Origin of the sequence: Xanthomonas sacchari (assembly GCF_024266585.1) — a bacterium.
Taxonomy (GTDB): domain Bacteria; phylum Pseudomonadota; class Gammaproteobacteria; order Xanthomonadales; family Xanthomonadaceae; genus Xanthomonas_A; species Xanthomonas_A sacchari_C.
In genome coordinates this window covers 3124425-3239201 of sequence record NZ_CP100647.1, presented here as the reverse complement: position 1 = coordinate 3239201, position 114777 = coordinate 3124425, and the positions used below count along the sequence as shown (strand labels likewise).

General features: G+C 69.6%; 96 protein-coding genes and 1 tRNA gene (2 of these 97 running past the window's edge). 57 read left to right on the top strand and 40 right to left on the bottom strand.

The features are described from left to right. From NKJ47_RS13515 to secF, 6 genes are all read left to right on the top strand, one after another. Positions 1 to 1387 carry the 3' portion of a serine hydrolase gene (locus NKJ47_RS13515; protein ID WP_254458373.1) on the top strand. 230 nt of this gene lie to the left of the window's left edge, so only the last 1387 of its 1617 coding nucleotides appear in the window; its start codon lies beyond the left edge, outside the window; its stop codon occupies positions 1385 to 1387. Positions 1388 to 1811: 424 nt separating this feature from the next. Continuing rightward, positions 1812 to 3641 carry an ABC transporter ATP-binding protein gene (locus NKJ47_RS13510; protein WP_254458372.1) on the top strand — a complete coding sequence of 610 codons (1830 nt, stop codon included), beginning with the start codon at positions 1812 to 1814 and terminating at the stop codon, positions 3639 to 3641. Positions 3642 to 3775: 134 nt separating this feature from the next. Continuing rightward, positions 3776 to 4921: a tRNA guanosine(34) transglycosylase Tgt gene (tgt, locus tag NKJ47_RS13505; protein ID WP_254458371.1), complete on the top strand. Its 1146-nt coding sequence runs from the start codon at positions 3776 to 3778 to the stop codon at positions 4919 to 4921. A 279-nt stretch (positions 4922 to 5200) separates the two neighbouring features. After that, positions 5201 to 5545 carry a preprotein translocase subunit YajC gene (gene yajC, locus NKJ47_RS13500; protein ID WP_254458370.1) on the top strand — a complete coding sequence of 115 codons (345 nt, stop codon included), beginning with the start codon at positions 5201 to 5203 and terminating at the stop codon, positions 5543 to 5545. 56 nt (positions 5546 to 5601) lie between these two features. After that, complete coding sequence (gene secD / locus NKJ47_RS13495) at positions 5602 to 7446, top strand: protein translocase subunit SecD (protein ID WP_254458369.1); 1845 nt, start codon at positions 5602 to 5604, stop codon at positions 7444 to 7446. A gap of 73 nt (positions 7447 to 7519) precedes the next feature. After that, positions 7520 to 8485 carry a protein translocase subunit SecF gene (secF, locus tag NKJ47_RS13490; RefSeq protein WP_254458368.1) on the top strand — a complete coding sequence of 322 codons (966 nt, stop codon included), beginning with the start codon at positions 7520 to 7522 and terminating at the stop codon, positions 8483 to 8485. 322 nt (positions 8486 to 8807) lie between these two features. On the opposite strand, the gene NKJ47_RS20720 is transcribed toward secF, so the two are convergent. Continuing rightward, positions 8808 to 10955, bottom strand: coding sequence for a methyl-accepting chemotaxis protein (locus tag NKJ47_RS20720; protein WP_302329795.1), 2148 nt, complete (start codon positions 10953 to 10955; stop codon positions 8808 to 8810). Positions 10956 to 11451: 496 nt separating this feature from the next. On the opposite strand from NKJ47_RS20720, the gene NKJ47_RS13475 reads away from it, so the two are divergent. From NKJ47_RS13475 to NKJ47_RS13455, 5 genes are all read left to right on the top strand, one after another. After that, positions 11452 to 12453 (top strand): helix-turn-helix transcriptional regulator, encoded by a 1002-nt coding sequence (locus NKJ47_RS13475; protein ID WP_254458367.1) that lies wholly within the window; start codon positions 11452 to 11454, stop codon positions 12451 to 12453. A 139-nt stretch (positions 12454 to 12592) separates the two neighbouring features. Further along, positions 12593 to 14695: a TonB-dependent receptor gene (locus NKJ47_RS13470; protein WP_254458366.1), complete on the top strand. Its 2103-nt coding sequence runs from the start codon at positions 12593 to 12595 to the stop codon at positions 14693 to 14695. Continuing rightward, positions 14695 to 15870, top strand: a complete 1176-nt coding sequence (locus NKJ47_RS13465; RefSeq protein ID WP_254458365.1) for a PepSY-associated TM helix domain-containing protein — start codon at positions 14695 to 14697, stop codon at positions 15868 to 15870. Before NKJ47_RS13470 ends, NKJ47_RS13465 begins: the two co-directional genes overlap by 1 nt. After that, the gene (locus NKJ47_RS13460) at positions 15867 to 16064 is read left to right on the top strand and encodes a hypothetical protein (protein WP_254458364.1); all 198 of its coding nucleotides are present in this window, start codon (positions 15867 to 15869) and stop codon (positions 16062 to 16064) included. Before NKJ47_RS13465 ends, NKJ47_RS13460 begins: the two co-directional genes overlap by 4 nt. Then, positions 16061 to 16831, top strand: a complete 771-nt coding sequence (locus tag NKJ47_RS13455) for a DUF6796 family protein (protein ID WP_254458363.1) — start codon at positions 16061 to 16063, stop codon at positions 16829 to 16831. The genes NKJ47_RS13460 and NKJ47_RS13455 overlap by 4 nt, the downstream gene beginning before the upstream one ends. Here the strand turns inward: NKJ47_RS13455 and NKJ47_RS13450 are convergent, their stop codons facing one another. Then, the gene (locus NKJ47_RS13450; RefSeq protein WP_254458362.1) at positions 16832 to 17659 is read right to left on the bottom strand and encodes an inositol monophosphatase family protein; all 828 of its coding nucleotides are present in this window, start codon (positions 17657 to 17659) and stop codon (positions 16832 to 16834) included. It abuts the gene before it with no gap. Positions 17660 to 17777: 118 nt separating this feature from the next. On the opposite strand from NKJ47_RS13450, the gene NKJ47_RS13445 reads away from it, so the two are divergent. From NKJ47_RS13445 to NKJ47_RS13435, 3 genes are all read left to right on the top strand, one after another. After that, positions 17778 to 18536, top strand: coding sequence for an RNA methyltransferase (locus NKJ47_RS13445; protein WP_254458361.1), 759 nt, complete (start codon positions 17778 to 17780; stop codon positions 18534 to 18536). Positions 18537 to 18687: 151 nt separating this feature from the next. Beyond that, on the top strand, positions 18688 to 19605 hold the full coding sequence (locus NKJ47_RS13440; RefSeq protein ID WP_429002423.1) for a phosphate/phosphite/phosphonate ABC transporter substrate-binding protein: 918 nt from the start codon (positions 18688 to 18690) through the stop codon (positions 19603 to 19605). Next, on the top strand, positions 19602 to 21746 hold the full coding sequence (locus NKJ47_RS13435; protein WP_254458360.1) for a putative bifunctional diguanylate cyclase/phosphodiesterase: 2145 nt from the start codon (positions 19602 to 19604) through the stop codon (positions 21744 to 21746). Before NKJ47_RS13440 ends, NKJ47_RS13435 begins: the two co-directional genes overlap by 4 nt. A gap of 60 nt (positions 21747 to 21806) precedes the next feature. Here NKJ47_RS13435 and epmB read toward each other — a convergent pair whose 3' ends face one another. Continuing rightward, a complete protein-coding gene (epmB, locus tag NKJ47_RS13430) occupies positions 21807 to 22844 on the bottom strand; it encodes an EF-P beta-lysylation protein EpmB (RefSeq protein ID WP_254458359.1) in 1038 nt (345 codons plus the stop codon). Positions 22845 to 22943: 99 nt separating this feature from the next. Between epmB and efp the strand changes: the two genes are divergently transcribed. From efp to NKJ47_RS13400, 6 genes are all read left to right on the top strand, one after another. Further along, a complete protein-coding gene (efp, locus tag NKJ47_RS13425; RefSeq protein ID WP_010343528.1) occupies positions 22944 to 23510 on the top strand; it encodes an elongation factor P in 567 nt (188 codons plus the stop codon). 109 nt (positions 23511 to 23619) lie between these two features. Then, positions 23620 to 23877: a hypothetical protein gene (locus NKJ47_RS13420; RefSeq protein ID WP_254458358.1), complete on the top strand. Its 258-nt coding sequence runs from the start codon at positions 23620 to 23622 to the stop codon at positions 23875 to 23877. Between the two features lie 25 nt (positions 23878 to 23902). Continuing rightward, a complete protein-coding gene (locus NKJ47_RS13415) occupies positions 23903 to 25237 on the top strand; it encodes a TRZ/ATZ family hydrolase (RefSeq protein ID WP_254458357.1) in 1335 nt (444 codons plus the stop codon). Positions 25238 to 25290: 53 nt separating this feature from the next. Continuing rightward, positions 25291 to 26010: a bifunctional 2-polyprenyl-6-hydroxyphenol methylase/3-demethylubiquinol 3-O-methyltransferase UbiG gene (gene ubiG, locus NKJ47_RS13410; protein WP_254458356.1), complete on the top strand. Its 720-nt coding sequence runs from the start codon at positions 25291 to 25293 to the stop codon at positions 26008 to 26010. Between the two features lie 67 nt (positions 26011 to 26077). Then, on the top strand, positions 26078 to 26761 hold the full coding sequence (locus NKJ47_RS13405) for a phosphoglycolate phosphatase (protein ID WP_429002422.1): 684 nt from the start codon (positions 26078 to 26080) through the stop codon (positions 26759 to 26761). A gap of 190 nt (positions 26762 to 26951) precedes the next feature. Beyond that, the gene (locus NKJ47_RS13400; protein WP_254458355.1) at positions 26952 to 27656 is read left to right on the top strand and encodes a squalene/phytoene synthase family protein; all 705 of its coding nucleotides are present in this window, start codon (positions 26952 to 26954) and stop codon (positions 27654 to 27656) included. Between the two features lie 28 nt (positions 27657 to 27684). On the opposite strand, the gene NKJ47_RS13395 is transcribed toward NKJ47_RS13400, so the two are convergent. Beyond that, a complete protein-coding gene (locus NKJ47_RS13395; protein ID WP_254458354.1) occupies positions 27685 to 28866 on the bottom strand; it encodes a putative acyl-CoA thioester hydrolase in 1182 nt (393 codons plus the stop codon). A gap of 380 nt (positions 28867 to 29246) precedes the next feature. Here NKJ47_RS13395 and NKJ47_RS13390 point away from each other — a divergent pair, with 380 nt between their 5' ends. After that, the gene (locus tag NKJ47_RS13390) at positions 29247 to 30929 is read left to right on the top strand and encodes a sensor domain-containing diguanylate cyclase (protein ID WP_254458353.1); all 1683 of its coding nucleotides are present in this window, start codon (positions 29247 to 29249) and stop codon (positions 30927 to 30929) included. Further along, the gene (locus NKJ47_RS13385; RefSeq protein ID WP_254458352.1) at positions 30926 to 31882 is read left to right on the top strand and encodes a hypothetical protein; all 957 of its coding nucleotides are present in this window, start codon (positions 30926 to 30928) and stop codon (positions 31880 to 31882) included. Before NKJ47_RS13390 ends, NKJ47_RS13385 begins: the two co-directional genes overlap by 4 nt. Before the next feature lie 418 nt (positions 31883 to 32300). Here the strand turns inward: NKJ47_RS13385 and NKJ47_RS13380 are convergent, their stop codons facing one another. Genes NKJ47_RS13380 through yidD form a run of 3 tightly spaced genes read right to left on the bottom strand, consistent with a single transcriptional unit; the run spans position 32301 to position 34771 of the window. Further along, positions 32301 to 33164: a M23 family metallopeptidase gene (locus NKJ47_RS13380; RefSeq protein WP_254458351.1), complete on the bottom strand. Its 864-nt coding sequence runs from the start codon at positions 33162 to 33164 to the stop codon at positions 32301 to 32303. Continuing rightward, positions 33164 to 34498, bottom strand: coding sequence for a dihydroorotase (locus NKJ47_RS13375; protein WP_254458350.1), 1335 nt, complete (start codon positions 34496 to 34498; stop codon positions 33164 to 33166). The genes NKJ47_RS13380 and NKJ47_RS13375 overlap by 1 nt, the downstream gene beginning before the upstream one ends. Further along, positions 34499 to 34771, bottom strand: coding sequence for a membrane protein insertion efficiency factor YidD (gene yidD / locus NKJ47_RS13370; RefSeq protein ID WP_106407029.1), 273 nt, complete (start codon positions 34769 to 34771; stop codon positions 34499 to 34501). Positions 34772 to 34885: 114 nt separating this feature from the next. On the opposite strand from yidD, the gene dksA reads away from it, so the two are divergent. Then, the gene (gene dksA / locus NKJ47_RS13365; RefSeq protein WP_254458349.1) at positions 34886 to 36016 is read left to right on the top strand and encodes an RNA polymerase-binding protein DksA; all 1131 of its coding nucleotides are present in this window, start codon (positions 34886 to 34888) and stop codon (positions 36014 to 36016) included. A gap of 371 nt (positions 36017 to 36387) precedes the next feature. Here the strand turns inward: dksA and NKJ47_RS13360 are convergent, their stop codons facing one another. From NKJ47_RS13360 to NKJ47_RS13315, 10 genes are all read right to left on the bottom strand, one after another. Then, complete coding sequence (locus tag NKJ47_RS13360; RefSeq protein ID WP_254458348.1) at positions 36388 to 36624, bottom strand: hypothetical protein; 237 nt, start codon at positions 36622 to 36624, stop codon at positions 36388 to 36390. An 861-nt stretch (positions 36625 to 37485) separates the two neighbouring features. Continuing rightward, complete coding sequence (locus NKJ47_RS13355; RefSeq protein WP_254458347.1) at positions 37486 to 38157, bottom strand: outer membrane protein assembly factor BamE; 672 nt, start codon at positions 38155 to 38157, stop codon at positions 37486 to 37488. 66 nt (positions 38158 to 38223) lie between these two features. Then, positions 38224 to 39060: a hypothetical protein gene (locus NKJ47_RS13350; protein ID WP_254458346.1), complete on the bottom strand. Its 837-nt coding sequence runs from the start codon at positions 39058 to 39060 to the stop codon at positions 38224 to 38226. A 291-nt stretch (positions 39061 to 39351) separates the two neighbouring features. After that, positions 39352 to 39738, bottom strand: coding sequence for a hypothetical protein (locus NKJ47_RS13345; RefSeq protein ID WP_254458345.1), 387 nt, complete (start codon positions 39736 to 39738; stop codon positions 39352 to 39354). Positions 39739 to 39812: 74 nt separating this feature from the next. Continuing rightward, a complete protein-coding gene (locus tag NKJ47_RS13340) occupies positions 39813 to 40679 on the bottom strand; it encodes a hypothetical protein (protein WP_254458344.1) in 867 nt (288 codons plus the stop codon). A gap of 111 nt (positions 40680 to 40790) precedes the next feature. Next, positions 40791 to 42455: a PQQ-binding-like beta-propeller repeat protein gene (locus NKJ47_RS13335; RefSeq protein WP_254458343.1), complete on the bottom strand. Its 1665-nt coding sequence runs from the start codon at positions 42453 to 42455 to the stop codon at positions 40791 to 40793. Positions 42456 to 42498: 43 nt separating this feature from the next. Beyond that, complete coding sequence (locus tag NKJ47_RS13330; protein WP_254458342.1) at positions 42499 to 43401, bottom strand: dienelactone hydrolase family protein; 903 nt, start codon at positions 43399 to 43401, stop codon at positions 42499 to 42501. Between the two features lie 25 nt (positions 43402 to 43426). Next, the gene (locus tag NKJ47_RS13325; protein WP_254458341.1) at positions 43427 to 44002 is read right to left on the bottom strand and encodes a hypothetical protein; all 576 of its coding nucleotides are present in this window, start codon (positions 44000 to 44002) and stop codon (positions 43427 to 43429) included. Positions 44003 to 44076: 74 nt separating this feature from the next. Further along, positions 44077 to 46269, bottom strand: coding sequence for a peptidase domain-containing ABC transporter (locus NKJ47_RS13320; protein WP_254458340.1), 2193 nt, complete (start codon positions 46267 to 46269; stop codon positions 44077 to 44079). After that, positions 46266 to 47405: an HlyD family efflux transporter periplasmic adaptor subunit gene (locus NKJ47_RS13315; RefSeq protein WP_254458339.1), complete on the bottom strand. Its 1140-nt coding sequence runs from the start codon at positions 47403 to 47405 to the stop codon at positions 46266 to 46268. The genes NKJ47_RS13320 and NKJ47_RS13315 overlap by 4 nt, the downstream gene beginning before the upstream one ends. Positions 47406 to 47987: 582 nt before the next feature. Here NKJ47_RS13315 and NKJ47_RS13310 point away from each other — a divergent pair. Further along, a complete protein-coding gene (locus NKJ47_RS13310; protein ID WP_254458338.1) occupies positions 47988 to 49040 on the top strand; it encodes an alpha/beta hydrolase in 1053 nt (350 codons plus the stop codon). A gap of 133 nt (positions 49041 to 49173) precedes the next feature. Here NKJ47_RS13310 and NKJ47_RS13305 read toward each other — a convergent pair whose 3' ends face one another. The 3 genes from NKJ47_RS13305 to cysS all read right to left on the bottom strand — a co-directional run bounded on the left by NKJ47_RS13305 (position 49174) and on the right by cysS (position 52482). Then, positions 49174 to 50421, bottom strand: coding sequence for an MFS transporter (locus NKJ47_RS13305; protein ID WP_254458337.1), 1248 nt, complete (start codon positions 50419 to 50421; stop codon positions 49174 to 49176). After that, complete coding sequence (locus NKJ47_RS13300) at positions 50418 to 50858, bottom strand: SufE family protein (RefSeq protein WP_017912501.1); 441 nt, start codon at positions 50856 to 50858, stop codon at positions 50418 to 50420. Before NKJ47_RS13300 ends, NKJ47_RS13305 begins: the two co-directional genes overlap by 4 nt. A 208-nt stretch (positions 50859 to 51066) precedes the next feature. Then, positions 51067 to 52482 (bottom strand): cysteine--tRNA ligase, encoded by a 1416-nt coding sequence (gene cysS, locus NKJ47_RS13295; protein ID WP_254458336.1) that lies wholly within the window; start codon positions 52480 to 52482, stop codon positions 51067 to 51069. Positions 52483 to 52870: 388 nt separating this feature from the next. Between cysS and NKJ47_RS13290 the strand changes: the two genes are divergently transcribed. The 18 genes from NKJ47_RS13290 to NKJ47_RS13205 all read left to right on the top strand — a co-directional run bounded on the left by NKJ47_RS13290 (position 52871) and on the right by NKJ47_RS13205 (position 79824). Further along, positions 52871 to 53401, top strand: a complete 531-nt coding sequence (locus NKJ47_RS13290; RefSeq protein ID WP_254458335.1) for a hypothetical protein — start codon at positions 52871 to 52873, stop codon at positions 53399 to 53401. Positions 53402 to 53697: 296 nt separating this feature from the next. Further along, a complete protein-coding gene (locus NKJ47_RS13285; protein WP_254458334.1) occupies positions 53698 to 54729 on the top strand; it encodes an N-acetylornithine carbamoyltransferase in 1032 nt (343 codons plus the stop codon). Between the two features lie 58 nt (positions 54730 to 54787). Continuing rightward, positions 54788 to 56023 carry an argininosuccinate synthase gene (locus tag NKJ47_RS13280; protein ID WP_254458333.1) on the top strand — a complete coding sequence of 412 codons (1236 nt, stop codon included), beginning with the start codon at positions 54788 to 54790 and terminating at the stop codon, positions 56021 to 56023. A gap of 77 nt (positions 56024 to 56100) precedes the next feature. Beyond that, positions 56101 to 56439, top strand: coding sequence for a nuclear transport factor 2 family protein (locus tag NKJ47_RS13275; protein WP_254458332.1), 339 nt, complete (start codon positions 56101 to 56103; stop codon positions 56437 to 56439). Positions 56440 to 56521: 82 nt separating this feature from the next. Further along, the gene (locus NKJ47_RS13270) at positions 56522 to 56968 is read left to right on the top strand and encodes a GNAT family N-acetyltransferase (RefSeq protein ID WP_254458331.1); all 447 of its coding nucleotides are present in this window, start codon (positions 56522 to 56524) and stop codon (positions 56966 to 56968) included. A 6-nt stretch (positions 56969 to 56974) separates the two neighbouring features. Next, the gene (locus tag NKJ47_RS13265; protein WP_254458330.1) at positions 56975 to 58072 is read left to right on the top strand and encodes an acetylornithine deacetylase; all 1098 of its coding nucleotides are present in this window, start codon (positions 56975 to 56977) and stop codon (positions 58070 to 58072) included. A 79-nt stretch (positions 58073 to 58151) separates the two neighbouring features. Next, positions 58152 to 59468: an acetylglutamate kinase gene (locus NKJ47_RS13260; RefSeq protein ID WP_254458329.1), complete on the top strand. Its 1317-nt coding sequence runs from the start codon at positions 58152 to 58154 to the stop codon at positions 59466 to 59468. Between the two features lie 27 nt (positions 59469 to 59495). Further along, positions 59496 to 60113 (top strand): GNAT family N-acetyltransferase, encoded by a 618-nt coding sequence (locus NKJ47_RS13255; RefSeq protein WP_254458328.1) that lies wholly within the window; start codon positions 59496 to 59498, stop codon positions 60111 to 60113. Next, on the top strand, positions 60110 to 61093 hold the full coding sequence (argC, locus tag NKJ47_RS13250; protein ID WP_254458327.1) for an N-acetyl-gamma-glutamyl-phosphate reductase: 984 nt from the start codon (positions 60110 to 60112) through the stop codon (positions 61091 to 61093). Before NKJ47_RS13255 ends, argC begins: the two co-directional genes overlap by 4 nt. Positions 61094 to 61194: 101 nt before the next feature. Further along, the gene (gene argH, locus NKJ47_RS13245; protein WP_254458326.1) at positions 61195 to 62493 is read left to right on the top strand and encodes an argininosuccinate lyase; all 1299 of its coding nucleotides are present in this window, start codon (positions 61195 to 61197) and stop codon (positions 62491 to 62493) included. A 156-nt stretch (positions 62494 to 62649) separates the two neighbouring features. Beyond that, entirely contained in the window at positions 62650 to 62907 is a 258-nt protein-coding gene (locus tag NKJ47_RS13240; RefSeq protein WP_254458325.1) for a YciI family protein, read from the top strand. A 4-nt stretch (positions 62908 to 62911) separates the two neighbouring features. Beyond that, positions 62912 to 64093, top strand: a complete 1182-nt coding sequence (proB, locus tag NKJ47_RS13235; RefSeq protein ID WP_254458324.1) for a glutamate 5-kinase — start codon at positions 62912 to 62914, stop codon at positions 64091 to 64093. A 164-nt stretch (positions 64094 to 64257) separates the two neighbouring features. Next, positions 64258 to 65505: a glutamate-5-semialdehyde dehydrogenase gene (locus NKJ47_RS13230; RefSeq protein WP_254458323.1), complete on the top strand. Its 1248-nt coding sequence runs from the start codon at positions 64258 to 64260 to the stop codon at positions 65503 to 65505. A 237-nt stretch (positions 65506 to 65742) separates the two neighbouring features. Then, complete coding sequence (locus NKJ47_RS13225; protein WP_254458322.1) at positions 65743 to 67659, top strand: CocE/NonD family hydrolase; 1917 nt, start codon at positions 65743 to 65745, stop codon at positions 67657 to 67659. A gap of 896 nt (positions 67660 to 68555) precedes the next feature. After that, positions 68556 to 75221 (top strand): Ig-like domain-containing protein, encoded by a 6666-nt coding sequence (locus NKJ47_RS13220; RefSeq protein WP_254458321.1) that lies wholly within the window; start codon positions 68556 to 68558, stop codon positions 75219 to 75221. Further along, entirely contained in the window at positions 75221 to 76489 is a 1269-nt protein-coding gene (locus NKJ47_RS13215) for a TolC family protein (protein WP_254458320.1), read from the top strand. The genes NKJ47_RS13220 and NKJ47_RS13215 overlap by 1 nt, the downstream gene beginning before the upstream one ends. Next, positions 76479 to 78647, top strand: a complete 2169-nt coding sequence (locus NKJ47_RS13210; protein WP_254458319.1) for a type I secretion system permease/ATPase — start codon at positions 76479 to 76481, stop codon at positions 78645 to 78647. The genes NKJ47_RS13215 and NKJ47_RS13210 overlap by 11 nt, the downstream gene beginning before the upstream one ends. Next, positions 78640 to 79824, top strand: coding sequence for an HlyD family efflux transporter periplasmic adaptor subunit (locus tag NKJ47_RS13205; RefSeq protein WP_254458318.1), 1185 nt, complete (start codon positions 78640 to 78642; stop codon positions 79822 to 79824). Before NKJ47_RS13210 ends, NKJ47_RS13205 begins: the two co-directional genes overlap by 8 nt. Positions 79825 to 79846: 22 nt before the next feature. Here NKJ47_RS13205 and NKJ47_RS13200 read toward each other — a convergent pair whose 3' ends face one another. The 5 genes from NKJ47_RS13200 to NKJ47_RS13180 form a co-directional block, all read right to left on the bottom strand. Further along, positions 79847 to 80167, bottom strand: a complete 321-nt coding sequence (locus NKJ47_RS13200; protein WP_254458317.1) for a hypothetical protein — start codon at positions 80165 to 80167, stop codon at positions 79847 to 79849. 280 nt (positions 80168 to 80447) lie between these two features. Next, positions 80448 to 80524, bottom strand: a tRNA-Pro gene (locus NKJ47_RS13195). A gap of 60 nt (positions 80525 to 80584) precedes the next feature. Continuing rightward, complete coding sequence (gene cydX / locus NKJ47_RS13190; protein WP_254458316.1) at positions 80585 to 80704, bottom strand: cytochrome bd-I oxidase subunit CydX; 120 nt, start codon at positions 80702 to 80704, stop codon at positions 80585 to 80587. A 22-nt stretch (positions 80705 to 80726) separates the two neighbouring features. Continuing rightward, the gene (gene cydB, locus NKJ47_RS13185) at positions 80727 to 81878 is read right to left on the bottom strand and encodes a cytochrome d ubiquinol oxidase subunit II (protein WP_254458315.1); all 1152 of its coding nucleotides are present in this window, start codon (positions 81876 to 81878) and stop codon (positions 80727 to 80729) included. 19 nt (positions 81879 to 81897) lie between these two features. After that, a complete protein-coding gene (locus tag NKJ47_RS13180; protein ID WP_254458314.1) occupies positions 81898 to 83487 on the bottom strand; it encodes a cytochrome ubiquinol oxidase subunit I in 1590 nt (529 codons plus the stop codon). A 273-nt stretch (positions 83488 to 83760) separates the two neighbouring features. Between NKJ47_RS13180 and cydD the strand changes: the two genes are divergently transcribed. Both cydD and cydC read left to right on the top strand, forming a co-directional pair. Further along, positions 83761 to 85479, top strand: coding sequence for a thiol reductant ABC exporter subunit CydD (gene cydD / locus NKJ47_RS13175; RefSeq protein ID WP_254461427.1), 1719 nt, complete (start codon positions 83761 to 83763; stop codon positions 85477 to 85479). Further along, positions 85476 to 87152, top strand: a complete 1677-nt coding sequence (cydC, locus tag NKJ47_RS13170; protein ID WP_254458313.1) for a thiol reductant ABC exporter subunit CydC — start codon at positions 85476 to 85478, stop codon at positions 87150 to 87152. The genes cydD and cydC overlap by 4 nt, the downstream gene beginning before the upstream one ends. Positions 87153 to 87386: 234 nt before the next feature. Here the strand turns inward: cydC and metX are convergent, their stop codons facing one another. From metX to ccmA, 11 genes are all read right to left on the bottom strand, one after another. Then, positions 87387 to 88499: a homoserine O-acetyltransferase MetX gene (gene metX, locus NKJ47_RS13165; RefSeq protein WP_254458312.1), complete on the bottom strand. Its 1113-nt coding sequence runs from the start codon at positions 88497 to 88499 to the stop codon at positions 87387 to 87389. Between the two features lie 73 nt (positions 88500 to 88572). Beyond that, positions 88573 to 88968: a DUF4440 domain-containing protein gene (locus tag NKJ47_RS13160; protein ID WP_254458311.1), complete on the bottom strand. Its 396-nt coding sequence runs from the start codon at positions 88966 to 88968 to the stop codon at positions 88573 to 88575. 82 nt (positions 88969 to 89050) lie between these two features. Beyond that, complete coding sequence (locus NKJ47_RS13155) at positions 89051 to 90091, bottom strand: tetratricopeptide repeat protein (RefSeq protein WP_254458310.1); 1041 nt, start codon at positions 90089 to 90091, stop codon at positions 89051 to 89053. 4 nt (positions 90092 to 90095) lie between these two features. After that, complete coding sequence (locus NKJ47_RS13150; protein ID WP_254458309.1) at positions 90096 to 90551, bottom strand: cytochrome c-type biogenesis protein; 456 nt, start codon at positions 90549 to 90551, stop codon at positions 90096 to 90098. After that, on the bottom strand, positions 90548 to 91153 hold the full coding sequence (locus NKJ47_RS13145) for a DsbE family thiol:disulfide interchange protein (RefSeq protein WP_254458308.1): 606 nt from the start codon (positions 91151 to 91153) through the stop codon (positions 90548 to 90550). The genes NKJ47_RS13150 and NKJ47_RS13145 overlap by 4 nt, the downstream gene beginning before the upstream one ends. Continuing rightward, complete coding sequence (locus NKJ47_RS13140; protein ID WP_254461426.1) at positions 91153 to 93087, bottom strand: heme lyase CcmF/NrfE family subunit; 1935 nt, start codon at positions 93085 to 93087, stop codon at positions 91153 to 91155. The genes NKJ47_RS13145 and NKJ47_RS13140 overlap by 1 nt, the downstream gene beginning before the upstream one ends. A gap of 204 nt (positions 93088 to 93291) precedes the next feature. Beyond that, positions 93292 to 93741 carry a cytochrome c maturation protein CcmE gene (gene ccmE, locus NKJ47_RS13135; RefSeq protein ID WP_254458307.1) on the bottom strand — a complete coding sequence of 150 codons (450 nt, stop codon included), beginning with the start codon at positions 93739 to 93741 and terminating at the stop codon, positions 93292 to 93294. Further along, positions 93738 to 93914, bottom strand: a complete 177-nt coding sequence (ccmD, locus tag NKJ47_RS13130; RefSeq protein ID WP_017915657.1) for a heme exporter protein CcmD — start codon at positions 93912 to 93914, stop codon at positions 93738 to 93740. Before ccmD ends, ccmE begins: the two co-directional genes overlap by 4 nt. Then, entirely contained in the window at positions 93911 to 94660 is a 750-nt protein-coding gene (ccmC, locus tag NKJ47_RS13125) for a heme ABC transporter permease CcmC (protein WP_254458306.1), read from the bottom strand. Before ccmC ends, ccmD begins: the two co-directional genes overlap by 4 nt. Before the next feature lie 102 nt (positions 94661 to 94762). Beyond that, the gene (gene ccmB / locus NKJ47_RS13120) at positions 94763 to 95458 is read right to left on the bottom strand and encodes a heme exporter protein CcmB (RefSeq protein WP_254458305.1); all 696 of its coding nucleotides are present in this window, start codon (positions 95456 to 95458) and stop codon (positions 94763 to 94765) included. Continuing rightward, a complete protein-coding gene (gene ccmA, locus NKJ47_RS13115) occupies positions 95455 to 96102 on the bottom strand; it encodes a heme ABC exporter ATP-binding protein CcmA (protein ID WP_160965131.1) in 648 nt (215 codons plus the stop codon). The genes ccmB and ccmA overlap by 4 nt, the downstream gene beginning before the upstream one ends. A gap of 208 nt (positions 96103 to 96310) precedes the next feature. On the opposite strand from ccmA, the gene NKJ47_RS13110 reads away from it, so the two are divergent. The 4 genes from NKJ47_RS13110 to NKJ47_RS13095 all read left to right on the top strand — a co-directional run bounded on the left by NKJ47_RS13110 (position 96311) and on the right by NKJ47_RS13095 (position 99511). Next, positions 96311 to 97459 (top strand): pyridoxal phosphate-dependent aminotransferase, encoded by a 1149-nt coding sequence (locus NKJ47_RS13110; RefSeq protein ID WP_254458304.1) that lies wholly within the window; start codon positions 96311 to 96313, stop codon positions 97457 to 97459. Positions 97460 to 97531: 72 nt separating this feature from the next. Continuing rightward, entirely contained in the window at positions 97532 to 97840 is a 309-nt protein-coding gene (locus NKJ47_RS13105; protein ID WP_254458303.1) for a hypothetical protein, read from the top strand. Beyond that, a complete protein-coding gene (locus NKJ47_RS13100; protein WP_254458302.1) occupies positions 97837 to 98664 on the top strand; it encodes an amidohydrolase in 828 nt (275 codons plus the stop codon). The genes NKJ47_RS13105 and NKJ47_RS13100 overlap by 4 nt, the downstream gene beginning before the upstream one ends. A 409-nt stretch (positions 98665 to 99073) precedes the next feature. Beyond that, positions 99074 to 99511: a hypothetical protein gene (locus tag NKJ47_RS13095; protein WP_254458301.1), complete on the top strand. Its 438-nt coding sequence runs from the start codon at positions 99074 to 99076 to the stop codon at positions 99509 to 99511. Positions 99512 to 99712: 201 nt separating this feature from the next. Here the strand turns inward: NKJ47_RS13095 and NKJ47_RS13090 are convergent, their stop codons facing one another. The 4 genes from NKJ47_RS13090 to NKJ47_RS13075 form a co-directional block, all read right to left on the bottom strand. Next, on the bottom strand, positions 99713 to 100408 hold the full coding sequence (locus NKJ47_RS13090; protein WP_254458300.1) for a hypothetical protein: 696 nt from the start codon (positions 100406 to 100408) through the stop codon (positions 99713 to 99715). Between the two features lie 277 nt (positions 100409 to 100685). Beyond that, positions 100686 to 102233, bottom strand: a complete 1548-nt coding sequence (locus NKJ47_RS13085; RefSeq protein WP_254458299.1) for a pseudouridine synthase — start codon at positions 102231 to 102233, stop codon at positions 100686 to 100688. Further along, the gene (gene scpB, locus NKJ47_RS13080; protein ID WP_254458298.1) at positions 102226 to 103206 is read right to left on the bottom strand and encodes an SMC-Scp complex subunit ScpB; all 981 of its coding nucleotides are present in this window, start codon (positions 103204 to 103206) and stop codon (positions 102226 to 102228) included. The genes NKJ47_RS13085 and scpB overlap by 8 nt, the downstream gene beginning before the upstream one ends. Positions 103207 to 103229: 23 nt before the next feature. Continuing rightward, the gene (locus tag NKJ47_RS13075) at positions 103230 to 104171 is read right to left on the bottom strand and encodes a segregation and condensation protein A (RefSeq protein WP_254458297.1); all 942 of its coding nucleotides are present in this window, start codon (positions 104169 to 104171) and stop codon (positions 103230 to 103232) included. 373 nt (positions 104172 to 104544) lie between these two features. Here NKJ47_RS13075 and NKJ47_RS13070 point away from each other — a divergent pair, with 373 nt between their 5' ends. The 9 genes from NKJ47_RS13070 to NKJ47_RS13030 form a co-directional block, all read left to right on the top strand. After that, positions 104545 to 104844 (top strand): YciI family protein, encoded by a 300-nt coding sequence (locus NKJ47_RS13070; protein WP_254461425.1) that lies wholly within the window; start codon positions 104545 to 104547, stop codon positions 104842 to 104844. Next, entirely contained in the window at positions 104841 to 105125 is a 285-nt protein-coding gene (locus NKJ47_RS13065; RefSeq protein ID WP_254458296.1) for a BolA family protein, read from the top strand. Before NKJ47_RS13070 ends, NKJ47_RS13065 begins: the two co-directional genes overlap by 4 nt. 235 nt (positions 105126 to 105360) lie before the next feature. Further along, positions 105361 to 106374: a LacI family DNA-binding transcriptional regulator gene (locus NKJ47_RS13060; protein ID WP_254458295.1), complete on the top strand. Its 1014-nt coding sequence runs from the start codon at positions 105361 to 105363 to the stop codon at positions 106372 to 106374. 104 nt (positions 106375 to 106478) lie between these two features. Then, positions 106479 to 109451 carry a TonB-dependent receptor gene (locus tag NKJ47_RS13055; RefSeq protein ID WP_254458294.1) on the top strand — a complete coding sequence of 991 codons (2973 nt, stop codon included), beginning with the start codon at positions 106479 to 106481 and terminating at the stop codon, positions 109449 to 109451. A gap of 130 nt (positions 109452 to 109581) precedes the next feature. After that, a complete protein-coding gene (locus NKJ47_RS13050) occupies positions 109582 to 111168 on the top strand; it encodes a glucoamylase family protein (RefSeq protein ID WP_429002420.1) in 1587 nt (528 codons plus the stop codon). Between the two features lie 8 nt (positions 111169 to 111176). Further along, positions 111177 to 112472: a sugar ABC transporter substrate-binding protein gene (locus NKJ47_RS13045; protein WP_254461423.1), complete on the top strand. Its 1296-nt coding sequence runs from the start codon at positions 111177 to 111179 to the stop codon at positions 112470 to 112472. Next, positions 112469 to 113350 (top strand): carbohydrate ABC transporter permease, encoded by an 882-nt coding sequence (locus NKJ47_RS13040; protein WP_010342668.1) that lies wholly within the window; start codon positions 112469 to 112471, stop codon positions 113348 to 113350. The genes NKJ47_RS13045 and NKJ47_RS13040 overlap by 4 nt, the downstream gene beginning before the upstream one ends. Beyond that, positions 113347 to 114183: a carbohydrate ABC transporter permease gene (locus tag NKJ47_RS13035; RefSeq protein ID WP_254458293.1), complete on the top strand. Its 837-nt coding sequence runs from the start codon at positions 113347 to 113349 to the stop codon at positions 114181 to 114183. Before NKJ47_RS13040 ends, NKJ47_RS13035 begins: the two co-directional genes overlap by 4 nt. A 332-nt stretch (positions 114184 to 114515) precedes the next feature. Next, positions 114516 to 114777: the start of a discoidin domain-containing protein gene (locus NKJ47_RS13030; RefSeq protein WP_254461422.1), read on the top strand. Its footprint extends 2855 nt past the window's final position; 262 of the gene's 3117 nt are visible here — the first part of the coding sequence; its start codon is at positions 114516 to 114518; its stop codon lies off the right edge, out of view.

Below are 114777 nucleotides of genomic sequence, written 5' to 3'. Positions count from 1 at the left end.
GCGCGAACTCGGCAAGCCGGAACCGGTGGACGCGCAGACCCTGTTCGCCATCGCCTCCAACACCAAGGCCTTCACCTCCGCGGCGCTGTCGATCCTGGCCGACGAAGGCAAGCTCAAGCTCGAGGACCGGGTGGTGGACCACCTGCCGTGGTTCCAGATGTCCGACGCCTACGTCACCCGCGAGATGCGCGTGCGCGACCTGCTCAGCCATCGCAGCGGCCTGAGCCTGGGGGCGGGCGACCTGCTGTTCTGGCCGGCCACCAGTTACAGCAACGAAGAAGTGGTGCGGCGCCTGGCGCACGTGCCGCTGAAGGGCGGCTTCCGCGACCGCTACGCCTACGACAACATCCTGTACGCGGTGGCGCAGAAGCTGATCGAGCAGGTTTCCGGGCAGAGCTACGCCGACTTCGTGCGCCAGCGCATCTTCGTGCCGGTGGGCATGACCGGCGCGCGCATCAACAGCGACCACCTGCAGCCGGGCGACGAGGCCGCGGTCGGCCACGCCAAGTTCGACTTCCGCGCGCTGCGCACGGTGGCGCCGCTGACCTGGTCCAACAATTCCGGCGCCGGCGGCATCTACGCCAACGTGCACGACATGGCCAAGTGGATGCAGGTGCAGCTCGACGGCGGGCGCCTGCCGTCGGCCGACGGCCAGGAACGTCAGCTGTTCAGCGCGCAGCGCCAGCAGGAGATGTGGCAGATGATAACGCCGATCGCCGTGTCCGAGCCGAGCGTGCCGGAACTGCTGCCGGCCAAGCCGAACTTCGCCGGCTACGGCGAGGGCTGGAGCCTGAGCGACTACCGTGGCGCCAAGCTGGTCTGGCACACCGGCGGCTGGCCGGGCATGGTCTCGCGGCTGACCCTGGCGCCGGAGCGCAAGCTGGGCGTGATCGTGCTGACCAACCAGGAAGTCGGCGCCGCGTTCAACGCGATCACCCTGCGGGTGCTCGACGCCTACCTGGGCGCGCCGGCGACCGACTGGACCGCCGCCTACGCCAAGGCCGTGGCCAAGGCCGACGCCAACGCCGACGAGGACTGGGCCAAGCACGTGGCCGCGCGTGATGCGAAGTCCACCCCGTCGCTGCCGCTGTCCGGCTACGCCGGCACCTACCGCGACCCGTGGTACGGCGACGTGGTGCTGCGCCAGCAGGGCAAGCACCTGGAACTGCAGTTCAGCAAGACCGCGCAACTGGTCGGCACCCTGGAGCACTGGCAGCACGACACCTTCATCGTGCGCTGGCGCGACCGCTCGCTCAACGCCGACGCCTTCGTCAATTTCGCGCTGACGCCCGACGGCAAGGTGCGCGAGGCGCGCATGCAGGCGATCTCGCCCTTGACCGATTTCAGCTTCGATTTCCAGGATTTGCTGCTGACGCCGGTGGAGTGACTGCTGGGAATCGGGAATAGGGAATGGGGAATAGGGAATGGTAGGAGCGGCTTCAGCCGCGACCGGGCTTCCTCGGTGAAGCCCGTCGCGGCTGGAGCCGCTCCCACAAGGAGCGATGCGCATGGGAAGCCGCTGTCGCGAACCCCCACTCCCCACTCCCCAATCCCGGCGCTACCGCGTCGCGGCTGAAGCCGCTCCTGCAAGGGGAAGCGATGCGCACGGGCAGCCGCTTTTGCGATTCCCCATTCCCCACTCCCCAATCCCGGCACTACCGCGTCGCGGCTGAAGCCGCTCCTGCAAGGGGAAACGATGCGCACAGGCAGCCGCTTTTGCGATTCCCCATTCCCCACTCCCCATTCCCGGCGTCACGAAGCGTGACGCCGAATACGCTACCCTGACGCCCCTTTTCAAGCGTGGCGTGGCGATGTTCCGCTGGTTCGAGTCCCTGGTCGAGGTCTTCCCGAAGGTCGAGACGCAGATGCCGCCGCGCGGGGTGGTGCGCTTCTATCTGCACTATCTGCGCCCGCTGTGGCCGCTGCTGCTGGCCACGCTGCTGGCCGGTCTGGCGCTGGCACTTGTGGAAGTGGCGATGTTCGACTTCCTCGGCCGCATCGTCGACATGGTCGCCGAGCAGCCGGGGCCGGACTTCTTCCAGCGCCATGCCGGCGAACTGCTGTGGATGGCGTTCGTCGTGCTGCTGGCGCGGCCGCTGTTCGTGGCCCTGCACAACCTGCTGGTGAACCAGGCCATCGTGCCCGGCCTGAGCAACCGTGCGCGCTGGCTGATGCACAACTACGTGGTGCGGCAGAGCCTGGGGTTCTTCCAGAACGACTTCGCCGGACGCATCGCCAACCGGGTGATGCAGACCGGCACCTCGCTGCGCGAGTCGGCGGTGCAGATGGTCGATGCGCTCTGGTACATCGTCGTCTATACCGGCAGCGCGCTGTACCTGTTCGCGCAGGCCGATCCCTGGCTGATGGCGCCGCTGCTGGTCTGGGTGCTGGTCTACGTGGGGCTGATGGTCTATTTCGTGCCGCGGATGAAGCAGCGCGCCTGGATCGCCTCGGACGCGCGCTCCAAGGCGATGGGCCGCATCGTCGACGGCTACACCAACATCGCCACGCTCAAGCTGTTCTCGCACGCCGGGCGCGAGCAGGCCTACGTGCGCGAGGCGATCGACGAACTGGCGGTCAAGCACCGCGGGCAGACCCGCATGACCACGGCGATGGACAGCGCCATCGCCATCATCAACGGCTTCCTGATCGCGGTGACCTGCGGGCTGGCGCTGTGGCTGTGGAGCCGCGGCCAGATCAGCGTGGGCGCGATCACCCTGGCCACCGGCCTGGTGATCCGCATCCACAACATGTCCGGCTGGATCATGTGGACGGTCAACGGCATCTTCGAGGACATCGGTGCGGTGCAGGACGGCATGGAGACCATCGCGCAGCCGGCGCAGGTGCAGGACCGCGCCGACGCGGTGCCGCTGCGCGTGCAGCGCGGCGAGGTGCGCTTCGAGCACATCCACTTCCACTACGGCAAGCGCGGCGGGGTCATCGCCGGGCTCGACCTGCAGGTGCGCGCGGGCGAGAAGATCGGCCTGGTCGGGCCCTCCGGCGCCGGCAAGTCGACCCTGGTCAACGTGCTGCTGCGGCTGTACGACCTGGAGCAGGGCCGCATCCTGATCGACGGCCAGGACATCGCCGGCGTCACCCAGGAGAGCCTGCGCCAGCAGATCGGCCTGGTCACCCAGGACACCTCGCTGCTGCACCGTTCGATCCGCGACAATCTGCTGTACGGCCGTCCCGACGCCAGCGAGGCGCAGCTGCGCGCGGCGGTGGCCAAGGCACGTGCCGACGAGTTCATCGAGCAACTGCAGGACGGCGAGGGCCAGCGCGGCTACGACGCGCAGGTCGGCGAGCGCGGGGTCAAGCTGTCCGGCGGCCAGCGCCAGCGCATCGCCATCGCCCGCGTGCTGCTCAAGGACGCGCCGATCCTGATCCTGGACGAAGCCACCTCGGCGCTGGATTCGGAAGTGGAAGCGGCGATCCAGGACAGCCTGGACGAACTGATGGCCGGCAAGACGGTGATCGCGATCGCCCACCGGCTCTCCACCATCGCGCGGATGGACCGGCTGGTGGTGATGGACCGCGGCGGCATCGTCGAAACCGGCACCCATGCCGAACTGGTCGCCCGCGGCGGCCTGTACGCGCGGCTGTGGGCGCGCCAGACCGGCGGTTTCGTCGCGGCCGAATAGGGGGCCCAACCGGTCGGCACCTCCGGGCGCAGGCCGGCACGCAGAGAGGCCGCTAGGGAATGATGGCACCCGCCGGTTCGGCGCCGGCGGCCCGGCAATGCGACAATGCCCGGCTTACCGACGTTCGCCAGACCATGTCCCGATTGCAGTTCCAGCTCCACACCACCGACGGCGCCGCGCGCCGCGGCCGCCTGACCTTCCCGCGCGGGACGGTCGAGACCCCGGCGTTCATGCCGGTGGGCACCTACGGCTCGGTCAAGGGCGTGCTGCCCGAGCAGATCAAGGCGCTGGGCGCGCAGATCATCCTCGGCAACACCTTCCACCTGTACCTGCGGCCGGGCCTGGACGTGATCGGCGACCACGGCGGCCTGCACGGCTTCGCCCGCTGGGACGGGCCGATCCTGACCGATTCCGGCGGTTTCCAGGTGTTCTCGCTGGCGCACCGGCGCAAGATCAGCGAGCAGGGCGTCACCTTCGCCTCGCCGACCGACGGCGCCAAGGTGTTCCTGGGGCCGGAGGAGAGCATGAAGATCCAGCGCGTGCTCGATTCGGACATCGTGATGATCTTCGACGAGTGCACCCCGTATCCGGCCACCGAGGACGTGGCGCGGCGTTCGATGGAACTGAGCCTGCGCTGGGCGCAGCGCTCGCGCGACGCGCACGACGCGCTGGGCAACGACGCGGCGCTGTTCGGCATCGTCCAGGGCGGGGTGCATGCGGACCTGCGCAGCCGCTCGATCGAGGGCCTGCAGGCCATCGGCTTCGACGGCTACGCGATCGGCGGCCTGGCGGTGGGCGAGCCGGAGCACGAGCGCAACGCCATGCTCGAGCACCTGCATCCGCGCCTGCCGGGCGACCGCCCGCGCTACCTGATGGGCGTGGGCCGGCCGGAGGACCTGGTCGAGGGCGTGGCCCGCGGCGTGGACATGTTCGACTGCGTGATGCCGACCCGCAACGCGCGCAACGGCCACTATTTCACCACGTTCGGCACGGTACGCATCCGCAACGCCAAGTACGAGCGCGACCTGGACCCGATCGAGCCGGGCTGCGGCTGCCATGCCTGCAGCAGCGGCTACACCCGCGCCTACCTGCGCCACCTGGACCGCTGCAACGAGATGCTGGCGCCGATGCTGGGCACCCTGCACAACCTCTGGTACTACCAGAAGCTGATGGCCGACATGCGCGCGGCGATCGCCGCGGGAACCTTTGCCCAGTTCCGGCGGTCTTTCTATGCGGCGCGCGGGGTCGAAGCCACGCCGCTCCCGTCGGAGCAAGGCTAAAGCCCCTCTCCCCCCCAGGTGAGGGGGCGAGGGTCCGGGCGAAGCCTCGTGCAGTCGAAATGACACGAGGCCTCACGCGGACCCTCATCCGCCGCTGCACAGCACCTTCGCCCGAGAAGGGGACCATGGTCTGGCAGGAAGGCAGGGAACGGGCGCCGCGGCCGTTCCCGGGGGGAGGGGAAGATCGTGGCATAATCGGCGGCTGCTTGTCGCCTCAAGGCAAACCAGCGGTCCGTGCCCCCAAGGGCGGCGGGCTGCCCAAACCATAGGACGCACCCGATGAATCCGCTCGATTTCCTGATCCCCGTCGCCCAGGCCCAGACCGCCGGCGGCACCGCCCCGGCCGGTGGCGGCCTGCAGATGTTCCTGCTGCCGATCATCCTGATCGCGGTGATGTACTTCGTGATGATCCGGCCGCAGATGAAGCGCCAGAAGGAACACAAGTCGATGCTGGACAAGCTCGGCCGCGGCGATGAGGTCATCACCACCGGCGGCGTGGCCGGCGTGGTCACCGATATCGGCGACAACTTCGTCACCATCGAAGTGGCCGACAACGTGCGCATCCGCGTGCAGAAGGGCGCCGTCGGCAATGTCCTGCCGAAGGGCACCCTGAAGTCCGCCTGATCCATTTCTCCTACTGCTAGGCGCGACGCCGGCGTGGCGTCGTGCGGGGTCCCGCAATGCTCGAGTTTCCGCGCTGGAAGTATGTCCTCATCCTGATCGTGCTGGCGTTGAGCGCGTTGTACGCGCTGCCCAACGTGTACCAGAAGGATCCGTCGGTCCAGATCACCGCAAGCCGCGGCGGCAAGATCGACGACGCCCTGCGCGAGCGGGTCCTCGCCGACCTGAAGGCGGCCGGGATCACCCCGAAGCGGGTCGACAAGGAAGGCGACAGCCTGATGGTGCGCCTGCCGAACCTGCAGGCGCAGACCCGTGCCAACGACGTGCTGCGCCAGCAGGTGGGCGAGAACTACACGGTGGCGCTGAACCTGGCCTCGACCGTGCCGGACTGGCTGTCGCGGCTGGGCGGCAAGCCGATGGTGCTGGGCCTGGACCTGGTCGGCGGCGTGCACTTCGCCTTGCAGGTGGACCAGAAGGCGGCGCTGGAAAAGCGCCTGGACGCCTTCGCCGAGGACATCCGCACCACCCTGCGCGACAACCGCCTGGCTTACCGTTCGGTCGAACGCCGTCCGGACAACAGCATCCAGGTGATCCTGGGCGAGGGCGTGGACGCCAGTGCCGCGCGCGCCGCCATCGCCAAGGCGCAGCCGACCCTGAGCTACGCGGTGTCCGGGCAGACCATCGCCGTGACCGTGCCCGACGCCGAGCTGAAGCAGATTGCCGCCGGCGCCATCGAGCAGAACCTGACCACGCTGCGCAACCGCGTCAACCAGCTGGGCGTGGCCGAGCCGATCATCCAGCGCCAGGGCGACGACCGCATCGTGGTCGAACTGCCGGGCGTGCAGGACACCGCCGAGGCCAAGCGCATGATCGGCGCCACCGCCACGCTGGAGTTCCGCGGCGTGGTCGACGGCAATGCCGAGGATGCGGTGCGCACCGGCAACATCCCGCCCGACGCCAAGGTCTACCGCCTGCGCGACAGCGGCGCCCCGGTGCTGCTGAGCAAGCGCGTGCTGGTGTCCGGCGACCAGATGGTCAACGCCACCGTCAGCACCGACCAGAACGGCATGCCGGCCGTGGCGGTGACGCTTAACAACGCCGCCGGCCAGCGCATGTTCGACTACACCAGCGCCAATACCGGCAAGCTGATGTCGGTGGTCTACATCGAGCGCATTCCCACCGTGACCATGGTCGACGGCAAGGAAGTGCGCAGCGTGCGGGTCAACGAGGAGGCGCTGGCGCCGACCCGCATCGCCGGCGTGTTCGGCAAGAACTTCCAGACCACCGGCCTGGAGAAGACCGAAGCCGAGAACCTGGCCAAGCTGCTGCGCGCCGGTTCGCTGGCCGCGCCGATGGACTTCGTCGAGGAATACGTGATCGGCCCCAGCCTGGGTGCGGAGAACGTGGAGCGCGGCGTCACCGCGGTGGTCTACGCGTTCCTGTTCACCCTGGTGTTCTTCAGCGTGTACTACCGCATGTTCGGCCTGATCACCTCGGTGGCGCTGCTGATGAACCTGCTGATCGTGGTCTCGGTGATGTCGCTGTTCGGCGCCACCATGACCTTGCCGGGCTTCGCCGGCCTGGCGCTGTCGGTCGGCCTGTCGGTGGACGCCAACGTGCTGATCAACGAGCGTATCCGCGAAGAGCTGCGCCTGGGCGTGCCGCCGAAGTCGGCGATCGCAGCCGGCTACGAGAAGGCCGGCGGCACCATCCTCGACGCCAACCTCACCGGCCTGATCGTCGGCGTGGCGCTGTACGCGTTCGGTACCGGCCCGCTGAAGGGCTTCGCGCTGACCATGATCATCGGCATCTTCGCCTCGATGTTCACCGCGATCACCGTGTCGCGCGCGCTGGCGGTGCTGATCTACGGCCGTCGCAAGAAGCTCAAGTCCGTGGCGATCTGAGCCGCGCACGCCACCTTCCGCACGACCCCGCGCCGATAGGCGCGGGTTCCAAAAAAACGCAGAGCGGTCTCCCATGAAAATCTTCCCGCTTCACCTGATCCCCAACGACACCAAGATCGACTTCATGCGCTTTCGGCGCCCGACCCTGGTGCTGATGCTGGTGCTGGCGCTGGCCTCGTTCGCGGTGATCTTCGCCAAGGGCTTCAACTACGCGCTGGAGTTCACCGGCGGCGCGCTGGTGCAGACCAGCTTCCAGAAGCCGGTCGACGTGGACCAGGTGCGCGAGCAGCTGGCCAAGGCCGGTTTCGACAACGCGCAGGTGCAGAACGTCGGCAGCGGCAACGAGGTGGTGATCCGCCTGCAGCCGCAGGGCGAGCACAACAACGAGGACATCACCAAGAACCTCGCCGAGCAGGTGCGCAAGGCGGTGAGCACGCCGCAGAACCCGGCCACGGTCAAGCCGGGCGAGTTCGTCGGCCCGCAGGTCGGCAAGGACCTGGCGTTGAACGGCGTCTATGCCACGGTGTTCATGCTGGTCGGCTTCCTGATCTACATCGCCTTCCGCTTCGAGTGGAAGTTCGCGGTGGTGGCCAGCGTGACCGCGCTGTTCGACCTGCTGGTGACGGTGGCCTACGTGTCGGTGACCGGCCGCGAATTCGACCTGACCGTGCTGGCCGGCCTGCTGTCGGTGATGGGCTTTGCGATCAACGACATCATCGTGGTGTTCGACCGCGTGCGCGAGAACTTCCGCAGCCTGCGCGTGGAGCCGATCGAGGTGCTGAACCGGTCGATCAATCAGACCCTGTCGCGCACCGTGATCACCGCGGTGATGTTCTTCCTGTCGGCGCTGGCGCTGTACCTGTACGGCGGCGAGTCGATGGAAGGCCTGGCGCTGACCCACATGATCGGCGCGGTGGTGGTGGTGGTGTCCTCGGTGATCGTGGCCGTGCCGCTGCTGTCGATCGGGCCGTTCCAGGTCACCAAGCAGGACCTGCTGCCGAAGTCGAAGGATGTAGAGGCGTTGGCGCGTCGGCCCTGAGGGCGGGGAGTGGGGAATCGGGAACGGGGAATCGTCAAAGCGGGATTTCCTGGTCCTGAAACACGCCCTCCTGCGAACAAGAAAGCCGCGCGGATGCGCGGCTTTTTCTTTGTGCGGATGCGGGGTCTTCCGGTGCGGGCGGGGCGACATCCGTTTTGCGGCAGGAGCGGCTTGCAGCCGCGACGCGTTACCGATAGCGCGTCGCGGTTGAAGCCGCTTCTGCCGCGCGTTGGCCGGCCTGCAGCGCCTTCCGGCGTCGCGAGATGGGCCGTCGATGACGGCCCGCTCCTGCGCGGCGTCCGTGCCGCGCGGGATGTAACGCCTAGGCCACGTTGGCGGTGGCGCGGGCGACCAGTTGCGCCACCACCGGGTAGGTCTCGCTGCGTACCTGGAACTGGCCGACGATCTCCACCAACTCGCCGGCCTGCTGTTCCATCGCGCGTGCCGCGGCGGTGGCTTCCTCGACCAGCGCGGCGTTCTGCTGGGTGGTCTGGTCCATCTGGGTGACGGTCTGGTTGACCTGTTCGATGCCGGCCGACTGCTCCTGCGAGGCGGCGGCGATCTCGCCCATGATGTCGGTGACGCGCTGCACCGAGGCCACGATGTCCTGCATCGTCGTGCCGGCCTGCGCGACCAGGGCCGAGCCCGCACTCACCCGCTCGACCGAGTCGTCGATCAGCGTCTTGATCTCCTTGGCGGCGCTGGCCGAACGCTGGGCGAGGGTGCGCACTTCGCTGGCGACCACCGCGAAGCCGCGACCCTGTTCGCCGGCGCGGGCGGCTTCGACCGCGGCATTGAGCGCCAGGATGTTGGTCTGGAAGGCGATGCCGTCGATCACGCCGATGATGTCGGCGATCTTCTTGGAGGCGGCCTCGATGCCGTCCATGGTGGTCACCACCTGGCCGACCACCGTGCCGCCCTGCGAGGCCACCGACGCGGCGCCGGCCGCCAGCTGGTTGGCCTGGCGCGCATGCTCGGCGTTCTGCTTCACCGTGGCGGTCAGTTCCTCCATCGACGCGGCAGTTTCCTCCAGGCTGGCGGCCTGCTGCTCGGTGCGGCGCGACAGGTCGTCGTTGCCGCTGGCGATCTCGCCTGCCGCGGTGTCGATGCTGGTCGCGGCCTGCTGGATGCGGCCGACCATGTCGGTCAGCTGCGCGACGGTGGCGTTGGCGTCGTCGCGCATCTGCGCGAACACGCCGTGGAAGTCGCCCTGCATGGTGTGGGTCAGATCGCCGGCGGCGATCGCGCGCAACAACTGCGACAGCGCCGCCAAGTTGGTCTCGGTGCCGGTCATCATCGTGTTGAGGTTGGCGACCATGCCGCGGAAGGCATGCTGGAAGCGCTGCTCCTCGCCGCGGCGGGAGAAATCGCCCTGCGCGGCGGCGCGCACCAGCAGGTCGATCTCCTGGTTGATCGCGCCGAGGTTGTGCTTCACCTTGGCCATGGTCTCGGTCAGGATCGCCATCTCGCCCGGGAACTGCTCCAGGTCGCGGCTGAGGTCGCCTTCGGCGTACTCGCCCATCAGCGCGATCAGCCGCTGGTTGACCGCGATATGGCTGTGCACCAACGCGTTGGTGTCGCGCACCATGCGCCCGTAGTCGCCCGGGAAACGCGCCTCGTCCATGCGGAAGCTGATCTGGCCGGCGGCATGCTGCCGGGCCATCTCGGTCTGCGCCTGGATCACCGTGCGCAGTTCCTCCTGCATCTGCCGCATGTCGTTGAGCAGCGACGGCGCCTGCGTGGGCACCCGCACCTCCTGCGACAGGTCGCCACTGGCGATGCGGCGCACCACGTCGGCGGCGTAGGCCGGTTCGCCGCCGAGCTGGCGCATCAGGCTGTTGCGCACCAGCAGGCCGAGCAGGATCGCGGCGACGATGCCGATCAGCATGCCGCCCAGGCTGGTCCATTCGCCGGACCGCGCGCGCGCCTCGCTCTCGGCCTTGCGCACCTGCAGCAGCGCGCGTTCGACGTCCTCGTACTGGCCGATGGTGGCGCGCAGCCCGTCCATCTGCTGTTTGCCGACGGTCCGGAACGCGTCCAGCTGGGCGTCGTCGCTGTCGGCGGCGGTGACGCGCATGTGCTCCACCGCCTTGCGCTTGGTCGCCATGAATTGCGTGTAGTCCTGCATCAGGGTCTGCAGGCGCGCTTGCTGCGCCGCGTTGTCCGCGGTCAGCTGCTTGGACTCCTGCCACTGCGCGCGGAACTCGCGTTCGCCCAGCTCGAACGGTGCCAGGTAGGCCGGGTCGCGGGTCAGCGCGAAGCCGCGCGCGCCGCTCTCGATGTTGAGCAGGCTCACCAGCATGCGGTCGCCGAGGGTGATGACCTTGTAGGTGTGCGCGTCCAGCGCCGCGGCGCTGGTGAACTTGCGGAAGCCGATCAGGCTGGTAATGCCGACCAGCAATAACATGGCGATCACGCCGCAGAAGCCGATTGCCAGGCGCTTGGTGACGGTGAGATGATGAAAAGACACGCGGGATCTCCTGAAGATGCGAGAGAGCGGCGCAACCGGCGTCGTTGCCGCAGGGCCTGCAACGCGAACACGGTTGAGCGGGGGACCTCGGGCAAGATGCCCGCACCTGTATCGGCCGCGTTCCGGGGATCTTGAGGGCGGTTATTGGCTGCGCGCGTGGCGGGCGTAGCGCACAGGCCATGGCCCCGCGCGTAGGGGCCTCGCGTCGCCGTGTTCTACTGAAACGCCGATCAAGCATGAGTGAAGTGCGCGGCGTGCAGGACGTGAGCATGGCGTGAGCGCGCGGCTGGCGGCGCGTCGTGGCGCTGTCGTGTATGTTGGCCGCTTGCCAGGCGCGCCGGCGCATGTCGCCTACGCTTGCATCTGCTGTCCGGTCGACGTTCGCATGCGTCCAGCGCCGTGCCGAGCCGTCGCGCGACCGGCACAGTTGTGGAATGGAGGCTGCTGCGTATCATTCGCGTCAAACGCGCGATAGCCCCGGGTGCGAGCGACGGCGATGGCAACGGAACTGTGGGACACGCAAGAGCGCTTCACCGCCGAGCGCCTGCTGCAGCGTGCCGCCGACCTCGCGGTGGCGCTGACCCCGATCGACATGTCCGCACGGCGGTTGCGCACTGCGCTGTTCTCCGGGCGCCTGCTCATGCACGAGGTGCAGCCCGGGCTGATCGTCACCGCCAGCGACGTCCTGCACTTCAAGGGCGACACGGTGCAGTTGCAGGCCGATCCTGCGCTGAGCTGCAGCATCCTGCTCGGCGGCGAAGCGGAGCGGATGCGGATCGATCGGCACACCGAGGTCTGCAAGCGCCTGGAGCACGCAGTGCTGATCGGCCACGCCCACCGCGTGCGCGTGGAGCGGCCGGAAATCGTACGCGCGCACCGCAGCCGCGATGCCGGCTTCATGCTCAAGCCGGCGTTCTTCGATCGCTTCGGGACGCAGTTGGCCGACGACGGCCTGGCGGGGCTGCGCGCGTTCGCCGAAAGCGACTACCGGACGGCGACGCTGGCGCGTTCGCCGCGCCTGCTCGGTATCGCCAGGCAGATCCTGGACTGCCCGTACAGCGGCCACCTGGGCCGCCTGTTCCTGGAGGGCAGCGCGCTCGCCCTGGTGGCGGAGGTGGCCGCCTTGCTGGCGCAGGAGCGTTTGCAGGTGCCGCGGATCGGCAAACGCCGCTACGACCAGGTGATGCTGGCGCGGGCCATCCTCGACGCGCGCGTGGCCGCGCCGCCATCCACGCTGGCTCTGGCCCGGCTGGTGGGGGTCAACGTGACCACACTGCAGGCCAGCTTCAAGCAGGTGCACGGCGTCACCCTCTTCGGCTACGTCCGCGAGCAGCGGCTGCTGATGGCGCGCTGCCTGCTGCAGGAGTGCGACGTCGCCGCCGCCGAGATCGGCCGCCGGGTCGGGTTTTCCAGCCCAGCGGCATTCGCCACCGCCTACCGGCGCCGCTTCGGCCATTCGCCGACGGCCGCAAGGCGCGGTACGCGCGCGCCCGGCTGAGCGCAGGGAGGCAGAAATTGCGTGGCGCGCAAGCGCGGTTGCGCCGCGCGAAAGCGCCTGCCACCGCCGCGGCGCTAGCCTAGCGGGAGTCGCCAGCGCCCCTCGTCGCGAGCCAGTCCCCGTCCCGATGAGGTCTTCCATGCTGCCCGCTGCATGCGCGCGCCGTTCCCGGTCCTGTCTCCCCGCGCTGCAACCGCTGCCGCTCGCCTGTGCGGCGATCGCCGGCCTGGCCTGCTTCGGCGCAGCCGCGCAGACGGAGCCGCAGGCGCCGGCGACGCTGCCGCGCATCGTGGTGACCGCCGAGAAGCAGGAGCGGGCGCAGCGCGACACCGCCACCAGCGCCGACGTGCTGAGCGAACGGGAGCTGCGCCGGCGCGGCATCGTCAGCAGCCGCGACGCGTTCGCCGACGCGGTCAATGTCGTCTATCTCGGCCACGACAACGCGGCGCCGGCCATCCGCGGCATCGACGGCGCCGGCGCCGCGGTCGGCGTCGATGCCTACTTCGCCGGTTCGCGGCCGCGCCTGGGCATCACCGTGGACGGGCGGCCGCTGAGCTTCAACGAGATCGTCTTCGGCAGCAGCAGCCTGTGGGACGTGCAGCAGACCGAACTGCTGCGCGGCCCGCAGAGCCTGCTGCAGGGCCGCAACGCCATCGCTGGCACCCTGGCGATCAAGACCCGCGATCCGGTCTTCGCGCCCGAAGGCGCGGCGCTGTTCTCCGCCGGCGGTCACGCGCATTACCAGGGCGCGCTGTTGTTCAACGCGCCGCTGGTGGTCGACGAACTGGCCCTGCGCGTGGCCGCCGATGTGCAGCACCACGACAGTTTCCTGTCCTACAGCGGCTACTCGGGCGTGCGCCGCCCCGGGCGCTTCGAAACGCACAACGTCCGCGCCAAGCTGCTGTACACGCCGAAGGCGCTTCCCGGCGTGCGCGAGCTGGTCACCCTGCAGCACACCGATGCGACCGCGCCGCAATCGGAGACCACGCAGTTCCCGTACACCTCCCGCGTCGCCAGCACGCCGCAGATGCCGGTGTTCCGGACGCGCGCGACTGCCGTGCTGTCCGACACCCAGTGGCCGCTCGGCGAGCGGCTCACGCTGCGCGGCCTGGCCACCGCGACCGACCTGCACGTCGAGCGCGACGCGTTACCGCGTTCGGGCATCGCCGATCTGGATGCCAAGCAGTACACGTTCGAACCGAATCTTGCGCTGGACCGCGGCGGCTCGGCGTTCAGCGGGCTGCTCGGCCTGTATCTGTTCCGCTCGCGGCAGGACGAGACCATCGACTACCCGTTCGACGAGCGCTTCCACGACCGCGTCGACACCGAGGCGCTCTACGCGCAGGGCACCCTGGCGCTGAGCGAGCGGGTGGACCTGACCGTGGGCGCGCGCTACGAACGCGAGCGCCACCGCCGCGATGGCGGCGACGCCGCCCGCTACATCGCCCTCGACCTCGACACGACCTGGCGCACCTTCCTGCCCAAGCTCGACCTGGCCTGGCATCCGAGCGGCGCATGGACGCTCGGCCTGCTCGCCCAGCGCGGCTACAACGCCGGCGGCGGTGGCGTGACCCTGGGCTACCCGCAGGCGACGATCTACAGCTACGCCCCCGAATACGTGCGCGACCACGAGCTGTACGTGCGCGGCGACCTGGCCGGCGGCAGGCTGCAGGTGAACGGCAATCTCTTTTACGGCGAGTACCGCGGGCTGCAACTGCCGTTCCTGACCAGCACCCAGCCCTACTACCAGTTCGTGATCCGCAACGCGCGGCGCGCCTACAACGCCGGTGCCGAACTGGGCCTGCGCTGGTTGCCCAGTGCGCGCGTCGATGTGCATGCCAGCCTCGGCCTGCTGCGCACGCGCATTACCGACGACGCCGGCTGGGGCACCCAGGGCAATGCCTTCGCCAATGCGCCGCGGGTCACCGGCAGCCTCGGGGCCAGTTGGCACGGTGTCTCCGGCCTGGACCTGAACCTCGACCTGCACCACAGCGGTTCCTACCATTCCGACGTGCAGAACACCCCGCTGGCGCGGATCCATCCGTACTGGCTGGGCCGCGCCAGCGCTGGCTACCACCTGGGCAACGTCTACCTGTTCGCCGGCGTCGACAACCTGTTCGATCATCGCGATCCGCTGATGATCTACGTGTTCGCCAGCGCCGGCGCGTACTCGGCCTACAACACCGGCACCATGCCCGAACCGCGCACCTGGTACGCCGGGCTGCGCGTGGATTTCCGCTGATGCGCGAGGGACCTGCGGCCGCGGCGGGCGCCTCGCCCTGGTATCGGCTCAACCTGTGGCTGCACCGCTGGTGCGGCCTGGTGGCGACGCTGCCGTTTCTGGTGCTGTGCCTGAGCGGCACGGTGCTGATCTTCCACGAGGAGATCGACGCGGCGCTGGGCACGGTGCCCGCTGCGCAGGACGCCGGGCGGGCGCCGCCGCTGCCGCTGGCGCGTTCGGTGGCGAACGTGCGCGCGGCGTTTCCCGGCGAGCGCGTGCTCAGCATCGGGCTCGACCCGCAAGCGCATCCCGGCGTGGCGTTGCTGGTGACCGCGCCGCAGGACGAACGCGGCTTCGATCACTACCGGATGCGCTACACCCGCCTGGGCGACGCGCAGCCGGTGGCCGACGCGGCGACGCGGCCCCGCGCGACGCTGACCGGCTTCCTGCTGGAGCTGCACGCGCACTGGTTCCTGGGGCTGCCCGGCGAGCTGCTGGGCGCGCTGATCGCGCTGCTGGTGCTGATCGCGCTGCTGTCGGGCGTGGTGGTGTACTGGCCGCACGTGAAGAAGGTCGCGTTCGGCCTGTTGCGACGCGGGCGCGGACCGCGGCTGCGGCAACTGGACCTGCACAACACCATCGGCGCCGTGGTGCTGGGCTGGGCGCTGACGGTCAGCCTGACCGGGGTCCTGCTCGGTTTCGGCACGCTGGCGCAGAGCCTGTGGCAGCGGACCGAACTGGTCGCGCTGCAACGCCAGCACGCCGGTCCGGCGGTCGACCGGCTGCAGCCGCCGGTGGACGTCGACCGCGCTCAGGCGGCGGCGTTGGCGGCGATGCCTCGCGGCTGGCACGTGATCTCGATCGTGTTCCCGCAGACCGATTTTTCCACCGACCGCCACTACACCGTGCTGGTCGCGGGGCAGGGACTGGACCAGCGGCTGTTCCGGGTGGTGCTGGTGGACGCGGCCAGCGGCCAGGTCGCGGCCGCGGTGGAGCTGCCGGGCTATTTGAAGGCGATCGCGCTGGCGCAGCCGCTGCATTTCGGCGATTACGGCGGCCTGCCGCTGAAGCTGCTGTGGACGCTATGCGCCTGGTTGACGCTGTTCGTCACCGCCAACGGCGCCTGGCTGTGGTGGGACCGGCGGCACCGGCATCGGCGGGCAGCGGCGGCGCGCCAGCGCGGGGACCGGCGATGACCGGCGCGTGGGCGATCGTGTTGCTGTTGATGCTGGCGCTGGCCGCGATGGGCGGCCTGGTCGGCATGCTGCTGGCCGAGGGCGGCCCGGACCGGGTCTGCCTGGCGCTGGCCGTCGCGCCGCTGCTGGTCGGCGCCGGCTGCTGGTGGCGTTGGCGCCGATCCGCGCGCGCGGCGGGGAGGAAGCAGCCGTGAGCGCCGCGGCGCGCACCTGCGATCGGGTGCAGTGGGCGGGCTGGGCCGGCGTGCTGGGCGCGTTGTGCTGGATCGCCGGCGATGTGCTGATCGTCGGCCAGGTCGTGGCGCGGGCGCAGGTGCCGCTGCTGTTCCAGCACTACGCGGCGCAGATCGACGTGGAGATGGCCGAGCGCCTGGTCGCGGTGCCGCATTGGCGCTTGCTCGCCGGCGCATTGCTGCCGGTGTTCGCGCTGCCCTTGTACCTGCTCGGCAACTGGCATCTGTGGCGCGGGCTGCGCCCGGCCGGGCGCGGCTGGGCACTGCCGGCGACGCTGCTCCTGTTCCTCGGCTATGCCTGGTCGCCGCTGGCGCATGCGGCGTTCTACTTCGTCGGTGCGGTGTATCAGGCGCTGCCGGCGACCGATGCGGCCGCGCACCCGCCGCTGCTGGCCCTGGCGGCGGCGTTCCGCCGGGCGTTGCTGATCGTCTATGTGCCGTCGGTGGCCTGTTCGGCGTTGGGCCTGCTGGCGTTCTCCGCTGCCGTGGCCAGCGGACGCAGCGCCTATCCGCGCTGGTTCGCGCTGAGCGGCAATCCGCTACTGCTCGGCGCGCTCGCCATCGGCGGCCCGCAGTGGCTGCACGGGCCGCTCGCCGACGCCCTGAGCGGTGCCGGCTTCAATACGCTGCAATTGCTGCTGTACCTGCAGTCGGTGTGGCTGCTGCGCCGGCGCCGCGCGCGCGGCCGCGCCGGTGTGGCGCCAGCGCGCCGGATGCCGGCCCGCTGATCAGAACTTCGCGTCGAACTCTCCGGCGTAGCCGGTGTTGACGATCAGCTTCTGCAGCGCGTCGCCGACCTTGAGGTTGCCGGCCACCACCTGGAACTGCGGCGGACCGCGGTCGTCGATGCGGCCGAGGGTGCCGCCCTTGAAATCGGTGACGCGGCCGCCGGCCTCGCGCACCAGCAGCACGCCGGCGGCGATGTCCCAGGCCTTCACGCCGGCTTCGAAGAAGGCGTCGCTGCGGCCGCAGGCGACATAGGCCAGGTCCAGCGCGGCCGAGCCGGTGCGGCGAATGTCCTCGGCCTGCACCAGCAGCGCGTCCACGCACTTGAGCTGGGGGCTGGCGCGCTTGCGCTCGCGCGGGGCGAAGCCGGTGTGGACCATGGCGCCATTGAGTTCCTTGCGCTCGCTGACGCGGATGCGGCGATCGTTGAGCACCGCGCCGTTGCCGCGGCTGGCGGTGAACAGTTCGTTGCGCAGCGGGTCGAAGATCACCGCGTCGACCGGCTCGCCGTTCTCGACCAGGGCGATCGACACGCAGTAGTGCGGGAAGCCGCGCAGGTAGTTGCTGGTGCCGTCGAGCGGATCGATCACCCACATGTAGCGGCCGCCGCCCTGCACGCCGCTTTCCTCGCCCATCACGCCGTACTCGGGGTAGGCGCGGCGCAGCTCCTTGACGATCACCTTCTCGGCATCGGCATCGACTTCGCTGGCGTAGTCCATGCGGTCCTTCTGCACCACGTTCAGCGCCTCCAGGCGGTTGATGTGGCGCAACAGGACGTTGCCGGCGAGGCGGGCGGCCTTGACCATGACGGTGACGGCGGGTTTTTGCATGGCAACGGCTCCCGGGAAGGCGGAGGTGGGTCTGAAGGGGGAAAAGAGCAATCCGGCGCCAAGGCCGGCCGCGCAGTTTACCATCTACGCCCCCGTTCGCTTCGCCTGCCGTGCCGCCATGACCGATTCCTTCCGTATCCGCTTCGTCCTCGTCGGGACCCAGCACCCCGGCAACATCGGTGCGGCGGCGCGCGCGATGAAGACCATGGGGCTGTCGCGGCTGGTGCTGGTGGCGCCGGAATGCGAGGTGGACACCGAGGCCTACCGGCGTTCGGCCGGGGCCGAGGACCTGCTGCAGCAGGCGCCGGTGCTGCCGGCGCTGGCCGATGCGGTGGCCGATTGCCGGCTGGTGCTGGGCTGCACCGCGCGCAGCCGCCGCGTGTCGCTGGAGGAGCTGCTGCCGGCCGATGCCGCGCAGCGCCTGACCGCCACCAGCGCCGAACCGGCGGAAGTGGCGCTGGTGTTCGGTCGCGAGCGCACCGGCCTGACCAACGAGGAACTGCAGCTGTGCCACGCGGCCGTGCACATTCCTTCCGATCCGGCGTTCAGCTCGCTCAACCTGGCCGCGGCGGTGCAGGTGCTGGCCTACGAACTGCGCCTGGCGCAGCTGCGCGCCGGCGCCCCTGCGCCCGCGCCGGCACCGGGCTTCCGCGAGGCGCCGGCCAGCCACGCGCAGGTGGAAGGGCTGTTCGGGCAATTGGCCGAGACCCTGGACGACATCGACTTCCACAAGGGGCGTGCCCCGGATTCGGCGATGCGCAAGCTGCGCCGGCTGTTCCTGCGCACCGAGCTGACCGAGCAGGAAGTGCGCCTGCTGCGCGGCGTGCTGTCCGACGCGCAGCGCATGGCGCGGCTGGCCGGACAGGCCGGAAACTGAGGCCAGGCCAGGCGCGAAGACGCGCATCGCGGCACGCGCGGCCAGACGCGGGCCCGGGGCGGATTCGCGGCGCGGCAGGCGTCATTCTGTGACGCTGTCACCGGCATGCGCTTTCGGCTAGGCTTTGCAAGGGCTACTTGGGGATCGTGGTTTGTCCAGTTCGCGTTGGCGGGTGGTCGTGGTGTGGCTGGCGCTGGCGATCTGCTGGCCCGTGTCCGTGCACGCGCGGCCCTCGGTCCTGGTGCTTGGGCGCATCAGCGACGATCCCAAGGCCCATTACGAGCAACTCAAGCCGCTGCTGGACTACGTGGTGCCGCGCATGCGCGAGGTCGGCATCACCTCCGGGCAGATCCTGATGGCCCGCGACAGCCAGCAGATGAGCAGCTACCTGCGCCGTGGTCGCGTCGACTGGGTCACCGAGACCGCCGCCACCGCGATGGCGCTGGAACAGCGCGGCGGCGCCAAGCCGCTGCTGCTGACCGAGCGCAACGGGGTGCGCGAGTACCACACCGTGTTCTTCGTGCGCCGCGACGCGCCGGTGCATGACCTCTCCGACCTGCAGGGGCGCACTCTGGCGCTGCAGAGCCAGCAGTCCACCAGCGCCTACATGGTGCCGATGATGACCTTGTTCGAGCATGGCCTGCACCCGGAGATCCTGCTCTCGACCAAGGACCAGCCCTCGGCGGAGACCGTCGGCTACGTGTTCGCGCGCTCGGAACTCAACATCGCCGCCTTCGTGCACAAGCACCTGGTGGATGCCGGGGCGTTCAGCAATCTCGACTGGGACGACGACCGCCGCCTTCCGCCGGCGTTCCGCCGCGACTTCCGGGTGATCTACCGCAGCGAGCCGTATCCGCGCGCGGTGGAGATGGTCCGCAGCGACCTGCCCACGGAGGTGGAGACGCGCCTGCGCGAGGTGTTGCTGCACGCCGCCGACGATCCGCAGGGACGTGCGGCGCTGCATCAGTTCTTCGGCACCTCCGGGTTCTACCCGATCGATCCCGCGTCGCAAAAACGCCTGGACACCCTGCGCGCCGGCGTGGCGCGGGTGAGGCTCGAAGTGGAATGAAGACGATGCGTTTCGGGTTGCAGGCCAGGTTCCTGCTGGCCATGGGTGTGGCTGCGTTGTTGGTAATGGCGATCCTGGCTCTGCTGCTGGAGCGTCAGGCGGCCATGCAGCGCGAGGTGCGCACGCTCAGCGGCAATGTCATCCACGGCCTGTTCGACAGCAGCATGCGCACCCGCGGCGAGTCGCTGGCGCGGCAGCTGGCCGATTCGCTGGCCAACCCGGTGTACTACTCCGACCTGGACGCGATCGGCACGCAGGTGCGTGGCGCGCTGGGCTATGTCGCGGTGGCCTACGTGCTGGTCTACGACGCCGACGGGCGGCTGATCCACGACGGTAGCGAGGATCTGGTCGGCTACGGCCAGCGCATGCGCGGGCCGATGGCCGACGCCGCGATCCGCGCCAAGGGCCTGCTGGCGCAGGAGTCGCCGGATTTCCTCGACGTGTCGATGCCGATCATGATCGGCGACCAGCGCGTGGGCGGGGTGCGGGTGGGCATGTCCTGGGCGCGCGCGCAGGAGTACGAGCGCAAGGCCGGGCAGAACCTGGACCAGCGCCTGGGCGCGCTGGGCAAGCGCCATCTCGGCTGGTTGCTGCTGTTGCTGGCCGCCCTCGGCCTGACCGCGGCGATGGTGACGGTCTACGTGCAGCGCACGCTGGTGGCGCCGTTGCGCTGGATGGCCGCCGCCGCGCGCCAGATCGAGGCCGGCAACTACGCGGTGGAACGCCGCGACAGCGGCCGCTACGACGAGGTCAGCGAACTGCTGCGCGCGTTCGGGCGCATGAGCGAGGCGATCGCCCGGCACGACCGCGATGTGCGCCATATGGCCTACACCGATGCCTTGACCGGGCTGACCAACCGGCTCGCGTTCCGCGAGGCGCTGGACCACCGCATGCTGTCGGCGCGCGCCTCGCAGCGCCGGTTGGCGCTGCTGTTCGCCGACATCGACGATTTCAAGCGGATCAACGACACCCTGGGCCACGAGGCCGGCGACGAGGCCTTGCTGCAGTTCGCGCGGCGCATCCAGCTGGCGGTGGAGCAGCTGGGCGGCGACGACGCGCTGCTGGCGCGTTTCGGCGGCGACGAGTTCGTGATCCTGGTGGAGGATGCGCAGGCGGCCAAGGTCGCCACCGCGCTGGCGCAGCGGCTGGTACAGGAGCTGCGCGAGCCGCTGCGCATCCAGGGCCGCGAGGTGTTCATGGGCACCTCCATCGGCATCACCGTCTACCCGGGCGATGCCGAGGACGCCTCGGCGTTGCTGAAGAACGGCGACATCGCCATGTACCAGGCCAAGCTGGCCGGCAAGAACTGCCATCGCTTCTACAGCCGCGCCATGGACTATGCGGTGGAGCGGCGCGTGCACATGGAGCACGAACTGCGCGGCGCCTGGGAGCGCGACGAACTGAAGCTGGCCTACCAGCCGATCTTCCGCACCCAGGACCGGCGCATGGTCGGCGTGGAAGTGCTGCTGCGCTGGCAGCATCCGGCGATGGGCACGATCTCGCCGACGGTGTTCATCGACGTGGCCGAACAGAGCGGCCTGATCGAAAGCATCGGCCCCAAGGTGCTGCGCGCGGCCTGCCGCGAGGCCACCCAGTGGCGGCGCGCCGACGGCAGCCGCGACCTGTTCGTCTCGGTCAACGTCTCGCCGCGGCAGTTGCGCAGCGGCGATCTGCCCGAACTGGTGGCCGAATGCCTGCGCGAGTCCGGGCTGCCGGCGGCGCAACTGCACCTGGAGCTGACCGAGACCGCGGTGATCGGCGACGAACTGCAAGCGGCGAGCATGCTGGCGCGGCTGCACCGCACCGGGGTCAAGGTCTGGCTGGACGACTTCGGTACCGGCTTCTCCGGCCTGAGCCACCTGCGCCAGGTGCCGGTGGACGGGGTCAAGATCGACAAGAGTTTCGTCGCCGACCTGCAGCGCGACCCGGACGACCTGGCGCTGACCACCGCAATCATCGCGATGGCGCACTCGCTGGACATCACCGTGGTCGCCGAGGGCATCGAGCAGGAGGCGCAGTTCGAGTTGCTGCGCGAGCGCGGCTGCGAACTGGGGCAGGGGTTCTGGCTCAGCCGCCCGCTCAGCGCCGAGGAATTCCGCAAGTTGCTGGCCAACGAGGGCGCGTCGCCGGCCGATGTCTGAGCATCGCCGCGGCACCGTGGTCTGCGGCCGCCGCTCGCGCGGCGGTCGCCGTCGCCGGGGTCAGGGCAGCAGCGGGCGCTTGCCGGTATCGCCGGCGATCTCGCGCACCAGCTTCGGCACCAGGTAGCCGGACAGGCGCGCGGCCAGCGCCTGGTGCAGCGCCAGCGCGGTGGCATCGTCCACTTCGAAGTGGGCCACGCCCTGCACCCGGTCCAACTGGTGCAGGTAGTAGGGCAGCACGCCGGCGGCGAAGCTGCGCTCGCTCAGCGCGGCCAGCGCCTCCACGCTGTCGTTGACCCCGCGCAGCAGCACCGCCTGGTTGAGCAGTTGCGCCCCGGCCTCGCGCAGGCGCGCCAGCGCGGCATCGACGCCGGCATCGAATTCGTTGGCGTGGTTGGCGTGGATCACGAACGCCAGCGGCCACGGCAGCGCGCGCAGCCAGGCCAGCAAGGGCGCGTCGACGCGCTCGGGCAGCACCACCGGCAGGCGGGTGTGGATGCGCAGGCGCTTGAGCTGCGGCAGCGCCGCCAGCGCCTCGGTGAGTTCGGCCAGCTTGGGCGTGGCCAGCGACAGCGGGTCGCCGCCGGACAGGATCACTTCCTCGATGCTGGGGTCGGCGGCGATCGCCGCCACCGCGGCGCGCCAGCCGTCGCGCGCGGCGGTCTCGCCGGCATACGGGAAGTGGCGGCGGAAGCAGTAGCGGCAGTGCACCGCGCAACTGCCGGTGGCCACCAGCAGGGCGCGCCCGTTGTACTTGTGGATCACCCCGTCGGCCTTCTTGGCCGCCGCATCGCCGACCGCATCCAGGGCGAAGCCGGCAACCCGGCGCTGCTCGGCGTCGATCGGCAGCACCTGGCGCAGCAGCGGGTCGTGCGGATCGCCCGGGCGCATGCGCGCGACGAAGCTGCGCGGCACGCGCAGCGCGAACTGCGTCGCAGCCTGTTCGGAGACGCCCAGCGCCTGCGGGTCCAGGCCCAGCAACGCCAGCAGCTCGCGCGGATCGCGCACGGCGTCGCGCCAGGCCTGCTGCCAGCGCGGCGGCGCGGCGGCGGGCAGGGGCGGGGACGGCTGCATCGGGCGGGGGGCTGCGGTTATCATAGGCGGTCATCACACGAGCGCCCGCCGTTGCGGCGGAGCTTCCATTCTATCCGGCCGGCCGCCGAACGCGGCGGGTTTGCCTTACCCGAGGAGTTTCAGATGGCCAGCTACGGCATGAACGACGTCAAGAACGGGATGAAGATCCTGGTCAACAGCGAGCCTGCGATCATCACCGATACCGAATACGTCAAGCCCGGCAAGGGCCAGGCGTTCACCCGCGTCAAGTACCGCTTCATCAAGTCCGGGCGCGTGGTCGAAATGACCATGAAGGCGACCGACAGCGTGGAAGCGGCCGACGTGGTCGACACCGACATGCAGTACCTGTACAGCGACGGCGAGTACTGGCACTTCATGCAGCAGGAAACCTTCGAGCAGGTGCAGGCCGACAAGGCCGGCGTCGGCGACGCCGCCAAGTGGATCAAGGGCGAGGAAGATTGCGTGGTGACGCTGTGGAACGGCACGCCGATCCAGGTCACCCCGCCGAACTTCGTCGAACTGAAGATCGTCGAGACCGACCCGGGCGTGCGCGGCGATACCTCCGGCGGCGGCGGCAAGCCGGCGACCCTGGAGACCGGCGCGGTGGTGCGCGTGCCGCTGTTCGTCGGCCAGGAGGAAGTGATCCGCGTCGATACGCGTTCGGGCGAATACGTCTCGCGCGTCAAGTAATTCCTGCATGCCCGCGGCTGCCGCAAGCCGCGGGCATGCACTTGCGCCGGCGTGCATGCGCCGGATGGCTGCGCGGCGGTGACGGACCAGCGCCTGTCACGGCGCCGCCGTGACGCGCAGCCACGCCGACCGCGCCGTCGCCCGGTCCCCGCGCGCGAACTGGGCCTGGCGCTACGCCTCAGCGCCGCAGGACTGGACGCTGAGGCGGCGCGTCGCGGTGCTGCCGGCGGTGCGCGTGCGGTGCAGTGCGCCGGCCATGGTCGCCCCGCTGCTGGCGCGATTGGCGGTGCTGGCGGTAGTCGTGTTGCAGTGGACGGCGATGCGCGTGTCCCGGCGCCGTCTCGGCCAGGTCCAGACGGCAACCTGATCCCTCCCTTTCCAGAGCGCTTGCGATGACCTCCATACCCGAATCCTGCGACCTGCTGATCGAAGCCGGCTACGTGGTGCCGATCGAACCGCATGCGGTGGTGCTGGAAGACCACGCGGTGGCGGTGCGCGGCAGCGAGATCGTGGCGGTGCTGCCGACGGCCGAGGCGCGCACGCGCTTCGCCGCCGCGCGCACCGTCTCGCGTCCGGACGCCGCGCTGCTGCCGGGGCTGGTCAACGCGCACACGCACAACCCGATGACCCTGCTGCGCGGCATCGCCGACGACCTGCCGCTGATGGTGTGGCTGCAACAGCACATCTGGCCGGTGGAGACGGCGGTGATCGGCCCGGAGTTCGTCGCCGACGGCACCGCGCTGGCCATCGCCGAGATGCTGCGCGGCGGCACCACCTGCGCCAACGAGAACTACTTCTTCGCCGACGTGCAGGCCGCGGTGTACAAGCAGCACGGCTTCCGCGCGCGGGTCGGCACGGTGATCATCGATTTCCCGACCGCCTGGGCCAAGACCTCCGACGAGTACTTCGCGCGCGCCTGCGAGGTGCACGACCAGTGGCGCGACGATCCGTTGGTCGGCATCGCCTTCGCCCCGCATGCGCCGTACACGGTCAACGACGCCAACTTCGAGCGGGTGCGGATGCTGTCCGACCAGCTCGAGGTGCCGGTGCACCTGCACACCCACGAGACCGCGCAGGAAATCGCCGATTCGCTCAAGCAGTACGGGCAGCGCCCGCTGGCGCGGCTGGATCGGCTGGGCCTGGTCAACGACCGCCTGATCGCGGTGCACATGACCCAGCTCACCGACGCGGAGATCCACCTGTGCGCCGAGCGCGGGGTCAGCGTGGTGCATTGCCCCGAATCCAACCTCAAGCTCGCCTCCGGGTTCTGCCCGGCCTGCGCGCTGCAGCGTGCGGGCGTGAACCTGGCGATCGGCACCGACGGCTGCGCCAGCAACAACGACCTGGACATGTTCAGCGAGAACCGCACCGCGGCGATCCTGGCCAAGGCGGTGGCCAACGATGCCACCGCGCTGGACGCGGCCAGCACGCTGCGCGCGGCCACCCTGGGCGGCGCGCGCGCGCTGGGTTTCGGCGAGACGATCGGCTCGATCGAACCGGGCAAGCAGGCCGACCTGATCTGCGTGGACCTGTCGGCGCTGGAGACCCAGCCGCTGCACAACGTGCTGTCGCAACTGGTGTACGCCACCGGCCGGCAGCAGGTCAGCGACGTGTGGATCGCCGGCCAGCCCAAGCTCAGCCAGCGCGTGCTGGTGGACATGGACGTGGAGGCCCTGGTCGCCAATGCCCGTCAGTGGCGCGAGCGTATCCGCAGCGTCCACGCCTGATCCGCTATGTTCGCCGTGCCGCGCCGCGCGCGCGGCCCCAACGAGAGTCCGCCATGACCGCTTCCGCCGCCAACGCCTCCGCCAATTTCGATCAGGCCGAACTGGACAAGTTCGGCGCCCTGGCCACCCGCTGGTGGGATGCCGACGGCCCGCAGAAGCCGCTGCACGCGCTCAACCCGGTGCGCCTGCGCTACGTCGCCGAGCGCCTGCCGCTGCGCGGCGCGACGGTGCTGGACGTGGGCTGCGGCGGCGGCCTGCTCAGCGAGGCGCTGGCCAAAGAGGGCGCGCAGGTCACCGCCATCGACCTGTCGCCGGAGCTGATCAAGGTCGCGCGGCTGCACCAGTTCGAATCCGGGGTCGAGGTCGACTACCGCGTGCAGTCGGTCGAGGACCTGGCGGCGGCGCAGCCGGCCAGCTTCGACGCGATCACCTGCATGGAGATGCTCGAACACGTGCCCGATCCGGCGGCGATCGTGCGCGCCTGCGCGACCCTGCTCAAGCCGGGCGGCCAGCTGTTCCTGTCCACCCTCAACCGCACCCCGGCGGCCTTCGCCCTGGCCATCGTCGGTGCCGAGTACGTGGCGCGGCTGCTGCCCACCGGGACTCACCGCTACCAGGATTTCATCAAGCCGGCGGAACTGGCCGCCTGGTTGCGCCAGGCCGAGTTGCAGTTGCGCGACGTCAGCGGCCTGGCCTACGAGCCGTGGCGCAATCGGGCGCGGCTGTCCCCGCGCACCGACGTGAATTACCTGGCTTGTGCGGGAAAGCCGTGATTCGGGAGTGGGGAGTGGGGATTGGTAACGGCGGGGGCGCGTGGGCCTGATGCCGCTGGATAGCGATTTGGACCGAAGCTACCCGCCGGTGGTGCTGTTCGATCTGGATGGCACGTTGCTGGACAGTGCGCCGGATCTGCTGGCCGCGGCCAATGCGCTGCTGGCCGAGCATGGCCGCCCGGCCTTGACCCTGGCGCAGTTGCGGCCGGTGGTGTCCAAGGGCTCGCGGGCGATGCTGGGCGTGGCCTTTCCGGATCTCTCTGGCGCAGAGCGCGATGCGCTGATTCCGGCGTTCCTGCGCCACTACGAGGCGCTGATCGGCCGCCATTCGCAGCCGTTCGACGGCATCCCGGAGCTGCTGCAGCGGCTGGAAGACGTCGGTAGCGTGTGGGGCATCGTCACCAACAAGCCCGAGGCGCTGGCGCGGTTGATCCTGCCGCAGCTGCAGTGGGAACGGCGCTGCGCGGTGCTGATCGGCGGCGACACGCTGCCCGAGCGCAAGCCGCATCCGTTGCCGCTGCAGGTCGCCGCGCAGCGCCTGGGCGTGGCGCCGCACGAGGTGGCCTACGTCGGCGACGACGAACGCGACATCCTCGCCGCGCGCGCCGCCGGCATGGCCTCTGTCGCGGTGCTGTGGGGCTACCGGCTGGACGAGGACAATCCTCTGGCCTGGCGCGCCGACGCGATGGTCGCCGCGCCGGCCGAGCTGTATGCCGCCGCGGCCTGGCCGGTGGCCGCCGCCGCGCCCTGACGCCGGTGCGGTCGCCGCGCGGCGGCGCCGCGCAGATGCCGCGACTGCCGCGTCGCCGCAGGCATGCCGACAGCGCTCGGCATCCACCGGTCGCGCACGTAAACTGCGCGTCCTGCGCAGCAACCGCGCTCACTTCCCCCGTCGCACGACGCCCACGGCGCGTGCGCCCGAATCCGGATCCACCGATCGCATGAGCAGTTCGTCCGCCCTGGATGCCTTCCTCGACAAATGGCGCCGCCGCTGGCCGGAATGGGCCGTGGCCGAGGCCTTCGTGCCGGCGCCGCAGCGCGCCCGCACCGTGGCCTGGTTCGCCCTGCTGCAGGAGTTCGACGACATCCTCAACATCGCCGGCGACCCGCTGCCGGCCGACGCCAAGCTGGCCTGGTGGGGCGAGGAACTGCGCAGCTGGGCCGGGCAGCGCTCGCGGCATCCGCTGGGCCGGGTGCTGGAGCCGGTGGCCGCGCCGTGGGCGCAACTGGCCGAGGCCTTGCCGAGCCTGCCGCAGGCGCGCGCGGCCGCGGCCGACACCAGGCATGCGCTGGAGCGGCTGGAGCCGTTCGCGCAGGCGGTGGTCGCGGTCGAGCGTGCGCTGTTCGCGGCCCCGGCCGAGGGCGCCGCCGTGCCGGTCGCGTTGCAGGTGCTGGCGCAGCGCCTGACCGAAGGCGGTGCCGCCACCGCGCCGCTGGCGCTGCGCGGTGGCGACGAGGTACAGCAGCGCCAGCGCTGGGCGCAGGCATTGCTGAAGCAGTGGCCGCGCCGTGTGCGCGGGCCGCGCGCACGGCGCATCCTGTCGGCGCTGGCGCGTGCGCGGACCGCGCAGCAGGCGGCCGCCACGCCCCGGCCGCCCGGACAGATGGCCACGCTGTGGCGCGCCTGGTGGGCCGGGTTGGGCTGAGCCGCCCGTTGCAGGGCGTCGCCTGGACTCAGTGGGCGCTGCCGGCGCCGCTGTTGGCGTATTCGGAGAAGCGATTGGCCGAGGTGCTGCAGCCGCTGCTGCAGTACGGCCGGCCGATGGTCGAGGCGTTCCACGGCGCGCTCTTGCGGATGTGGCCGCCCAGCACCGAATCGCGGATCACCACCTTGCCGTTGGGCGAGGTGCCGTCGACGTAGTTGGACAGGCTGCCCACGCTCTCGTCCCAGGCCCGTCCCAGCCACACCGTGCCGCTGCCGGGAGTGCCGACCGCATCGAAGGTGCTGCCGATGGCCAGGAAGCCGTAGCCGCTGCCGGGGCGGGTGCTGGGCGCGAAGATCACCCCGCCATCGTTGGCGCCGCGGCGCGCGGCGGTGTAGCGGATGGTGCTGCCGGCGAACACCGCCACGCCCGAGCCGAAGATGAAGTCGGTATCGCCCTCGATGATGCCGCCCTTGATGTAGGCGCGGATTACCGTGTTGGCGCTGCCGGCGCTGACCAGCAGGGTGTCCTGGTTGCCGGTCAGCACCACGTTCTCCAGCACCGCCTTGTCGCCGCGCAACGCCAGCGCCACCGCCGACTGGTTGCTGCCGCTGTAGGTGCCCTCGACGTAGCTGTTGACGATCGCCAGGTTGCGCGCCTGGAACTGCGCCGCGCGCACGGTGACGGTGCCGCTGTCGGAGGTGCCCACGGTACTGCTGGCGGCGTTGCTGGCGCAGGGATGGGTGGCGCTGCCGGTCGGCTTCGGCGTCGGGTTGGCGTTGCCGAAGCGGATCGTGGTGCTGGCCGGACTGCCGCCCAGGCCGAACAGGGTGAGCGGCGGCGCCGCGGCGGGGATGCAGACCACTTCGGTGTAGGTGCCCGGCGCCACGCTGATGTAGCGGCGCATGCTGCCGCCGGCGGCGACCGCGGCGTCCACCGCGGCCTGCACGGTGCGGTAGCGGGTGCTGCCGTCGGCCGCCACCGCGTAGTCGGCCTGCAGCAGCGCGACCCCGGCGCTCGGATCCCAGTTGTCGGTGACCAGTGCGCCGATCGGGCCGGCCTGCGCCAGGTGGCGGGCGACGGTCTGGTTGGCCGCCTCGCTGCTGGTCAGTTGCGGGCGCGACGCGGTCCCGGTCAGGGCCGGGGCGTCGGTGACGACCCCGGCCGCCAGGGCCAGGGTGGAGGAAAGCAGCAACCAGCGCGATACGGTCATGGAAAGCCTCCGCTCAAGGATAAGGGCCCGCGACGGCGCCTGGAATGATGCCGGTGTCATCCAGTCGTGCGATTCGGCTTCGGCAGCGGATCGGCGATGGTAGGGGCGTTTGCCTGTGGCGCCCGGCCGATGCCGCAGCCAGCGGCCGGTTGTGCCGTCTCCATCACGTTCGCGGTGCCGCGAGGGCACAGATCGCCCGCGGGGAGCGGACGCCGCAGGGCCTTGCCGACGTCCGATTGCCGGCCCGTCGCGGCACTGCGGCATGGATCTGCGCGCGCCTGCCGACCGCGCGCCATGGCGTGATGGGGCTGTGAATTTGGATACGAGCGCGGTCGCGGCTTGCGCTACGCTCCATGGCAACGTCCGTTGGAACCCGTCGATTGAAGCGCCTGTGCCGTTGGTGCTGCCTGCTGCTGTGCCTGAGGATGGTCGGGTCGGCGCAGGGGCAGGAACTGCTGTTGCAGCGTCTGGCCGCCGACCCACCGGCGTCGGAGGTGGTGGCGGGGCGCTACGATGCTGCGTTCGCCGACGCCGGCCACGGCGCCACCCTGTACGAGCGCAGCAAGCGACCGACCTGGTGGCGCATCCGCGCCGACCGCGCGATCGGCAGCGAGGGCCAGCCGCAACTGGTGCTGCAGTCGCCCTACCTGACCCGGGTCGAGGCCTGGGTCCCGGGACGTTCTGCGCCGATCCGGCGCGCGATCTACGGCGCCGACGCCGACCTGCGCTACTCGACCCGCGCCCTGGTGATCGCCTTGCCGCAGGGGCTGCCGCGCGGCGCCTCGATCTGGCTGCGGGTGCAGGCGCCGGCGGCGATGCCGATGCCGGTGGGCATCGTGCCGCTGGCGCAGGTGCAGCGCGAGGATCTGCACTACGTCGGCTGGCGCGCCTTCATCCTCGGCTCGACCGCGGTGCTGGCGATCCTGGCGATCGCGTTGTGGGCGCGCCTGCGCGAGCCGATCTACGGGTACTTCACCGCCAACGTGATGTGCGTGCTGCTGTACCTGCTCGGCCTTGGCGGCGAAGCGCGCGCGGTGCCCGGCCTGGCCAGCGTGTTCGCGTCCTCGCCGACGCCGATGCGCATCGTCGCCGCACTCGGCGGCTTCTTCATCATCACCTTCCAGCGCCGGCAACTGGAGATGCACCGGCAACTGCCGCGACTGGACCGGGTGCTGCGGCTGTGTGCGCTGTATCTGCTCGGCATCGCCGTGGCCTGTCTGCTGTCGGACGCGGCGGTACTGAGCCTGCTCGGCAATCTCGGGCTGATCGTCGGCGCGGCGCTGCTGCTGCCGTGCTGCCTGTTGCTGGCCTTGCGCGGGCAGCGCTACGCCTGGCCGCTGCTGGCCTCGTGGACCCCGCTGTGGATGCTGTGCGTGCTGCGCTGCCTGGAGCTGACCGGGTGGTTGCGTCTGGATCTGGACGCGCCGGTGCTGGCGCACGGCATCAGCCTGGCGCTGGCGATCTCCTGCCTGCTGGTGACCTTCGGCCTGGCCGAGCAGATCCTGGAACTGCGCCGCGACCGCGACCGCGTCAGCCGCATGGCGACGGTGGACGAACTCACCGGCATGCTCACCCGCGGCGCGCTGCAGCAGCGCCTGGCCGAGGCGTTGCAGGATGCGGCCCGCGGCGACCGGCCGCTGGCGCTGGCCTACATCGACATCGACCACTTCAAGCGCATCAACGACATCCACGGCCATGCCGGCGGCGACGCCTGCCTGCGCTGGGTCGCCGCCTGTGCGCGGGCGCGCCTGCGCAGCACCGACATGCTGGGCCGCCAGGGCGGCGACGAGATGCTGCTGTTGATGCCGGGCGCCACCCTGGAGGCCGCGCGGCGCGTGGCCGAGGACATCCGCCAACACGTCGCCGCGCAGCCGCTGCCGCGCGACGGCCAGGCGCTGTCATGCACGCTGAGCATCGGCGTGGCGCAATGGCAGCGCGGCGAGAGCGTCGCAGCGCTGCTGCAGCGGGCCGATGCCGCGCTCTACGCCAGCAAGTCCGCCGGCCGCAACCGCGTCAGCGTGTCCACCCCCCACCGTGTCACCCACCAGGAGCCTCAGCCATGACTGCACAGCCCGCTTTGCCCGCGTTCGCTCCCGATCAGTTGCAGGTCGGCGACATCCTGTTGCAACTGGGCTGCGGCCCGGTGTCCGAACTGATCGCCTGGTGCGGCGACAGCATCTACAGCCATGCCGCGATCGTCGCCGACCAGGGCGACCTGATCGAGGCGGCGGCCAGCGGCGTGCGCCGCTATCCGCTGTCGCAGCGGCTGACCGACACCACCGACTACCTCATCATCGACGCCTACCGGCCGCTCAGCTACGCCGGCGTGGCGCTGGACGACGCCGACCGCGCCAGCGTGCTGGCGAAGGCGCAGTCGCTGCTGGGCGTTCCGTACCCGCTGGATAGCCTGGCCACGCTCGGGCTGCTGGTCGCCATCCGCGGCAAGTGGCCGCAGCACTGGCTGGCGCGCATCGTGGTGCGCGAGGCGCTGGATCACCTGGTGCGCGACAACCCGTCGCACATGGTGTGCAGCGAGGTGGTGTACCGCGCCCTGGCCGAATGCGATGCGACGCCGCCGGGCCGGCTGGCGCCGCAGATCGTGCTCAGCGGGCCGACCCATATGCCGTTCCCGGACCTGGACTGGAAGGCGCTGTGGCAGGAAGTGTGGCAACTGCTGCATCCGCACCGGCAGCAGGCGCTGGGCGACATCGCGCAGCGTCTGGCGGCGGTGGAGGGCGCACCGGCCAGTCTGGCCGCCTCGGCGCTGACCACGGTCGCCGACGAGGATCTGCTGAGCCGCGCCAACGCGGTCCGCGCCGGGCTGGGCCTGCCGCCGCTGCCGCCGGTCACCGACCAGGTGGACGACAACGGCGGGCTGTTGCGGGAAGCCGGCGAAGCGGCCCCGGGAACGCCCTTGCCGCATCCCAATCCCAAGCTGGTGATGCCGCTGGACCTGGCCAACAGCCCATCGCATGTGGTGCTGGGGCGCCTGCTGGAGGTGGTCACGCCTGCGTAGCGAAACGCTGTGTGTGCGAGCGACCTCGGGGTACCTCTCGTCACTCCGGGACGTGTCCTGTGGGAACGGCTTCAGGGCAGCTTTCATCGCTACGGGACGTATTTTGTGGGAACGGCTTCAGTCGCGTCGGGTTTTACCGGGAACGCCCCGACGCGACTGCAGCGCGTCGCCAGAGCCCAGCCGGCGCGCTTGTCGCGCTGCGCGGCGATCGAGGTGGCGCTTCGGGATGTACCACGCTGTCTGATGTAGGAGCGGCTTCAGCCGCGACCGGGCGTCCCCGGAAAAGCCCCGTCGCGGCTGAAGCCGCTCCTGCATTCGGCGGCCGCTGCGTTTTGTCCGCTCCGCGCCAGGCGAAGACGCCGGTCATGCCGATGAAGAACGCGCCGCCGCGCGCCAGCGCACCCGACGCAGCAGCGCTTCAGGGCTGCCGCGTCCGCTCCAGCACCAGCAATGGGTCGATGCGCACGTCGAACCAATTCATCCCCCAATGCAGATGCGGCCCGGTCGCACGACCCGTGGCGCCAACCGCGCCGATCACCTGGCCCTGGGCGATGCGGTCGCCGACCTTCACGTCGATCCGCGACAGGTGCAGGAAGTTGGAACTGACGCCATAGCCGTGGTCGAGCAGCACGGTGCCGCCGGTCAGGTACAGGTCGGGGGCGGCGAAGGTGATCACGCCGGCGGCCGGGGCCTTGACCGGGGTGCCTGTGGGCACGGCGATGTCCATGCCCGAATGCCCGGCGCCGGGCTGGCCGTTGTAGACGCGGGCGTTGCCGAAGCGGCCGCTGATGCGGCCCTGCACCGGCCAGATGAAGGGCGCGGCGAAATCGGTGCGCGGGTCGTCGCGGTCGCGCGCGGCGGTGACCTGGGCCTGTTCGCGCTTGATCCGCTCGGCGATCGCCGGCGGCGGGTTCACCGTTTTCGGCGGCACCCCGTTGACCTGTTCCAGCGGCCAGTCGCGCGGCGTCACCGCGATCTCGACGGTTTCGGTCCCGCCGTCGGGGCGCTGTACGGCGATGCGCAGCGGACCGCGCTCGTCGCGGCCGATGCCGAACACCACGCTGCCGTAGTCGCTGACCCGCAGGGTGCGGCCGGCGTACTGCACGCGGCTGCCCGGCGCCACCTTGCCGATCACCAGCGCGCCCTGCGAGGCGCTGCGCGGGAACACGCTGCGCGCCTCGGCGCCCGCTGTGGCCGGCGTCTGCGCATGCAGCGACGGGGCGACTGGTGCGGTCAGCAGGACCAGCGCCAGTGCGGCGCCGGACAACACGGCGCCGCGCATCAGCGGTCGAACGCCAGGCGCTGCCCGTTGGGGCTGCCGATCAGGCGGGTGCCGTCCCAGGCCAGCACGCCGTTGATCCAGGTCGCGGCGATCTTGGAGCGGAAGCTGCGGCCTTCGAACGGCGACCAGCCGCACTTGGACAGCACGTCCTCGCGGCGCACGGTGAACGTGGTGTCGTCGATCAGCACCAGGTCGGCGTGGTAGCCCTCGCGCAGGAAGCCGCGTTCGTGCACGTCGAACAGCAGCGCCGGCGCGTGCGCGAACTTGTGCACCACCTGGGCCACGCTGAGCCGGCCCTCGTGGACCAGCTCCAGCGCCGCGACCAGCGCGTACTGCACCAGCGGCAGGCCCGACGGCGCCTGCGCATACGGCTTGCTCTTCTCTTCCCAGGTGTGCGGCGCGTGGTCGGTGGCGAGCACGTCGATCACGTCCTCGGCGATCGCGCGGATCAGCGCCTCGCGGTCGCTGGCGTCCTTGATCGCCGGGTTGCACTTGATCAGGTTGCCGAGGGTGGCGTAGTCGGCGCGGTCGAAGCGCAGGAAATGGATGCAGGTCTCGGCGGTGATGCGCTTGCCCTGGATCGGGCCGGGCGCGAACAGCGCCAGTTCGTCGGCGGTGGAGATGTGCAGCACGTGCAGGCGGGTGCCGTGCTTCTTCGCCAGCGACACCGCCAGCTGCGAGGACTTCAGGCAGGCCTCGCGCGAGCGGATGTCCGGGTGCATGTCCGGGGTCAGCGCATCGCCGTACTTCTGCTTGAACGCGGCCAGGGTCGCGTCGATGGTCGGGGTGTCTTCGCAGTGGGTGATGATCGGGGTCGGCGCGTCGCGGAAGATCGCGTCCAGGGTGTCCGGGTTGTCGACCAGCATGTTGCCGGTGGAGGCGCCCATGAACACCTTGATGCCGGGGGCGGTCTTCGGGTCCAGGGTCTGGATCGCGGCCAGGTTGTCGTTGCTGGCGCCCAGGTAGAAGCCGTAGTTGCCCCAGGCGCGGCCGCGCGCGGCGTCGTACTTGGCCTGCAGCGCGGCGGCGTCGAGCGTCGGCGGGTTGGTGTTGGGCATGTCCATGAAGCTGGTCAGGCCGCCGGCCACCGCCGCCGCCGATTCGGTGGCGATGTCGCCCTTGTGGGTCAGGCCGGGTTCGCGGAAGTGCACCTGATCGTCGATCATGCCGGGCAGCAGCCAGCGCCCGGCGGCGTCGACCACGGTCTCGCCGTCGCGTGCGGCCAGTTGCGGCGCGATGGCGGCGATGCGGCCGTCGGCGATGCGCAGGTCGCCCTGGGTTTCGCGGCCTTCGTTGACCAGGCGCGCGTTGACGATCAGTGTGGAAGCGGACATCTAGTGTTTTCCTTGGCAGCGGCAGGGTGGCGGCGCCGTGGGGTCGGGCACCGGGTCGAACCCGCCAGGATGGAAGGGGTGGCAGCGGCCGACGCGACGGGCGGCCATCCAGCCGCCGCGCAATGCGCCGAAACGGGCGATGGCGGTCACCGCGTACGCCGAGCAACTGGGCACGAAACGGCAGCGCGGCCCCAGCAGCGGGCTGATGAAGCGCTGGTACAGGCGCAGCAAGGCAATGAGAGCGCGGGCGATCACGCCGCCATGATATGCCACTGTGCTGGACTAGGCAGGTCGCTCGGCGTATACGCCGCGTTATTGCCGCGGGGGGTAGGGTAGGCTATAAAGGCCCGCTTTCCCGGGCCCCGGGAAGACCAAGGAAGAGCGTTCGTGGCTGCTAAAAAACCTGCAAAGAAGGCCGTCCAGGCCGCCAAGAAGCCCGCCAAGCCCGCCGCCAAGAAAGCGACGGGGTCAGCTCCCGGCAAACCGCTGAAGAACGCCGTGCCCGTCAAGCAGGCGGCGAAGGCCGCGCCGGCCAAACCGGCAAGCAAGGCCGTGGCCAAGAAGCCGGCGGCCAAGCCGGTGGCGGCTGTGCCGGCCAAGTCCGCTCCTGCCAAGAAGGCTCCGGCCAAGAAGGCGCCCGCCAAGCCGGCCGCACCGGCCAAGGCCGTCGCCAAGCCCACGCCCGCCGCCAAGCCGGCAGCGAAAACCGCGGCGGCCAAGCCTGTGGCCAAGGCCGCGGCCGCGCCCGCCAAATCCAAACCGGCCACCGCCTCCGTCGCACCCGCGGTGACCACCTCCGTACCGAAGTCGGCACCCAAGCCGGCTGCGGCCAAGCCTGTCCCGGTCAAGCCCGCCGCGCCTGCCGCTGCACCGGCTCCCAAGCCCGTTGCCGCCAAGTCCGCCGCGCCGTCGACCCCGCCACAAAAGAATCCCGTGTCCGTTTCGAAATCCTCCGCGAAAACCCCCACCAAGTCCGAATCCACCCCGAAGGCGCCGGTCGCCAAGCCCACCGGCAAGGTCGCCGTGGCCGTGACCGCCAAGTCCAATACGCCGGCCAAGCCGGCCAAGTACAAGGTGGTCGAGTACAAGACCGACGAGGCGACCGGCCGTCCGATCCTGCCCAAGGGCTACAAGCCGGCGGCGGACGAGGAGTACATGAGCCCGCTGCAGCAGGAATACTTCCGCCAGCGCCTGCTCACCTGGCGCGCCGACCTGGTGGAGGAATCCAAGCAGACCATCGAGAACCTGCGCGACGAGGTCCGCGACATCGGCGACGAAGCCGAGCGCGCCACCCGCGAGACCGAGAACTCGCTGGAACTGCGTACCCGCGACCGCTACCGCAAGCTGATCGGCAAGATCGACAGCACGCTCAAGCGCCTGGACGCCGGCGACTACGGCTACTGCGTGGACACCGGCGAAGAAATCGGCCTGGAGCGCCTGGAAGCGCGCCTGACCGCCGAGCGCACCATCGACGCGCAGGAGCGTTGGGAGCACCTGCAGAAGCAGCAGGGCGACTGATGTTCCACGACGTCTCCTGACGTCTCGAAATCCCTTCGTATTCAATCGGAGGGAGGGGCGTCAGGGTTTCATGACGTCACCCTGCGGTCCACGAAATACCCCCAATCCGGGGGTATTTTTGTAGGTATGTCACGGCCAATTCCGCCGTAGCTGCGAACGTCTTAGACGACGTGCGAGAGGTCGCACACCGCTCGCGACACGTTCGACGCGTTGCAGATGTGCAGCGCTTCTCAAGGTAAGCACTTCGACGGTGGCGGGCTGTTCCTCGACGTCCAGCCCAGCGCGCGCGAGGCGGATGGAGTACCGCTTCGGCAAGGCCGGGTCTGGATCACGCAGTGGACCCGTGGCACCTAGGAGCAGCCGCTCCCAGACTAGGCGGCCGTATCCAGCAAATACATGCCATAGACGGCCGCCACCATCACGAGCATCGCGATGGCAAAGAAACCGAAGCGCACGCCGCCACGGCCAGGGCCGCCCTCGCGCACGGCTAGTCGCGTCGCGAAGAAGCCGACGGCACAGAAGATCACTGCACCAACGAACCAGCCAATAGACATGTTGGCGATGGCATTCATCAGACAGGCGAACGCCATGACGAAAAGAACGCCCATAAACGCTCTTGGACTCACTATTCCTTTCCCCCTATGTTCTCGCCCAACACGCGGCTCACGTCGCCCGACGAACCCAGCTCCGTCCGCATGACCTGGCAGGGCTTGTTCGACACCGCTCGCGGGACCGACAGGGCGACAGCAAACACGCATTGCGCGATGGTGCTTGAGAACAATAGCATCCACTGCGTTCAACAGCGCTAAGTCGCCCAACTTCAGGCACGCCATGATCTTTGGCGTGGTGATGGGGGCTTGTCCGTGGTACGGCAACAGGGGCAGCAAAGGTCGATATGTCGCTGGATCCATCTCGGATCTTATTGTTGGATGATGGCGCCCTGGCAGCGTCCTCGGTGAAGCTGCGAATCCGCCGGAAGACAGACGGATCGCAGCTTGCTCTGCGCCGGGCGTGCCGTCTTCGAGCATGGTGTCCCACTCGCTCGACGCCGTGGCGACATGCGTCCTGCAGCGAGCTGATCGGGCTGTAGAAGCCCGGTGACTGCGGGTTGAGCAACACCCAGGCGAAGGCCGCCGGTCCGTTGCATTTCAGTCGGCCCGACACAGATGCCACAGCCCGGCAGGCGGTGCCAGCGATAGGCCCCGGTGGGCCTGCCACAGGAAGGCGGCCTGACGCGATAAGCGTGGGGCGTTGTCCCCGTCGGCTTTCGGCGGCCCATGTCCGGGCGACGCGCCTGCCGTGTGCTGCCGCGTGTGGCGGAGGCGATACCACCCCAAGAGGCTGGCGATGGAAGCGCCGTCGCGGCATGCGCGGCGTGTGCGCCCGTCCTGTGGCCGGAACCGTTGCCGATGCGTGGGTAAGGCTGCCGTTGACAGGCGGGCGTTTCTCGGCACGGACGGCGGCGTTCCTCAGCGCACGCCGTTGACCAATCCGCTTTGTGCGTCCTTGCTCAGCTTCAAGGCGGGCAGGGCAAAGCTGTCCAGCTCCTGCTTGCTGGTGGCGAGATCCAGCCCGATGACGGCCGAGGTGTCCGGATCGACTTCCAGGCCCAGCGGCATCGCGGCGAACTGCACGTAGTCGCGACTGGCGTTCCATTGTGGCTGCCCACCGATGGCCTGCAGCACGCGATCGATGTGGATGCCGGCCGGCTGGCCGAGCAGATCGAATGGCAAGGGAGCGTCTGGATTGGCGAACGCGATCAGGTTGGTGACGCGGTCATGGCGAAAGCGCACCGCCAACTGGCTGTAGGTGAGGGCGGCGGCCGGCCGTGGCTGCTGCGCCAGCAGCGGGTTCAACCCGCGCGGGTACAGATACACCACACTGAGCGTGTCCGGGTGTGCCGCATCGCTGCGGGTGATGTCCGGCTGGCCCAGTGCGGCCAGAACCTGTTGCTTGCGCATGCCGAGCGCGACTGGACCGAGACGTGCGCATTGGCTCGGCAGGGTGGCCGTGTTGCTGGAGCCTGCAAAGGCCTGATGCAGCGCGAGGGTGCAGGCCGCCGCGTCGCCGGCGGCATGGGTCTGCGAGCAGGTCATGCAGAGAGCGAGCAGGCCGAACAGCGAGAAGAACCGGGATGCCATGAGAAATTCTCCGTGAGGGGGATGCGTGGCGAGGCGGGAGGCATTCCCGGCCTCGCCACAGGTGAATTAATTGCCGTGCCAGCCTTCGCGGTGCCCGTACGCGGTGATGAACGCGCTGCGCTGGTCGCTGTTCAACGACCCCCATTGATCGGACGGACTCAGGCCCGAATTGGTGGTGATGGTGGTGATCATCTCCGCGGTCGGATTCTCGCTCGGCGGCGACCAGGTGGAGATGAGGTCACTCAGCGTGGCGGTGCCGCCGGCGTTGTTGTTGATGCGGTCCATGTTGGCCGCCGCGGCGTCCAATCCGGCTTGGGGGCTGGAGAAGATCGCAAAACCGCGGTCGTCGCCGAGCGTGCCGTGATTGTCCGCGAACGTGCCGGACCGGATGTCGAGCGGGTTGTTGTCGCGGTTGGGATGCGTGCCGGTGACTTGCTGCGTGCTGCCGTCGGCGGCGGTATAGGTCACCGTGGTGCCGCTGGCCGTCGCGGACGTGGCGGGGTCGTCGTTGCTGCCTGCGCCGTCGCCATCGCCATCGCCGCCATCGCCGCCATCGCCCTCGCCACCGTCGCCCTCGCCGCCATCTCCTTCGCCACCGTCGCCTTCGCCTCCTTCGCCTCCCTCACCACCTTCACCCCCCTCACCGCCTTCGCCTCCCTCACCGCCGTCGCCGCCGTCGCCACCACCCTCCGATTCGATCGGTGCGGCGACTTCGTTGGTAGTGGCCATCTGCGCGGCCGCAGTCTTGTGCATCGCCATGTGGTGATGCGTCTTGGCTTTGGCGTGGTGCGTTTTCCTGTGCGCCTTGGCGTGATGAATTGAACTGGACAACGGATGCGCGCCGATGGATGTGCGCGTGCCGCCTGCAACCATATCGATTTCGATGATATCGAGCGTTCTCATGTTGATCCTTGAACAGAGGTGCGGGAAAAGCGCCGTCCCCGCTTCGGCTGATCCGGCGCGTGCGGCGTGGCCGACGATCGGATCGGTTCATGCTGCGTGCGGCGCGTCCCAGAGCGCGGGCAGGGCATCTGCCCGGTCCTGCGTGTGGTGGCGCGTTCGAACGCAAGGAAACTGGGGTCGCACGCTGCGTCGTGCGCGGGTCGCGAACGCCAGGGCGGACCGCGGAGAGCAGGCGCCGCGCGTTTCCTCCCACTGCGTCCCGCAGCCAAGGCGCAAGCGCCTATCCGATGGTCACATCCCATGCGTCGCCGCCGCTCCTTCTCTGGAGCACACCAACGTCAGGTCCAGGCGACGTATCGTCCAGTGCGATGGCGTGTCGATCGTCCCGGTCGCATGGACGTGATAGGCAGGGCAGTCCGCATCTTCCTCGGGGTTGTCCTTGATGTCGCAATTGCCTTCGATCAGAAAGGTCTTGGCACCTTCGGCACTGGTACGGGCAAATTTCAATGCCGGACAGTCCCCGAACATCCTCGACAGGGCGATGTCATTCTTCAGCACGTAAGCGATCGCCTGTTCTCCCCCTGCTTGGGAAGAGGCTTGCATCGCCTGCAACGATCCTTGCACGGCGAAGGCGAGCGCCAGGACCGTGCACATGCGCAGTAACCAGATGGGCTTCATACGGAGAACTCCGAAGGCGGTTGTCCCCCGGGCTGGCCGGCGCCGGCCCGGGAGAGGAGATCGTGGGATGCGAACTACTTGAAGACGCTGATGTGGACGTGGGTCGTGTCGCCGCTTTCCCGGCTGGCTGGCGTCCAGTCCGCCGTTGGACTCGACCGGATGAAATTGCCCGCCGGACCCTCGACGTAGCTCACGTTGGGATTGTCCATCGCGGCGTTCTCCAGCGCTTGGGCGTTCTGCAGGCCTGCGCCGCTCGTGCCGACATGCACGTCGTTGATGATGTTGATATCGACGGCGTTGCCCGTGTAGTGAGCGGAATTGGGATCGTGGCTGCCGTTGGTCGTGGCCGAGATGTCGATGCTGTTGACGCTCTGATCGCCGTCGAGCACGGAGTTCAGTGTCGAGGCCATTCTGGATGTGACCGGGTTGTCGCTGCTCGAGCCGTCTTTCGTATTCTGATAGCTGATCGAAACCGTCCTGCCATCGGACGTCGTATGGCTGCTGCCTATGCTGGTATCGGCAGGGCCGTTGCCATCGGCGTCGTCGCCGTCGTCGTAACCGCCGCTGCCATCGCCTTCGCCGCCTTCACCACCCTCACCACCCTCACCACCTTCGCCACCTTCACCACCTTCACCACCTTCACCGCCTTCACCACCTTCACCGCCTTCACCCCCTTCACCCCCTTCGCCCCCTTCACCCCCTTCGCCCCCTTCGCCCCCTTCGCCGCCTTCGCCGATCGGCTCGACCTCTTCCATCCGTGCCATCTGCATGGTCGCGGACTTGTGCGCCACCATGTGCTGGTGGTGGATCTTGGCCTTGGCCCGGTGCGTCTTGTTGTGCGCCTTGGCGTGATGGATCGAACTGGACAGCGGATGTGCGCCGATCGATGTGCGCGTACCGCCTGCGACCATATCGATTTCGATGATATCGAGCGTTCTCATGGTGATCCTCGAACAGCTGTGCGGGGAAACGGCCGTCCTCGCTTCGGCTGATCCGTGCGTGCGGCCAATGAGCGGCATGCACGGACCGATCCCGGCCATGCGCGGCGCGCGTCAGGATGTGGCGAGGGTGGGGCGCGCACGTTGCGCGTGCGCGTCGCTCAGGCGCTCGAACGCATAGAGATGGTTCATGTAGGTGGATACGTAGATGCGCCGTTCGTCGGGCGAGATCGCCACGCCGTTGGTGACAGCGTCCGGCAACTGCAGTACACCGACGGTTTCGAGCGTGTCGATGTCGATCTCGACCACGCGGCCGCCGTTGCTGCCGACGATCACCCGGTTGCCGATCCGCTTGGGCGAGGCGTACACCCGCGAACGCAGGTTGATCTTCTTGAGCAACTGCATCGTGTCGATGTCGATCACGTACAGATGGCGGTCGCCGGATCCGCAGAACAGCTTGTTGCCGGCGAACAGCGGCGTCGTGTAGCAGATTTCATCTGTCTGCCACTCGCCGCGCTTCTGGCCAGTGGCGACATCCAGGACATAGATGGACTTGTCGAACGAGGCAAATGCGGTCAGCCCACGACGCTCGTCCACCGCGGGCGCGTACTTCACCGAACGCCGCGTCTTGAAACGCCAGGCAATGCGTCCTGTCCTGGCGTCCAGCGCGAGCGTCTCATGGTCCGCGCTCCCCCAGATCACCAGATCGCCGCCTTCCCAGTAACCGGGCGAGCCGTGCTGCAGCTTCTGTACTTGGTGCTCCCATATCTTCTCGCCGGTGTCCATCGCATAGGCGGCGAGACTGCCCTGCGCCCACGGGCGGACATACTCGATGCCGACGTACATCAGCTTGTGGCGCGGCACCAGCAGCGGGGAAGCGCCGACCCAGTCGCCGTCCGGATGCGTCCAGATCTCCTCGCCGCTGGCCGCATCCAGGCAGTAGACGGTGCCGTTGTACGCACCGAAGTACAGACGCCCGTCGTGATAGGCCGGGCAAGACCAGATGCCTTTCTTGGTGTATGCGGCGCCGGTCACCGGGTATTCCCACACCAGCCCGCCGGTCTCGGCGGAGAACGCCTGCATCTTGGCGGCGTCGCAACCGCGATAGATCATGTCGCCGACCAGCAGCGGCGCGGACTTGGGGACCACATGGAAGGCAAAGCCTCCCGGCGTCGCCGTCCGCCAGAGTTCGCGGTACGCCTGGGTGGGATGCGGTGCGCTTTGTTCCTGCGGCAGGTCGAAGTCCTTGAGGGTGAACAGCGATTGCACCGAGATTGCGTGCGTTTTGCGCCACTGCATGCCGGCCTTGGACAGGAAATCGACCACCACGAACACCTCACCGAGAGTGTGTCCGGCCGCTGCGATCACCGCGCGCGCCTTCTCGGCGCTGTTGCCGGAATTGAGCGAATCGTCGACCAGTACGATGGGCAGATCGAGCACATCGCCCTCGATGGCGTTGCCCATGCCGGTGGTCTTGCGATCCTTGCGAATGATGAAGCCGTTGACCGGGCCGCGTTCCTTCGGTGCGGTCAACAGCAAGGCGGTGAGCAGCGGGATTGCCGCGGTTTCGAGTCCGCCGAGCTGGAAAGGAGGGCGCGCGGCGTTGCGCTCCCAGAACGCTTCGGCGATCTGCTCGAGCGCAGTGCGTCGCATGAAGACCCGGCGCAGATCGAACAGCCAGAGGTAGGAGCCGCCCTTCTTGGTGATGAGGGGGATGTTCTCGGCGCTGGTGTGCAGGCCGACGGTCTGGATCAGGTCCCGAAGCGATTGCATGGTCATCGTGCAGCCCTGCTGGGGATGGGAGAGTGAGGGGGACGGCGGGTCAAGGAGACGCCGGAACGTCCATCGAGCCGAGATAGCGGTCCACGGCCGGTCCCCAGATCGCGGAACCTCCGTGGCCGAAGAACAGGTGGTGACCGTCGTCGCCGAAGGCGGAGGGCGTCACCAGGACGGCATGGCCGCCTGCCTCGGTGAAGGCACGATGCAGCGACGCGGCAAGTTCAGGTCCGAAGAAGCTGTCGTTGGCCGTATAGATCCACAGCATCGGCGTGCTGGCCTGTTGGCCGAATGTGGCGGCTGCCGCAATCAACCTGTCGGGATGGCAGTTGCTGTTGGACTGGTCGTGGAAGTGGCCGCCGCGGCCGCCGGCCATGTTGACGAACGCGCTGACGTTGGGGTGCGGCAGGCTGTCGTACGCCAACGTGCCCCAGCCGCCGGCCGACTGTCCGACCACGATGGCGCCGGTCGGGCTGTAGTCGGGCAGCGCGGTCAGGACGTCCACGATGCGCTTGAGCTGGCGAGCGGTTTCCAATCCGGCCTTGACGTAGTCGGCGTGGTCGCAGCCGTCGTAGCCCTCGCTCCAAGGACCACCGGTGGCGCCGTAGCCGAGGCGCAGCACCAGTGCCACGGCGTAGTGGCGGCGCAGGAACCAGCGTGCCGATTCGCCATCGCAGGTTTCGAGGGTCATGCCTGGTCGGTCGGATGCCTTCGCCGGTGAGCCGTGTGCGATGACCACCACGCGCGGGCGGCGGACACCGGCGGGGCGGCACAGCCGTCCTTGCAAGGTCCAGGGGTGTCCGTCCGGATCGGCGATGGGGATCTGCAGCGATTCGCCGAGGTCGGCATGCGTGCCGCCGAAGCCGCTGGCCGAGGCGATGCAGGGTGCCATACCGCAGAGCAGCAGTGCGGTCGCGGTCGGCAGGCAGCGTATGCAGGTGGATGACATGGTGGAGTTCCTCGCTGCGCCGGTATCAGCGTCGGACGCGCCGCATATGGAAGGTGATGGTCGAGCACAGCGTCGGGCACTCCCGTGCCGGGGCACGCGAGGCACGGGTGACGGCGCCATCGAACACCACCAGTCGACCAGGCCGCGGGCGGATGGAGATGCACTCGCGCGCGGTGTCGTAAAACACGGTTTCGCCCGCCCAATCGTCCTTCCATTCGGCGCTGGCGTAGAGCAAGGCGACACGCTCCTGATCCGACGGCTTGGCGTAGTGGTGCGCCACGCCGTCCTGTCCATGCGTGTGGCCGGTGACGTAGGCGCGGACCAGGCCGTAGTCCTGGGCCAGGTTTTCCTTGATCTGCGTCCAGATCTCGTGGAGCGGTTCCATACCCGGGGTCGCCGCGAGGACATCGTCGTGGATCGCGCGCTCGTGCGCTTTGCGGCTGCCGCACAGATGGATATGCCAGGACGGCGCCACGTCGCCGAGCAACCCTGGATAGATGCCGTAGCACCAGCCGCCTCGACTGCGCAGCAGTTCGGGCAGATGCTGGACTTCGACGAAATTGTTGACGACTTGCAGGGACGACGCTTCCGACGCTGACACGATGGCGACCTCACGTTGGCGATACGGGGTGGGGCGATGCGGCGCGGCGAGTTCTCCGTCGCGCCGGTGGCAAGCTAGGAGGTGACAGGGGCGAGTGGGGCATGTGCCGCAGCCTGGCGCGTGCGGATGGCTCCTTCGTGCAACTCGATGACGCGATCGGCATGCGCGATCGTTTCAGGGCGGTGCGCAATGACGATGCGTGTGATGTTCAGGGCCTTGATCGCATGGTTGAGCTGGCGCTCCAATGCGAGATCGAGGTGGCTGGTCGCCTCGTCCAGCACCAGGATGTGCGGGCGCCGGTACAGTGCGCGCGCCAGGAACAGGCGTTGTTGCTGGCCGCCGGACAGCGAGGATCCCATGTCGCCGACCAGGCTGTGGTAGCCCATCGGCATGGCCATGATGTCCTCGTGTATACCGGCCAGGCAGGCGGCATCCTCGATGTCCTGCGGCGTGGCGAGTGCGTCGAACATGCTGATGTTCTCGGCGATCGAACCGGTGAACAGGTGGTCGTCCTGCATCACGCTGCCGGTGATCGCGCGGTAGCGGGACTTGCCGAGTCGGCGCAGATCGAGGCCGCCGATCTCGACCGCGCCTTGCTGCGGATCGAGCAGGCCGAGCAGCACTCTCACCAACGTGCTCTTGCCGCACCCCGATGGGCCGACGATGGCGACCGATTCGCCCGCCTGCACCGCGAAACTGCACTCGCGCAGGATCCAGGGCTCGCCTTCGGCATAGCGGAAGCTGACCTTGTTGAAGGCGATGCTGGGCTGCGGCAGTGGGCCCGCATGCTCGCTGGTGGCGTGCGCTTCGGGCGGCGTCAGGACGATGTCGGCCAGTCGCTCGGCCTGCAGGCGCAGCATGCGAAGTTCGATCGCGTAGTCGACCAGGCTGGCGACGCGGCCGCTGAACTGGTCTCCGTAGGCCACGAAGGCGGTCAACATGCCCACGGTGAACTGGCCTTTCAACCCTAGCCACGCGCCCAGCCAGAGCACGCCCAGGCGCTGCGCACCTGCCGCGAGGTTCTGCAATGCGGTGAACAGCATGTCCAGCCGCTGCACGGCGATGGAGGTATTCAGCGTGTCCGTTGCTGCATTGAGGTAACGCGCGGTCTGTTCGGCCTCTTGGTTGTTCAGGCGGATGGTCTGCACGCCGCGCACCGCTTCCAGGAATCGGCTGTGTTGCTTGGCGGTGACGGTGATCTGGCTGAGGTTGGCCTCGCGGTAGACGCGGAAGTACAGCAGTCGAAGTGCCGCATACACGGCCACCGCACCGAGGACGATGGCCGACAGCAAGGGGCTGTAGACGAACAGTACGACCAGGGTGACGCTGGCAAGCAGTCCATCGAGCAGGATCTCGACGAAGCGGGTAGTGAGGGTTTGCTGGATCGTATCGATCGCGCCGAAGCGGGAGACGATGTCGCCGAGATGGCGCGTGCCGAAGTAGGACTGCGGCAGGCGCATCAGATGCTGGAACACGTTGCCGGTCCAGCCGAGGTTGAAGTGGGTGCTGAGCCACATCACCGTCCAACTGCGCAAGGCCGAGACGAGGGTCTCAAGCACGATCAGCAACGCGAAGCTCAGGCCGAGAAAGGTGAGCAGGTCATGGTCGCCGTCGGCGATCACCTGATCCACGACAAGTTGCATGAACAGAGGCGCCAGCAGCGCGAAGACTTCCAGTACCAGCGCCAGCCCGAAGATCTGCGTCAGTCCGCGGTCCAGGCCCTGCACCGAGCCGGCGAGCGCGCGCAGCGACACCGGTGGCGTCTCGCGTTGCCGCTGGAAGGTCGGCCCCCTGGAGAACTCGATCGCCACGCCGGTGAAGTGCCTGCCGACCTCGGCCATGCTGAGGTTGCGCACGCCCACCGCGGGGTCGTGCACGACGATCCCATGCTTGCCCGCGCTGCGCAGCACCACGAAATGATCCATGTCCCAGTGCAGTACGCAGGGCGTCTGCAGTTGGCCAAGCTCTTCCAGGTCCAGCCGAAGCGGTCGGCATTGCAGTCCCAGCGTATGCGCGATTTCGATCAGGCGTCGTGCGGTCATGCCCTTCAGCGACAGACTGAAGCGACGCCGCAGTGCGGGCAGATCGGTATGGTGACCGTGATAGCCGGCGATCATCGCGATGCAGGCCAGGCCGCACTCCGCGGCTTCCGCCTGCAGCACGTTCGGCAGCACGCCTGAGCGCCGGAAGCGCAGCCGTCCTGCGCGCCCGTCCTGCGCGCTTGCGGCCTGTGCCGGCGTGCCGTGATCAACGGATGCCCGGCTCACGCGCCGCTGCTCCAGCGGTGCCCCATGCCGTACAGCGGCTCGAAGATCCACTCGACGATCCGGCGCCGGTCCAGCAACATGTCCGCATCCAGCGCCATGCCCGGGCGCAAGGGCTCCTTGCGCCCATACGCCTCGACGTTCTGATCCGCCAGGTCCACGCGGGCCAGGTAGAGCGGATCGGAAGAGGGCGGAGTGCCGCCGCCGAGCAGCAACGTGACTTCGCCAGGCGTCAGTGCGCTGCGCGAGACGCTACTCACCACGCCATGGTGCAGGCCAAATTTCTGGTAAGGGAACGCCTGGTAGTGCAGGGTGACCTGGATGCCCGGATGGACGAAGCCGACCGCCTGGCTGGGAACCAGGATCTGCGCCTGCAGGGCCGAGCCGTCCGGGACGATGGCGAGCAGCGGTTGGCCCAGCGCGACCGAGGCGCCGGGTTTGACCAGCAGGGTGGCGACGGTGCCGCTGGCCGGTGCACGCAGTTCGCTGGCGCGCGTCGCTTCGTTCTGCGCCAGCGTCTGTTCGACTTGCGCGAGTTGCCGGCGCAAGTCGTTGAGCTTGGCCGAGACCGCCAGCGGCAGTTGGGTCAGTTGGTCGTTGAGGACGCTCAGTTGCTGCCGGGTACTGGCGCGTTGCTGCTGCAGTGAACGCAACTGCGATTCGTCGGCGAGCAACGCCGATTGCTCCTGTTCGACCTGCAATGCCGGGATGTAGCCGCCGGCGACCAGGCCCGACCATTTGTTCACCAACTCCTGCACCAGCTGCATCTGCTTCTTCTCGATCGCGATCTGCGCGTCGATCTGGACCAACTGCTCCTTCAGTGCGGCTTGCTGCGTGCGATTGTCCTCTGCCTGCTTGTCCTGCAGCTGCTGGGTATCGCCGATGTCCTGGCGCAGGCTGCCTGCTTGGCGCTGCAACTGCGCGCTGACGCTGGCTGCCGTGTTGCCGAGCGCCTTGCTGGTGTGCTCGCCGGACAGCGATACCAGGACCTGTCCACTCGCGACCCGGTCGCCTTCCGCGACGCCGACATGGTCGATCACGCCGAGCGTATTGGCGGTCAGGCTGATCAGGCCGGCGCGCGGGACCAGAAGCCCGGTGACATGGACGCGCTGGGTGTAATGGCCGAAGAACAGCCACATCAGAACGGTGGTGGCGATGCCGAGAGCGACGAAGGTCCACGCTCTGGTCGAAAGTGGCGTTGCCAGCCGCACCGTCCCCAGCCATGCCTGGCTTCGGGCGTCCACTGCCTCGTCACGGAAAAGCGAATGTTCCATTCGGCTGATTCCATCCGTGTTTCACATGGGAGCCGCGCGTTTCGACGCGCGTCCATTTTCGAAAGCGGGTTGAAACTTAATCCTTGGGAGATAATTTCGGTGACTTCTTTCGTCTTCCTTTCTGGGTTTGCTAACTTTCCATGTTGTCTACGAAATGCATTCTCATGGTGTTGGCGAGTGGCGGATTTAACTTGGAAATTCCGCTGCTTATTGCCGGAACTGGAATGTCTTCGATAGCTGTCGAGGGGCTTTAAATGTGCCTGTCATGACGATGTCGCATAATGGCGGGCGTGGTATATCGCCATGTCGTTTATGACAATCCATGTCATTGCCTGCAAATTATTTCAATCATGTATCCGGTACTGCATCGATAATGGAGCGCCACGCTTGAGTCGCAATTCCGATTTGGCCGGGCCATCCGTGCCCAAACGCCGCCGTCGTTGGCGCTTGCCGGTCCTGATCGCCTTGTTCCTGCTGGCGCTCATTGCGCTGGGGCCACGGGTCAGCGTGGCCCTGCCGCAGGTGGCGGCGCCGGCGGTGCCGCAGGATCCGTTGGCGCTGCAGGCCTGGATCGATGCGCGCGAACGCGCCACGCCGGGGGTGCGCCCTGACAACCAGGCGCGGATCGTCTGGGCCGATCCGGCGCATCCGGGGCGACGCGCGTGCGCCATGGTCTATCTGCATGGCTTTACCGCCAGCCAGGGCGAGGGCGCGCCCACGCACGTGCGGCTGGCGCGCAGCTTCGGCTGCAATCTGTATCTGCCGCGCCTGCCCGGGCACGGCTTGGTCGCGGCCGATGCGCTGCGCGGCGTCGATGCCGGGCGCCTGCTCGCCAGCGCGGCCGAGGCGCTGGCGGTGACCCGGGTACTGGGCGAGCGGGTGGTGGTGATCGGCAATTCGATGGGCGGCGCGCTGGCGCTGCAGGCGGTGGCGGCCAATCCACGCCAGGTGCAGGCGCTGGTGCTGTGGTCGCCGCTGGTGCGCGAGTACGCTGACCAACTGCAGCCGATGCTGTGGCCGTGGGGCGCGCAGTTGCTGGCGTGGACGCACAACGGCGGCGATCCGATCCTGCGCTATCCGGTCGACAGTGCCTACTGGGCCGATGCCACGCATCTGGATGGCTACCGTGCGCTGGCGGCGCTGACCCGCGGCGGCATGCAGCCGGCGACCTATGCGCGGATCCATGTGCCGGTCTTCCTCGGCTACTACTACCGCGATCCGCAGCATCAGGACCGCACGGTGTCGGTGGCGGCGCTGCAAGCGATGTTCACGCAATTGGGAACGCCGCCGGCCTTGCGCCAGGCGGTGGATTTCCCGGATGCGGACAATCATGTGCTGGCCTCGCCGATCCGCTCGCGGGCGGTGCCGGCGGTGTTCGCCGCTACCTGCCGGTTCCTGGCGCGGCAGGGCGGCCTGGTGCAGCCGGCCGGCGTTCCGGATTGCGCGCATGCCTGGGCCGACGACGAGGCGCAGGCGCGCGCCGTGGCGGCCGCACGCTGAGTGCGGCCGTTGCGGCGGAGCCGAAGTGCGTTGGGCGGCGCGCAGGCACCGGTGGCGCTGCGCGGAGGTGCGGCGAGGCCGCGCCGTCGCCGCGCCCGCCGGGCGACGCTGCGCGCGCGCCGTCAGCCCGGGTCTACTGCAGGTCGCGCAGATCCAGATTGCGCAGCTTGGGCGCCTTCCAGCTGGTGACGCCGACCACGCCCAGGGTCACGCAGCCGCCCAGCACCACCGCCGGCACCAGGCCGATCAGCCGCGCCATGACGCCGTCGTAGAACGCGCCCAGTTCGTTCGACGAGCCGATGAAGATGCCGTTGATCGAGGACACGCGGCCGCGCATCGCGTCCGGCGTGGCCAACTGCAGGATGGTCTGGCGCACGATCACCGAGACGCCGTCGCACATGCCGTAGGCCAGCAGGATCGCCGCCGACAGCCAGAAGTGCCGCGACAGCCCGAACGCGATGGTGCACAGGCCGAAGCCGGCCACCGCCAGCAGCAGCACGCGTCCGGCGTTGCGCTGCAGCGGGTGCCGCGCCAGCCATACGCCGACCAGGATCGACCCCAGCGCCGGTGCGCCGCGCAGGATGCCCAGGCCCTCGGGGCCGTAGTGCAGGATGTCGTGGATGAAGGCCGGCAGCATCGACACCGCGCCGCCCAGCAGCACCGAGAACATGTCCAGGGCCATCGCGCCGAGCATGATCTGGTTGGAGAACACGAACTGCGCGCCTTCGGCGATGCTGCGGAAGATCGGCGCGCGCGGTCCTTCGTGCACCGGCTCGGCGACGCGCAGCAACCACAGCGCCAGCAGCGCCGCGCTGGAGGCGCCGATCGCGGTGCCGTAGGCCAGGCTCTTGCCGCCCCAGCCGACCAGCAGGCCGCCCAGCGCCGGGCCGAGCACCATGCCGGCCTGGAACGCCACGCTGCCGACGCTGGCGCCGCGCGCGTAGGCCTCGCGGGGCAGGACGCGGGCGAACAGGGCGTTGTAGACCGGCGACAGGAAGGCGCGCGCGGCGCCGGTCAGCGCGATCGCCGCGTAGATCGGCCACACCCCGTGCGCGGACAGCCAGCCACGGCTCACCGCCAGCAGCACCGCGGCGGTGGCGATCAGGCCGACGCTGGCGAGCATGCCGAGGTAGCGCCGCGGCAGGTGGTCGACCAGGTAGCCGGCGAACGGGGCGATGCAGAAGAACGGCAGGATCTCGGCCAGGCCGATCAGGCCCAGCGAGAACGGATCGCGGGTGATCTCGTAGATGTGCCAGCCGACCGTGACCGCGACGATCTGGTAGGACAGCATCGCCAGGATGCGGTAGGCCAGCACCAGGGCGAAGCCGGGGTGCGCCAGCAGCGTGCGCAGGGTGTGCGGGGTGGGCAGGGGCGCGCTCATGCCTGCTGCGCGCGCGCCGTGTCCTGGATGAAGGCCAGCAGCGCGGCCAGGCCGTTGCTGCGGGTCGGCGACAGGTGCTTGCCCAGGCCGATGGCGGCGACGAAATCCGGTGCGGTGGCCAGGATGTCCGCGGCGCTGCGCCCGGAATAGACCCGCAGCGCCAGGTAGATCAGCCCGGAGACGATCGCCGAGTCGCTGATCGCATGGAACACCAGGCGTTCGGCATTGCCCTCGGGCACGATCCACACCATCGACTGGCAGCCGTGCAGGCGATGCTCCTCGGTCTTCCAGTGTTCGGGGAAGGCGGGCAGCTTGCGGCCCAGGTCGATCAGGTACTGGTAGCGCTCGGACCAGTCGCCGAAGAAGCCGAATTCCTCGGCGATGGCGGCCTGGGCGTCGGCGGGCGTGGGTTCGAGCGGAAAGTCGGTATCGGTCATCAGCAATCCAAGATCAAGCGATGTAAGCCCCTCTCCCTCCGGGAGAGGGGTTGGGGTGAGGGTCCGGGCGCAGCCTCGTGCACTGTCGATGCAGATCGCTTCGTGCCGCACCCGCACCGGCGCGCTGAACCCTCATCCGGCGCTGTGCGCCACCTTCTCCCGAAGGGAGAAGGGAACAGCCGTGCGCCCTTTTTCTAAGAGCGCCCGGTCACCCGCGCTTCCAGCGTACGCCCTGCGGCGTGTCCTCCAGGACAATGCCGGCCTCGGCCAGTTCCTGGCGGATGGCGTCGGCGCGTGCGAAGTCGCGGGCCTGCTTGGCGGCGCTGCGGGCGTCGATCAGCGCCTGGATGCGGGCGTCGTCGTCGCTGCCGGCGCCCTGGAACCAGACCTCGGGATCCTGCTGCAGCAGGCCCAGGGCCAGGCCGGCGCCGAGCAGGCGGCCCTTGGCCTGGCGCAGCGCGTCCGCGCGCGGCGCGGCATCGGCGGGGTCGGGACCGCCGGCCGGCGCCAGCTCGCGCAGTTTCTGCCGCGCCTGCGCCGCCAGGGTCGACAGCACCGACAGCGCCAGCGGCGTGTTGAGGTCGTCGTCGAGGGCGTCTTCGATCTCGGCCGGAATGACCGCCTCGGCATCGATGCCCTGCAGGTCGCGCAGCGTCCCGTACAGGCCGTCGAGCCGGGCGACCTGGGCGTGGATCAGGGCGTCGGACCAGTCCAGCGGCTGCCGGTAGTGCGCGCTGAGCAGCGCGCAGCGCAGCGCCTCCGGCCGATGCCGGGCGATCAGGTCGTGCACGGTCTCGATGTTGCCCAGCGACTTGCTCATCTTGGCGCCGCTGAAGGTCAGCATGCCGTTGTGCAGCCAGACGCGGGCGAAGGTGGCGCCGCCGTGGGCGCATTCGCTCTGCGCGATCTCGTTCTCGTGGTGCGGGAACTGCAGGTCCACGCCGCCGGCATGGATGTCGATGGTCTCGCCCAGGTGCGCGGCGGCCATCGCCGAGCATTCGATATGCCAGCCGGGACGGCCGCGGCCCCACGGCGAGTCCCAGCCCGGCAGCTCGTCGCTGGAGGGCTTCCACAGCACGAAGTCGCCCGGGTCGCGCTTGTAGGGGGCGACCTCGACCCGGGCGCCGGCCAGCATCTCCTCCGGGTCGCGCCGCGACAGCTTGCCGTAGCCGGCGAAGCTGGCCACCGCGAACAGCACGTGGCCCTCGGCGGCGTAGGCGTGGCCGCCGGCGATCAGCCGCTCGATCATCGCCACGATGTGCGGGATGTGTGCGGTGGCGGCCGGCTCGATGTCCGGCGGGGTCACCCCCAGCGCGGCCATGTCCTGGCGATAGATGGCGGCGAAGCGGTCGGTGATGGCCGAGATCGGCACGCCCTGCGCCTGCGCGGCGGCGTTGATCTTGTCGTCCACGTCGGTGATGTTGCGGGCGTAGCGCAGCTTGCCGTAGCGGCGCCGCAGCAGCGCCGCCAGCACGTCGAACACCACCGGGCCACGGGCGTTGCCGATGTGCGCGTAGTTGTAGACGGTGGGGCCGCAGACGTAGAGCGTCGGGCCGGCCACCGGATCGAGCGGTTCGAAGGCGTCGACTCGGCGGGTCAGGTTGTTGTGCAGGCGCAGGCTCATCGGCATCGGCGGTGGGGAAACCGCCCGATTCTACCGGCAGCCGCCCCAGGGCGGGTCATCCGTCTCCGCGCATGCCGTGCCGCAGTTGCGCGGGTCTGTGGGCAAGGACGCACGAGGACGTGGCCGGCGCTCCGCGCCCGTGCGATGACGTGGCCGCGGATCCGCGCCATCGCGGCCGGTCGGGTGGGGCGGGCAGGGCGCGCGGCTCGACCGACGGCCGGCCAGGCGCTGCACCACGCCAGGGCGGTACGCCTGACAGATCCGACGCGGCGTGCCCGCGGGTGAGGGCGCGCGCCAGGCCGGCGGGCGCGGCCGTCGGCTCGCGTTCAGCCCGACGCAAGCCGCCATGCCTACACTCACTGGTCTGCCCTTGCGAAGCCTGCTGCCGATGCGTCCTAACCCGTTGTTGCCGCTGGTCGGCATCCTTGCCTGCGCCGCCGCGCCGGCCTGGGCGCAGGACTCCGAGGCGCGCAACCGGGTGGTGGTGATCGAGAACGTCAAGCTGGATTACGCCCAGGTGCTGAACGTGGAGCCGGTGTACCAGACCCTGCGCGCCACCCGTACCGAGCAGCAATGCGACCCGGCGCCCACGCCGGCACCGGCGGCGCGGGCGCCCAAGCCGGCCGAGGACGACAGCCGCTTCAGCCGGTTGATGGATTCGGTGAAGGACATCTTCAGCCGCCGCCACGAGGAGCCGGCCCCGGCGGCCGCGCCGGCCGCGGCCCCGGCCGGGGGGCGCAACTGCCGGACGGTCGAGGTCGGCCGCGAGTTCCGCCGGCCCATCGCCTACGACGTGGACTACGTCTACAAGGGCACCAAGTACCGCTCGCGGCTGCCGGAAGATCCCGGCAACCGGCTGCGCATCCGCGTCTCGGTGGCGCCCTACGTGCCCGACGCGCTGGTGGTGCCGCCGCGCTGAGCGCCGCGCGCTTGCGCCTGTGGCGTGCGCGTGCGAGGATGCGCGCCGATGAAAGCGAACCTGCCCCAGCACGATCTCAGCGCCGCACGCATGGCCTCGGGCATGACGTCGCGCGCGCGTCGACCGGAATCCCACATTCTCGCTGGGTAACCGGAGCGTCGTGCCGTTCGTTCTGAAAACCCAGCCCGAGGCTGGGTTTTTTCGTTTTCATCGCCCGGAAAAGTTTCACCCGTAAAGAACCTTCCTGTAGAACTTCCCGCGCGTCCCGCGTCCCCACCGCTGCAAAGGATCGATCGATGTCTCTGAAGCACTTCTTGAACACCCAGGACTGGAGCCGCGCCGAGCTGGACGCGGTGCTGACCCAGGCGGCGCTGTTCAAGCGCAACCGCCTCGGCAACGAGCTGAAGGGCAAGTCGATCGCGCTGGTGTTCTTCAACCCCTCCATGCGCACCCGCACCAGCTTCGAGCTGGGCGCGTTCCAACTGGGCGGCCACGCGGTGGTGCTGCAGCCGGGCAAGGACGCGTGGCCGATCGAGTTCGACCTGGGCACGGTGATGGACGGCGACACCGAAGAGCACATCGCCGAGGTGGCGCGGGTGCTGGGCCGCTACGTGGACCTGATCGGCGTGCGCGCGTTCCCGAAGTTCGTCGACTGGGCCAAGGACCGCGAGGACCTGGTGCTGAAGAGCTTCGCCAAGTACTCGCCGGTGCCGGTGATCAACATGGAGACCATCACCCACCCGTGCCAGGAGCTGGCGCACGCGCTGGCGCTGCAGGAGCACTTCGGCAGCAGCGACCTGCGCGGCAAGAAGTACGTGCTGACCTGGACCTACCATCCCAAGCCGCTGAATACCGCGGTGGCCAATTCCGCGCTGACCATCGCCACCCGCCTGGGCATGGACGTGACCCTGCTGTGCCCGACCCCGGACTACGTGCTCGACGAGCGCTACATGGGCTGGGCCGCGCAGAACGTGGCCGAGAGCGGCGGCTCGCTGACCGTCAGCCACGACATCGACAGCGCCTACGCCGGCGCCGACGTGGTCTACGCCAAGAGCTGGGGCGCGCTGCCGTTCTTCGGCAACTGGGGCCCGGAGAAGCCGATCCGCGACCAGTACCAGCACTTCATCGTCGACGAGCGCAAGATGGCCCTGACCAACAACGGCGTGTTCTCGCACTGCCTGCCGCTGCGCCGCAACGTCAAGGCCACCGACGCGGTGATGGATTCGCCCAACTGCATCGCCATCGACGAGGCCGAGAACCGCCTGCATGTGCAGAAGGCCGTGATGGCGGCGCTTGCTTCGCAAGCGGGAATCGGGAATCGGGAATAGAGAATCGTCGCAGCAACAGCCTTCGCCCCCACTTTTACGCGTCATCAAGGAAACCGCCATGAGCACCGCTTCTCCCATTCCCGATTCCCCTGTCTCCACTCCCGGCACCAAGGACATCGTCCTCGCCTTTTCCGGTGGTCTGGACACCAGCTTCTGCATTCCCTACCTGCAGGCCAAGGGCTATGCCGTGCACACGGTGTTCGCCGACACCGGCGGTGTGGATGCCGAGGAGCGCGACTTCATCGAGAAGCGCGCGGCGGAACTGGGGGCGGCCAGCCACGTCACCGTCGACGGCGGCCCGGCGATCTGGGCCGGCTTCGTCAAGCCGTTCGTGTGGGCCGGCGAGGGCTACCAGGGCCAGTACCCGCTGCTGGTGTCCGACCGCTACCTGATCGTCGATGCCGCGCTCAAGCGCGCCGAGGAGCTGGGCACCAAGACCATCGCCCACGGCTGCACCGGCATGGGCAACGACCAGGTGCGCTTCGATCTGGCGGTCAAGGCGCTGGGCGACTACGAGATCGTCGCCCCGATCCGCGAGATCCAGAAGGAACACACCCAGACCCGCGCCTACGAGCAGAAGTACCTGGAAGAGCGCGGCTTCGGCGTGCGCGCCAAGCAGCAGGCCTACACCATCAACGAGAACCTGCTCGGCCTGACCATGTCCGGCGGCGAGATCGACCGCTGGGAAGCGCCGGGCGAGGGCGCCCGCGGCTGGTGCGCGCCGCGCAGCGCGTGGCCGACCGAGCCGCTGACGGTGAAGCTGAAGTTCGTGCAGGGCGAGGCGGTCGAGCTCGATGGCAAGGCGCTGCCGGGCGAGCAGATCCTGGCCAAGCTCAACAAGCTGTTCGCGCCGTACGGCGTGGGCCGCGGCGTGTACACCGGCGACACCGTGATCGGCCTGAAGGGCCGCATCGTGTTCGAGGCGCCGGGCCTGGTGGCGCTGCTGGCCGCGCATCGCGCGCTGGAGGACGCGGTGCTGACCAAGCAGCAGAACCGCTTCAAGCCGGACGTGGCGCGCAAGTGGGTGGAGCTGGTCTACGAAGGCTTCTACCACGATCCGCTGAAGACCGACCTGGAAGCCTTCCTGAAGTCGTCGCAGGCGATGGTCAACGGCGAGGTGACGCTGGAGACCCGCGGCGGCCGCGTCGACGCGGTGGCGGTGAAGTCGCCGCACCTGCTCAACGCCAAGGGCGCGACCTACGCGCAGTCGGCGGACTGGGGCGTGGCCGAGGCCGAGGGCTTCATCAAGCTGTTCGGCATGAGTTCGACGCTGTACGCGCAGGTCAACCGCTGAGTCGTGCCGCGGGTGACCGGACCTCTGGCCCGGTCACCCGTGGAGGATCGTTTGCCTCCCCTCTGGACCGTACCGCCATGTCCGCCGTGATCGAACCGGTCGCGCGGCAGTTCGAAGCGTACAACCGCCGCGACCTGTCCGCCTTCCTTGCCTGCTTCGCCGAGGATTTCGTCTCCTACCGGATGCCGGCCGTGTCGCCTTCGCTGCAGGGCAAGGGCGCGCTCGCCGCGTTCTACGCCGAACACCGCTTCAACAACCCCGCCTTGCGGGCGGAGCTGGTGTCGCGGACGGTGCTGGGCCAGTGGGTGTTCGACCACGAGCGGATCCACGGACTGGCGGCGCAGGCGCTGGAGACCATGGCGGTCTTCGAGGTCAGGGACGCCTTGATCCGCACGGCCTGGTTCTATTCGAGTTGAGCGGCGTGTTCCCCGTTCGTCCGCCTGCGGCAGGCGCTGCCTGCTTGCGCTCCCCATGCGTTCCATGAAGGATCCCGACGCGATGCGTTCCCCGTTGCGTATCAGCACCGACAAGCAGGAACTGGATCTGCCGCTGATCCATCGCTTCCTCAGCGAGCAGGCCTATTGGTGCCTGGGCATCCCGCTGGACACGGTGCGGCGGGCGATCGCCGGTTCCCTGTGCTTCGGCGGCCATCTCGACGGCGCGGGGCAGGTGGCGTTCGCCCGGGTGATCAGCGATGGCGCGACCTTCGGCTATCTCGCCGACGTGTTCGTGCTCGACGCCTACCGCGGCCGCGGCTACGGCAAGCAGCTGGTGGCGGCGGTGATGGCACACCCGCACCTGCAAGGCCTGCGCCGCTTCCTGCTCGCCACCTCCGATGCGCATGCGCTGTACGCCCAGCACGGCTTCGCCGCGCCGGCGCGGCCGCAGACGCTGATGGAAATCGCCCATCCCGACCTCTACCGCACCAGCCCCACGGCGGCCTGACCCACCATGACCGATCTGCTCACCTCCACGCTCGATCACCTGCAGGCGCTGGTGTCCTTCGACACCCGCAACCCGCCGCGCGCGATCGGCCCCGACGGCATCTTCGACTACATCCGCGCGCAGCTGCCCGGCTTCACGGTGGAGGTGATCGACCATGGCGCCGGCGCGGTCAGCCTGTACGCGGTGCGCGGCACGCCGAAGTATCTGTTCAACGTGCATCTGGACACGGTGCCGGATTCGCCGCACTGGAGCGCCGATCCGCACGTCATGCGGCGCCTGGACGATCGCGTGGTCGGCCTGGGCGTGTGCGACATCAAGGGCGCGGCGGCGGCGCTGCTGGCCGCGGCCAACGCCGGCGACGGCGATGCCGCGTTCCTGTTCTCCAGCGACGAGGAAGCCAACGACCCGCGCTGCATCGCCGCGTTCCTGGCCCGCGGCATCGCCTACGAGGCGGTGCTGGTGGCCGAGCCGACCATGAGTGAGGCGGTGCTGGCGCACCGCGGCATCAGTTCGGTGCTGATGCGCTTCGCCGGCCGCGCCGGCCACGCCTCGGGCAAGCAGGACGCCGCGGCCAGCGCGCTGCACCAGGCGATGCGCTGGGGCGGTCGCGCGCTGGACCACGTGGAGTCGCTGGCGCACGCGCGCTTCGGCGGGCTGACCGGGCTGCGCTTCAACATCGGCCGGGTCGAGGGCGGGATCAAGGCCAACATGATCGCGCCGGCCGCGGAGCTGCGCTTCGGCTTCCGGCCGCTGCCGTCGATGGACGTGGACGCCTTGCTGGCGACCTTCGCCGGCTTCGCCGAGCCGGCCGCGGCGCACTTCGAGGAGACCTTCCGCGGACCGAGCCTGCCCTCCGGCGACATCGCCCGCGCCGAGGACAAGCGCCTGGCCGCGCGCGACGTCGCCGATGCGCTGGAGCTGCCGATCGGCAACGCGGTGGACTTCTGGACCGAAGCCTCGCTGTTCTCCGCCGGCGGCTACACCGCGCTGGTCTACGGCCCGGGCGACATCGCCCAGGCGCACACCGCCGACGAGTTCGTGACGCTGGAGCAGCTGCAGCGCTACGCCGCCTCGGTGCACCGCATCATCAACGGCGCGCGCTGAGCCGCGCGCCTTTCCCTGTCGCCCGGACCGATCCCGCGATCGCGTCCACCCCGCATTCCTTCGGACACCGCCCCACGCCATGCACGCCAACCGCCAAACCCGCCAGACCATCGTGCGCCTGCTTTCGAGCATGGCCAGCGCGAAGGAGATCAGCCAGTACCTCAAGCGCTTCTCGCAACTGGACGCCAAGCGCTTCGCCGTGGTCAAGGTCGGCGGCGCGGTGCTGCGCGACGACCTGGAGGCGCTGACCTCCTCGCTGTCGTTCCTGCAGGAGGTGGGGCTGACCCCGATCGTGCTGCACGGCGCCGGTCCGCAGCTGGACACGGAACTGTCCGCCGCCGGCATCGAGAAGCAGACCGTCAACGGCCTACGGGTGACCTCGCCGGAAGCGCTGGCGATCGTGCGCCGGGTGTTCCAGGCCTCCAACCTCAAGCTGGTCGAGGCGCTGCAGCAGAACGGCGCGCGCGCCACCTCGATCACCGGCGGGGTGTTCGAGGCGCAGTACCTGGACCGCGACACCTACGGGCTGGTGGGCGAGGTCACCGCGGTCAACCTGGCGCCGATCGAGGCCAGCCTGCAGGCCGGCTCGATCCCGGTCATCACCAGCCTGGGCGAGACGCCCAGCGGGCAGATCCTCAACATCAACGCCGATTTCGCCGCCAACGAACTGGTGCAGGAACTGCAGCCGTACAAGATCATCTTCCTCACCGGCACCGGCGGCCTGCTCGACGAACAGGGCAGGGTGATCGATTCGATCAACCTGTCCACCGAGTACGACCACCTGATCGCGCAGCCGTGGATCCATGGCGGCATGAAGGTGAAGATCGAGCAGATCAAGGACCTGCTGGACCGGCTGCCGCTGGAGTCGTCGGTGTCGATCACGCGCCCGGCCGACCTGGCCAAGGAACTGTTCACCCACAAGGGCTCGGGCACCCTGGTGCGGCGCGGCGAGAAGGTGCTGCGCGCCACGGCATGGAGCGAGCTGGACCTGCCGCGGCTGAAGACCCTGATCGAATCCAGCTTCGGCCGCACCCTGGTGCCGGACTATTTCGACAGCACCCGGCTGCTGCGCGCCTACGTCAGCGAGAACTACCGCACCGCGGTGATCCTGACCGACGAGGGGGGCTATACCTACCTGGACAAGTTCGCGGTGCTCGACGACGCGCAGGGCGAGGGCCTGGGCCGCGCGGTGTGGAACGTGATGCGCGAGGAGACGCCGCAGCTGTTCTGGCGCTCGCGCCACAACAACCAGGTCAACATCTTCTACTACGCCGAGTCCGACGGCTGCTTCAAGCAGGAAAAATGGAAGGTGTTCTGGTACGGCCTGGAGACCTTCGAGCAGATCCAGCACTGCGTGGCGCACTGCGCCACGCGCACGCCGACCCTGCAGGGTTGAGCGGTCCCTTCGCCTAGGAACGACCCCATGTCCAGCAACGATTCCGCGCTTCCCGAGGCCTGGCGCCGCGTGCCCACGCTGCGCGGCCGCCACGTCAGCCTGGAGCCGCTGCAGGCGGCGCACGCCGAGGGCCTGCGCAACGCCGTGCGCGGCAGCGGCCTGGACGCGCTGTGGTACACCAGCGTGCCGGCGCCGGAGCGGGTGGACGCCTATGTCGCCGCCACGCTGGAGGTGCAGGCGCTGGGCCGGGTGCTGCCGTTCGTGGTGCGCGATGCGCACGGCGAGATCGTCGGCAGCACGCGCTTCTACGGCCTGGATCCGCAGGTGCCGACGCTGTCGATCGGCTACACCTGGTATGCCCCGCGGGTGCAGCGCACCGGCCTGAACACCGAGGCCAAGCTGCTGCTGCTCGGGCATGCCTTCGACACGCTCGGCTGCCTCAGCGTCGTCTTCGAGACCAGTTGGTTCAACCAGGCCTCGCGCACCGCGATCGCGCGGCTGGGGGCCAAGCAGGACGGCGTGCTGCGCAACCACAAGCGCCACCCCGACGGCACCCCGCGCGATACCGTCATCTTCTCCATCATCGATACGGAATGGGCGGGGGTGAAACGCCACCTGCAGTTCCGCCTGGATTCGCACGCATGAGCACGTCTCCCGTCTTCTCCATCGGCATCGTCGGCGCCCGCGGCCACACCGGCGCCGAGTTGATCCGCCTGATCGCCGCGCATCCGCAGCTGCGCCTGGCGTTCCTGTCCTCGCGCGAGCTGGACGGGCAGCGCGTCGATGCGCACCACGACGCCTACCAGGGCGAACTGCGCTACGAGAACCTCGACCCGGAGGCGGTGGCGGCCAAGCGCGCCGACGTGGTGGTGCTGGCGCTGCCCAACGGCAAGGCCGCGCCCTACGTGGCGGCGCTGGACGCGGCGGTCGCCGCCGGTGCGGCCGATCCGATCGTGGTCGATCTGTCCGCCGACTACCGCTTCGACCCGGCCTGGTACTACGGCCTGCCGGAGCTGACCCGCGCGCGCTATGCCGGACAGCGCCGCATCAGCAATCCCGGCTGCTACGCCACCGCGATGCAGCTGGCGATCGCACCGTTGCGCGAGCACCTGGCCGGTCCGCCGCAGTGCTTCGGCGTGTCCGGCTACTCCGGCGCCGGCACCACGCCGTCGGACAAGAACAACCCCGACCTGCTGCGCGACAACCTGATGCCGTACGCGCTGACCGACCACATGCACGAGCGCGAGGTGTCCGCGCAGCTCGGCGTGCCGGTGGAGTTCATGCCGCACGTGGCGCCCCATTTCCGCGGCATCACCATGACCGTGAACCTGTGGCTGCAGCAGCCGCTGAAGCTGGAGGCGGTGCAGCAGCTGTATCGCACGCGCTACGCCGACGAGCCGCTGATCGAGGTGGTGGACGCGGCGCCGTGGGTCAGCCGCATCGCCGGCCGCCACGGCGTGCAGCTCGGCGGTTTCACCCTGGCCCCGGGCAACAAGCGCCTGGTGCTGGTGGCGACGCTGGACAACCTGCTCAAGGGCGCCGCGACGCAGGCGATGCAGAACCTCAATCTGGCGCTGGGCGTGGCCGAGCTGACGTCGATCCCGTCAATGCACGCGCCGGAGTAGGGCGCCCACGTCAGTGCTGCATCTATAACGGACGCAGCGCGCCGCTTTCCGAATCCCCATTCCCCAATCCCCATTCCCCAATCCCCATTCCCGGCTTCCCAATGACCACTCTCCTCTGGCAAAAACCCGGCGTCGCCGTCGACACCCAGATCCAGGCGTTCCTGGCCGGTGACGACGTGCTCCTGGACCGCGAGTTCTTCCTGCACGACATCGCCGCCAGCGGCGCGCACGCCGAAGGCCTGCGGCGCATCGGCATCCTGTCCGCCGACGAACTGGCCGGGCTGCAGCGCGAGCTGGCGGTACTGGCCGAGGATTTCTGCAGCGGCGCGTTCGTGCTGGATGCGCGCTTCGAGGACGGCCACTCGGCGATCGAGGCGCGGCTGACCGAACGCCTGGGCGATGCCGGGCGCAAGATCCACACCGGGCGCAGCCGCAACGACCAGATCCTGGTCGCCACCCGGCTGTGGCTGAAGGACAAGCTGGCGCGGCTGGCGCAGTTGAGCGCGGAGATCGCCAAGGTCGCGCTGGACCGCGCGCAGGCCGAGCGCGACCTGCCGGTGCCTGGCTACACCCACATCCAGCGCGCCGTGGTGTCCTCGGCCGGCATGTGGTGGGCGGGCTGGGCCGAGGCCTTCATCGACGATGCGCTGCGCGCCCAGGACACCTTGCGCCTGGTCGACTGCAATCCGCTCGGCACCGCCGCCGGCTACGGCGTCAACCTGCCGCTGGACCGTGCGCATACGACCGCCGCGCTGGGCTTCGCGCGCCTGCAGGTCAGCCCGATCTACGCGCAGCTCTCGCGCGGCAAGTTCGAGATGGCCGCGCTGGAAGCGCTGGGCAGCGCCACCCTGGACCTGCGTCGCCTGGCCTGGGACCTGTCGCTGTTCACCAGCGGCGAATTCGGCTTCGTCGCGCTGCCGGCGCAGTACACCACCGGCAGCTCGATCATGCCCAACAAGCGCAACCCGGATGTGATCGAGCTGATGCGCGCCACCCACGCCAGCGTGGCCGCGGCGCGCACCGAGATCGAACAGTTGCTGTCGCTGCCGTCGGGCTATCACCGCGACCTGCAGAGCAGCAAGGGCGCGATCTTCCACGGCTTCGGCCGCGGCCTGGCGGCGCTGGAGCTGCTGCCGGCGCTGCTGGCCAACCTGGAGTGGCGCGAGGACAAGCTGCGCGCGGCGATCGATTCGGGCATGTACGCCACCGACGTGGCGGTGGAAGCCGCGGTGGCCGGCGTGCCGTTCCGCGAGGCCTACCAGGCCGCCGCCGCGTCCGCCGACAGTGCGGGGCAGGGGCGCACGCCGGAAGGCAGCCTGGCCGCGCGGGTCTCGCCCGGTGCCGCCGCCGATCTGCGCCTTGACGAGCTGCAGGCGCGTTGGCACGCGCTGGGCGGCTGATTCCTTGGAGAGGCTTCGGCCCCGCGCCTTGATCCTGTGGGAGGGGCTTCAGCCCCGACGCCTCAGCGCTAACGCGTCGGGGCTGAAGCCCCTCCCACAAACAGCATTCGCTGCGACGCCGAACATTCAAACCGATTGCAGAAGGAACGCCGTACGATGAAATACTACCTGGTGCTGGCGATGCGCAAACCCAACTTCGACGAGAGCGTGGTCGCCCCGCACTTGGCCTTCCTCGACGACCTGCGCGCACGCGGCTTGCTGGCGCTGACCGGCGGTTTCAGCGACCGCAGCGGCGGTGCCTACCTACTGCAGGGCGTGGACGACCTGGCGCAGGCGCAGGCGATCGTCGCCGCCGATCCGTTGGCGATCCAGGGCAGCTCCGATCTCACCGTGTACGAATGGAACACGCGCTGATCCAATGACCACACAAACGCCATCGCCCTTCGCCGAACAACGCCTGCCGCCCTGGCGGCGCGCGGTGCTCAAGGTCGGCAGCAGCCTGCTGGCCGCCGACGGTGGCGGCCTGACTCCGCGCTTCGCGCTGGGCCTGGCGCAGTTCGTGTCGGCCAACCTGGCGGCCGGCCGCGAACTGGTGATCGTGTCCTCCGGTGCGGTCGCCGCCGGCCGCGCCATCGTGCCGAAGGCCGCCGAAGCGGGCGCGGCGCTGGCCGCGCGGCAGGCGCTGGCCGCGCTCGGCCAGGCGCAGCTGATCGCGCTGTGGCAGCGCTTCTTCGAACGGCCGGTGGCGCAGGTGCTGCTGACCCACGACGACCTGCGCAACCGCCGTCGCTACCTCAACGCACGCGCCACCCTGGGCGAGCTGCTGCGGCTGGGCGCGCTGCCGGTGGTCAACGAGAACGACACGGTCTCGGTGGACGAACTCAAGCTCGGCGACAACGACAATCTCGCCGCGATCGTCGCCGCCCTGGTCGATGCCGATGCGCTGTTCATCGCCACCGACATCGACGGCCTGTACACCGCCGACCCGCGCCGCGACCCGCAGGCGCAGCCGCTGCACGAGGTACGGGAGCTGAGCGCGGCGGTGTTGGCGATGGCCGGCGGCAGCGGCAGCGGCGTGGGCACCGGCGGCATGCGCACCAAACTGGAGGCCGCGGCCAAGGCCGGCGCCGCCGGCATCGAGACCTATCTGTTCAACGGGCGCAGCGCCGAGGTGGTGCGCGGCCTGGCCCAGGACCGCCTGCGCGGCACCCGCATCCATGCCGCGCGCACCCGCATCGCCGCGCGCAAGTACTGGCTGCGCCACGTCCCGGTGGAGCCGGGCGCGATCCTGGTCGATGCCGGCGCTGCGGCCGCCTTGCGCGACAAGGGCGCCTCGCTGCTGCCGGGCGGCGTCGCCGGCGCCGTGGGCGAGTTCCGCCGCGGCGACATGGTCGAGGTGCGCCTGCGCGACGCGGCCGGCGAGCACTGCCTGGCGCGCGGCGTCAGCCAGTACGCGGCAGTGGACATCCGCCGCATCGCCGGCCGCCACTCGCGCGACATCGAGGCGATCCTGGGCTACAACTACGGCGAGAACGTGATTCATCGGGACGATCTGGTGGTGTTGCGGGAATCGGGAATCGGGAATGGGGAATCGGTCTGAGCGCGCCAGCCCCGCGCCGATCGCGCCGCAACGCCGACACCCGCGTCGCGCCTCGCGCTCGCCGCCGCTCATTCCCCCGGCATAGCGCGTAGCCTTTTCGAATCCCGAATCCCGAATCCCGAATCCCGAATCCCGAATCCCGAATCCCGCCACCGGAGCCCCCAATGACCTCCATCCGCACCCAGGCCCTGCAATGCCGCGATGCCGCGCAAGTGCTGGCGCAGTTGTCGTCCTCGGCCAAGCAGGCCTTGCTGCAGGCGATGGCGGCGGCGCTGGAAGCCGATGCGGAGGCGATCCTGGCCGCCAATGCGCGCGATCTGGAGGCGGCGCGGGCCAAGGAGGTCGGCAGTGCGATGCTGGATCGGCTGGCGCTGGACCGCAAGCGCCTGGACGGCATCGCCGCGGCGCTGCGCGAGGTGGCGGCCTTGCCCGATCCGGTCGGCCAGGTCACCCGCGACGACGTGCGCCCCAACGGCATCCGCGTGCAGAAGATCCGCGTGCCGCTGGGCGTGGTGGCGATGATCTACGAGGCGCGGCCGAACGTCACCGCCGACGCCGCGGCGCTGTGCATCAAGGCCGGCAACGGGGTGATCCTGCGCGGCGGTTCCGAGGCGATCCACTCCAACACCGCCATCGCCGCGGCGCTGCGCCGGGCGCTGCGCGAGGCCGGCATCGGCGAGGCCGCGCTGACCCTGGTCGAGGACCTGCGCCGCGAGACCATGCTGGAACTGCTGCAGCTCCACGACATCGTCGACCTGGCGATCCCGCGCGGCGGCGAGGGCCTGATCCGCTTCGTCGCCGAGCATGCGCGGGTGCCGGTGATCAAGCACTACAAGGGCGTGTGCCATCTGTTCGTCGATGCCTCGGCGGACCTGGAGCTGGCGGTGAAGCTGCTCATCGACGGCAAGACCACGCGGCCGGCCGCCTGCAATTCCCTGGAGACGCTGCTGGTGCACGCCGACGTCGCCGCGCGCTTCCTGCCGCTGGCGGCGCAGGCGCTGCGCCAGCGCGGCGTCGCCCTGCGCGGCGATGCCGCCACCCGCGCGCTGCTGCCGGACATCGACAGCGCCAGCGACGACGACTACGCCGCCGAGTACCTGGACCTGATCCTGGCGGTGGCGGTGGTGCCGGACCTGGACGCGGCGATCGCGCACATCCGCCGCTACGGCTCGGACCATACCGAGGTCATCGCGACCGGCGATCCCGCCAACGCCGAGGCGTTCGTGCAGGCGCTGCGCGCGGCGGTGGTGATGGTCAACGCCTCCTCGCGCTTCTCCGACGGCGGCGAACTGGGCCTGGGCACGGAGATCGGCATCTCCACCACGCGCCTGCACGCCTACGGCCCGATGGGCCTGGAAGCGCTGACCGTGGAGCGCTTCGTGGTGCGCGGCGAAGGCCAAGTGCGGCACTGACAGGCCGCGTCGCGCGGCCTCACCCGGATCGCTGCCGTCGGCGGCGCTGCCGGGCGCTGGCTGCCATGATCGCGGGCGGCATCCTTACGTCTGCCCCATGGTGCCCGGCGTCGGCCTGGGCCGATCGCACGTTGCCGGCGCCGCGACCGCAGCGGGCGACCCAGCCTTCGTCACTTGCCTAGCGCCGCGGGCTCGCCTAGCGTCGGGGGTTCGCCTTCTCTCGGGATCCCATCGCTCATGCGCCGCATCGCTCCCTGCCTGCTCGCCGCCGCTATCGCCCTCGCCACCACCGGCGCCGCGTTCGCCCAGACCGCGCCGATGACGCCGGACATCACCGGCAAACCGTTCGTCGCGCCGACCGCGGCCAACGACTACGTCAAGCGCGAGGTGATGATCCCGATGCGCGACGGGGTCAAGCTGCACACGGTGATCGTGCTGCCCAAGGGCGCGCACGGCGCGCCAATCCTGTTGACCCGCACGCCCTACGACGCCAGCGGCCGCGCCAGCCGCCTGGCCTCGCCGCACATGCGCGATCTGCTGCCGCAGGGCGACGAGGTGTTCGTCGACGGCGGCTACATCCGGGTGTTCCAGGACATCCGCGGCAAATACGGCTCGGAGGGCGACTACGTGGTGACCCGGCCGCTGCGCGGGCCGCTCAACCCGACCAAGGTCGACCACGCCACCGACGCCTGGGACACCATCGACTGGCTGGTCAAGCACGTGCCCGAATCCAACGGCAAGGTCGGCATGATCGGTTCGTCCTACGAGGGCTTCACCGTGGTGATGGCGCTGGCCGATCCGCACCCGGCGCTGAAGGTGGCCGCGCCGGAAAGCCCGATGATCGACGGCTGGATGGGCGACGACTGGCTCAACTACGGCGCCTTCCGCCAGGTCAACCTGGACTACTTCACCGGCCAGATGACCCGGCGCGGCAAGGGCGAGGGCATCCCGCGCCAGGACTACGACGACTACAGCAATTTCCTGCGCGCCGGCTCGGCCGGCGACTACGCCAAGGCCGCCGGGCTGGAGCAGTTGCCGTGGTGGCGCAAGCTCACCGAGCACCCGGCCTACGATGCGTTCTGGCAGGAGCAGGCGCTGGACAAGGTGATGGCGCGCACCCCGCTGAAGGTGCCGACGATGTGGCTGCAGGGGCTGTGGGACCAGGAAGACATGTGGGGCGCGATCCACAGCTACGAGGCGATGGAGCCGCGCGACACCGGCAACGACAGGAACTACCTGGTGATGGGGCCGTGGCGGCACAGCCAGGTCAACTACGAGGGCGCCTCGCTGGGCGCGCTGCAGTTCGACGGCGACACCGCGCTGCAGTTCCGCCGCGACGTGCTCAAGCCGTTCTTCGACCAGTACCTGGTCGATGGCGCGCCCAAGGCCGACACGCCGCCGGTGCTGATCTACGACACCGGCGCCAACCACTGGGACCGCCTGCAGCGCTGGCCGCTGAGCTGCGCGCAGGGCTGCCCGGCGCAGAGCAAGCCGCTGTACCTGGAGGCCGGCGGCCGCGTCTCGTTCGAGGCGCCCAAGGCCGGGCAGGGCGAGTACACCGAGTACGTGTCCGACCCGGCCAAGCCGGTGCCGTTCGTGCCGCGCCCGGTGGTGTTCGGCGACCGCGACATGTGGACCACCTGGCTGGTGCACGACCAGCGCTTCGTCGACGGCCGCCCGGACGTGCTGACCTTCGTCAGCGAGCCGCTGCAGGCGCCGCTGCGCATCGCCGGCGCGCCGCAGGTGCACCTGCAGGCCTCCACCAGCGGCAGCGACAGCGACTGGGTGGTGAAGCTGATCGACGTGTATCCGGACCAGATGGCCTCCGCGCCGAAGCTGGGCGGCTACGAGCTGCCGGTGTCGCTGGCGATCTTCCGCGGCCGCTACCGCGAGAGCTTCGAGCATCCGGCGCCGCTGACCCCGAACCAGCCGCTGGCCTACAGCTTCGGCCTGCCCACCGCCAACCACACCTTCGAGCGCGGCCATCGGGTGATGGTGCAGGTGCAGTCCAGCCTGTTCCCGCTGTACGACCGCAATCCGCAGACCTACGTGCCCAACATCTACTTCGCCAAGCCGGGCGATTACCAGGAGGCGACGCAGCGGATCTGGCACACGCCGCAGCAGGCCAGTTTCATCAGTCTGCCGGTGTACTGAGCCCGGGAGTGCGGCGCACCGGCGGCGCGGCGGCACGCGCCGCGCCGCCGGCCGTCCGGGGGCGGTGGGCCGATCGCCGTGCCAGGCGCGGGCGTGGACCAGCGCCTGGCCCCCATGCAGTCGTCGCGTGACCGCAATTGCGTGACCGCGGAAGCCGCCAGCCCGGCGCGGTCCGGCGAGTGCGGCCGACCTCCGACGTTGGCGCAACCGCCCGGCTGTTTTTCATGCAGCCACGCCGGTCGGCGCCAATTTTCCGTGGTTTTGCGCAAGACCCTTGAAACACTCGCAGCAGGCTTTGTGAAAAAAGCGTGGCTGTTGCGTGGTGCGAAACACAGTTATGTGACAAATTTGTGTCAGTTTATTGCCTTCATGTGTCGCCGTTGCCAATGATTGGCGCGTGCAAACGGAAGGGGGGACCGCATAACGCCAGTTCGCTGGCGGATATGCGGCACGATCGATCCGGACCTGAGGTTGGGCACCTCGCATGTCAGGCGAGGCATGTCGGCGCAGCGTCACCTGCACAGGGTTTTTGCCGTCTTGCTGTCTGAACTGCTCTGGCTTTTATCAGGAGTGCCCGTGATGTCATTGGACACCGCCGGTTCGTCTCGTTCGCCCCGCCCCGCAGCGCCGCGCCGCCGCCCGCTTCATCCTGCGATTTCCCCTTTGCAACGATACCGACGCTAGCCGCCGCTACGTCCATCGCGACGTGGCGCCTGGCTGTTCGTGCGCTGCGTTGCTCGATCACCGATCCAATGCGTGTCGTGGACCAACAGGGCCGCGCGGGTGACGTGTTGCCTGCGCATCGGCCGGTACGGCGTCCCGTCGTATCGCTCGCCGCCCACCCTTGGCTCGCGTTCGCAGGCTTCCGCCCAATCTCGCGATAAGGAGTGTTCGCCATGAGTATCCAGGTCAAGGTTGTCCCGCACAGCGCCGACGTCACCCGCGCCCCTGCCGTCCCGCTGCCGGCCGACGGCGTGGTGCGGCTGACCCAGGCCAGCCAGGTCGTGCTGGACGTGCCGCCCGACAGCGTCGCCGCCTACAGCCGCGACGGCGACGATCTGCTGGTGCGGATGAAGAACGGCGAGACGGTGCGCATCGCCCATTTCTACGATGCCGCCTCGGAGCCGAGCCAGTTGTTCCTGACCCAGGAGGAGCAGCTGCTCGCGGTGCAGTTCGCCGGCGCCGGCGAAGGGACCGCGTTGCTGGCCAGCTATGCGCCGGTGGGGACCGAGGCCGGGTTCGAGTCCCTGACCGCGGCCGGCGTGGGGGGCGCGGCCGGTGGGCTGGCTGCGCCGTTGCTGATGGCGGGCGGCGTCGCGCTCGGCGCGGGCGCGTTGGCCAGCATGGGCAGCGACGACGACCGCAACGAGATCGTGCAGCCGCAGCCGGCGGTACCGGCCGCGGCGAGCAATCTGCAGATCTCCACCGACGGCACCCAACTCACCGGCATCGCGCAGGCCGGCCACTCGGTCCTCATCGATGCCGATGGCGACGGGCAGATGGAAGTGGTCGTCGTGGCCGGCAGCGACGGCAGCTTCGTCGCGACCCTGCCGACGCCGCTGGTCGATGGCGAGATGGTGGCCGTGGTCGTCACCAGTCCGCTGGGCGTCGCCAGCCCGCCGGCAATGGTGCAGGCGCCGGACGTCACTCCGCCCGGTGCGGCGGGCAACCTGCAGGTCGCGGCGGACGGCAGCAGCCTGACCGGCACCGCCGAGGCGGGCGCGACGGTGGGCGTGGACACCAACGGCGATGGGGTGCCGGACGCGACCGCCGTGGTCGGCAGCGACGGCGGCTTCAGCGTGCCGTTGCAGCCGCCGCTGACCAATGGCGAGACCGTGACCGTGGTGGTGACCGATCCCGCCGGCAATACCGGCCCCGGCGCCAGCGTCAACGCGCCCGATACCACGCCGCCGGCGGCGGCCGGCGAGCTGCAGGTCTCGGCCGACGGTGGCAGCCTGACCGGCACCGCCGAGGCGGGTGCGACGGTGGGCGTCGACACGAATGGCGACGGCGTCCCTGACGTCACCGTCGTGGTGGGCGGCGATGGCAGCTTCAACGTGCCGTTGCAGCCGCCACTGACCGACGGGCAGACGCTGACCGTGGTGGTGACCGATCCGGCCGGCAACAACAGCCCTCCGACCAGCGTGCAGGCGCCCGATCTGCTGGCGGCGCCGATCATCCAGGCGACCAACGGCAGTGTGATCGCCGGCACCTCCGAAGCGGGCGCCAGCATTACCCTGAGCGATGGCAATGGCGCGCCGATCGGCCAGGCCGTCGTCGATGCCGCCGGCAACTGGAGCTTCACGCCGGCCACGCCGCTGCCGGACGGCACGGTGATCACCGCGGTCGCCAGCAATGCCGCAGGCACGGTCAGTCCGCCGGCGACCGCCACCGTGGATGCGGTGGCGCCGGCGGCACCGCTGCTGCAACCGAGCAACGGCAGCGTCGTCGCCGGCAGCGCCGAGGCCGGCGCGACCGTCACCGTTAGCGACGGCAACGGCACGCTGATCGGCCAGGCCACCGCCGATGCGTCCGGCGCCTGGAGTCTGACCCCGGCCACCCCAGTGCCCGACGGCACCGTGCTGACCGCCATCGCCACCGACGCGGCCGGCAATGCCAGCGCGCCGGCGACCACCACGGTGGATGCCGTGGCCCCGGCTACCCCGGTGCTGCAGCCGAGCAACGGCACTGCGATCGTCGGCAGCGCCGAAGCCGGCGCGACCGTCACCGTCACCGATGGCAACGGCACGCTGATCGGTCAGGCCACGGTCGATGCGTCCGGCAACTGGAGCATCACCCCCGGCGCCGCGCTGCCCGACGGGACGCTGATCAACGTGGTGGCCACGGACGCGGCCGGCAACGCCAGCGTGCCGGCGACGCTGACCGTCGATGCCGTGGCGCCGGCGGCGCCGGTGCTGCAGCCGAGCAATGGCGTGGCGATCGTCGGCAGCGCCGAAGCTGGCGCGTCGGTCACCGTCACCGATGGCAACGGCGCGCTGATCGGCCAGACCACAGCCGATGCGTCCGGCAACTGGAGCGTCACCCCGGGGGCGGTACTGCCCGACGGCACGGTGATCACCGCCGTGGCCACCGATGCGACCGGCAACGTCAGCGCGCCGGCGACGACGACGGTCGATGCCGTGGCGCCGGCGGCGCCGATCCTGCAGCCGAGCAATGGCGTGACGATCGCCGGTACCGCGGAAGCCGGGGCGAGCGTCACCGTCACCGACGGCAACGGCACGCTGATCGGCCAGGCCACCGCCGATGCGTCGGGCAACTGGAGCATCAGCCCGGGGGCGGCATTGCCCGATGGCACCGTGATCAGCGCCATCGCCACCGATGCGGCAGGCAACGCCAGCGCGCCGGCGACGACGACCGTCGATGCGCTGGCGCCGTCGGCGCCGGTGCTGCAGCCGAGCAATGGCAGCGCGATCGTCGGTACGGCGGAGGCTGGTGCGACGGTCACCGTCACCGATGGTGCGGGCGCCCTGATCGGCCAGACCACGGCGGATGCGGCCGGCAACTGGAGCATCACCCCGGGGGCCGCGTTGCCCGACGGCACCGTGGTGACGGCCATCGCCAGCGATGCCGCCGGCAACGCCAGTGCGCCGGCGACGCTCACGGTCGATGCGTTGGCGCCGTCGGCGCCGATCCTGCAGCCGAGCAATGGCGTGGCGATCGTCGGCAGCGCCGAAGCTGGCGCGACGGTCACCGTCACCGACGCCAACGGCGCGCTGATCGGCCAGACCACCGCGGATGCGTCCGGCAACTGGAGCGTCACCCCGGCGGGCGCACTGCCCGACGGCACGGTGATCACCGCCGTGGCCACCGATGCGACCGGCAACGTCAGCGCGCCGGCGACGCTGACCGTGGATGCATCGGCACCAGCCGCTCCGATCCTGCAGCCGAGCAATGGCAGCGCGATCGCCGGTAGCGCCGAAGCTGGTGCGACCGTCACTGTCACCGACGGCAACGGTACGCTGATCGGCCAGGCCACCGCCGATGCGTCCGGCAACTGGAACATCACCCCGGGTGCCGCGTTGCCTGACGGCACCGTGGTGACGGCCATCGCCAGCGATGCCGCCGGCAACGCCAGTGCGCCAGCGACACTCACCATCGACGCGCTGGCGCCGTCCGCGCCGGTGCTGCAGCCGAGCAACGGTACTGCGATCGTCGGTACCGCCGAAGCCGGCGCGACCGTCACCATCACCGATGGCAACGGCATCCTGATCGGCCAGACCACCGTCGATGCGTCCGGCACCTGGAGCATTACCCCGGGGGCCGCGTTGCCCGACGGCACCGTGGTGACGGCCATCGCCACCGATGCGGCCGGCAATGCCAGTGCGCCAGCGACGCTCACGGTCGATGCGTTGGCGCCGTCCGCGCCGATCCTGCAGCCGAGCAACGGCGTCGCGATCGTCGGTACGGCGGAGGCCGGGGCGACCGTCACCGTCACCGATGGCGCGGGCGCGCTGATCGGCCAGACCACGGCCGATGCGTCCGGCAACTGGAGCGTCACGCCGGGGGCCGCCTTGCCGGATGGCACGGTGATCAACGCCGTCGCCACCGACGCGGCCGGCAATGCCAGTGCGCCAGCGACGCTCACGGTCGATGCGTTGGCGCCGTCCGCTCCGATCCTGCAGCCGAGCAACGGTGTGACGATCGTCGGCACGGCCGAGGCCGGTGCGACCATCACCGTCACCGATGGCAACGGCACGTTGATCGGCCAGGCCACGGCCGATGCGTCGGGCAACTGGAGCGTCACGCCGGGGGCCGCCTTGCCCGACGGCACCGTGGTCAGCGCCATCGCCATCGACGCCGCCGGCAACGCCAGTGCGCCGGCGACGGTGACCGTGGATGCATTGGCACCAGCCACTCCGATCCTGCAGCCGAGCAACGGCGCCACGATCGCCGGTACCGCGGAAGCCGGGGCGACCGTCACCGTCACCGACGGCAACGGCACGCTGATCGGCCAGGTCACCGCGGATGCGTCCGGCAACTGGAGCGTCACGCCGGGGGCCGCCTTGCCCGACGGCACCGTGATCAGCGCCATCGCCACCGATGCGGCCGGCAATGCCAGCGCACCGGCGACGTTGACCGTGGATGCGCTTGCGCCGGCTGCTCCGATCCTGCAGCCGAGCAATGGTGTGGCGATTGTCGGCACGGCCGAAGCCGGGGCGACTGTCACCGTCACCGACGGCACCGGCACGCTGATCGGCCAGGCCACCGTGGATGCGTCCGGCAACTGGAGCGTCACCCCGGGGGCGGCGCTCCCCGACGGCACCGTGATCACCGCCATCGCCACCGATGCGGCCGGCAATGCCAGTGCACCGGCGACGCTGACGGTGGATGCGCTTGCGCCGGCGGCGCCGATCCTGCAGCCGAGCAATGGCGTGGCGATCGTCGGCACCGCCGAGGCCGGGGCGACCGTCACCGTCAGCGACGGCAACGGCACGCTGATCGGCCAGGCCACCGCGGATGCATCCGGCAACTGGAGCGTCACCCCGGGGGCCGCATTGCCCGATGGCACCGTGGTGACGGCCATCGCCACCGACGCCGCCGGCAATGCCAGCGCACCGGCGACGTTGACCGTGGACGCGTTGGCACCGGCCGCCCCGATCCTGCAGCCGAGCAACGGCGTGGCGATCGTCGGCACGGCCGAAGCCGGCGCAACCATCACCGTCACCGACGGTAACGGCGCGCTGATCGGCCAGACCACGGCCGATGCGTCGGGCAACTGGAGCGTCACCCCGGGGGCGGCGCTCCCCGACGGCACCGTGATCAGCGCCATCGCCACCGACGCGGCCGGCAATGCCAGCCCGCCGGCGACGTTGACCGTGGATGCGCTGGCGCCGGCGGCGCCGTTGGTGTCGATCAGCCTGGACGGCAGCCTGCTCAGCGGCACCGCCGAGGCCAATGCGCAACTGCGCGTGGTGGTGAACGGCGATACCGCCAATCCGCTGCTGATCCAGGTGGACGGCAACGGCAGCTTCAGCCTGCCGCTGTCGCCGCCGCTGGTGATCGGTCAGGCGCTGTCGGTGGTGGCGGTGGACGCCGCCGGCAATGTCAGCCCGCCGGCGCTGCTCACCGCGCCGGACCTGTCGCCGCCGCTGCTCAGCGTGCCGGAGGCGGGCGATACCTGGGTCAACGCCGCCGAGATCGGCGATGGCATCCAGGTGCTGGTGCAGTTGCGGCCGGCCATGCTGGTCGGGCAGGTGGTGACCGTGCACTTCGCCGGCCAGAACGGCTACGAGGTCGACGTCAGCCACACCCTGACCAGCGCCGACCTGAGCGCCGGCAACGTGCTGCTGTCGGTGCTGCCGCCCAGCGGCGGCGCGGCCTTGCCGCAAGGGGCGGCGACGGTCACGGCCGACCTCAACGGCGGCCCGCTGTCGTCCTCGGTCGGCTTCACCATCGACACGGTGGCGCCGGCGACGCCGGTGCTGTCGCTGGTCGGCAGCCTGCTGACGATTTCCAGCGAGCCGGGTGTCGCGCTGACGGTCAACGTCAACGTCGGCGGCGTGCAGGCCACCGCCACGCTCGCCGCCGACAACAGCGGCCTGGCCTCGCTGGACCTGCTCACCGGCCTGGACATCGACCTGAGCTGGGCGCAGTTGCTGAACGCGCAGGTCTCGGTGGTCGGTGCCGACCCGGCCGGCAATCCCAGCCCGGTCGTCTCGCTGGGCGTGGGGACCAACATCGCCCAGCCGCTGACGCTCGGCGACTTCGGCGTGGACTTCTCGCTGCTGCCGGCGACGTTCGGCTTCAGCGGGCAGGCCGAGCCGAACGCGAGCCTGACGATCCGGGTCATCACGCCGGCGCTCAATGTCGAACTCACGCCGATCCAGGCCGACGCCAATGGCGACTTCGCCCTGAACCTGCTCAGCTCCAGCGTGCTGAACCAGCTCGGGCTGACCGCCTCGGGCCTGCTCAACCTGGGAACCCAGGTGTCGTTCGAGGTGGTGGGCACCGATACGCAGGGCAACGACAGCGCCCGCTACGGCATCAGCCTGTCCAGCAGCGGCGTCAGCCTGGGCATCGGCGAGATCAGCGTGTTCGGCACCGCCGTCAACGACATCCTGTCCGGCGCCGACGGCAGCAGCGAACGCATCCTCGCCGGCGACGGCAGCGACCTGATCTTCAACGTCGGCAGTGGCGACCGGGTCGTTGCCGGCAACGGCGACGACACCATCCAGATCACCGGCAACACCTTCGCCAGCATCGACGGTGGCGCCGGCTTCGACACGCTGTTGTTCGCCAACGGTATCGATCTGGACTACAACGCGGCGGGCATCGGCACCCTGAGCAACATCGAGCGCGTCGACCTCGGCAAGGGCGATTCCGGCAGCACGCTGACCCTGACCGCGGCGGAAGTGCTGGCAATCACCGACAGCAACGACACCCTGCAGTTCACCGGCGACGGGGCGGATGTGCTCAACGTGATCGGCGCGGTGGACAGCGGCACCACCCAGGCGATCGACGGCATCACCTATCACGTCTACAGCTTCGGCACCGCGACCTTGCTGGTGGAGGACAACACCCTGGCGGTGGTGACGGCCTGATGGCGAAGAAGGGGGCAGGGGACCGGCGCACGCGCCGGTCCGCTCTGGCGCTGGCCGTCGGGCTGTGGCTGGCGCTGCCGGCGTGCGCCTGCGCGATGTCGCTGACGCAGGCCGTGCAGCGCGGATTGGCGATCGAGCCGCAGCTGCGCGCGGCGATGGCCGACGCGGCGCGCGCGGCCACCGACGTGCGCATCGCTCGCAGCGGCTACTACCCGGCGCTGTCGGTCGCCGCCGGACCCAAGGCGCTGGACCCGGGCGAGGTGGTCTATGACGTCAACCTCTCGCAGATGCTGTACGACTGGGGCCGCGTGTCGAGCCGGGTGGCGAATGCGCGTGCACAGCAGCGCGGGCAGGACGCGGCGGTGGAGGTGGCCGCCGACGACGCCGCGTTGCAGATCGTGGAGGTGTATCTGGACGTGTTGGCGGCGCAGCAGCGGCTGCAGGCGGTGCAGGCGCACCTGCAGCGCCTGCAGGTGATCGCCGACCTCAGCGAGGCGCGCAGCGGCGGCTACGCCGACCGCAGCGAACTGGAGCGCACGCGGCTGGAACTGGCCCGCGGCCAGGACCAGTTGGCGACCGAGCAGGGCGCGCTGCAGGAGGTGCGCAACCAGTTCCTGCTGCTGGTCGGCGCCGAGGCCGAGGATCTGGTCGAACCGGAGACGCTGGAATTGCCGCAACTGGCGCCGCCGTTGCTGGCGCAGGCGGTGGACGCCTCGCCGTTGCTGCGCAAGGCCGGCGAACAGGTGCGCGCGGCCGAGGCGGAGCTGCGCGAGGCGCGCGCGGCATTGAAGCCGCAACTCAATCTGGAGGCCGCCGCGTTGCGCCGCGACGTCGGCGGGCGTCTGCAGAACGATTCGACCATTTCGTTGCGGCTGAGCATGGACGTGTTCCAGGGCATGTCCACGTTCCTGCGCCCGCAGGCCGCGCGCCAGCGCCTGGAAGCGGCGCAGTGGAACATGCAGGCGATGCGCCGCGAGGTGCTGCGCACGGTGCAGACCCTGGCCGACAGCGGCGAGGCCTTGCGCGGGCGCGAACAGGCGCTGCTGCGGCAGGCGCAGCAGGCGGTGGAAGTGGCCGAGCTGTACCGCGAGCAGATGGGCGTGGGCCGGCGCGAGGTGATCGAGCTGCTGAACGTGCAGCGCGAACGCCTGGAGGCCGAGCGGCAATTGATCAGCCTGCGGATCGAACGCAAGCGCCTGCGCTATCGCGCGGCGGCGCAGATCGGCGCCTTGCACGCGCTGTTTCGGGAGACGACGCATGCAGGGTGACGGGGGGATCGGGGCATCCGCGGTGACGCCGCGCGCCGCGGGCGCGGATGGGCTGCGCGAAGGCTTGCTGTTGCTGTGCCAGCGCCTGGGGCGGCCGTTGAGCGATGCCGAACTGGTGGATGGCATCGCCCTGGTGCAGGGACGCCTGCCGCTGCACCTGGTGCCGCGCGCGCTGCGCCGTGCCGAGCTCACGGCCGAGGTGCTGGCCTATCCGCTGGACGGCATGGACCGCTACCTGCTGCCGGCGCTGCTGTTGTTGCACGATGGGCGCACGGTGCTGCTGGAGGCGATCGAGGCGGGACAGGCACGGCTGCTGCTGCCGCATGCCGGCGGTGGCGAGCAGGCGCTGCCGGTGGCGGAGCTGGAGACGCTGTACAGCGGTTCGGCGGTGTTCGCCAAGCCGCGCTTCCGCGACGACGGGCGCATCGGTGGTTACGCCGGCAGCGCGTCGGAACATTGGTTCTACGGGCCGCTGAAGAAGCTGTGGCGCTCCTATGCGGAGGTGGCGCTGGCGGCGATGGTCGCCAACCTGCTGGCCATCGCCACCGCGCTGTTCGCCATGCAGGTCTACGACCGCGTGGTGCCCAACGCCGCCTTCGACACGCTGTGGATCCTGGCCAGCGGCGTGGTCCTGGCGATCGTGATGGAAGGCGTGCTGCGCACCCTGCGCGGACAGTTGCTGGCGGTATTGGGCAAGCGCCTGGACCTGCAACTGTCCACGCTGCTGTTCTCGCGCGTGCTGGCCATGCGCATGGCCGCCAAGCCGGCGTCGATGGGCGCGTTCAGCACCCAGGTCCGCGAGTTCGAGTCGGTGCGCGAGTTCTTCACCAGTTCCAGCGCGGCGCTGATCAGCGACCTGCCGTTCGTGGCGATCTTCCTGGGCATCATCGCCCTGATCGGCGGCCATGTGGTCTGGGTGCCGCTGGCCGCCTGCGTGCTGATGGTGCTGCCGGGGCTGCTGGCGCAGCGCCAGCTGGGCGAGCTGTCGCGGCAGAACCTGCGCGAAGGCGCGATGAAGAACGGCCTGCTGCTGGAGGCCTTCGAGCATCTGGAGTCGATCAAGGCCGCGCGCGGCGAAGGCCGCTGCCAGGGGCTGTGGGAGGCGCTGACCGCGCAGTTGTCCGCCTCGGCGATGAGGACCTACGCGCTGACCACCGCGCTCAGCTACGCCGCATCGGTGGTGCAGCAACTGGCTTACGTCGGGGTGGTGGTGTTCGGCGTGTACCGCATCCAGCAGGGCGCGATGAGCGTGGGTGCGTTGGTGGCCTGCTCGCTGCTGGCCTCGCGCGCGATCGCGCCGCTGGGACAGGCCGCGGCGGTGCTGGGGCGCTGGCAGCACACCTGCGTGGCCATGGAGGGCCTGGATCAGCTGCTGGGGGCCGAACAGGAGCGGCCGCCGGGCAAGCGCTTCGTGCACAAGCTGCGCGTGCGCGGCGACTACCGCCTGGAGGCGGTGCGCCTGCGCTACGGCGAGCAGCCGCCGGTGCTGGACGTGCAGGCGCTGCGCATCGGTGCCGGCGAGCGCGTGGCGCTGCTGGGCGGCAACGGCGCCGGCAAGTCCACGCTGCTGCGGGTGCTGGCCGGCCTGCTGGATCCGCACGCCGGGCGGCTGTTGCTGGACGATGTGGCGATCGCGCAGATCGACCCGGCCGACCGCATGCGCAACATCGGCTACCTGCCGCAGGACGTGGCGCTGTTCCATGGCAGCCTGCGCGACAACCTCAACCTGCACGGCGCCGCGCTCGGTGACGACGAGCTGTATGCAGCGCTGGACGGAGTCGGGCTGGGCATGTTCGTGCGCGCGCATCCGTTCGGGCTGGACCTGCCGATCCAGGGCAACGCCAGCCTGTCCGGTGGACAGCGCCAGGCGCTGGGACTGGCGCGGCTGCTGCTGCAGGATCCCAGCGTGGTGCTGCTCGACGAACCCACCGCGGCCTTCGATCAGCACAGCGAACAGGTGTTCATTGCCTACCTGCAGCGCTGGCTGGGCGCGCGCACGCTGATCGTCAGCACGCACAAGCGCAGCATGCTGGAGGTGGCGCAGCGCGCCGTGGTGCTGCGGCAGGGGCGGGTCGTGGTCGACGGGCCCGTGGAGCAGGTGCTGCAGGGCAACCGGGTGCAGGTGCCGGCGACGGCAGTGGCGGGCGGCCATGGCTGAGCGCGCGGCGGTGGCGGTGCGGCGGCGGCTGGGCGATCCGCTGCTGGCGTCCACGCATCCCTGGTACCGGCCGCTGCTGTGGACGGTGCTGGCGACGGTGGCGTTGTTTCTGGGCTGGGCGGCCTGGGCCGAGCTGGACGAAGTCACCCGCGGCGACGGCCGGGTGGTGCCGTACAGCCGCATCCAGAAGATCCAGAGCCTGGAGGGCGGCATCCTCGATCGGCTGCTGGTGCAGGAGGGCGAACTGGTCAAGCCAGGGCAGCCGCTGGTGCGGCTGGAGCGCACCCACTTCCTCACCAACTACCAGGAGTCGGTCAACCAGGCGCAGGTGCTGCATGCGGCGATCGCGCGGCTGGAGGCGGAAGTGCTGGGCAAGAACAGCATCGCCTTCCCGCCGCAGATCGCCGGCGAGCGCGCCTTGCTGCAGTCCGAGCGCGACCTGTTCGACGCGCGGCGCGGCAAGCTGGCCGAAGGCACCCAGGCGATCCAGCATCAGATCGCCCTGGCCCAGGATCAGTTGAACATCGTGCGCCCGCTGGTGGCCAAGGGTGCGGTCAGCCAGGTCGAGGCGCTCAAGCTCAGCCAGGACATCGCCACCCTGCGCGGCCGCCTCGGCGAGCTGCGCAACAGCTATTTCCAGGAGGCCTACACCGAACTGGCCAAGCGCAAGGCCGATCTCAGCGCGCTGGAGCCGATCGTGCAACAGCGCCACGACCAGTTGCGCCGCACCGAGATCCTGTCGCCGGTGCGGGGGCGGGTGAACACCGTGCTGATCAATACCCGCGGCGGGGTGATCCCGCCGGGCGAGCCGATCATGGAGATCATCCCGGTGGAGGAGCGGCTGCTGGTGGAGGCGCGGATCAAGCCGCGCGACGTGGCGTTCCTGGTGCCGGGCATGCAGGCCCGGGTCAAGATCACCGCCTACGACTACACCATCTACGGCGAGTTGAACGGCACCGTCGAGCAGATCAGCGCCGACACCATCGAGGAGCAGACCGCGCAGGGCAAGGAGTCGTTCTACCAGGTGCTGATCCGCACCGACGGCAGCCAGTTGCGCCGCGGCGGCGACACGCTGCCGATCATTCCCGGCATGGTCGCCGAGGTCGACATCCTCACCGGCAAGCGCAGCGTGCTCAACTACCTGCTGCGGCCGCTGCTGAAGGCGCGGTTGCGCTGAGCGCAACCGCGGTCGGCGCCGCTCAGCTGCGCGATTCGACCAGCGAGAGGGTGCAGGTCTCGCCTGGGGCGGATTGCGTGTAGTCGAAGCGCGAACGCTTCTTGCCGGCGGTCTGCGCGGCCAACAGGCTCGCATACGCGGCCTTGCCGAACTCGTCGTTGAGGGTGAAGTAGATGATGTCGAACTTGCAGGTGGCGGAAAACGCGTCCTTGACGCTGAAGTAGGCGGTGCCGCCGCCCTGCACGCCGAGTCGGTCCACCAGCTTGTCGGTTTCGGTCACCGCGGCGGCGGGTGCGCAGTAGAAGGCGATCAACGAGAGGCAGAGGGCCGCTGGCAGTTTCATGGTGGCGTGTCCGTTTGTCGGAGTCGTGAACGTCGAAACGGACATGCCCGCCGCCTCGCCTCCGGCACGCGTCGTCGCCGAAGAAGGAGGGAGTGATGGATGCGCCGGTTCCCCGTCGCCATTGTGGCGAAAAGCCAGGCCCGGGGGGCAAGGCCCGGCTGCCTCGAGGATGGAGGCGGGCGCGGAGCGGCGGGGGCCGTGCGGCGCGGCCGGTCCCGGATTGCAGACACAAAAAAGCCCGGAAAACTGTGGTTTTCCAGGCTTCTTGTGACCTTGAAACTGGTCGGGGAGACAGGATTCGAACCTGCGACCTCTACGTCCCGAACGTAGCGCTCTACCAGACTGAGCTACACCCCGAAGGAGCCGCACATGATACGGAGGTCTTCCGCATTCGGCAAGCGCCTTTGCAAAAAAATTTCAGTCGGTCGCGTTGGCGGCGTCGGCGGCGTTGCGCTCGCGGGCCTCGAACCACATGCCGTTGAGGATGGCGGCGGTGGAGGCCAGGCCGACACCGAGAATCCAGGCGAAGTACCACATGATCGTTCTCCTTGCGGGTGCGTCAGTACGCGTTGGGGTTGTCGTCCAGGGAGGCGGCGGTGACCTTGCCCTTCAGCACGCGGTACACCCAGGTGGTGTAGGCGAGGATGATCGGCAGGAACACCACGGTGGCCAGCAGCATGATCCACAGGGTCAGGTGGCTGCTGGAGGCGTCCCACACGGTCAGGCTGGAACCGGGCTGGCTGGAGGACGGCAGCAGGAACGGGAAGATCGCAAAGCCCACGGTCAGGATGATGCCGGCGATGGCCGCAGCGGAGGCGAGGAAGGCCAGGCCGCCGCGGCGCTTGCGCAGCAGCACCGCGCTGAGCAGCAGGCCGAGCAGGCCGGCGGCCGGGGCCAGGGCGGTCAGCGGCATGGTCTGGTAGTTGTGCATCCAGCCGCCGACCTCGCCGAGCACGGCGGTCTTCAGCAGCGGGTTGGTGGCGCCGTCGGTGACCACTTGCGAGGTGACCGCGTAGCCGGGCAGGCCGCCGGCCACCCACACCCCGGCGCCGGCGAACAGCGCACAGGCGACCAGTGCGGCCACGCTGCCGTAGCGCGCCGCGCGCTCGGCCACCGGGCCGTCGGTCTTCAGCACCAGCATCGCCGCGCCGTGCGCCACCAGCATGCTCACGCTGAGCAGGCCGGCGAGCAGGGCGAACGGCTTCAGCAGGCCGAAGAAGCTGCCGGTGTAGAACACCCGCAGGGTGTCGTCGAAGTGGAACGGCACGCCCAGCAACACGTTGCCCACCGCCACGCCCATGATCAGCGCGGGGATGAGGCCGCCGACGAACAGCGCCCAGTCCCAGCCGTTGCGCCAGCGCTGGCCGGGCAGCTTGCCGCGGAACTTGAACCCGACCGGGCGCAGGATCAGCGCGAACAGGATCACGAACATGGCCAGGTAGAAGCCGGAGAAGCTGACCGCGTACAGCGGCGGGAAGGCGGCGAAGATCGCGCCGCCGCCCAGGATCAACCAGACCTGGTTGCCTTCCCAGACCGGGCCGATGGTGTTGACCACCAGCCGGCGTTCGGCGTCGGTCCTGGCCACGAACGGCAGCAGCGCGCCGACGCCCAGGTCGAATCCGTCCATCACCGCGAAGCCGATCAGCAGGATGCCCAACAGCAGCCACCAGATCACGCGCAGCGTGGTGTAGTCCAATGCAATGAAGTCCATGGTGTGTCTCCTGCCGGGGTCAGAGGTGGCCGGCGGCCGCGGGCGCGGCGATCGGGGTGACGGGACGCGGGGCGGGCTGCAGCAGGGCCGGCAGCGCGTCCGGCCCCTTGCCGATCGCCTTGAGCATCAGCTTGATCTCGATGATCAGCAGCGTGGTGTAGATCGCCACGAAGCCGGCGAGGGTGATCAGGATGTCGTGCAGGGCCAGCCCGGAGGCGGCGTAGAAGGTGGGCAGCACGCCTTCCACCGCCCACGGCTGGCGGCCGTACTCGGCGACGAACCAGCCGCACTCGATCGCGATCCACGGTACCGGCAGCGTCCACAGCGCCAGCTTCAGGAACCAGCGCTTGTCCTCGAAGTTGTGCTTGCACGAGAACCACAGCGCGGCGGCGAAGAAGGCGATCAGGTAGAAGCCCAGCCCGGCCATCACCCGGAACGTCCAGAACAGCGGCAGCACGCGCGGCACCGTGTCCAGCGCGGCCTTGGCGATCTCTTCCGGGGTGGCGTTGAGGATGTCCTCGCGGTAGCGCTTGAGCAGCAGGCCGTGGCCCAGGTCCTGCCAGTGGCGATCGAACACCGCGCGCGCCTCGGCGTCGTTGCGGTTGGCCTTGAGCCGCTGCAGCGCGCCGTAGGCGATCTGCCCGCCGCGCACGCGATGCTCGGCGCGCTTGACCAGTTCCAGGATGCCCGGCACCGGCGTGTGCAGCGAGCGCGTGGCGATCAGGCCCATCAGGTACGGCACCTTGATCGCGTAGTCGTTCCTGCCGGTGGCCTGGTTGGGGATGCCGAAGGCGGTGAAGTCGGCCGGCGCCTGCTCGGTTTCCCACATCGCCTCGATCGCGGCCAGCTTCATCTTCTGGTGTTCGTTGGCGGCATAGCCGCTCTCGTCGCCCAGCACCACCACCGACAGCGACGACGCCAGGCCGAACGCGGCGGCCACCGCGAACGAGCGCCGGGCGATGTCGCGGTGCTTGCCGCGCAGCAGGTACAGCGCGCTGATCGACATCACGAACACCGCGCCGGTCACGTAGCCGGCGCTGACCGTGTGCACGAACTTGGCCTGTGCCACCGGGTTGAACACTACCGCCATGAAGTCCACCACTTCCATGCGCATCGTGTCCGGGTTGAACACCGCGCCGGTCGGGTTCTGCATCCAGCCGTTGGCGATCAGGATCCACACCGCCGACAGGTTGGTGCCCAGCGCCATCAGCCAGGTCACCATCAGGTGCTTGACCGGCGTGAGCTTGCTCCAGCCGAAGAAGAACAGGCCGATGAAGGTCGCTTCCAGGAAGAACGCCATCAGCCCTTCGATCGCCAGCGGCGCGCCGAAGATGTCGCCGACGTAGTGGCTGTAGTAGGACCAGTTCATGCCGAACTGGAACTCCATGACGATGCCGGTGGCCACGCCCATCGCGAAGTTGATGCCGAACAGTACGCCCCAGAACAGGGTCATGCGCCGCCACACGTCCTTGCGGGTCATGACATACACGCTCTCCATGATCGCGAGCATGAAGGACAGGCCCAGCGTCAGCGGGACGAACAGGAAGTGGTACATCGCGGTCATGGCGAACTGCAGCCGCGACAGCTCTACGACAGTGGTGTCGATCATGGCTGTGCTACCTCGTGGAAAATGTGCATCTGGGTGGCCGAGTGGCGGGAGATTGGAGGCGATCTTCCGCCTGGGGCGCGCGTTCGACCTTGATTCAGATCAATGTGCCGAACCGCCGCGCCCGGCATCGTGGCGGCCACGGCGATTCCAGCCCCGCAAGTGCCTTCCCGCTAAACTGGCGGTTCCGTTCGCCGCGCCGAGCCTGTTTTGACCGATTCCGCCGAGCCGTCCACCGCACCGCCCGCCGACACGCCGCACCAGCGGCAGCAGCGCATGCGTTGGCTGGATGCCCTGGCCGCGGCGGCGCGCGGCCGCCAACGCCTGGCCGCGGCGGCGATCAGCGCGTCCGGCGCGCTGCTGATCGTGCAGGCCGGCGCCATCGCCTCGCTGGTGCAGGCGCTGCTGGTGGAACGCCGCGACCTGGCGCAGGCGCTGCCGGCCTTCGGCCTGCTGGCAGTGGTACTTGCGCTGCGCGCCGCGCTCGGGGCCGCCGCGCAGCGCGCCGCCGGCGACGTCGCCGACGCGGCGAAACTGGAATTGCGCCGGCGCGTGTACCGACAACTGTTGCAGCGCGGGCCGCTGTGGCTGCGCGGGCAGCGCAACGGCGAACTGGGCGAGCTGCTGCTGGCGCATGGCGATGCGCTGGACGGCTACTACGCCGGCTACCGGCCCGCGCGCTGGGAAGTGAGCGTGGTGCCGCTGCTGATCGTGTTGGCGGTGGCGTGGAGCGACTGGGTGGTGGGCCTGATCCTGCTGTTCACCGCGCCGCTGGTGCCGATCTTCATGATGCTGGTGGGCTGGGGCGCAGAGGCTGCCGGCCGCCGCCAGTTGCGCGAACTGGCGCGGATGGGCGGGCACTTCGCCGATCGGCTCAAGGGCCTGGGCCTGCTACGCCTGTACGGCCGCGGCGACGACGAACTGCGCGGGATCGCTGATGCCGCCGAGGGCGTGCGCGAACGCACGCTGAAAGTGCTGCGCATCGCGTTCCTGTCGTCCACCGTGCTGGAGTTCTTCGCCTCGGTCAGCGTGGCCATCGTCGCGCTGTACCTGGGCCTGAGCTACCTGGGCATGATCGCCCTGCACAGCAGCGTGCCGACCCTGGGCACGGGCGTGTTCTGCCTGTTGCTGGCGCCGGAGTTCTACGCGCCGCTGCGGCGCCTGGCCGCGCATTACCACGACCGCGCCAATGCGCTGGCCGCGGCGGCGGAGGTGGAGCGCCTGCTGCAACGCCTGCCGCAGGGCACTGAGGCGCAGGCGATGCGCGCCGAGGGCGCAGCCGCGTCCGACGATGCCGAGGCCACTGCAGCGACCGTCGCCGGACCTGCCGCAGTCGCGCCGAGCGCGGCGCCGTTGCTGCGGGTGCGTGCACTGCACCTGCGGCCGCTGGGCGCGCGCTGCGATGCCGTGCGCGGCCTGGAGTTCGACCTGCATGCCGGCCAGCGCCTGGCCCTGGTCGGCCCCAGCGGCAGCGGCAAGAGCACCTTGCTGGAAGCGCTGGCCGGATGGCTGCCGCAGCGCGCCGGTGCCGTGCAGATGCGCGCGGGACTGCGCATCGGCTACGCCGGGCAGCGGCCGTATCTGTTCCACGGCAGCATCGCCGACAACCTGCGCCTGGCCGATCCGCACGCCAGCGCGGCGCAGCTGCGGGCCGCGGCCGAGGCGGCGCAGGTGCTGCGTTTCGCCGCGCGGCTGCCGCAGGGGCTGGACACGCCGATCGGCGAGCGCGGCTTCGGCCTGTCCGGCGGCGAGGCGCGACGGATCGGCCTGGCGCGCTTGCTGCTGCGCGATCCCGAGCTGCTGTTGCTGGACGAACCGACCGCGTTCCTGGATGCGGAGACCGAAGCGGAACTGCTGCGCACGCTGGCGGCCTTCGCCCGCGGCCGCAGCGTGATCGTCGCCACCCACAGCGAGGCGGCGATGCGCTGGGCCGACGCCGTGCTGCGGCTGCCGGCACGCGACGCCGCAATCGCGACCGCGGGAGCCACGCCATGAGCGGCGCGGCGCGCGACACCTTGCGCAGCGTGTTCGCCCGCCATCGCGGCCGCCTGCTGCTGACCGCGCTGCTGGTGCTGTGCACGATGCTGGCCGGGGTCGGGCTGCTCGGCCTGTCCGGCGGCTTCCTGACCGCCGCGGCGCTGGCCGGCGCGGTCGGCATGGGCAGCGGCTTCAACTTCTTCTCGCCGTCGGCCGGCATCCGCGCGCTGACCTTCGCCCGCATCGCCTCGCGCTACGGCGAAAAGCTGGTGGGGCACGACGCTACCCTGCGCATCGCCCGCGACCTGCGGGTGTGGTTCTTCCGCCGCGCGCTGCCGCTGGCGCCGGCACGGCTCGGCGCCAGCCGCACCGGCGAACTGCTGGCGCGGCTGATGTCGGACATCGGCGAGGTCGACGGCCTGGTGGTGCGCGCGTTGGCGCCGCTGGCGGCATTGCTCGGCGTCGGTGCGATCGGCATCGCCGCGGCGGCGGCGATCCATTGGCCGGCGGCGCTGGTGCTGGCCGCGCTGGCGCTGGCGATCGGGCTTGGCGTGCCGTGGGTGGTGGCGCGCGGTGGTGAGGCCCGCGAGCGCGCCCGCGCGCAGCAGCGCGAAGCCTTGCGCACGTTGGCCTACGAAGGCCTGGAGGGCGCCGCCGACCTGGCCGCGCTGGAGGCGCAGGCCGCCTGGATCGCGCGTGTGGACGCCAGCGCGAAGGCAGTGCGGGGCGAAGACCGGCGCCAGCGGCAGCGGCTGATCGGCGGCAACGCCCTGCACGCGCTGTGCGCTGCGGCGGGTCTGCTGGCGATGCTGTGGGTGGCGCTGGGCGCGGCCCGCGCCGATGCGATCAGCGCCGAACAGGCCGCCGGCCTGCTGTTCCTGACCGTGGCCCTGCTCGAGGTCTGGGCCGGGGCCGGCCTGGCCTGGCAGGCGCTGCAGTCCGGCCGCGTCGCCGCGCGGCGGCTGCAGGCGATCGCCGGGCAGGCGCCGCCGGTCGTCGACCCGGCGCAACCGCACGCGCTGGCGGCCACGGGCGAGGTGCAGTTCGACGAGGTGGTGTTCGCCTGGCCGGGCGAGACCCGGCGCGTGCTCGACGGCGTCACCCTGCGCATCGCCCCGGGCGAGCGCATCGCCATCGGCGGCGACAGCGGCAGCGGCAAGACCACCCTGTCGGCGTTGTTGCTGCGGCTGTGGGACCCGCAGCAGGGCAGCGTCCGCTATGCCGGCGTGGACCTGCGCGAGGTCGCCGAGGCGCAGTGGCACCGCCGCATCGCCTGGTTGCCGCAGGGCGCACCGGTGTTCGCCGGCAGCGTGCGCGACAACCTGCGCCTGGGCGATCCTGATGCCGATGACGCCCGCCTGCAGCGGGTGCTGGCCGACGTGCGGCTGGACGCCTGGCTACGGGAGGTCGGCGGCCTCGACGCTTGGCTCGGCGAGAACGGCGCCACCCTGTCCGCCGGCCAGGCGCGGCGCCTGGCCCTGGCCCGCGCACTGCTGCGCGAGGCGCCGCTGCTGGTGCTGGACGAACCCACCGAAGGCCTGGACGTGGACACCGCGCAGGCGCTGCTGCGCGACCTGACACAGGCGCTGGGCCAGCGCAGCCTGCTGCTGATCAGCCACGATGCGCTGCCGGAAGGCGTAGTGCATGTGCGCTATCGGTTGCAGGGGGGGCGGTTGCAGGTCGAGCCATAGCGCAGTCCCGAGCGACGTCGCCGCGACGCGTGTGCCGAGGCACCCTGCGTCGGGACTGAAGTCCCTCCCACAAGAGGCAGGTGCGCTTCTCCGTGTTGCAGGAAGCCCTTTGTGGGAGCGACTTCAGTCGCGACGAGTGGAGTACAAAACCTCCTGGAAGCGAGCCGTTAGACCAACCACGCCCGAAGGAGCGCGGACTCCTCCGCTCCCCACAGCCAACAAGGCACTCAATCGCTAAAGCGCGTCCAGAAACGCCCGCACCGCCGGCCCGAACCGCGCGAAATCGACCAGGAACGCATCGTGCCCCTGCGGCGAATCCAGCCCCAGGAACTGCGCCTGCGCGCCGCCGGCGCGCAGGCCGTCGGCGATCTGTTGCTGCTGCTGCACCGGGAACAGGATGTCGGTGTTGGCACCGATCGCCAGGGCGCGTTCGATGCGGATCGTGGCGATGCCGGCGAGCACGTCGCCGCCGGCATGTTCGGCCAGGTCGAACCAGTCCATCGAGCGGCTCAGGTACAGGTAGCAGTTCGGGTCGAAGCGGCGCACGAAGCGCCGTGCGTGGCCTTCGAGATAGCTTTCGACCTGGAACTCCAGGCCGAACGGATCGTCGTCGGCCTGGTCCGAATCCAGCCGCACGCGGCCGAAGCGGCCGTCCCATTCCAGCGCCGAGCGGTAGGTGATCACGCCGAGCTTGCGCGCCATGCGCATGCCCGACTCGGGATAGCTGGTCTCGTCGTAGTCGCCGCCGTTCCAGTTCGGGTCCAGGCGGATCGCCTCGCGCTGCAGCGAGCGGATCGCGATCGAGAACGGCAGCGCCTGCGCGCTGCCGGAAATGTTGATGTGGCTGCGCGCCAGGCCGGGATGCCGGTGCAGGAAGGCCAGGGCGGTCATGCCGCCCATCGAGTTGCCGATCACGCAGGCCAGCTGCGCGATGCCCAGCGCCCGCACCACCTGCGCGGCGGCATCGGCGCCGTCCTCGATCGACAGCTCCGGAAAGCGCAGGCGGTACGGCTGGCCATCGTCCGGATGCGGCGAGGCGGGGCCGGTCGAGCCCTTGCAACTGCCCAGCGAGTTCACGCAGATCACGAACCAGCGCTGCGTGTCGATCGGCTTGCCGGGGCCGAGCATGGGCTCCCACCAACCGGGCGTGGCATCGTCGGCATTGGCCGCGGCATGCGCGTCGGGCGACAGCCCGGTGACGATCAGAATCGCGTTGTCGCGCGCGGCCGACAGCGTGCCCCAGGTTTCGTAGGCGACCCGCGCAGCGTGCAGCTGGCCGCCGCGCTTCATCGGGAACGGCGAGGGCAGGGCGAGGAAACGGCTGCCGGGCGGGATGAATTCGGTCATGCGCCGATTCTAGCCGCGCGGGCGCGATGCGCGGGTGCGGCGGCGCTGTCCGCGGGTTGCCGGCTTGCAGGCATCAGCTCTCGGACACTACCGTGCCCTGGTGGTAGACGATCTTCCAACCGTCCGCGGTCCGCCGCCATAGCGTGGCCCGCCGCGTGCGGCGTTCCGGTTGCAGCAGGGTATAGGTCAGCAGATAGGTGTCCGCGGCGATCTGCTGGCAGCGGAAATCCTGGGTTTGCCAGTCCGCTTCCTCGCTGCCGTCGTGGCGACGCGTCGCCAGCACGTCGAGGACGTGCGCGCGGCTGTAGCGCTGTCCCGAGGCGCCGACCTCCCAGAAATCTTCCGTGGTCATGCGCTCGAAATCCTCGCGCGCGGTGCCGAATTCCGGTCGATGGAAGATCGGTTCGCGCCGGCGCAGTTCTTCGAGGACGCCGAGCAGGGCGGGAGCGGTCTGCAACGATGGTTCCATGCGCACATCTTCCGGTCGACCAGGCCACGATAGCGCAGCACAGGGCGGTACTCCATCGTCGATGCGCCGCACCGCGCACGGTTTACGGCTTGCCGATCACCAGTTGCACTGGCGTGGCGGCCGGCAGGTCGACGGTGACCGCTGCCGATTCCAAATCGCCGTCCTGACGCATCGCGTTACCACTGGCCGACAGCCGCGCCAGCACCTGCACCTGCTTGAGGTCAGAGAGCTTCTGCGTCGGCATCGGGCTGTCCGCATCGCGCAGCGTCACCCGCAGCGGCAGCGCCTGCAGCGGGTGCTTCTGCACCGCCACCGGCATCGGCGGGCCGCCCGGCACGCGCGCGATCACGAACACGCTGGCGTCGCCGCGCAGGCGCACGCGCGCGGCGAACGCCGGGTCCAGCGACACCGCTACGGTCAGGCCGGTGTTCGCCGGCGCCTTGGCCTCCTGCGTTGCTGCGGTCGCGCTGCCGGTGGCGGGCAGGGCCGGCAGTCCGGCGGCGGCGCGGGCGGCGTCGATCTGCGGCCGCAGCGCCGCGGCAGTGGCCGCGTCCACGCGCGGCAGCAGCGCTTCCCAGGTAGCGGCCGCGGCGGCGTGCTGGCCGCGCTGGCGCTGGGCGATGCCCAGGAACCAGGCGCCGCGTTCGCTGCCCGGCGCCAGTTGCAGGGCGTGCTGCAGCCAGGCCAGCGCCTGGTCGTCGAACTGCCGTTGCGGGTCGGCCAGCGCACGCGCCTCGGCCGCTTCGATCAGCAATGGCGCCTGCTCCGGTGCCAATTGCACGGCGCGTGCGAAGGCGTTGGCGGCCTCGGCGGCGTGCCCCAGCGACAACTGGCTGCGGCCAAGCAAGGCCCAGCCGTCGGCCCGGTTGGGATCCCTGGCCAGCGCCGCCTGCAGTTGTTTGACGCCGTCCTCCAGCGTGCGCGGCGTCTCGCGGTTCTGTGCCTGCAGGGCGCGCGGCGTGCCGACCAGTGCGTACAACGCCGCCGTCGCCACGCCCAGCGCCAGCACCGCGACCGCCAGCAGCGCGCCGTTGCGGCGGCCGCCGCGCAGCGGCCACAACACCACCGCGAAGACCAGCGCCGCCAGCGCCACCGCCGCGGCCGAGATGCCCCAACTCAGCATCGCCTCACCATTCCTGTTCGTCCTGCAGCGGCAGCGCGGTCGCTGCCGGCGCGCGCCGTCGCAGTATCCGGAGCAGCACCGCCGCGCCGCCGGCCAGCAGCAGCAAGGGGCCGAACCACAGCAGCCAGGTCCGCGCTTCCAGCTGCGGCCGGTACAGCACGAACTCGCCGTAGCGATCGACCAGGAACTGCTTGATCTGTGCGTCCGACTTGCCCTCGTGCATCAGCTCCAGCACTTCGCGGCGCAGGTCCATGGCGATCTGCGCGTGCGAGTCGGCCAGCGACTGGTTCTGGCATTGCACGCAGCGCAATTCCGCGGTCAGCGCATGGAAGCGCGCTTCCTCGGCGGCGGAGCGGTAGGCCAGCGGCGTCGGGTCGGACACCGGGTCGGCGCCGGCCAGCGCCGACCACGCCAGCAGCGCCAGCAGGCCCAGCCGCAGCGCAGGCCGGCCGCGCCTCATGGCGTGGCCGCGCCCTGCGTGCGCGTCGGCGGGGCGTCGCGCTCGGCCTGTTGCAAGGCCGGCAGCAGCTCGTCGCGGATGATCTGGTCGGTCAGCGGGCCGGCGTGCTTCCAGCGCACCACCCCGCGCGCATCGACCAGGAAGGTCTCCGGCGCCGCAGCCACGCCCCAGTCGATGGCGGTGCGCCCCTCCGGATCGAACAGCACCGCCAGGAACGGATTGCCGAGCTGTTCCAGCCAGTGCAGCGCGTCCTCGCGGGTGTCCTTCCAGTCGTAGCCGATCACCCGCACGCGCTTGCTCAGCGCAAAGCGGGTCAGCACCGGGTGTTCCTCGCGGCAGGCCGGGCACCAGCTGCCCCAGACGTTGAGCACGTACGGCGCGCCGAGCAGGTCGCTGCTGCGCACGCGGATCGAGGCGTCGTGCAGCAGCGGCAGCGCGAACGCCGGCGCCGGCTTGCCGATCAGCGCCGACGGCAGCGTGTCGCGGTCGGCGCTGCCGGAGCGCTGCACCGCATACACCAGCAACGCCAGCAGGCCGAGCAAGAACAGGGCGCCCAGCAGGATGGCGGGCAGCGGCAGGCGACGTGGAGCGGGAGCGGACATCAGGGGGTCTCCGGAGAACGACGGAAGCGCCGGTCGGCGGCGGTGACGAAACCGCCCAGCGCCATCAGCGCCGCGCCAAGCCAGATCCAGCGCACGAAAGGTTTGACGTGCACGCGCATCGCCCAGGCATTGCCGCCCAGCGGCTCGCCCAGGGCGACGTAGACGTCGCCGAACAGGCCGGGATGGATGCCGGCCTCGGTCATGTTCTGGCCGCCGCTGGCGTACAGGCGCTTTTCCGGGTGCAGCAGCGTCAGCGGGCGATCGTCGTGCAGCACCTGCACGTGCGCGCGTTCGGCCACGTAGTTGGGGCCCTTGCGCTGGTCCAGGCCCTGCAGTTCGAAGCGGTAGCGGCCCAGGTCCAGGTGCTGTCCGGGCGCCAGCGCCACCTCGCGCTGCTGCTCCAGCGCCTCGACCAGCAGCGCGCCGGCCAGGAACACCGCGATGCCGGTGTGGGCCAGGGTCATGCCCAGCATCTCGGCGGTGAAGCGGCTGCCCTTGAGCTGCCGCCGGCTCCACACGAAGCGCGCGGTGCCCAGCAGCACCCAGGTCGCGGCGGCGACGCCGGCGGCGGTCTTCCACGCGCCCTGCGGCGCCAGGAAGAAGCCGATCGCGCCGGCCAGCAGGGCCAGGCCGGCCCAGGGCGCCAGCAGCGCCAGCGGCCGCGACGCCTGTTCGCGCTGCCAGCGGGTCAGCGGGCCGAACGGCAGCAACGCGACCAGCGGCGCCATCAGCACGATGAACAAGGTGCCGAAGTAGGGCGGCCCTACCGACAGTTTGCCCAGGTCCAGCGCATCGGCCAGCAGCGGATACAGCGTGCCCAGCAGCACCATCGCGCAGGCGCAGGTCAGCAGCAGGTTGTTGGCCAGCAGCAGGGTCTCGCGCGAGGCCGGGGCGAAGCGCTGCCGCGTGTCGTCGGCGGCGGCCGCCACGCGGCCGCCGCGCAGCGCGTACAGCAGCAGCGCGCCGCCGCACAGCAGGCTCAGGAACACCAGGATGAACAGGCCGCGGGCAGGATCGGCGGCGAAGGAGTGCACGCTGGTCAGCACGCCCGAGCGGACCAGGAAGGTGCCCAGCAGCGACAGCGAGAACGCGGCGATCGCCAGCAACAAAGTCCAGGCGCCGAAGCTGCCGCGCTTTTCGGTAACGGCCTGCGAATGCAGCAGCGCCGCGCCGGCCAGCCAAGGCATGAAGCTGGCGTTCTCCACCGGGTCCCAGAACCACCAGCCGCCCCAGCCCAGTTCGTAGTACGCCCACCAGCTGCCGAGCGCGATGCCGATGGTCAGAAAGCCCCAGGCCACGTTGGTCCACGGCCGCGTCCAGCGCAGCCAGCGCGCGTCGACCTGGCCGTCCAGCAGCGCCGCCACCGCGAACGCGAACGGCACCGCGAAGCCGACGTAGCCGGCGTACAGCAGCGGCGGATGGATCACCAGGCCGGGATCCTGCAGCAGCGGATTGAGATCGCGCCCTTCCAGCGGTGCCGGCAGCAGCCGTGCGAACGGGTTGGAGGTGAACAGCAGGAACGCCAGGAAGCCGATGCTGACCAGCGCCAGGGTACCGATCACCCGCGCGACGACCTGGGCCGGCAGCCGCCGCGAATACAGCGCCACCGCGCCGGTCCACAGCGCCAGGATCAGCGTCCACAGCAGCAGCGAGCCCTCGTGCGCGCCCCACACCGCGGAGTAGCGGTATACCAGCGGCAGCAGCGAGTTGGAGTTCTCGGCGACGTAGGCGACCGAGAAATCCTGGGTCACGAACGCATGGGTGAGGATGGCGAAGGCGCCGGCGACCAGCGCCAGCTGCGCGAACGCCGCCGGCCGCGCCACCGCCATCCAGCGCGCATCGCCGCGCTGCGCGCCGGCCAGCGGCAACACGGCCTGCAGCACGGCGGTGAGCAGGGCCAGGATCAGCAGGAGCTGGCCAACCTCAGGCAGCACGGCGCTCAAGCCGGAACGCGTCATCGAGGACGCCAGGATGCGCTGCTAGGTGTCCACACGGAAAACCGGAGGTCGGCAAGCAGTGCCGAACGAAGTGGACCATTGCATTGCATGGACGCAGCTCGGCGCTGCCCATGATCGGGGGCATGCTTCTGCTGCGACCATTCCCCACTCCCGATTCCCGATTCCCGCCCCTCAGGCAATTCACTGCACCGCCCCCACATCGTGCTTGCGGTGCGCGCTGCCCATCTTGTCCGCCAGTTCCTTCGGCATGTAGGTCTCGTCGTGTTTGGCCAACACGTCCTCGGCGACGAACACACCATCATGCATGCTGCCGGTAGCCACCACCGCCTGGCCCTCGCGGAACAGGTCCGGCAGGATCCGGTCGTAGCGCACGGTCAGTTGCGCATCGCCGTCGGTGACCCGGAAGTGCGACTGCAGCGCGCCGGGGGCGCGCTGGAACGAGCCTTTCTCGACCATGCCGCCGAGGCGGAAGCGCGCATGCGCGCCGGTCTTGCCGGCCAGCACCTCGGCCGGGGTGTACAGGTAGGCGGTATTGCGCTGCAGGGCCATCGCCACCAGCGCGGTGGTCAGGCCGGCGGCCAGCACCAGCAGCATCAGCCACAGCAGGCGGCGCCGGCGCTGCGGGTTCATCGGCTCAGCTCCAGCGGCGGCGCCGGTTCGGCCTTGGCCTGGCGCTTGCGTTGCGCGCGCAGCCGCGCGGCCCGCAGCGCCGCGCGCACCTGCAGGCGCGCCAACACGAAATCGGCCAGCAGCACCCCGGCGAACACCGCGTAGGCACCGACCACGTAGGGCAGGTAGTTCATCCGCGCGCCTCCGCCAGCTGCGTCACCCAGTCCTTGCCGGCCTCGCGGCGCAGGTTGTCGGCGCGCGCGCGCGCCAGCAGCGAGCCGGCGAACCAGAACTTGGTCGCGGCCACCATCAGCCACAGCGGCGGCAGCATGCTCGGGTCCATGCTGGACTGGCCGAACAGGCGGATGGTCTGGCCCTGGTGCAGCGAGTTCCACCACACCACCGAATAGCGGATCACCGGCAGCAGCACCACGCCGACGATGGCCAGCAGCCCGGCCGCGCGCGCGGCGTTGCGCCGGTCCTCGATCGCCAGGTACAGGCCCATCACGCCGATGTACAGGAACAGCAGGATCAGTTCGGTGGTCAGGCGCGGGTCCCAGTCCCACCAGGCGCCCCACATCGGCTTGCCCCAGATGCTGCCGGTCAGCAGGGTGATCAGGGTGAAGGCGGCGCCGATCGGCGCGCAGGCCATGGCCAGGATCTCGCACAGCTTGATCCGCCAGACCTGGGCGATGGCCGCGTACACGGCCATCAGGCCGAACACGAACAGGCTCATCCAGGCGCTGGGCACGTGGATGTAGAGGATGCGGAAGGCGTCGCTCTGCAGGCGGTCGGCCGGCACCACGAACAGTGCCTGCCAGATGCCCACGCCGGCCAGCAGCAGCGCCGCCAGGTAGCACCACGGGGTCCAGCGCGCCGCGAAGCGGTCGAAGGTCGGCGGCGAACCGAGTTGGTGGAACCAGCGGACGAGAGAGGCCATGCGGACGATTCTAGCTGGCGGAAGGCGGGCTTCGTTGCGACAACGACGGAACGGCGATGGAGCACTGCGCTTGCATGGTACGTCCGCCGCTGCGCCAAAGGCTCAGCTCAGCGAGATGCGGATCGCCGCGGCCGCCGCCAGCGGCGCCAGCACCAGGCCGGCGACCAGGCCCGCGGCCAGCAGCAGCAGGCCGCCGGCCGGGTCCAGGCCCTGCGCCGCCGCCGCCACGCTGCCGGCACCGAACACCAGCACCGGCACGTACAGCGGCAAGGCCAGCAGCGCGACCAGGATGCCGGCGCGCTTCATGCCCACCGTCAGCGCCGCGACCACCGCGCCGAGCAGGCTCAGCAAGGGCGTTCCCAGGGTCAACGATGCCAGCAGCACCGGCATGCGGTCATGCGGCAGGTGCAGCAATTCGCCCAGCAGCGGCGCGGCCACGATCAGCGGCAATGCGGTGGTGGCCCAGTGCAGCAGCACCCGCACCAGCACCAGCCAGGCCAGCGGCACCGGCGCCAGCAGCCATTGCTCCAGCGAGCCGTCCTCGGCGTCGCTGCGGAACAGGCTGTCCAGCGCCAGCAGGCCGGCCAGCAGCACCGCCAGCCACAGCGCGGCACCGGCCACTTCGCCGAGCAGGCGCGGCTGGTTGCCCAGCGCCAGCGCGAACAGGGCCACGATCAGCAGGGCGAACAGCGCCGGCTGCAGCGCGTCGCCGCGGCGCCGCCACAGCAGGCGCAGGTCGCGCAGCAGCAGCGCGCGGGTGGCCTGCCACAGGGAGGGAACGGGCGCGGCCAGGCTCATGCGGCGACTCCGCTCAGGCTCAGCATGCGCGTGCGCACCGGCGGCGCGGCGTAGGCGCCGTGGGTGGTGACCAGGGCCGCGCCGCCGCTGCGCAGGTGCGCGGCGATCATGCGGTTGACCAGGGTGATGCCGTCCAGGTCGAGGTTGGCGTAGGGCTCGTCGAGCAGCCACAGCGGTGCCGGCGACAGCCACATCCGCGCCAGCGCCAGGCGCTTCTTCTGCCCGGCCGACAACTGCCGCACCAGCGTGTCCTCGTAGCCGGCCAGGCCGACGATGGCCAGCGCGCTGCCGGGCATCTGCTTGGCCCGGCGCCCCTGCAGCCCGCACAGGTAATGCAGGTTCTCCAGGGTGCTGAGATCCGCCTTCAGCGCGCCCAGGTGGCCCAGGTAGGCCATGAAGCGGGCGCGGTCGCCGCGCCGCACCGGATGGCCGTCGATCTCGATGCGCCCGGCCTCGGCGCGCAGCAGGCCGACCAGCACCCGCAGCAGGGTGGTCTTGCCGGCGCCGTTGTCGCCCTGCACCAGCAGCGCCTCGCCGGCATCCAGGTGGAAGTCCAGCGGCCCGAATACCGCGGCGTCGTCGCGGGCGAACGTGAGCCCGTGCGCGGCCAGCAGCGGTGGCGGGGTGTACAGCGGATCGGTCATCGGCGAAGGCCGCGGCGGAGGGCGCGGCGGCGGGCGGCAAGGGAAGGCGCGCATTGTATCGGCATGCGGGCGTCCGGCGGATGCCGGCGGCGGCCATACGCGGCGATGCGCGTGTGCTGTTTCGGGGGGAGCGGCGGGCCGCTGGCGCATCGCCGGCAAGCGGCTTTGCGTACACTCGGCGTTTTCCCGCTGCCCGCAGATCCCCCGCATGCTTCCGCAGACCAAGCTGCCCAAGGTGGGCACCACCATCTTCACCGTAATGTCGCAACTGGCCGCCGAGCACGGCGCCGTCAACCTGGGCCAGGGCTTTCCCGACTTTCCGGTACCGCCGCGGCTGATCGAGGCGCTGGACCGCGCCATGCGCGACGGCCACAACCAGTACCCGCCGATGACCGGGGTGCCGGCGCTGCGCCAGGCGATCGCCGAGAAGGCGCTGCGCTGCTACGGCGCGCAGGTCGACGCCGACACCGAGGTCACCGTCACCAGCGGCGCCACCGAGGCGCTGTTCAACGCCATCCACGCGGTGGTGCGCCCGGGCGAGGAGGTGATCGTGCTGGATCCGGCCTACGACAGCTACGAGCCGGCGATCGACCTGGCCGGGGCGCATGCGGTGCACGTGCCGCTGGACCCGCACACGTTCGCGGTGGACTGGGAGCGGGTGCGCGCGGCGATCACCCCGCGCACCCGCCTGCTGATGCTCAACAGCCCGCACAACCCGTCCGGGGCGATGTTCGGCGCCGACGACCTGCAGGCGGTGGCCGAACTGCTGCGCGGCAGCGACATCTTCCTGATCTCCGACGAGGTCTACGAGCACATCGTGTTCGACGGCCGCCGCCACGAGTCGGTGCTGCGCTGGCCGGAGCTGCGCGAGCGCGCCTTCGTCGTCTCCAGCTTCGGCAAGACCTATCACTGCACCGGCTGGAAGATCGGCTACGCGATCGCCCCGCCGGCGCTCAGCGCCGAGTTCCGCAAGGTCCACCAGTACAACACCTTCACCAGCTTCGGCCCGGCCCAGCACGCCTTCGCCGCGATGATCCGCGAGCAGCCCGAGCACGACGAACAGCTCGGCGCCTTCTACCAGGCCAAGCGCGACCGCTTCCGCGAACAGTTGCTGGGCACCCGGCTCACGCCGCTGCCGGTGCCGGGCGGCTATTTCCAGCTGGTGGACTATTCGGCGGTCAGCGACTTGCCCGACACCGAGTTCGTGAAGTGGCTGACCATCGAGAAGGGCGTGGCGGCGATCCCGCTGTCGCCGTTCTACCAGGATCCGCCGCAAGGTCAGCGCCTGGCCCGGCTGTGCTTCGCCAAGAACGAGGCGACGCTGGATGCGGCGATCGAGCGGTTACGCGCGCTGTAGCGCGCGTCACCGCCGGGATTCGGGAATGGGGATTCGGGAATCGCAGAAGCGGGTTCCTGGTGCGGGGTGGGCATGTCGATCGCGGGCATCTATTTCGGGGTCACGTTCGGGCTGGCGGCGGTCAGCGCGGTGGTCGACGGGGCGCTGTTCTATGGGCATGTGCTGACCGGATTGGCTGATCGCGGCCAGCGGGTGGGGATGGATTTCGGGGTGGTGCCGTTCCGGCGGCAGGCCTATGTGGATCGCTACCTTGCGCTGCTGACGCCGCAGGAGCGGGGCACGCTCGCCAACCGCCTGGTCCGCCATCTGCCATGGGTAACGCCTACACTGGGCTTGCTGTGCCTGGTCGGCACGATTTGCATCGGAGGACGTTGGGGATGACACAGGTGGCACAGGATCTGAGGATCTCGCTGGTCCAGGGCGACACGCGCTGGCACGACCCGGCCGGCAACCGCGCGCATTATGCCGAGCTGCTGGCACCGCTGGCCGGTGTCACCGACCTGGTGGTCCTGCCGGAGACCTTCACCAGCGGTTTCTCCAACGATGCGCTGGCGCAGGCCGAGGACATGGACGGGCCGACCGTGGCGTGGATCCGCGAGCAGGCGGCGCGGCTGGGTGCGGCGGTGACCGGCAGTGTGCAGTTGCGGGTGCCCGGCGCCGATGGCGAGGCCAAGGTGTTCAACCGCCTGCTGTGGGCCACGCCGGACGGCGCATTGCAGCATTACGACAAGCGCCATCTGTTCCGCTACGGCAACGAGCACCTGCGCTACGCCGCCGGGCGTGCGCGCCTGTGCGTGGAGTGGAAGGGCTGGCGGATCAATCCGCAGGTCTGCTACGACCTGCGCTTTCCGGTGTTCTGCCGCAACCGCTACGACGTCGAACGCCCCGGCCAACTGGATTTCGACCTGCAACTGTTCGTGGCCAACTGGCCGTCGGCGCGCGCCTACGCCTGGCGCACGCTGCTGCGCGCGCGTGCGATCGAGAACCTGTGCTTCGTGGCGGCGGTCAACCGCGTCGGTGTGGACGGCAACGACCTGCACTACGCCGGCGACAGCGCGGTGATCGATTTCCTCGGCCAGCCGCAGCTGGAGATCCGCGAGCGCGAACAAGTGGCCACCACCACGATCTCCGCCGCCGCGCTCGCCGCGCACCGCGCGCGCTTTCCGGCCATGCTCGATGCCGATGCTTTCAGTCTGGACGACTAGCCGACACGTCTCATTACTCTGGAAGCCTCACGCTGTGCTGAGTCCGGAGGGCTCCCCTTGTAAGAGCCCCTCCTGCAGGATCGTGCGGCGAGCTTGGCGGGTGCACTGTGGGAGGGACTTCAGTCCCGACGCATTGCGCCATCGGAAAGCACGCTGCTTCGCGCGTCGCCGCTGCATGCCAGTTGACTCCTGCAAAAGCAACGAGCGGTCAGGCCGAGCCGCCGCAAACGCGTTTTAGCGATACTTCGCGCCGGCGTCGCGTACTGCATGTGCCCCGGCCACGCCGGCACCAGTCCGCCGCAAGTGGAAATGCCCGCTGAACGTGCGCGCGACGCCTCGTCAACCTTGTCGCGGCCGCGACGGACCCATTGCTACCCTCGCGCCTCGTCCACCCATCGGTAATGCCCACATGATCAAGTCGCTTTCTCTGCTCGCGCTGCTGGGCGCGGCCGCGCTCGCGCCGCAGGCCCAGGCCGCCGGCAATATCGATTGCAAGCTCTCCTTCAACCTGTCGGGCTGGTCGGTGTTCTACAAGACCGCCAAGGGCACCGGCACCATTACCTGCAACGACGGCGCGGTGATCCCGGTCAAGATCAGCAGCAAGGGCGGCGGCCTGACGGTCGGCAAGTCGAAGATCGTCGGCGGCCGCGGCACCTTCAGCGGCGCCTACAGCCTCAACGACCTGTTCGGCACCTACGCCGCCGCCGAAGCGCATGCCGGCCTGGTGAAGTCCAGTACCGCGCAGGTCGTCACCAAGGGCGACATTTCGCTGGCCCTGGCCGGGACCGGCGAAGGCGTCGATCTTGGCGTCAACGTCGGCAACTTCGTGATCGAGCGCCGCAGGTAAGGCGCCGCGCCCTGGCTGCGGTGGTGTCGCAGCCAGGGCGGATACAAAGCGAACGGATCGAATCCAGGCGCAGTGCGCCTGGATTCTGTTTTGGGTCACCGGTTTCTCGAGGCGATCGACCGCGCGCCGGCCGCACGCTGGAGCGCAATGCGACCCGGCGAAGCGCGTCCTGCGCGAGGACGCGCTTCGCGTGCTCCGCGCTTACTGCTGCGCGAACACCCAGGCCAGCTCGCCGCGCAGCGGTTCCGGCGCCGCCAGCGTCTGGCGATACAGGGTGCGCGCCACCCAGCAGGCATCGGCGTCGCTGGCCTTGGTGATCTGCGGCAGGACGTGCAACAGGCGTTGTTGCTGATCGGCAGGCAGGGACCTGACCAGGCTGCCCATCGCCTCCTGGATCCTTTGCTGCGACACCACCTGCGGCTGGGTGTTGCCCAACGCGGCCTCGGTGGCCTTCAGCGAGATATCGAACCAGCGGTCGATCTGCGCCTGCGGCAGTTTTTCCAGGCCGCCGAACATCGCCGCGCCCAGCGCCTGCGCATCGTTCGGATTGCCGCCGCGGGCCAGCAGTGCGCACTGCGGCACGTCGACCTTTTCGCTGACCTGGGACAGGATCTCCAGGCGCTGTTCCAGCGTGTCGCGATCCAGCCGCGCGATGCCGCTCTGCGCCAACTTGAAACCGACCTGCTGCGCCTGCGGGCCGCTCTGCTTGAGCAGCGCCACGTAGCGCGGATCGCTGGCCAGCTTGCGCAGCATGCGATCGAACGGTGCGTGCAGCGGCGAACTGGCGGGGTAGGGGTTCTGCGCTGCGGCGATTTCTTCCTGGGCCTTCCGGCAGGCGCCAAGGCTGAGCACGCCGGCGATCAGCAGCGGCAGGGCGATCTTCATCTTCCGTGTCATCGGGGTTCCTGGGTCGGGATGCCGCCGAGGTGCCGGCGGCAAAGCGCCGCAAGCATATCCGGTGTGTGCGTCGTGTGGTCAAGGCGCGCATGTGGGGACGCCCCGCGGCCACCCGTTGACCCATCGGCCAACGCGCGATGGCGCGGATGCCGACGGCGGCGAGGAGCGGGGCGCCGCACGCTGCTGCCGCCGGCGCAGCAAAAAGGGCGCCGCTTGCGCAGGCGCCCTTGGAACCGGTCGGGGCGAGGGCCGGCGCGCGCTGCGCCGGCGCCGCGACTCAGCCGCCGCGCGGACCGCGGTTGCCGCCGCCACCGGGACGGCCACCGCCGCCCGGACGCCCGCCGGCCGGGCGGTTGCCGCCGCCGGGACGTCCGCCCGGACCCGGGCCGCGCTTCTGGCCGCCGGCCGGGCGCGCCGCGCGCGGCGCGGCGCCGTAGGGGTTGAAGCCGGGGTTGGCGTGGTCGGAGGGGAAGCTCGGCGCGTTGGCCGGGTGCCCGTAGGGATGCGCCTTGCGCTGCTGGCCCTGGCCGCGTGCCTGGCCACCAGCGCCCGCACCGGCGCCGGCACCGGCCGGGCGCGGCTTGGCGTAGGGACGCCCCTGGCCCTGACCTTGACCCTGGCCGCGACCGCCGGGGCCGGCGTTGCGGTGGCCGGTCGGGCCGGTGCTGACGCCCTCCGGCACGTACCAGGTGCGGAACGCGGCCGGGTTGCCGTCCGGCAGCGGCTTGGGGCCCTTCGGCGTGCGCTGCTTGAACGGCTTCTGCGCCTGCTTGGCGGCCATCTCGCCGCTCACCGTCAGCCCGCCGTGCGGCTTCTTGCCGCCGCGGCCGCGGCCGCGGTCCTCGCGGAAGGTGTCGAAGCGGCGCAGCTCGCGGCCTTCGTCGGCGGTGTTGTGGCCGTTGACGTAGGCGTTGCCGCCGCGGCCGACCTGCACGGTGGCCTTGGCCGCCTTGCGCTGGCCGATCACCGGCTGCAGGGTCAGCGCCGACGGGGTGCCTTCCTCCAGCTTCAGCTCGGCGCGCAGCGCCTCGACCTTGTCCTGCGCCAGCTCCATCGAGTGCCCGCGCAGCAGTTCGCGCGGCAGCGCGATCTTGCCGTAGCGGGTGCGCTTGAGCCGGCTGACCTGGCAGCCCTGCGATTCCCACAGGCGCCGCACTTCGCGGTTGCGGCCTTCCTTGACCACCACCCGGAACCAGTCGTGCGAGTCGGTGCCGCCGATGCGCTCGATCTCGTCGAACTTGGCGCCGCCGTCCTCCAGCAGCACGCCGCGCGAGAGCCGCTCGATCATGCTGTCCGGCACGGTCTCTTCGCCTTCCGGGGCGCGCACGCGCACCACGTACTCGCGCTCGATCTCGTAGGAGGGGTGCATCATCGCGTTGGCCAGCTCGCCGTCGGTGGTGAGCAGCAGCAGGCCGGTGGTGTTGATGTCCAGGCGGCCGATCGCGATCCAGCGCGCGCCCTTCAGCGCCGGCAGCGCCTCGAAGATGGTCGGGCGGCCTTCGGGATCTTCGCGCGTGGTCACTTCGCCTTCGGGCTTGTTGTAGATCAGCACGCGCGAGGGTTCGGTCAGCGCGCTGGCGACGAAGCTGCGGCCGTCCAGCTCGATCTTGTCGCCGCTGCGGATCGACATGCCGGTCTGCGCGACCTCGCCGTTGACCTTGACCAGGCCGTCGGCGATGCGCTGTTCCAGCGCCCGGCGCGAGCCCAGCCCGGCCTGGGCCAGGACCTTGTGCAGGCGTTCTTCCAGTTTCGGCTGCTCGGCGGCAGCGGCGTCGCGCTTGAGCGAGAGCTTGTTCAACGACAGCTTGCGGGAGGTGTCACTCATTTACTTGGCTCCGGCCGGCGCGTTGCGCGTCGGCCTGTGGTTCGGAATCGGCATCGTCAACAGCCACGGTCGTCGTCGCGACGGCGTTGTCTTCGGCTTCGTTCGCATCCGCCGCGCGCTCTCCCGGCGCGGCTTCGGGTTCGCCCGTCGGGGCGCTCGTGGAATCCGTGGCCGTCGGCGCGTCGGCGTCGTTGGTCGCGGGGGGGTGCGGTACTGCGGTGTTGCTGGTGTCTGTGTCTGTAGCGTCTGCGGCCTCGGCCTCGGTCTCGGCTGCGTCTGCCTGCGCCGTCGCGGCAGGCGCGGCGGAGTCGCTGGCGGTCGCGGCCTGCGCCGGGGTGTCGCTCTGGCCGTCCTGGCCGGCGTCGCCGCCCGGCGCGGCGTCGGCCTGGGCCATGTCGCCGACCGGCAGCGCGTCGCGGTCCAGTGGCAGCTGCGGTTCCAGTTCGCCGATGTCCTTGAGTTCGGACAGCGGCGGCAGTTCGTCCAGGCGCTTGAGCCCGAAGTAGTCCAGGAAGGTCTTGGTGGTGCCGAACAGCGCCGGCTTGCCCGGCACGTCGCGGTGCCCGACCACGCGGATCCATTCGCGCTCTTCCAGCGCCTGGATGATGTTGCTGCTGACCGCCACGCCGCGCACCTGCTCGATCTCGCCGCGGGTGATCGGCTGCCGGTAGGCGATCAGCGCCAGGGTCTCCAGGGTGGCGCGGGTGTAGCGGGTCTTGCGCTCGGTCCACAGCCGCGCGACCCAGGCGTGCACGTCGCTGCGCACCTGGTAGCGGAACCCGGAGGCCACTTCGACCAGTTCCACGCCGCGGCCCTCGCAGGCCTCGCGCAACAGTTCCAGCGCGCGCTCGATGCTGCCCGGCGGCGCGGGTTCCTCCTCGGGGAACAGGCCGTGCAACTGCGCCAGCGGCAACGGCTGGTTGGCGGCGAGCAGGGCGGCCTCGACGATGCGGTTGATCAGCGCTTGATCCATGCGGGGGAGGGGTCTCGGTGGGCTCAGGTGGTGGCGTCGGCGGCGTCGCTGTCGTCGAACTCGCTGTTGAACTGCAGCGGCGCGTTGGTGTTGCCCAGCGCCAGCGACTTGACGTAGATCGGCGGCAGCGGCGGCCGTTCGGCGGCCTCGGCGGGGACGTGCGCCAGCGGCTCCTGGACGATGTCCAGCAACTGCTCCTTGGCCAGTTCCAGCAGGGCCAGGAAGGTCACCAGCACGCCGAGCTTGCCTTCCTCGGCACTGAACAGCGATTCGAAACGGTGGAACTTGCCGTCGTCCAGACGGCCCAGCACATCGCCCATGCGCTGGCGCACGCTCAGCGCCTCGCGCTTGATCGCGTGGCCGCTGAACAGTTCGGCGCGCTTGAGCACGTCGTACAGCGCCAGCAGCATTTCCTTCAACTCCACCGGCGGCGGCAGCTTGACCGCGGCGCGGTCCGGCACGTGGGCGTGCGCCGGGGTGGTGTCGCGGTCCTGCCGCGGCAGCGCGTCGATGTCCTCGGCCGCCTGCTTGAAGCGTTCGTACTCCTGCAAGCGGCGGACCAGTTCGGCGCGCGGGTCCACTTCCTCGCCGTCTTCGGCCGGTGGCCGCGGCAGCAGCATCCGCGACTTGATCTCGGCCAGGATCGCGGCCATCACCAGGTATTCGGCCGCCAGTTCGAAGCGCAGCTCCTGCATCACGTTGATGTAGTCCACGTACTGCCGGGTGATCTCGGCGACGGGGATGTCCAGGATGTCCAGGTTCTGCCGGCGGATCAGGTACAGCAGCAGGTCCAGCGGGCCTTCGAACGCGTCCAGGATGACTTCCAGCGCATCCGGCGGGATGTACAGATCCTGCGGGATCTGCAGGACCGGCTGCCCATGCACCACCGCCAGCGGCATTTCCTGCTGCTGTGGCGGGGTCGTCTGGGTTGGCGGGTTCGCGTCGAGCGCGAGTTCGGAGGTCATCGGTTGGACATCGGTGTTGCGGTAGCGAAGGGCCGGGCAGGCGCGACCCGGCGCGGCTCCTTGCCGGCAGTGCTGCGGTTCAATGGCGCGTCGTCCCCGCAACGCGCTCGGTACTTCAACAAGACACACGACGCACGCCACGCGTGTCGTGGCGGCGGGAACTGCAGAGGAGGACGTCTGCGCGGGCGGTGTCAGGCAGCGAATCGGTCGTCGGAAGGGGCTTGGGGTCGCCGATCACCGACGGGCCGCTGCATCCGGCCGCGTGCAATGGGACCAAGGGTAATGCGCCGGCGGGGTCGATGTCCAGCGCCGCCGCGCCGGGGCAGGTCCTACAATGCGCACGGACAGTTACAGGAACGAAGGCAGGCCGATGATGTGGTACGTGATCGAGGGGTACGACGTGGACGATGCGCTGCCGCGGCGGGCGGCGGCGCGGCCGGCGCATCTGCAGCGGCTGACCCAGCTGCAGGAGGCCGGACGGTTGTTGCTGGCCGGGCCGTGCCCGGCGATCGACGCCGAGGATCCGGGCCCGGCCGGCTTCAGCGGCAGCCTGGTGGTGGCCGCGTTCGACTCGCTGGCCGAGGCGCGGGCCTGGGCCGAGGCCGATCCCTATGTGGACGCCGGTGTCTACGCCCGGGTCGAGGTGCGGCCGTTCCGCAAGGTGCTGCCATGAGCCAGATCGGCGCCGAGCGGGTGGCGCGGATCCGCGCCGCGCTGGAGGCGGCGTTCGCGCCGCAGGCGCTGGAGGTGGAGGACGACAGCCACCGCCATGCCGGCCACGCCGGCGCGCGCGATGGCCGCGGGCATTTCAATGTCCGGGTCGTCAGTACGGCCTTCGCCGGGATGGCGCCGCTGGCCCGGCACCGCGCCGTCTACGCGGCGCTGGGCGAGATGATGCAGACCGACATCCATGCGCTGTCGATTCGCGCCGATGTGCCGGGCGCGGCCGGCTGACGCCCGGCGGCGGATGGGGGCGCCTGCTTCGAAAAGAGGGGCACACCCCGCGGAAAATCGGAATCGGCACCTGGATTATGTTGCGTTGCGGCACGATTCCGACCGATTTCGCATTATTCAAGCAACTGAAAAACAAGACTTTTATTAGGTAGGCAACAAAGGGCTTCTGCCTCGCGCTGAAAACGATTACAGTCCGCGCCAGTTTCTCAAGGTCTCTGCCGTGGAGGGCGGCACGATGGCGAAGAGCGCGGTTACCATCAAAGACGTTGCACGCGAAGCCCGGGTCTCGGTGGCCACCGTGTCGCGTGCGCTCAATGGCCATGAGAACGTGGCCGCGCCGGTGCGGACCCTGGTGCTGGAAGTGGCCGAGCGCCTGCGCTACAGCCCGCATGCGGCGGCGCGCAGCCTCAGCAGCCGCCGCACCCAGACCCTGGGGGTGGTGCTGCCCGACCTGTACGGCGAGTTCTTCTCCGAACTGATCCGCGGCATCGACGGCGCCGCCCGCGCGCGCCGCCAGCACCTGCTGGTGTCCAGCTACCACGGCGACCCGGAAGAGCAGGGGCGGGCGCTGCGGGCGATGCGCGGGCGCGTCGACGGCCTGCTGGTGCTGTCGCCGTATGCCGAGCGCCCGGGCTTCCTCACCGACAACCTGCCGCAGGCGCTGCCGACGGTGTTGATCAACACCCACCTGCCGGGCACCGAGTACCCGGTGCTGAGCATCGACGACCATGCCGGCGCGGTGGCGATGACCGAACACCTGCTGGCGATGGGGCATCGCCGCATCGCCTTCATCGGTGGCCCGGAACTGAATTTCGACGCGCGCGAACGCCTGCGTGGTTTCCGCGACGCCATTGCGCGCCATCCCGGCGAAGCGCACGGCCAGGAGTTCCCGGGCGACTTCGACGAAGCCTCCGGGTATCGCGCCGGACAGGCGATGCTGCAGGCGGGCACGCTGCCCGATGCGGTGTTCGCCGCCAACGACATGACCGCGCTCGGCTGTCTCTACGCCTTCACCCAGCACGGTGTGCGCGTGCCCAACGACATCGCGTTGGCCGGTTTCGACGACATTCCGCTGGCGCGTTTCGTTCACCCGTCTCTCACCACCATGCGCGTCAGCATCGCCGGGCTTGGTGAGCAGGCGATGCATCGTCTACTGCAACTGATCGATCGGCCCGACGCGGACGACGGGCGGCGGCAGACCCTGGTTCCTACGTTGGTCGTGCGCGATTCCAGCACGGCCCGTTCCTGATGCGACGCGTGTTTCGCGCCGCATCGCTTGTTCCACTTCGTTTCATCGAAGCACCACGCACCACCCATAACGAGCATCACGTCTTCCTGGAGGGAAAACCCCACATGCACCACACCCCGCACTCCGCCCGGCCCACGCGCAAGCTGTTGAGCTGCGCCCTCGCCAGCTGCCTGTTGCTGGGCGCCGCGCCGGCATTCGCGCAAAGCACCGGCGCCACCATTCGCGGACAGGTCAAGGTCGATTCGGCGCCGGCCGCGTCCGCGCAGGTCACCGCCACCAATCTGGCCACCGGTCTGAGCCGCAGCGTGCAGGCCAGCAACGGCATCTATTCGGTCGGCGGTCTGCCGCCGGGGTCCTATCGCATCGACGTCACCGCCGACGGCAAGACCACCTCGCAGAACGTCACCGTGCAGGTCGGCCAGACCGCCACCCTGGACCTGGGCGTGGGCGGCGAGGCGGCCGCCGCCAACGGACAGGGCGCGACCACGCTCGATGCGGTGCAGGTGCAGGCGCCGCCGGTGCTGGTGGAAACCCGCACCTCGGAGAACGCCACCTACATTTCCAACGCGCAGATCGAGAAGCTGCCGCAGGCCACGCGCAACTTCCTGGAGCTGGCCGACAGCGTGCCGAGCGTGCAGTTCCAGCGCGACGCCAAGGGCAACACCACGGTGCGCTCCGGCGCGACCTCGGCCAACGGCACCAACGTCTACATCGACGGCATCAGCCAGAAGAACTACGTGCTGACCGGCGGCGTCAGCGGCCAGGATTCCAGCCGCGGCAACCCGTTCCCGCAGTCGGCGATCGGCGAGTACAAGGTCATCACCTCCAACTACAAGGCCGAGTTCGACCAGGTCAGCAGCGCGGCGATCGTCGCCTCGACCAAGTCCGGCACCAACGATTTCCACGGCAGCTTCTTCTGGGATACGACCAACGACGACTGGCGCGCCGAGAGTCCGCTGGAGCGCAAGGCCGGCCAGCGCGACGATTTCTCCGAGACCCAGTACGGCGCCACTTTCAGCGGCCCGATCCTCAAGGACCGCGCGCATTTCTTCGTGGCCTACGAGGCCAAGGAATACACCACGCCCAACACGGTGATCCCCGGCGGCATCTACGCCGACCGCGTCGACCAGTTGCCGGCGCAGCTGCAGCCGCTGGTCGCCACCTACAGCACGCCGTTCAAGGAAGACCTGTACTTCGGCAAGATCGACTGGACGCTGGGCGACAACAACCTGTTCGAGCTGACCGGCAAGTACCGCAAGGAAGACGAGCTGTCGGACATCGGCGATACCACCACCTACCAGCACGGCAGCAGCAACGGGCAGAAGGAAAAGCGCGCCAACCTGCGCTGGCAGTACAGCGGCGAGGCCTTCCTCAACGACCTGAACCTGAGCTACGAGAGCGCGTTCTGGACCCAGACCCCGCTCACCGACGGCAGCGGCTATGTGCTGTCCTACGTGCCGCAGGCCGGCAACGAGACCACCATCCTCAGCGCCGGCGCCGGCAGCAGCTTCCAGAACAAGGGCCAGAAGGGCTGGACGCTGCAGGACGACCTGACCCTCAACAGCCTCGACTGGCACGGCAGCCACACGATCAAGATGGGCCTGAAGTACAAGGACATCCAGCTCGACTCGACCCAGATCAATCCGGCCAATCCGCAGTACTACTACAACATCCTCAGCGATGTCGGCACGCCGTACCGGGTGCGCTTCGGCGACACCGGCGACGGCGGTTCGGTGCAGTCGCAGAACAAGCAGTACGGCATCTACCTGCAGGACGACTGGGAGGTCAACGAGCACCTGACCCTGAACCTGGGCGTGCGCTACGACTACGAGAAGACCCCGTCGTTCCTGGACTTCGTCACCCCCGCCGACGTCGCCAGCGCGCTGCTGAACTGGCGCAACCTGGACAACGCCAACTACGACATCGCCAACTACATCAGCACCGGCAACAACCGCAAGGCGTTCAAGGACGCCTGGCAGCCGCGGCTGGGCTTCTCCTACGACCTGTTCGGCGACCAGGCCCACGTGATCTACGGCGGCGCCGGCCGCGCCTACGACCGCAACCTGTTCGACTACCTGGCGCTGGAGCAGCTCAACAACAACTTCCGCTCCTACAGCTACTACTTCAGCAGCGCCAACACGCCGTGCCTGGGCCAGCCGTGCGTGGCATGGAATCCGAGCTATGCGACCCAGGCCGGCCTGGACGGGCTGGCGGCCTCCAACACCGGCGGCGCCGGCGGCGGCCGCGAGGTCTACCTGATCGACAACAACATCAAGGTGCCGTACTCCGACCAGTTCAGCCTGGGCATGCGCAACATGGTGCATTTCTGGGGCAATGACTGGTACACGGACGTGACCCTGAGCCGCATCGTCAGCGAGGACGGCTTCGTGTTCCTGCGCGGCAACCGCCGTGCCGACGGCTCGTTCTTCCTGCCCGGCACCACCTCCGGCGTGCCCACCGACTCGCCCAACGGCTACAGCGCGATCGTGCTCGGCACCAATGGGCTGAAGACGCGCAACAACCAGTTGGCGCTGAAGCTGGACAAACCCTACGACAAGGAGTCCGGCTGGGGCCTGACCGTGGCCTACACCTTCTCCGACGCGAAGGAAAACCGCCAGTACGGCGAGCACTACGCGCTGGACCAGCCGTCGATGGCCGGCTACGGCTGGCGCGAGGCCGGCGGCATTCCGAAGAACCGCCTGGTGGTCACCGGCATCTACGATCTGCCGTACGCCATCACCCTGTCGGCCAAGCTGTCGCTGGCCAGCCAGACCCCGCGCTACGGCACCAACTGCCTGGCGGGCAACGACCAGTGCTATATCATCCAGTACAAGCCGGACGCCACGCTGGGCTACAAGGAATTCAGCCTGGCGGCGAACAAGGAATGGGATACCGGGTCGGGCATCAAGTTCAACGTGCGCGCCGATGTCATCAACCTGTTCAACTGGACCAATTACGCGGACTACAACACCGATACCGGCACCTACGCCGATCTGAACACGGCGTTCGGCACGCCGAACGGCGTGCTCGCTTCGCCGATGCGGACGTTCAAGCTGTCATTCGGTTTGAACTGGTAAGTTGGGTCGCCGCGGCTCCCGTGCCACGGGGGCCGCGGCGATGGAAAAGCGGGTTATTTTTTGCGTGCGTGTAAACGATTTCACGGGGGGCACGATGAAGAAGCAGCGCAGTTTCATCAGGTTTTCGTTGATGTTGATGGCAGCAGGGGTGCTGCTGACGGCCTGCAAGAAGACCGAGGAGCCGAAGGCGGTGGAGAAGAAGCCGGTCAAGGTGATCCTGGTCGAGGCCGAACTGCCGCCGAAACCGTTGAAGCCCGAGCTGCCGCAGCTGTTCGGCGACATCGAGCGGCGCACCTTCCAGTTCTTCTGGGACACCACCAACGAAACCAATGGCCTGACCCCCGACCGTTTCCCGTCGCGTCCGTTCGCCAGCATCGCCTCGGTGGGGTTCTCGCTGACGGCGTATCCCATCGGCATTGAGAACGGCTGGATCAGCCGCACCCAGGCGGTGGATCGCACCTTGACCACGCTGAAGTTCTTCCGCGATGTGCCGGTTGGCCCGCAGCGCACCGGCAAGGCCGGCTACAAGGGCTTCTATTACCACTTTCTCGATATGCAAAACGGCCGCCGTTACGATAGCTGGGTGGAGCTGTCGAGCGTGGATACCGCGCTGCTGATGATGGGCGTGCTGTTCGCGCAGTCGTACTACGACGGAGACGACCCGCGCGAGAAGGAGATTCGCGAGATCGCCGACACGCTGTACAAGCGCGTGGACTGGACCTGGCTGCAGGTGCGCGATCCGTTGATCTCGATGGGCTGGTTCCCCGAGAGCGGGTTCATCAGCCACGACTGGATGGGCTACAACGAAGCGATGATGCTGTACGTGCTGGCGTTGGGCTCGCCGACCCATGCGGTGAGCCCGGACGCGTGGACGGTATGGACCCGCACCTACAACAACGACTGGGGCGTGTACTACGGCCAGGAATACTTGTCGTTCGGGCCGATGTTCGCGCACCAGTACAGCCATGTCTGGATCGACTTCCGCGATATCCAGGACCAGTACATGCGCGAGCGCGGCATCGACTACTTCCTCAACAGCCGGCGCGCGGCGCTGGCGCAGCGTGAGTACGCCATCGCCAATCCGATGAAGTGGAAGGACTACGGCGAGAATGTGTGGGGCCTGACCGCCAGTGACGGTCCGCAGAACACCGAGCAGGAATACCGTGGCGAACAGCGCCAGTTCCGTCACTATTCCTCGCGCGGCGCCGGCCTGCGCGAGAACTTCGACGATGGCACCATCGCGCCGACCGCAGCGGTGGCCTCGCTAGTGTTCGCGCCGGAGGTGGTGATTCCGGCCACCGAGGAGATGCACAAGCGCTACGGCGACTTCATCTACTCCAGCTACGGTTTCCTGGATTCGTTCAACCCCAGCTTCAACTACGATATTCCGCTGAAGACCGGACGCGTGGTGCCCGGCCGCGGCTGGGTGTCCAGCGATTACATCGGCATCGACCAGGGGCCGATCCTGGCCATGATCGCCAACTACCGCAACGAGTTCGTCTGGAACGTGATGAAGAAGAACAAGTACATTCGCACCGGACTGGAGCGCGCCGGCTTCACCGGCGGCTGGCTCACCCCGGAAGGCGAGGCGCAGCCGGTGCCGAAGAAGGACGAGCAGGCCGCTGCGGCGCGGGCGATCGGCATCGCCGAATCGCGTGCCGCCGCTGCGCAGGCGCAACAGAATCCCGACCAGCGCCAGCCGCAGAAGCCCGAATGAGCACACGCATGATCGGTCGTTGGTTGTCGTTGGGCCTGTTGGTCGTGGCCGTGTGCGGATGCGCGCGCGCGCCGCAGGGCGAGGTGGTGCGGTTCTGGGCGATGGGCCGCGAGGCCGAGGTGGTGGCCGAGCTGATTCCGCAGTTCGAGAAGGAGAACCCCGGCATCCACGTGGACATCCAGAACATCCCCTGGACCGCCGCGCACGAGAAGCTGCTCACCGCCTTCGCCGCCGACGGGTTGCCGGACGTGTGCCAGCTGGGCAACACCTGGATTCCCGAGTTCGCCGAACTGGGCACGCTGCAGCCGCTGCAGTCGTACGTCGACCGTTCCAAGGTGGTGGATCCGAAGGACTACTTCCCCGGGATCTGGGACACCAGCGTCATCGACGGCCAGCTCTACGGCATCCCCTGGTACGTGGACACGCGCCTGCTGTTCTACCGCAAGGACATGCTGCGCGAGGCCGGGGTGACCAAGCTGCCGCAGACCTGGGCCGAATGGGAACAGGCGATGGCGGCGGTGAAGAAGCACGTGGGGCCGAAGCGCTACGCGATCCTGATGCCGCTCAACGAGTTCGAGCAGCAGCTGTCGCTGGGCCTGCAATTGCCCGATCCGCTGCTGCGCGACCACAACAACTACGGCAACTTCGAAAGCCCCGGCTTCCGCAAGGCGCTGGCGTTCTACGCCAACATGTTCGAGCAGGGCTGGGCGCCGAAGATGTCCGAGACGCAGATCTCCAACGTCTGGGACGAGTTCTTCAACGGCTTCTATGCGTTCTACATCTCCGGCCCGTGGAACATCCGCGAGTTCCGCAAGGTGCAGCCGCCGGCGCTCAAGGACCAGTGGGGCACCATGCCGTTGCCGGGCCCGGACGGCCCCGGCGCGGGTATCGCCGGCGGCACCAGCCTGGTGATCTTCCGCAAGTCCGAGCACAAGGACGCGGCGTGGAAGCTGATCGAGTTCCTGTCGCGGCCGCAGATCCAGGCGCGCTTCCACGCGCTGATCGGCGACATGCCGCCGCGGCGCAGTACCTGGGCGTATCCGTCGCTGGCCGACGATCCGCTGGCGCATGCGTTCCGCGACCAGTTGGAGCGGGTCAAGCCGGCACCGAAGGTCCTGGAGTGGGAGCGCATCGTGCAGGAGATGCGGCTGGCCACCGAGCGGGTGGTGCGCGGCGGCGAACCCCAGGAGAAGGCGATGCGGGAACTGGACAAGCGGGTCGACGAGATCCTGGAGAAACGCCGCTGGATCCACCAGCAGCACCGCGAAGGCACGGCGGCGCCGGCCGCGGGAGCGGCCCCATGAAGCGCGGTTCCCTGATCGGCTGGCTGTTCGCCGGCCCGGCGCTGATCGTGATCGGCGTGTTCTTCGGCCTGCCGGTGCTGTCGGCGCTGGCGCTGAGCGTCACCGACTTCGACCTGTACTCGCTGGCCGACCGCCACAACCTGCGCTTCGTCGGCTTCGGCAACTACATCGAGTTGCTGCAGACGCCGATGTTCTGGAAGTCGCTGTGGAACACCACGTACTTCGTGATCGTCGGCGTGCCGCTGTCCATCGGCGCCTCGCTGGGCGCGGCGCTGCTGCTGAACGCGCCGGTGGCGCGCTTCAAGGCGCTGTTCCGCACCGCGCTGTTCGCGCCGGTGGTGACCACGCTGGTGGCGGTGGCGGTGATCTGGCGCTACCTGTTCCACACCAGCTACGGCCTGGTCAACTACGGCCTGGCGCACCTGGGCATCGGCCCGATCGACTGGCTCGGCGATCCGCACTGGGCGATGCCGACGATCATGCTGTTCGCGGTGTGGAAGAACTTCGGCTACAACATGGTGATCTTCCTCGCCGGGCTGCAGGCGATCCCGCAGGACCTGTACGAGGCCGCGCGTATCGACGGCGCCTCGAAGTGGCGGCAGTTCCTGCACATCACCCTGCCGATGCTCGGGCCGGTGCTGCTGGTGGTCGGGGTGATCACCGTGTCCGGCTACTTCCAGCTGTTCGCCGAACCCTACGTGATGACCCGCGGCGATCCGCTGCAGAGCACGGTCAGCGTGCTGTACTACATGTTCGAGGAAGGCTTCAAGTGGTGGAACCTCGGCCGCGCCTCGGCGGTGGCGTTCCTGCTGTTCCTGATCATCCTGGGAGTGACGACGGTGATGCTGCGCTTCGGCCGCAAGAGGGACCTGGTATGAGCCGGGAGATCGGCGCCTCGCGCTGGAACACGCTGCTGGTCAACGGCGGGCTGCTGCTGCTCGCCGTGATCAGCCTGGCGCCGCTGTTGTGGATGGTGTCGGTGTCGTTCATGCCGGCGGGGCAGGCCAGCCGCTTCCCGCCGCCGATGCTGCCCACCGGCGCCACCCTGGCCAACTATGGCGAGCTGTTCTCGCGCACCGGCATGGCGCGCAACTTCGCCAACAGCCTGCTGGTGTCCTGCGCGATCACCTTCGGCTCGCTGCTGATCAACACCATGGCCGGCTATGCCTTCGCCAAGCTGCGCTTCGTCGGCAAGGAACGGATCTTCCAGATCCTGCTGGCGGCGCTGGTGATCCCGGCGCAGGTGGCGATGCTGCCGCTGTTCCTGCTGATGAAGCAGCTGCACCTGGTCAACAACTTCGGCGGCGTGATCGTGCCGGCGCTAGCGACGGTGTTCGGCATCTTCCTGGTGCGCCAGTACGCGCGTTCGATCCCGGACGAGCTGCTGGAGGCCGCCCGTATCGACGGCGCCGGCGAGTTGCGGATCTTCTTCCAGATCGTGCTGCCGATGCTCAAGCCGGTGCTGGTCACGCTGACCATCTTCACCTTCATGGCCGCGTGGAACGACTTCATGTGGCCGCTGATCGTGCTGACCGACCAGGAGCACTACACCTTGCCGGTGGCCCTGGCGGCGCTGTCACGCGAGCACATCATGGACGTGGAGATGATGATGGCCGGCGCGGTGGTCACGGTGGTTCCGGTGCTGGCCCTGTTCCTGGCCCTGCAGCGCTACTACATCCAGGGCCTGCTGCTCGGCAGCGTGAAGGGGTGAGGGAACGCGCTTGCGCGCCACCGGCTCGCGCGTTGCCGAACGCCTGGCCATGGATGGCCGGGCCGGACGTTCTGGTGTGGGATAGGTTCGCCACGGATGGCAGCAGCGAAGCGGAACCTCGAGCGCTACTGGCGCGCGTTGCGCCGAACGCCCGATCATGGACGGCCGGGCCGGGCCTGTAGGAGCGGCTTCAGCCGCGACAGCAGGCCGCACCACCAGCCGGGCCGCCAGGGCCGACGCCCTCCAACAGACGCAGACACGCTACGAAACGAACAACGGGGAACGCGATGAGGGACGGGATAGCGACGAGGTGCGCGCGCGCGATGCTGGCGATGCTGGGACTGGCGGCCGCCCATGCCGTCGCCGCGCCGCCGACCTCCACGGTGACGCTGGACAGCTTCAACGATCTGGACAAGTGGCAGATCGTCGTCTCCAACCAGGTCACCGCCTCGACCCGGCTGGTGCAGGCGCCCAGCGGCGGCCGCGCCAAGGCGCTGTGCCTGGACTACGACTTCAACGGCGTGTCCGGCTATGCCGGCATCCGCCGCAGCGTGCCGATCGACTACCCGGACAACTATCAATTCTCGTTCCAGT

What these genes read in the sequence shown, in the direction of transcription:
- NKJ47_RS13510 (WP_254458372.1), top strand. Translation starts at nt 1,812, where the DNA reads ATGTTCCGCTGGTTCGAGTCCCTGGTCGAGGTCTTCCCGAAGGTCGAG.
- tgt (WP_254458371.1), top strand. Translation starts at nt 3,776, where the DNA reads ATGTCCCGATTGCAGTTCCAGCTCCACACCACCGACGGCGCCGCGCGC.
- yajC (WP_254458370.1), top strand. Translation starts at nt 5,201, where the DNA reads ATGAATCCGCTCGATTTCCTGATCCCCGTCGCCCAGGCCCAGACCGCC.
- secD (WP_254458369.1), top strand. Translation starts at nt 5,602, where the DNA reads ATGCTCGAGTTTCCGCGCTGGAAGTATGTCCTCATCCTGATCGTGCTG.
- secF (WP_254458368.1), top strand. Translation starts at nt 7,520, where the DNA reads ATGAAAATCTTCCCGCTTCACCTGATCCCCAACGACACCAAGATCGAC.
- NKJ47_RS13475 (WP_254458367.1), top strand. Translation starts at nt 11,452, where the DNA reads ATGGCAACGGAACTGTGGGACACGCAAGAGCGCTTCACCGCCGAGCGC.
- NKJ47_RS13470 (WP_254458366.1), top strand. Translation starts at nt 12,593, where the DNA reads ATGCTGCCCGCTGCATGCGCGCGCCGTTCCCGGTCCTGTCTCCCCGCG.
- NKJ47_RS13465 (WP_254458365.1), top strand. Translation starts at nt 14,695, where the DNA reads ATGCGCGAGGGACCTGCGGCCGCGGCGGGCGCCTCGCCCTGGTATCGG.
- NKJ47_RS13460 (WP_254458364.1), top strand. Translation starts at nt 15,867, where the DNA reads ATGACCGGCGCGTGGGCGATCGTGTTGCTGTTGATGCTGGCGCTGGCC.
- NKJ47_RS13450 (WP_254458362.1), bottom strand. Translation starts at nt 17,659, where the DNA reads ATGCAAAAACCCGCCGTCACCGTCATGGTCAAGGCCGCCCGCCTCGCC.
- NKJ47_RS13445 (WP_254458361.1), top strand. Translation starts at nt 17,778, where the DNA reads ATGACCGATTCCTTCCGTATCCGCTTCGTCCTCGTCGGGACCCAGCAC.
- NKJ47_RS13435 (WP_254458360.1), top strand. Translation starts at nt 19,602, where the DNA reads ATGAAGACGATGCGTTTCGGGTTGCAGGCCAGGTTCCTGCTGGCCATG.
- epmB (WP_254458359.1), bottom strand. Translation starts at nt 22,844, where the DNA reads ATGATAACCGCAGCCCCCCGCCCGATGCAGCCGTCCCCGCCCCTGCCC.
- efp (WP_010343528.1), top strand. Translation starts at nt 22,944, where the DNA reads ATGGCCAGCTACGGCATGAACGACGTCAAGAACGGGATGAAGATCCTG.
- NKJ47_RS13415 (WP_254458357.1), top strand. Translation starts at nt 23,903, where the DNA reads ATGACCTCCATACCCGAATCCTGCGACCTGCTGATCGAAGCCGGCTAC.
- ubiG (WP_254458356.1), top strand. Translation starts at nt 25,291, where the DNA reads ATGACCGCTTCCGCCGCCAACGCCTCCGCCAATTTCGATCAGGCCGAA.
- NKJ47_RS13400 (WP_254458355.1), top strand. Translation starts at nt 26,952, where the DNA reads ATGAGCAGTTCGTCCGCCCTGGATGCCTTCCTCGACAAATGGCGCCGC.
- NKJ47_RS13395 (WP_254458354.1), bottom strand. Translation starts at nt 28,866, where the DNA reads ATGACCGTATCGCGCTGGTTGCTGCTTTCCTCCACCCTGGCCCTGGCG.
- NKJ47_RS13385 (WP_254458352.1), top strand. Translation starts at nt 30,926, where the DNA reads ATGACTGCACAGCCCGCTTTGCCCGCGTTCGCTCCCGATCAGTTGCAG.
- NKJ47_RS13380 (WP_254458351.1), bottom strand. Translation starts at nt 33,164, where the DNA reads ATGCGCGGCGCCGTGTTGTCCGGCGCCGCACTGGCGCTGGTCCTGCTG.
- NKJ47_RS13375 (WP_254458350.1), bottom strand. Translation starts at nt 34,498, where the DNA reads ATGTCCGCTTCCACACTGATCGTCAACGCGCGCCTGGTCAACGAAGGC.
- NKJ47_RS13360 (WP_254458348.1), bottom strand. Translation starts at nt 36,624, where the DNA reads ATGGGCGTTCTTTTCGTCATGGCGTTCGCCTGTCTGATGAATGCCATC.
- NKJ47_RS13355 (WP_254458347.1), bottom strand. Translation starts at nt 38,157, where the DNA reads ATGGCATCCCGGTTCTTCTCGCTGTTCGGCCTGCTCGCTCTCTGCATG.
- NKJ47_RS13350 (WP_254458346.1), bottom strand. Translation starts at nt 39,060, where the DNA reads ATGAGAACGCTCGATATCATCGAAATCGATATGGTTGCAGGCGGCACG.
- NKJ47_RS13345 (WP_254458345.1), bottom strand. Translation starts at nt 39,738, where the DNA reads ATGAAGCCCATCTGGTTACTGCGCATGTGCACGGTCCTGGCGCTCGCC.
- NKJ47_RS13340 (WP_254458344.1), bottom strand. Translation starts at nt 40,679, where the DNA reads ATGAGAACGCTCGATATCATCGAAATCGATATGGTCGCAGGCGGTACG.
- NKJ47_RS13335 (WP_254458343.1), bottom strand. Translation starts at nt 42,455, where the DNA reads ATGACCATGCAATCGCTTCGGGACCTGATCCAGACCGTCGGCCTGCAC.
- NKJ47_RS13330 (WP_254458342.1), bottom strand. Translation starts at nt 43,401, where the DNA reads ATGTCATCCACCTGCATACGCTGCCTGCCGACCGCGACCGCACTGCTG.
- NKJ47_RS13315 (WP_254458339.1), bottom strand. Translation starts at nt 47,405, where the DNA reads ATGTGGCTGTTCTTCGGCCATTACACCCAGCGCGTCCATGTCACCGGG.
- NKJ47_RS13305 (WP_254458337.1), bottom strand. Translation starts at nt 50,421, where the DNA reads ATGAGCGCGCCCCTGCCCACCCCGCACACCCTGCGCACGCTGCTGGCG.
- NKJ47_RS13300 (WP_017912501.1), bottom strand. Translation starts at nt 50,858, where the DNA reads ATGACCGATACCGACTTTCCGCTCGAACCCACGCCCGCCGACGCCCAG.
- cysS (WP_254458336.1), bottom strand. Translation starts at nt 52,482, where the DNA reads ATGAGCCTGCGCCTGCACAACAACCTGACCCGCCGAGTCGACGCCTTC.
- NKJ47_RS13290 (WP_254458335.1), top strand. Translation starts at nt 52,871, where the DNA reads ATGCGTCCTAACCCGTTGTTGCCGCTGGTCGGCATCCTTGCCTGCGCC.
- NKJ47_RS13285 (WP_254458334.1), top strand. Translation starts at nt 53,698, where the DNA reads ATGTCTCTGAAGCACTTCTTGAACACCCAGGACTGGAGCCGCGCCGAG.
- NKJ47_RS13280 (WP_254458333.1), top strand. Translation starts at nt 54,788, where the DNA reads ATGAGCACCGCTTCTCCCATTCCCGATTCCCCTGTCTCCACTCCCGGC.
- NKJ47_RS13275 (WP_254458332.1), top strand. Translation starts at nt 56,101, where the DNA reads ATGTCCGCCGTGATCGAACCGGTCGCGCGGCAGTTCGAAGCGTACAAC.
- NKJ47_RS13270 (WP_254458331.1), top strand. Translation starts at nt 56,522, where the DNA reads ATGCGTTCCCCGTTGCGTATCAGCACCGACAAGCAGGAACTGGATCTG.
- NKJ47_RS13265 (WP_254458330.1), top strand. Translation starts at nt 56,975, where the DNA reads ATGACCGATCTGCTCACCTCCACGCTCGATCACCTGCAGGCGCTGGTG.
- NKJ47_RS13260 (WP_254458329.1), top strand. Translation starts at nt 58,152, where the DNA reads ATGCACGCCAACCGCCAAACCCGCCAGACCATCGTGCGCCTGCTTTCG.
- NKJ47_RS13255 (WP_254458328.1), top strand. Translation starts at nt 59,496, where the DNA reads ATGTCCAGCAACGATTCCGCGCTTCCCGAGGCCTGGCGCCGCGTGCCC.
- argC (WP_254458327.1), top strand. Translation starts at nt 60,110, where the DNA reads ATGAGCACGTCTCCCGTCTTCTCCATCGGCATCGTCGGCGCCCGCGGC.
- argH (WP_254458326.1), top strand. Translation starts at nt 61,195, where the DNA reads ATGACCACTCTCCTCTGGCAAAAACCCGGCGTCGCCGTCGACACCCAG.
- NKJ47_RS13240 (WP_254458325.1), top strand. Translation starts at nt 62,650, where the DNA reads ATGAAATACTACCTGGTGCTGGCGATGCGCAAACCCAACTTCGACGAG.
- proB (WP_254458324.1), top strand. Translation starts at nt 62,912, where the DNA reads ATGACCACACAAACGCCATCGCCCTTCGCCGAACAACGCCTGCCGCCC.
- NKJ47_RS13230 (WP_254458323.1), top strand. Translation starts at nt 64,258, where the DNA reads ATGACCTCCATCCGCACCCAGGCCCTGCAATGCCGCGATGCCGCGCAA.
- NKJ47_RS13225 (WP_254458322.1), top strand. Translation starts at nt 65,743, where the DNA reads ATGCGCCGCATCGCTCCCTGCCTGCTCGCCGCCGCTATCGCCCTCGCC.
- NKJ47_RS13220 (WP_254458321.1), top strand. Translation starts at nt 68,556, where the DNA reads ATGAGTATCCAGGTCAAGGTTGTCCCGCACAGCGCCGACGTCACCCGC.
- NKJ47_RS13215 (WP_254458320.1), top strand. Translation starts at nt 75,221, where the DNA reads ATGGCGAAGAAGGGGGCAGGGGACCGGCGCACGCGCCGGTCCGCTCTG.
- NKJ47_RS13210 (WP_254458319.1), top strand. Translation starts at nt 76,479, where the DNA reads ATGCAGGGTGACGGGGGGATCGGGGCATCCGCGGTGACGCCGCGCGCC.
- NKJ47_RS13205 (WP_254458318.1), top strand. Translation starts at nt 78,640, where the DNA reads ATGGCTGAGCGCGCGGCGGTGGCGGTGCGGCGGCGGCTGGGCGATCCG.
- NKJ47_RS13200 (WP_254458317.1), bottom strand. Translation starts at nt 80,167, where the DNA reads ATGAAACTGCCAGCGGCCCTCTGCCTCTCGTTGATCGCCTTCTACTGC.
- cydX (WP_254458316.1), bottom strand. Translation starts at nt 80,704, where the DNA reads ATGTGGTACTTCGCCTGGATTCTCGGTGTCGGCCTGGCCTCCACCGCC.
- cydB (WP_254458315.1), bottom strand. Translation starts at nt 81,878, where the DNA reads ATGGACTTCATTGCATTGGACTACACCACGCTGCGCGTGATCTGGTGG.
- NKJ47_RS13180 (WP_254458314.1), bottom strand. Translation starts at nt 83,487, where the DNA reads ATGATCGACACCACTGTCGTAGAGCTGTCGCGGCTGCAGTTCGCCATG.
- cydD (WP_254461427.1), top strand. Translation starts at nt 83,761, where the DNA reads ATGCGTTGGCTGGATGCCCTGGCCGCGGCGGCGCGCGGCCGCCAACGC.
- cydC (WP_254458313.1), top strand. Translation starts at nt 85,476, where the DNA reads ATGAGCGGCGCGGCGCGCGACACCTTGCGCAGCGTGTTCGCCCGCCAT.
- metX (WP_254458312.1), bottom strand. Translation starts at nt 88,499, where the DNA reads ATGACCGAATTCATCCCGCCCGGCAGCCGTTTCCTCGCCCTGCCCTCG.
- NKJ47_RS13160 (WP_254458311.1), bottom strand. Translation starts at nt 88,968, where the DNA reads ATGGAACCATCGTTGCAGACCGCTCCCGCCCTGCTCGGCGTCCTCGAA.
- NKJ47_RS13155 (WP_254458310.1), bottom strand. Translation starts at nt 90,091, where the DNA reads ATGCTGAGTTGGGGCATCTCGGCCGCGGCGGTGGCGCTGGCGGCGCTG.
- NKJ47_RS13150 (WP_254458309.1), bottom strand. Translation starts at nt 90,551, where the DNA reads ATGAGGCGCGGCCGGCCTGCGCTGCGGCTGGGCCTGCTGGCGCTGCTG.
- NKJ47_RS13145 (WP_254458308.1), bottom strand. Translation starts at nt 91,153, where the DNA reads ATGTCCGCTCCCGCTCCACGTCGCCTGCCGCTGCCCGCCATCCTGCTG.
- ccmE (WP_254458307.1), bottom strand. Translation starts at nt 93,741, where the DNA reads ATGAACCCGCAGCGCCGGCGCCGCCTGCTGTGGCTGATGCTGCTGGTG.
- ccmD (WP_017915657.1), bottom strand. Translation starts at nt 93,914, where the DNA reads ATGAACTACCTGCCCTACGTGGTCGGTGCCTACGCGGTGTTCGCCGGG.
- ccmC (WP_254458306.1), bottom strand. Translation starts at nt 94,660, where the DNA reads ATGGCCTCTCTCGTCCGCTGGTTCCACCAACTCGGTTCGCCGCCGACC.
- ccmB (WP_254458305.1), bottom strand. Translation starts at nt 95,458, where the DNA reads ATGAGCCTGGCCGCGCCCGTTCCCTCCCTGTGGCAGGCCACCCGCGCG.
- ccmA (WP_160965131.1), bottom strand. Translation starts at nt 96,102, where the DNA reads ATGACCGATCCGCTGTACACCCCGCCACCGCTGCTGGCCGCGCACGGG.
- NKJ47_RS13110 (WP_254458304.1), top strand. Translation starts at nt 96,311, where the DNA reads ATGCTTCCGCAGACCAAGCTGCCCAAGGTGGGCACCACCATCTTCACC.
- NKJ47_RS13105 (WP_254458303.1), top strand. Translation starts at nt 97,532, where the DNA reads ATGTCGATCGCGGGCATCTATTTCGGGGTCACGTTCGGGCTGGCGGCG.
- NKJ47_RS13100 (WP_254458302.1), top strand. Translation starts at nt 97,837, where the DNA reads ATGACACAGGTGGCACAGGATCTGAGGATCTCGCTGGTCCAGGGCGAC.
- NKJ47_RS13095 (WP_254458301.1), top strand. Translation starts at nt 99,074, where the DNA reads ATGATCAAGTCGCTTTCTCTGCTCGCGCTGCTGGGCGCGGCCGCGCTC.
- NKJ47_RS13090 (WP_254458300.1), bottom strand. Translation starts at nt 100,408, where the DNA reads ATGACACGGAAGATGAAGATCGCCCTGCCGCTGCTGATCGCCGGCGTG.
- NKJ47_RS13085 (WP_254458299.1), bottom strand. Translation starts at nt 102,233, where the DNA reads ATGAGTGACACCTCCCGCAAGCTGTCGTTGAACAAGCTCTCGCTCAAG.
- scpB (WP_254458298.1), bottom strand. Translation starts at nt 103,206, where the DNA reads ATGGATCAAGCGCTGATCAACCGCATCGTCGAGGCCGCCCTGCTCGCC.
- NKJ47_RS13075 (WP_254458297.1), bottom strand. Translation starts at nt 104,171, where the DNA reads ATGACCTCCGAACTCGCGCTCGACGCGAACCCGCCAACCCAGACGACC.
- NKJ47_RS13070 (WP_254461425.1), top strand. Translation starts at nt 104,545, where the DNA reads ATGTGGTACGTGATCGAGGGGTACGACGTGGACGATGCGCTGCCGCGG.
- NKJ47_RS13065 (WP_254458296.1), top strand. Translation starts at nt 104,841, where the DNA reads ATGAGCCAGATCGGCGCCGAGCGGGTGGCGCGGATCCGCGCCGCGCTG.
- NKJ47_RS13060 (WP_254458295.1), top strand. Translation starts at nt 105,361, where the DNA reads ATGGCGAAGAGCGCGGTTACCATCAAAGACGTTGCACGCGAAGCCCGG.
- NKJ47_RS13055 (WP_254458294.1), top strand. Translation starts at nt 106,479, where the DNA reads ATGCACCACACCCCGCACTCCGCCCGGCCCACGCGCAAGCTGTTGAGC.
- NKJ47_RS13050 (WP_429002420.1), top strand. Translation starts at nt 109,582, where the DNA reads ATGTTGATGGCAGCAGGGGTGCTGCTGACGGCCTGCAAGAAGACCGAG.
- NKJ47_RS13045 (WP_254461423.1), top strand. Translation starts at nt 111,177, where the DNA reads ATGATCGGTCGTTGGTTGTCGTTGGGCCTGTTGGTCGTGGCCGTGTGC.
- NKJ47_RS13040 (WP_010342668.1), top strand. Translation starts at nt 112,469, where the DNA reads ATGAAGCGCGGTTCCCTGATCGGCTGGCTGTTCGCCGGCCCGGCGCTG.
- NKJ47_RS13035 (WP_254458293.1), top strand. Translation starts at nt 113,347, where the DNA reads ATGAGCCGGGAGATCGGCGCCTCGCGCTGGAACACGCTGCTGGTCAAC.